This is a genomic window from Corynebacterium sp. KPL2861, assembly GCF_040225475.1.
Lineage (GTDB): Bacteria > Actinomycetota > Actinomycetes > Mycobacteriales > Mycobacteriaceae > Corynebacterium.
In genome coordinates, this window is record NZ_JBEHFW010000002.1 from 113574 (window position 1) to 228916 (window position 115343).

109 protein-coding genes and 2 tRNA genes (2 of these 111 cut by a window edge) are annotated in these 115343 nt (G+C 60.3%); 64 read left to right on the forward strand and 47 right to left on the reverse strand.

Going from position 1 to position 115343, the window contains the following annotated elements; all coding sequences use genetic code 11:
* Positions 1-2931, forward strand: the 3' portion of a protein-coding gene (gene mfd / locus ABRP84_RS02130; protein ID WP_349852517.1) for a transcription-repair coupling factor. Its footprint begins 711 nt before the window's first position; the window shows 2931 of its 3642 coding nt (coding positions 712-3642); its start codon lies beyond the left edge, outside the window; its stop codon occupies positions 2929-2931.
* Between the two features lie 41 nt (positions 2932-2972).
* Here the strand turns inward: mfd and nadC are convergent, their stop codons facing one another.
* The 3 genes from nadC to ABRP84_RS02145 form a co-directional block, all read right to left on the reverse strand.
* On the reverse strand, positions 2973-3908 hold the full coding sequence (gene nadC / locus ABRP84_RS02135) for a carboxylating nicotinate-nucleotide diphosphorylase (protein ID WP_349852519.1): 936 nt from the start codon (positions 3906-3908) through the stop codon (positions 2973-2975).
* Entirely contained in the window at positions 3909-4931 is a 1023-nt protein-coding gene (gene nadA / locus ABRP84_RS02140) for a quinolinate synthase NadA (protein WP_411703101.1), read from the reverse strand.
* A gap of 129 nt (positions 4932-5060) precedes the next feature.
* Complete coding sequence (locus ABRP84_RS02145; protein WP_349852521.1) at positions 5061-6536, reverse strand: amino acid permease; 1476 nt, start codon at positions 6534-6536, stop codon at positions 5061-5063.
* Between the two features lie 69 nt (positions 6537-6605).
* Between ABRP84_RS02145 and ABRP84_RS02150 the strand changes: the two genes are divergently transcribed.
* The 10 genes from ABRP84_RS02150 to ABRP84_RS02195 all read left to right on the forward strand — a co-directional run bounded on the left by ABRP84_RS02150 (position 6606) and on the right by ABRP84_RS02195 (position 16198).
* The gene (locus tag ABRP84_RS02150) at positions 6606-7196 is read left to right on the forward strand and encodes a MazG nucleotide pyrophosphohydrolase domain-containing protein (RefSeq protein WP_349852523.1); all 591 of its coding nucleotides are present in this window, start codon (positions 6606-6608) and stop codon (positions 7194-7196) included.
* Positions 7197-7286: 90 nt separating this feature from the next.
* Positions 7287-8048, forward strand: a complete 762-nt coding sequence (locus ABRP84_RS02155; protein ID WP_239270115.1) for a lytic transglycosylase domain-containing protein — start codon at positions 7287-7289, stop codon at positions 8046-8048.
* A 92-nt stretch (positions 8049-8140) separates the two neighbouring features.
* On the forward strand, positions 8141-9418 hold the full coding sequence (eno, locus tag ABRP84_RS02160) for a phosphopyruvate hydratase (RefSeq protein ID WP_023026132.1): 1278 nt from the start codon (positions 8141-8143) through the stop codon (positions 9416-9418).
* Positions 9419-9653: 235 nt separating this feature from the next.
* The gene (locus ABRP84_RS02165) at positions 9654-10214 is read left to right on the forward strand and encodes a septum formation initiator family protein (RefSeq protein WP_349852525.1); all 561 of its coding nucleotides are present in this window, start codon (positions 9654-9656) and stop codon (positions 10212-10214) included.
* A gap of 8 nt (positions 10215-10222) precedes the next feature.
* Positions 10223-10771 (forward strand): DUF501 domain-containing protein, encoded by a 549-nt coding sequence (locus ABRP84_RS02170; protein ID WP_349852527.1) that lies wholly within the window; start codon positions 10223-10225, stop codon positions 10769-10771.
* A gap of 9 nt (positions 10772-10780) precedes the next feature.
* Positions 10781-11746 (forward strand): Ppx/GppA phosphatase family protein, encoded by a 966-nt coding sequence (locus ABRP84_RS02175; RefSeq protein ID WP_005280018.1) that lies wholly within the window; start codon positions 10781-10783, stop codon positions 11744-11746.
* 41 nt (positions 11747-11787) lie between these two features.
* Positions 11788-11861, forward strand: a tRNA-Leu gene (locus ABRP84_RS02180).
* Positions 11862-12481: 620 nt separating this feature from the next.
* Positions 12482-13249, forward strand: coding sequence for a Bax inhibitor-1/YccA family protein (locus ABRP84_RS02185; protein ID WP_023026140.1), 768 nt, complete (start codon positions 12482-12484; stop codon positions 13247-13249).
* Between the two features lie 369 nt (positions 13250-13618).
* Positions 13619-14320, forward strand: coding sequence for a DUF3558 family protein (locus ABRP84_RS02190; protein ID WP_349852529.1), 702 nt, complete (start codon positions 13619-13621; stop codon positions 14318-14320).
* Between the two features lie 18 nt (positions 14321-14338).
* Complete coding sequence (locus ABRP84_RS02195; protein ID WP_349852531.1) at positions 14339-16198, forward strand: hypothetical protein; 1860 nt, start codon at positions 14339-14341, stop codon at positions 16196-16198.
* A gap of 57 nt (positions 16199-16255) precedes the next feature.
* On the opposite strand, the gene ABRP84_RS02200 is transcribed toward ABRP84_RS02195, so the two are convergent.
* From ABRP84_RS02200 to ABRP84_RS02210, 3 genes are all read right to left on the reverse strand, one after another.
* Entirely contained in the window at positions 16256-16528 is a 273-nt protein-coding gene (locus ABRP84_RS02200) for a thiamine biosynthesis protein X (RefSeq protein WP_349852533.1), read from the reverse strand.
* 56 nt (positions 16529-16584) lie between these two features.
* Entirely contained in the window at positions 16585-17106 is a 522-nt protein-coding gene (gene greA / locus ABRP84_RS02205) for a transcription elongation factor GreA (RefSeq protein WP_023026151.1), read from the reverse strand.
* A gap of 120 nt (positions 17107-17226) precedes the next feature.
* A complete protein-coding gene (locus ABRP84_RS02210; protein WP_023026153.1) occupies positions 17227-17697 on the reverse strand; it encodes a DUF4307 domain-containing protein in 471 nt (156 codons plus the stop codon).
* Between the two features lie 92 nt (positions 17698-17789).
* Between ABRP84_RS02210 and mca the strand changes: the two genes are divergently transcribed.
* From mca to ABRP84_RS02225, 3 genes are read left to right on the forward strand one after another with little or no spacing between them, the layout of a single operon-like run.
* Entirely contained in the window at positions 17790-18680 is an 891-nt protein-coding gene (gene mca, locus ABRP84_RS02215; RefSeq protein ID WP_349852536.1) for a mycothiol conjugate amidase Mca, read from the forward strand.
* A gap of 3 nt (positions 18681-18683) precedes the next feature.
* Positions 18684-18995 carry a hypothetical protein gene (locus ABRP84_RS02220; RefSeq protein ID WP_349852538.1) on the forward strand — a complete coding sequence of 104 codons (312 nt, stop codon included), beginning with the start codon at positions 18684-18686 and terminating at the stop codon, positions 18993-18995.
* Positions 18996-19013: 18 nt separating this feature from the next.
* On the forward strand, positions 19014-19784 hold the full coding sequence (locus ABRP84_RS02225) for an isoprenyl transferase (protein ID WP_349852540.1): 771 nt from the start codon (positions 19014-19016) through the stop codon (positions 19782-19784).
* Between the two features lie 3 nt (positions 19785-19787).
* On the opposite strand, the gene coaA is transcribed toward ABRP84_RS02225, so the two are convergent.
* Complete coding sequence (coaA, locus tag ABRP84_RS02230) at positions 19788-20714, reverse strand: type I pantothenate kinase (protein ID WP_349852542.1); 927 nt, start codon at positions 20712-20714, stop codon at positions 19788-19790.
* A 119-nt stretch (positions 20715-20833) separates the two neighbouring features.
* Between coaA and glyA the strand changes: the two genes are divergently transcribed.
* Positions 20834-22117: a serine hydroxymethyltransferase gene (gene glyA / locus ABRP84_RS02235; RefSeq protein WP_349852544.1), complete on the forward strand. Its 1284-nt coding sequence runs from the start codon at positions 20834-20836 to the stop codon at positions 22115-22117.
* On the opposite strand, the gene ABRP84_RS02240 is transcribed toward glyA, so the two are convergent.
* Positions 22114-22518, reverse strand: coding sequence for a DUF5997 family protein (locus tag ABRP84_RS02240; protein ID WP_502879767.1), 405 nt, complete (start codon positions 22516-22518; stop codon positions 22114-22116). The genes glyA and ABRP84_RS02240 overlap by 4 nt on opposite strands.
* Before the next feature lie 35 nt (positions 22519-22553).
* On the opposite strand from ABRP84_RS02240, the gene ABRP84_RS02245 reads away from it, so the two are divergent.
* The 4 genes from ABRP84_RS02245 to ABRP84_RS02260 all read left to right on the forward strand — a co-directional run bounded on the left by ABRP84_RS02245 (position 22554) and on the right by ABRP84_RS02260 (position 26235).
* Positions 22554-23228, forward strand: a complete 675-nt coding sequence (locus tag ABRP84_RS02245) for a LysR family transcriptional regulator substrate-binding protein (RefSeq protein WP_023026167.1) — start codon at positions 22554-22556, stop codon at positions 23226-23228.
* Between the two features lie 156 nt (positions 23229-23384).
* Positions 23385-23975, forward strand: a complete 591-nt coding sequence (locus ABRP84_RS02250) for an LGFP repeat-containing protein (protein WP_349852547.1) — start codon at positions 23385-23387, stop codon at positions 23973-23975.
* Positions 23976-24211: 236 nt separating this feature from the next.
* Positions 24212-25576: an RNA 5'-3' helicase PhoH2 gene (phoH2, locus tag ABRP84_RS02255; protein ID WP_349852549.1), complete on the forward strand. Its 1365-nt coding sequence runs from the start codon at positions 24212-24214 to the stop codon at positions 25574-25576.
* Between the two features lie 80 nt (positions 25577-25656).
* A complete protein-coding gene (locus ABRP84_RS02260) occupies positions 25657-26235 on the forward strand; it encodes a GNAT family N-acetyltransferase (protein WP_023026173.1) in 579 nt (192 codons plus the stop codon).
* A gap of 129 nt (positions 26236-26364) precedes the next feature.
* Here ABRP84_RS02260 and ABRP84_RS02265 read toward each other — a convergent pair whose 3' ends face one another.
* The 5 genes from ABRP84_RS02265 to glpX form a co-directional block, all read right to left on the reverse strand.
* Positions 26365-26658 carry a DUF2316 family protein gene (locus ABRP84_RS02265; protein ID WP_349852552.1) on the reverse strand — a complete coding sequence of 98 codons (294 nt, stop codon included), beginning with the start codon at positions 26656-26658 and terminating at the stop codon, positions 26365-26367.
* Positions 26659-28227, reverse strand: coding sequence for an MDR family MFS transporter (locus tag ABRP84_RS02270; protein ID WP_349852554.1), 1569 nt, complete (start codon positions 28225-28227; stop codon positions 26659-26661).
* The gene (locus ABRP84_RS02275; protein WP_349852556.1) at positions 28221-28844 is read right to left on the reverse strand and encodes a TetR/AcrR family transcriptional regulator; all 624 of its coding nucleotides are present in this window, start codon (positions 28842-28844) and stop codon (positions 28221-28223) included. The genes ABRP84_RS02270 and ABRP84_RS02275 overlap by 7 nt, the downstream gene beginning before the upstream one ends.
* A gap of 218 nt (positions 28845-29062) precedes the next feature.
* Entirely contained in the window at positions 29063-30463 is a 1401-nt protein-coding gene (locus ABRP84_RS02280; protein ID WP_349852558.1) for a class II fumarate hydratase, read from the reverse strand.
* A gap of 108 nt (positions 30464-30571) precedes the next feature.
* Entirely contained in the window at positions 30572-31585 is a 1014-nt protein-coding gene (gene glpX / locus ABRP84_RS02285) for a class II fructose-bisphosphatase (protein ID WP_284769941.1), read from the reverse strand.
* Positions 31586-31802: 217 nt separating this feature from the next.
* Between glpX and ABRP84_RS02290 the strand changes: the two genes are divergently transcribed.
* A complete protein-coding gene (locus tag ABRP84_RS02290) occupies positions 31803-32372 on the forward strand; it encodes a DUF4245 domain-containing protein (RefSeq protein ID WP_349852559.1) in 570 nt (189 codons plus the stop codon).
* Here ABRP84_RS02290 and ABRP84_RS02295 read toward each other — a convergent pair.
* Genes ABRP84_RS02295 through xseA form a run of 3 tightly spaced genes read right to left on the reverse strand, consistent with a single transcriptional unit; the run spans position 32356 to position 34280 of the window.
* Positions 32356-32736 carry a hypothetical protein gene (locus tag ABRP84_RS02295; protein WP_349852561.1) on the reverse strand — a complete coding sequence of 127 codons (381 nt, stop codon included), beginning with the start codon at positions 32734-32736 and terminating at the stop codon, positions 32356-32358. The two genes, ABRP84_RS02290 and ABRP84_RS02295, sit on opposite strands and share 17 nt — an antisense overlap.
* The gene (locus tag ABRP84_RS02300; protein WP_349852562.1) at positions 32736-33014 is read right to left on the reverse strand and encodes an exodeoxyribonuclease VII small subunit; all 279 of its coding nucleotides are present in this window, start codon (positions 33012-33014) and stop codon (positions 32736-32738) included. The genes ABRP84_RS02295 and ABRP84_RS02300 overlap by 1 nt, the downstream gene beginning before the upstream one ends.
* Before the next feature lie 24 nt (positions 33015-33038).
* Positions 33039-34280 (reverse strand): exodeoxyribonuclease VII large subunit, encoded by a 1242-nt coding sequence (gene xseA, locus ABRP84_RS02305; protein WP_349852564.1) that lies wholly within the window; start codon positions 34278-34280, stop codon positions 33039-33041.
* Positions 34281-34433: 153 nt separating this feature from the next.
* Here xseA and ABRP84_RS02310 point away from each other — a divergent pair, with 153 nt between their 5' ends.
* Positions 34434-35384, forward strand: coding sequence for a 4-hydroxy-3-methylbut-2-enyl diphosphate reductase (locus tag ABRP84_RS02310; RefSeq protein ID WP_239267941.1), 951 nt, complete (start codon positions 34434-34436; stop codon positions 35382-35384).
* 74 nt (positions 35385-35458) lie between these two features.
* Here the strand turns inward: ABRP84_RS02310 and ABRP84_RS02315 are convergent, their stop codons facing one another.
* The 3 genes from ABRP84_RS02315 to ABRP84_RS02325 form a co-directional block, all read right to left on the reverse strand.
* Positions 35459-36268 (reverse strand): DUF6542 domain-containing protein, encoded by an 810-nt coding sequence (locus tag ABRP84_RS02315; RefSeq protein WP_349852565.1) that lies wholly within the window; start codon positions 36266-36268, stop codon positions 35459-35461.
* 65 nt (positions 36269-36333) lie between these two features.
* The gene (locus ABRP84_RS02320) at positions 36334-37404 is read right to left on the reverse strand and encodes a DNA recombination protein RmuC (RefSeq protein ID WP_349852566.1); all 1071 of its coding nucleotides are present in this window, start codon (positions 37402-37404) and stop codon (positions 36334-36336) included.
* A gap of 36 nt (positions 37405-37440) precedes the next feature.
* On the reverse strand, positions 37441-38928 hold the full coding sequence (locus tag ABRP84_RS02325; protein WP_349852567.1) for an AI-2E family transporter: 1488 nt from the start codon (positions 38926-38928) through the stop codon (positions 37441-37443).
* A gap of 29 nt (positions 38929-38957) precedes the next feature.
* Between ABRP84_RS02325 and ychF the strand changes: the two genes are divergently transcribed.
* From ychF to ABRP84_RS02340, 3 genes are all read left to right on the forward strand, one after another.
* Positions 38958-40043: a redox-regulated ATPase YchF gene (gene ychF / locus ABRP84_RS02330; protein ID WP_349852568.1), complete on the forward strand. Its 1086-nt coding sequence runs from the start codon at positions 38958-38960 to the stop codon at positions 40041-40043.
* Positions 40044-40141: 98 nt separating this feature from the next.
* Complete coding sequence (locus tag ABRP84_RS02335; RefSeq protein WP_349852569.1) at positions 40142-40675, forward strand: type 1 glutamine amidotransferase domain-containing protein; 534 nt, start codon at positions 40142-40144, stop codon at positions 40673-40675.
* A 309-nt stretch (positions 40676-40984) separates the two neighbouring features.
* The gene (locus ABRP84_RS02340; RefSeq protein ID WP_502879768.1) at positions 40985-41899 is read left to right on the forward strand and encodes a cation diffusion facilitator family transporter; all 915 of its coding nucleotides are present in this window, start codon (positions 40985-40987) and stop codon (positions 41897-41899) included.
* 45 nt (positions 41900-41944) lie between these two features.
* On the opposite strand, the gene ABRP84_RS02345 is transcribed toward ABRP84_RS02340, so the two are convergent.
* Positions 41945-43306 carry a dicarboxylate/amino acid:cation symporter gene (locus ABRP84_RS02345; protein WP_349852570.1) on the reverse strand — a complete coding sequence of 454 codons (1362 nt, stop codon included), beginning with the start codon at positions 43304-43306 and terminating at the stop codon, positions 41945-41947.
* Between the two features lie 508 nt (positions 43307-43814).
* Between ABRP84_RS02345 and pcp the strand changes: the two genes are divergently transcribed.
* Genes pcp through nrfD form a run of 4 tightly spaced genes read left to right on the forward strand, consistent with a single transcriptional unit; the run spans position 43815 to position 49905 of the window.
* Positions 43815-44411: a pyroglutamyl-peptidase I gene (gene pcp / locus ABRP84_RS02350; protein ID WP_349852572.1), complete on the forward strand. Its 597-nt coding sequence runs from the start codon at positions 43815-43817 to the stop codon at positions 44409-44411.
* A gap of 47 nt (positions 44412-44458) precedes the next feature.
* On the forward strand, positions 44459-47734 hold the full coding sequence (fdnG, locus tag ABRP84_RS02355; protein WP_349852573.1) for a formate dehydrogenase-N subunit alpha: 3276 nt from the start codon (positions 44459-44461) through the stop codon (positions 47732-47734).
* Positions 47735-48793, forward strand: coding sequence for a 4Fe-4S dicluster domain-containing protein (locus ABRP84_RS02360; RefSeq protein WP_349852574.1), 1059 nt, complete (start codon positions 47735-47737; stop codon positions 48791-48793).
* Positions 48790-49905, forward strand: coding sequence for an NrfD/PsrC family molybdoenzyme membrane anchor subunit (gene nrfD, locus ABRP84_RS02365; protein ID WP_349852576.1), 1116 nt, complete (start codon positions 48790-48792; stop codon positions 49903-49905). The genes ABRP84_RS02360 and nrfD overlap by 4 nt, the downstream gene beginning before the upstream one ends.
* A gap of 16 nt (positions 49906-49921) precedes the next feature.
* Here nrfD and ABRP84_RS02370 read toward each other — a convergent pair whose 3' ends face one another.
* Complete coding sequence (locus ABRP84_RS02370; RefSeq protein ID WP_349852578.1) at positions 49922-50503, reverse strand: hypothetical protein; 582 nt, start codon at positions 50501-50503, stop codon at positions 49922-49924.
* A 1-nt stretch (position 50504) separates the two neighbouring features.
* Positions 50505-51494: a selenide, water dikinase SelD gene (gene selD, locus ABRP84_RS02375; RefSeq protein ID WP_349852579.1), complete on the reverse strand. Its 990-nt coding sequence runs from the start codon at positions 51492-51494 to the stop codon at positions 50505-50507.
* 76 nt (positions 51495-51570) lie between these two features.
* On the opposite strand from selD, the gene ABRP84_RS02380 reads away from it, so the two are divergent.
* From ABRP84_RS02380 to selB, 3 genes are all read left to right on the forward strand, one after another.
* Positions 51571-51665: transfer RNA gene (locus tag ABRP84_RS02380), tRNA-Sec, on the forward strand.
* Between the two features lie 23 nt (positions 51666-51688).
* The gene (gene selA, locus ABRP84_RS02385) at positions 51689-53017 is read left to right on the forward strand and encodes an L-seryl-tRNA(Sec) selenium transferase (RefSeq protein WP_023026223.1); all 1329 of its coding nucleotides are present in this window, start codon (positions 51689-51691) and stop codon (positions 53015-53017) included.
* Positions 53018-54802, forward strand: a complete 1785-nt coding sequence (gene selB, locus ABRP84_RS02390; RefSeq protein ID WP_349852580.1) for a selenocysteine-specific translation elongation factor — start codon at positions 53018-53020, stop codon at positions 54800-54802.
* 15 nt (positions 54803-54817) lie between these two features.
* Here selB and ABRP84_RS02395 read toward each other — a convergent pair whose 3' ends face one another.
* Positions 54818-56023 carry a hypothetical protein gene (locus tag ABRP84_RS02395; RefSeq protein ID WP_349852581.1) on the reverse strand — a complete coding sequence of 402 codons (1206 nt, stop codon included), beginning with the start codon at positions 56021-56023 and terminating at the stop codon, positions 54818-54820.
* Between the two features lie 214 nt (positions 56024-56237).
* On the opposite strand from ABRP84_RS02395, the gene ABRP84_RS02400 reads away from it, so the two are divergent.
* Together ABRP84_RS02400 and zupT are read left to right on the forward strand one after the other, a co-directional pair.
* Entirely contained in the window at positions 56238-58184 is a 1947-nt protein-coding gene (locus ABRP84_RS02400; protein ID WP_023026229.1) for a BCCT family transporter, read from the forward strand.
* Positions 58185-58219: 35 nt separating this feature from the next.
* Positions 58220-59017, forward strand: a complete 798-nt coding sequence (gene zupT / locus ABRP84_RS02405; protein ID WP_023026231.1) for a zinc transporter ZupT — start codon at positions 58220-58222, stop codon at positions 59015-59017.
* Between the two features lies 1 nt (position 59018).
* Here the strand turns inward: zupT and ABRP84_RS02410 are convergent, their stop codons facing one another.
* The 3 genes from ABRP84_RS02410 to ABRP84_RS02420 are packed head-to-tail and all read right to left on the reverse strand — an operon-like array spanning position 59019 to position 61228.
* A complete protein-coding gene (locus tag ABRP84_RS02410) occupies positions 59019-59960 on the reverse strand; it encodes a DUF808 domain-containing protein (RefSeq protein ID WP_023026233.1) in 942 nt (313 codons plus the stop codon).
* A gap of 3 nt (positions 59961-59963) precedes the next feature.
* Entirely contained in the window at positions 59964-60500 is a 537-nt protein-coding gene (locus tag ABRP84_RS02415) for a ribonuclease FAU-1 family protein (protein ID WP_023026235.1), read from the reverse strand.
* On the reverse strand, positions 60500-61228 hold the full coding sequence (locus tag ABRP84_RS02420) for an Rv1157c family protein (protein WP_023026237.1): 729 nt from the start codon (positions 61226-61228) through the stop codon (positions 60500-60502). The genes ABRP84_RS02415 and ABRP84_RS02420 overlap by 1 nt, the downstream gene beginning before the upstream one ends.
* Before the next feature lie 269 nt (positions 61229-61497).
* Here ABRP84_RS02420 and typA point away from each other — a divergent pair, with 269 nt between their 5' ends.
* Entirely contained in the window at positions 61498-63408 is a 1911-nt protein-coding gene (gene typA, locus ABRP84_RS02425; RefSeq protein WP_349852582.1) for a translational GTPase TypA, read from the forward strand.
* 9 nt (positions 63409-63417) lie between these two features.
* Here typA and ABRP84_RS02430 read toward each other — a convergent pair whose 3' ends face one another.
* Complete coding sequence (locus ABRP84_RS02430) at positions 63418-64074, reverse strand: GOLPH3/VPS74 family protein (RefSeq protein ID WP_349852583.1); 657 nt, start codon at positions 64072-64074, stop codon at positions 63418-63420.
* Positions 64075-64164: 90 nt separating this feature from the next.
* Between ABRP84_RS02430 and ABRP84_RS02435 the strand changes: the two genes are divergently transcribed.
* From ABRP84_RS02435 to ABRP84_RS02465, 7 genes are read left to right on the forward strand one after another with little or no spacing between them, the layout of a single operon-like run.
* Complete coding sequence (locus ABRP84_RS02435; protein ID WP_349852584.1) at positions 64165-65784, forward strand: ABC transporter family substrate-binding protein; 1620 nt, start codon at positions 64165-64167, stop codon at positions 65782-65784.
* Positions 65774-66643: a PIG-L family deacetylase gene (locus tag ABRP84_RS02440; RefSeq protein WP_349852585.1), complete on the forward strand. Its 870-nt coding sequence runs from the start codon at positions 65774-65776 to the stop codon at positions 66641-66643. The genes ABRP84_RS02435 and ABRP84_RS02440 overlap by 11 nt, the downstream gene beginning before the upstream one ends.
* Complete coding sequence (locus ABRP84_RS02445) at positions 66643-67020, forward strand: hypothetical protein (RefSeq protein ID WP_349852586.1); 378 nt, start codon at positions 66643-66645, stop codon at positions 67018-67020. Before ABRP84_RS02440 ends, ABRP84_RS02445 begins: the two co-directional genes overlap by 1 nt.
* 54 nt (positions 67021-67074) lie before the next feature.
* On the forward strand, positions 67075-67398 hold the full coding sequence (gene fdxA, locus ABRP84_RS02450; protein WP_023017724.1) for a ferredoxin: 324 nt from the start codon (positions 67075-67077) through the stop codon (positions 67396-67398).
* 3 nt (positions 67399-67401) lie between these two features.
* The gene (gene dapC / locus ABRP84_RS02455; protein WP_349852587.1) at positions 67402-68490 is read left to right on the forward strand and encodes a succinyldiaminopimelate transaminase; all 1089 of its coding nucleotides are present in this window, start codon (positions 67402-67404) and stop codon (positions 68488-68490) included.
* A gap of 52 nt (positions 68491-68542) precedes the next feature.
* Positions 68543-69331, forward strand: a complete 789-nt coding sequence (locus ABRP84_RS02460) for a pseudouridine synthase (protein ID WP_349852650.1) — start codon at positions 68543-68545, stop codon at positions 69329-69331.
* A 29-nt stretch (positions 69332-69360) separates the two neighbouring features.
* Entirely contained in the window at positions 69361-69921 is a 561-nt protein-coding gene (locus ABRP84_RS02465) for a GtrA family protein (protein WP_298693915.1), read from the forward strand.
* A gap of 427 nt (positions 69922-70348) precedes the next feature.
* Here ABRP84_RS02465 and ABRP84_RS02470 read toward each other — a convergent pair whose 3' ends face one another.
* From ABRP84_RS02470 to ABRP84_RS02495, 6 genes are all read right to left on the reverse strand, one after another.
* Complete coding sequence (locus ABRP84_RS02470) at positions 70349-70828, reverse strand: transcriptional regulator (RefSeq protein WP_349852588.1); 480 nt, start codon at positions 70826-70828, stop codon at positions 70349-70351.
* A complete protein-coding gene (locus ABRP84_RS02475) occupies positions 70821-71030 on the reverse strand; it encodes a helix-turn-helix transcriptional regulator (protein WP_349852589.1) in 210 nt (69 codons plus the stop codon). Before ABRP84_RS02475 ends, ABRP84_RS02470 begins: the two co-directional genes overlap by 8 nt.
* A gap of 65 nt (positions 71031-71095) precedes the next feature.
* Positions 71096-71941 carry a DUF559 domain-containing protein gene (locus ABRP84_RS02480; protein WP_349852590.1) on the reverse strand — a complete coding sequence of 282 codons (846 nt, stop codon included), beginning with the start codon at positions 71939-71941 and terminating at the stop codon, positions 71096-71098.
* A 502-nt stretch (positions 71942-72443) separates the two neighbouring features.
* Positions 72444-73775: an amino acid permease gene (locus ABRP84_RS02485; protein WP_349852651.1), complete on the reverse strand. Its 1332-nt coding sequence runs from the start codon at positions 73773-73775 to the stop codon at positions 72444-72446.
* 101 nt (positions 73776-73876) lie between these two features.
* Positions 73877-74848 carry a 2,3,4,5-tetrahydropyridine-2,6-dicarboxylate N-succinyltransferase gene (gene dapD / locus ABRP84_RS02490; RefSeq protein ID WP_005280105.1) on the reverse strand — a complete coding sequence of 324 codons (972 nt, stop codon included), beginning with the start codon at positions 74846-74848 and terminating at the stop codon, positions 73877-73879.
* A 17-nt stretch (positions 74849-74865) separates the two neighbouring features.
* Positions 74866-76224 carry an amino acid permease gene (locus tag ABRP84_RS02495; protein ID WP_349852591.1) on the reverse strand — a complete coding sequence of 453 codons (1359 nt, stop codon included), beginning with the start codon at positions 76222-76224 and terminating at the stop codon, positions 74866-74868.
* 88 nt (positions 76225-76312) lie between these two features.
* Between ABRP84_RS02495 and dapE the strand changes: the two genes are divergently transcribed.
* Genes dapE through ABRP84_RS02530 form a run of 7 tightly spaced genes read left to right on the forward strand, consistent with a single transcriptional unit; the run spans position 76313 to position 81078 of the window.
* On the forward strand, positions 76313-77401 hold the full coding sequence (gene dapE, locus ABRP84_RS02500) for a succinyl-diaminopimelate desuccinylase (RefSeq protein ID WP_349852592.1): 1089 nt from the start codon (positions 76313-76315) through the stop codon (positions 77399-77401).
* A 2-nt stretch (positions 77402-77403) separates the two neighbouring features.
* Positions 77404-78168 carry an LOG family protein gene (locus ABRP84_RS02505; protein ID WP_239267886.1) on the forward strand — a complete coding sequence of 255 codons (765 nt, stop codon included), beginning with the start codon at positions 77404-77406 and terminating at the stop codon, positions 78166-78168.
* Between the two features lie 14 nt (positions 78169-78182).
* Entirely contained in the window at positions 78183-78995 is an 813-nt protein-coding gene (gene folP, locus ABRP84_RS02510; RefSeq protein WP_349852652.1) for a dihydropteroate synthase, read from the forward strand.
* A complete protein-coding gene (locus ABRP84_RS02515) occupies positions 78992-79714 on the forward strand; it encodes a glucosyl-3-phosphoglycerate synthase (RefSeq protein ID WP_349852593.1) in 723 nt (240 codons plus the stop codon). Before folP ends, ABRP84_RS02515 begins: the two co-directional genes overlap by 4 nt.
* Positions 79715-79717: 3 nt before the next feature.
* Entirely contained in the window at positions 79718-80023 is a 306-nt protein-coding gene (locus tag ABRP84_RS02520; RefSeq protein WP_239267882.1) for a DivIVA domain-containing protein, read from the forward strand.
* 11 nt (positions 80024-80034) lie between these two features.
* The gene (locus ABRP84_RS02525) at positions 80035-80202 is read left to right on the forward strand and encodes a DUF3117 domain-containing protein (RefSeq protein WP_005280113.1); all 168 of its coding nucleotides are present in this window, start codon (positions 80035-80037) and stop codon (positions 80200-80202) included.
* A 9-nt stretch (positions 80203-80211) separates the two neighbouring features.
* A complete protein-coding gene (locus tag ABRP84_RS02530; protein ID WP_349852594.1) occupies positions 80212-81078 on the forward strand; it encodes a methyltransferase domain-containing protein in 867 nt (288 codons plus the stop codon).
* 260 nt (positions 81079-81338) lie between these two features.
* Here ABRP84_RS02530 and ABRP84_RS02535 read toward each other — a convergent pair whose 3' ends face one another.
* Both ABRP84_RS02535 and ABRP84_RS02540 read right to left on the reverse strand, forming a co-directional pair.
* Positions 81339-82781 carry a GH32 C-terminal domain-containing protein gene (locus ABRP84_RS02535; RefSeq protein ID WP_349852595.1) on the reverse strand — a complete coding sequence of 481 codons (1443 nt, stop codon included), beginning with the start codon at positions 82779-82781 and terminating at the stop codon, positions 81339-81341.
* A 192-nt stretch (positions 82782-82973) separates the two neighbouring features.
* Positions 82974-83621 carry an O-methyltransferase gene (locus ABRP84_RS02540; protein WP_023028631.1) on the reverse strand — a complete coding sequence of 216 codons (648 nt, stop codon included), beginning with the start codon at positions 83619-83621 and terminating at the stop codon, positions 82974-82976.
* 151 nt (positions 83622-83772) lie between these two features.
* Here ABRP84_RS02540 and sigE point away from each other — a divergent pair, with 151 nt between their 5' ends.
* From sigE to ABRP84_RS02555, 3 genes are all read left to right on the forward strand, one after another.
* Entirely contained in the window at positions 83773-84402 is a 630-nt protein-coding gene (gene sigE, locus ABRP84_RS02545) for an RNA polymerase sigma factor SigE (protein ID WP_349852596.1), read from the forward strand.
* 85 nt (positions 84403-84487) lie between these two features.
* Positions 84488-84943 carry an anti-sigma factor family protein gene (locus ABRP84_RS02550; protein WP_349852597.1) on the forward strand — a complete coding sequence of 152 codons (456 nt, stop codon included), beginning with the start codon at positions 84488-84490 and terminating at the stop codon, positions 84941-84943.
* A gap of 21 nt (positions 84944-84964) precedes the next feature.
* Positions 84965-85486: a twin-arginine translocase TatA/TatE family subunit gene (locus ABRP84_RS02555; RefSeq protein ID WP_349852598.1), complete on the forward strand. Its 522-nt coding sequence runs from the start codon at positions 84965-84967 to the stop codon at positions 85484-85486.
* Between the two features lie 12 nt (positions 85487-85498).
* On the opposite strand, the gene ABRP84_RS02560 is transcribed toward ABRP84_RS02555, so the two are convergent.
* Positions 85499-86629: an Mrp/NBP35 family ATP-binding protein gene (locus ABRP84_RS02560; RefSeq protein ID WP_349852599.1), complete on the reverse strand. Its 1131-nt coding sequence runs from the start codon at positions 86627-86629 to the stop codon at positions 85499-85501.
* Between the two features lie 123 nt (positions 86630-86752).
* Here ABRP84_RS02560 and ABRP84_RS02565 point away from each other — a divergent pair, with 123 nt between their 5' ends.
* On the forward strand, positions 86753-87499 hold the full coding sequence (locus ABRP84_RS02565) for a hypothetical protein (protein ID WP_349852600.1): 747 nt from the start codon (positions 86753-86755) through the stop codon (positions 87497-87499).
* A 363-nt stretch (positions 87500-87862) separates the two neighbouring features.
* On the opposite strand, the gene ABRP84_RS02570 is transcribed toward ABRP84_RS02565, so the two are convergent.
* Positions 87863-91618 (reverse strand): multifunctional oxoglutarate decarboxylase/oxoglutarate dehydrogenase thiamine pyrophosphate-binding subunit/dihydrolipoyllysine-residue succinyltransferase subunit, encoded by a 3756-nt coding sequence (locus ABRP84_RS02570; RefSeq protein ID WP_502879770.1) that lies wholly within the window; start codon positions 91616-91618, stop codon positions 87863-87865.
* A 163-nt stretch (positions 91619-91781) separates the two neighbouring features.
* Positions 91782-92519 carry a hypothetical protein gene (locus tag ABRP84_RS02575; protein WP_349852602.1) on the reverse strand — a complete coding sequence of 246 codons (738 nt, stop codon included), beginning with the start codon at positions 92517-92519 and terminating at the stop codon, positions 91782-91784.
* Between the two features lie 143 nt (positions 92520-92662).
* Here ABRP84_RS02575 and ABRP84_RS02580 point away from each other — a divergent pair, with 143 nt between their 5' ends.
* Positions 92663-94366 (forward strand): carboxylesterase/lipase family protein, encoded by a 1704-nt coding sequence (locus ABRP84_RS02580; protein WP_349852603.1) that lies wholly within the window; start codon positions 92663-92665, stop codon positions 94364-94366.
* An 82-nt stretch (positions 94367-94448) separates the two neighbouring features.
* Positions 94449-95306, forward strand: a complete 858-nt coding sequence (locus tag ABRP84_RS02585; RefSeq protein ID WP_349852604.1) for a DNA primase — start codon at positions 94449-94451, stop codon at positions 95304-95306.
* 3 nt (positions 95307-95309) lie between these two features.
* On the opposite strand, the gene ABRP84_RS02590 is transcribed toward ABRP84_RS02585, so the two are convergent.
* A complete protein-coding gene (locus ABRP84_RS02590) occupies positions 95310-95822 on the reverse strand; it encodes a hypothetical protein (protein ID WP_349837807.1) in 513 nt (170 codons plus the stop codon).
* A 112-nt stretch (positions 95823-95934) separates the two neighbouring features.
* Between ABRP84_RS02590 and ABRP84_RS02595 the strand changes: the two genes are divergently transcribed.
* The gene (locus ABRP84_RS02595; protein WP_349852605.1) at positions 95935-97170 is read left to right on the forward strand and encodes an MFS transporter; all 1236 of its coding nucleotides are present in this window, start codon (positions 95935-95937) and stop codon (positions 97168-97170) included.
* A 95-nt stretch (positions 97171-97265) separates the two neighbouring features.
* On the opposite strand, the gene ABRP84_RS02600 is transcribed toward ABRP84_RS02595, so the two are convergent.
* The 4 genes from ABRP84_RS02600 to ABRP84_RS02615 all read right to left on the reverse strand — a co-directional run bounded on the left by ABRP84_RS02600 (position 97266) and on the right by ABRP84_RS02615 (position 101806).
* Complete coding sequence (locus tag ABRP84_RS02600) at positions 97266-98558, reverse strand: Nramp family divalent metal transporter (protein ID WP_349852606.1); 1293 nt, start codon at positions 98556-98558, stop codon at positions 97266-97268.
* Between the two features lie 372 nt (positions 98559-98930).
* Positions 98931-99851, reverse strand: a complete 921-nt coding sequence (locus ABRP84_RS02605) for a NaeI family type II restriction endonuclease (RefSeq protein WP_349852607.1) — start codon at positions 99849-99851, stop codon at positions 98931-98933.
* An 8-nt stretch (positions 99852-99859) separates the two neighbouring features.
* Complete coding sequence (locus ABRP84_RS02610) at positions 99860-100897, reverse strand: DNA cytosine methyltransferase (RefSeq protein ID WP_349852608.1); 1038 nt, start codon at positions 100895-100897, stop codon at positions 99860-99862.
* A gap of 480 nt (positions 100898-101377) precedes the next feature.
* On the reverse strand, positions 101378-101806 hold the full coding sequence (locus ABRP84_RS02615; protein ID WP_349852609.1) for a (deoxy)nucleoside triphosphate pyrophosphohydrolase: 429 nt from the start codon (positions 101804-101806) through the stop codon (positions 101378-101380).
* A 127-nt stretch (positions 101807-101933) separates the two neighbouring features.
* Between ABRP84_RS02615 and ABRP84_RS02620 the strand changes: the two genes are divergently transcribed.
* Positions 101934-103280 carry a YjiH family protein gene (locus tag ABRP84_RS02620; RefSeq protein ID WP_349852610.1) on the forward strand — a complete coding sequence of 449 codons (1347 nt, stop codon included), beginning with the start codon at positions 101934-101936 and terminating at the stop codon, positions 103278-103280.
* Between the two features lie 3 nt (positions 103281-103283).
* Here the strand turns inward: ABRP84_RS02620 and hutG are convergent, their stop codons facing one another.
* The gene (hutG, locus tag ABRP84_RS02625) at positions 103284-104222 is read right to left on the reverse strand and encodes a formimidoylglutamase (RefSeq protein ID WP_349852611.1); all 939 of its coding nucleotides are present in this window, start codon (positions 104220-104222) and stop codon (positions 103284-103286) included.
* A gap of 62 nt (positions 104223-104284) precedes the next feature.
* Here hutG and ABRP84_RS02630 point away from each other — a divergent pair, with 62 nt between their 5' ends.
* The 4 genes from ABRP84_RS02630 (at position 104285) to ABRP84_RS02645 (ending at position 107313) form a co-directional block, all read left to right on the forward strand.
* Positions 104285-105028, forward strand: coding sequence for an IclR family transcriptional regulator (locus ABRP84_RS02630; protein ID WP_349852612.1), 744 nt, complete (start codon positions 104285-104287; stop codon positions 105026-105028).
* 74 nt (positions 105029-105102) lie between these two features.
* Positions 105103-106656 (forward strand): histidine ammonia-lyase, encoded by a 1554-nt coding sequence (gene hutH / locus ABRP84_RS02635; protein ID WP_349852613.1) that lies wholly within the window; start codon positions 105103-105105, stop codon positions 106654-106656.
* Position 106657: 1 nt separating this feature from the next.
* On the forward strand, positions 106658-106828 hold the full coding sequence (locus ABRP84_RS02640; protein WP_349852614.1) for a hypothetical protein: 171 nt from the start codon (positions 106658-106660) through the stop codon (positions 106826-106828).
* Positions 106801-107313: a flavin reductase family protein gene (locus tag ABRP84_RS02645; RefSeq protein WP_349852615.1), complete on the forward strand. Its 513-nt coding sequence runs from the start codon at positions 106801-106803 to the stop codon at positions 107311-107313. Before ABRP84_RS02640 ends, ABRP84_RS02645 begins: the two co-directional genes overlap by 28 nt.
* On the opposite strand, the gene ABRP84_RS02650 is transcribed toward ABRP84_RS02645, so the two are convergent.
* The gene (locus ABRP84_RS02650; RefSeq protein WP_349852616.1) at positions 107296-108093 is read right to left on the reverse strand and encodes an SGNH/GDSL hydrolase family protein; all 798 of its coding nucleotides are present in this window, start codon (positions 108091-108093) and stop codon (positions 107296-107298) included. The two genes, ABRP84_RS02645 and ABRP84_RS02650, sit on opposite strands and share 18 nt — an antisense overlap.
* Positions 108094-108274: 181 nt before the next feature.
* Between ABRP84_RS02650 and hutU the strand changes: the two genes are divergently transcribed.
* From hutU to ABRP84_RS02670, 4 genes are all read left to right on the forward strand, one after another.
* Positions 108275-109951: a urocanate hydratase gene (hutU, locus tag ABRP84_RS02655; RefSeq protein ID WP_349852617.1), complete on the forward strand. Its 1677-nt coding sequence runs from the start codon at positions 108275-108277 to the stop codon at positions 109949-109951.
* Entirely contained in the window at positions 109952-111121 is a 1170-nt protein-coding gene (hutI, locus tag ABRP84_RS02660) for an imidazolonepropionase (RefSeq protein ID WP_349852618.1), read from the forward strand.
* 46 nt (positions 111122-111167) lie between these two features.
* On the forward strand, positions 111168-113039 hold the full coding sequence (locus ABRP84_RS02665; protein WP_349852619.1) for a DEAD/DEAH box helicase: 1872 nt from the start codon (positions 111168-111170) through the stop codon (positions 113037-113039).
* A gap of 147 nt (positions 113040-113186) precedes the next feature.
* A complete protein-coding gene (locus ABRP84_RS02670) occupies positions 113187-114425 on the forward strand; it encodes an HNH endonuclease signature motif containing protein (RefSeq protein WP_349852620.1) in 1239 nt (412 codons plus the stop codon).
* Positions 114426-114433: 8 nt separating this feature from the next.
* Here ABRP84_RS02670 and ABRP84_RS02675 read toward each other — a convergent pair whose 3' ends face one another.
* Together ABRP84_RS02675 and ABRP84_RS02680 are read right to left on the reverse strand one after the other, a co-directional pair.
* A complete protein-coding gene (locus ABRP84_RS02675; RefSeq protein ID WP_005280147.1) occupies positions 114434-114877 on the reverse strand; it encodes a hypothetical protein in 444 nt (147 codons plus the stop codon).
* Positions 114878-114933: 56 nt separating this feature from the next.
* On the reverse strand, positions 114934-115343 hold the 3' portion of the coding sequence (locus ABRP84_RS02680) for an HNH endonuclease family protein (RefSeq protein ID WP_502879772.1). Its footprint extends 157 nt past the window's final position; only the last 410 of its 567 coding nucleotides appear in the window; its start codon lies beyond the right edge, outside the window; the stop codon is at positions 114934-114936.

The window sequence follows — 115343 nt, forward strand, 5'->3', positions numbered from 1 at the left end:
ACATTGGCGGCGACGCATACCGGAAACCCGGCGCTGGTGGAGCTTTTGACCAAGGTCAGCGAACACATTCCGGCTGAGGGCATGGAGGCGGTTTTGCCCGTGCTTTCCGATGCCCCACTGATCACCCTTTCCGAGTTTCTCCCTGCCGACACGCACGTGGTAATGGTGGCGCCGGAAAAGATCAGGCGTCGCGTGGAGGACCTGGAAAAGACCGACGCGGAATTCCTTGCCGCAGGCTGGGAGGCCGCCGCCATGGGTGCGGATGGCCCCTTGTCCACGGAAGGGCTTGATACCGAAGGATCGAGCTACCGCTCCTTTGAGTCTTTGGAGGTCTCCATTCGCGAGGCCGGCCAGCCGCTGTGGACATTTTCCCCACCGGGCATGTTGGCCGGACCAGAGGAGGAAACCCTGCCGCTCGAGTTTGAGCCTGGGCCCACCCCGCGCGGCGATATCAAGGAAATCGACGCCATGATGGCCCAGCTGCTGGCGCATACCAATGCTGGCGGGCGCGCGGCGTTTATCGCGCCTGCCCAAGGTGCCATCAAGCGCATGGTGGAGCGTTTTGCCGAGCAGGGCATTCGCACTAAGGTGGCCACCCCCGGCTGGGAACCCAGCGCGGGCGAGGTCACCTTGTATCAGGCACTCAGCCATGCGGGCTTGGTCTTTCCTAAGGTGCGCAAGCTCAAAGACGCCGAGGCGCTGCCGCTCGTCGTGGTCACGGAAACGGACCTGACTGGTAACCGCGTTGGCGATATTGCAGACGCCAAGCGGCGTCCGGCCAAGCGCCGCAACAAGGTGGACCCGCTGGCGCTCAAGCAGGGAGATTTTGTGGTGCATGAAACGCACGGCATCGGCAAGTTTTTAAAGATGGCCGAGCGCACCATCCAATCCGGCGATGAGACCAGCCGGCGCGAATACATCGTGCTGGAATATGCGCCCTCCAAGCGCGGGCAACCGGCGGACCAGCTGTGGGTGCCGATGGATTCGCTGGACCTGCTCAGCAAATACACCGGCGGCGAATCGCCCCACCTCTCCAAGATGGGTGGCTCCGATTGGAAGAACACCAAGAAGAAGGCGCGCGCCGCCGTGCGCGAGATCGCCGGCGAATTGGTGGACCTCTACGCCAAGCGCCAGGCCGCACCGGGACACCAATTCGCGCCCGATAACCCCTGGCAGGCGGAGATGGAGGACAATTTCCCCTTCGTCGAAACCGAGGACCAGATGCTCGCCATCGACGCGGTGAAAGAGGATATGGAATCCACGGTGCCGATGGACCGTGTGGTCGTCGGCGATGTGGGCTATGGCAAGACCGAGGTCGCCATTCGCGCCGCCTTCAAGGCCGTCCAAGATGGCACCCAGGTCGCCGTCCTGGTACCCACCACGCTGCTGGCGCAGCAGCACTACGATACCTTTAGCGAGCGCATGGCCGGTTTCCCCGTCAAGATGGCGGTGCTATCGCGCTTTACCTCAAAGAAGGAAGCCACGGAGATCTTTAAAGGGCTTGCCGATGGCTCCATTGACATCGTCGTCGGCACGCACCGCCTGCTGCAAACCGGCGTGCACTGGAAGAACTTGGGTCTCATCGTGGTCGATGAGGAGCAGCGCTTCGGCGTGGAACACAAGGAACACATCAAGGCGCTCAAAGCCAGCGTCGACGTGCTTACCATGTCCGCGACGCCGATTCCCCGCACGCTGGAGATGTCTATGGCGGGTATCCGCGAAATGTCGACCATCCTCACCCCGCCAGAAGATCGCCACCCGGTGTTGACCTATGTCGGTGCCTACGAGGACAAGCAGGTCGCAGCGGCCATTCGGCGCGAGCTTTTGCGCGATGGCCAGACCTTCTTTATCCACAATAAGGTTTCCGATATTGAAAAGAAGGCGCGCGAGCTGCGCGACTTGGTGCCAGAAGCACGCATCGTCGTTGCCCACGGCCAGATGAACGAGGACGTGCTGGAAAAGACCGTCCAGGGATTCTGGGACCGCGAGTATGACGTTCTGGTCTGTACCACGATCGTGGAAACCGGCCTGGATATCGCCAATGCCAATACGCTCATCGTGGAAAATGCCCACCACATGGGCTTGTCGCAGCTGCACCAGCTGCGCGGGCGCGTAGGCCGTTCCCGCGAGCGCGGCTACGCCTACTTCCTGTATCCCAAGGGCGCCACGCTGACCGAGACCTCCTATGACCGCCTAGCCACCATCGCCCAGAACAACGATCTGGGTGCAGGCATGGCCGTGGCCATGAAGGACCTGGAGATGCGCGGTGCCGGCAACGTGCTGGGCGCGCAGCAATCTGGCCACATCGCTGGCGTGGGTTTTGACCTCTACGTGCGCTTGGTGGGCGAGGCCGTCGAGGCCTTCAAGTCCCTGGCCCGCGGCGAGGCACCTGCGGTAACAGACGAGGGCCCGAAGGAAATCCGCATCGATCTCCCCGTGGATGCCCACATCCCAGAGTCCTATATCGACTCCGAGCGCTTGCGCCTCGAGGTCTACCGCAAGCTCGCGGCCTCGCAGGACAACAAGGATCTCACGGCGGCGCGGGAGGAAATGGAAGACCGCTTCGGTACCTTGCCCAAGGAGGTCGAGCGCTTGCTCGCCGTGGCGCGCCTGCGCCACCAAGCCCGCCGCGCCGGGGTGGCAGACATTACCGTGCAGGGCACCCGCGTGAAATTCCACCCGGTGGAGCTGCCGGATTCCAAGCAGGTGCGCCTGAAGCGCCTCTACCCGGGTTCGAGCTTCCGCGCTGCGGCCAAGGCCATCAACGTGCCCTTCCCCAAGGCCGGGCGCAATGTCACTTCGCCCAAGCTGCGCGATGAGGAGCTTATCCAATGGGCAGCGGACTTCTTAAGCGCGCTTTTCGATGTCCAACCCATCAACGTCTCCGGCGAGGAAGCCGGCGCCGGGTCGGTCATCAGCGTAGGCGAGTAGCCGATGGGCGAGAAGCCGAAGGGCGCGTAGCCCCTCGGCGCTTAGGAGAAGTCCAAGCCGATATCCAGCACGCGCACCGAGTGGGTGAGGGCGCCGACGGCGATATAGTCCACGCCTGAGATGCCGTACTCGCCGGCGTTTTCAAGCTGCAACCCGCCGGAGGCTTCTAGCGCCGTGGTTGGGCTGAGCGCTTGGCGGCGGTGGACGGCGGTGTGGACATCGGCAAGCGCGAAGTTATCCAGCAGCACCATATCCGGGTGCAGCGGGAGGACCTCCTCGAGCTGGTCCAAGGTATCGACCTCGACCTCGCAGGGGATATCCGGGGCATGCTTGCGCACGCGGCGCAGGGCCGTGGACACGCTGCCGCCCACGGCGAGCACGTGATTGTCCTTAATCATGGCGGCATCGCCCAAGCCCATGCGGTGGTTTGCCCCGCCGCCGGCGCGCACGGCGTATTTCTGCAGCGCGCGCAGGCCAGGCAGGGTCTTGCGGGTATCGCGTACCTTTGCCTGCTTAATGCTATCCGGAGTCCCCGTTTCCTCCGCCGTTGCCGCGATGGCATCGACCCAACGCCGGGTCTGCGTCGCGATGGCGCTTGCGTGCGAGACCATATTGAGCATGGTGCGCTCAGCGGCGAGCACCAAGAGGGTAGGGGCCTGCACCGTGGCGATGACCTGGCCTGGGGCAACGCGGTCGCCGTCGGTGGAGCGGAGTGTGATGGTGGGGGTCGGGGCATCGGCAAGCGCGGCGCCTGTATCCACGCCCCACTGGCTTAAACGCTGGGCGGTCGCGTCAAGGACCTGCTCGATAAGGCCCAAGCCTGCGATGGTGCCGGCCTCGCGCGCGGTGAACTCCGCCGTGCAGCGGGCCTTACCCGGCACCGTGGCCAGGGAGGTGTAATCCGGCCCGTAAGCGAAATCCTCATCCAAGGCCGTGGCAATGAGCGCAGAGCAATCCGGCAGGCGCAGGTTGTCCATTTATTCGCCCCCGCCGGGGTTGCCAATGGAAATCATGGCCTCGAGGGACTTGCGCGCCGCGTTCGCGATGTCTTCTGGCACCGTAACCTCATCGGTCTCTTCTATCAGGCAGCGCTCCAGGGCCTCTGGGGTGATCATCTTCATGTACTTGCACTCGGCGTGGTCATTGACGGCCTGGAAATCGATGTCCGGCGCGGCCTGGCGTAGCTGGTGCAGCATGCCGGTCTCAGTAGCAACGAGCACCTTGTTCTGCGGCTGCTTCTGGGATTGGGTAATCATCTGTCCGGTAGAGAGCATGTGCACGCGCTCTTGCGGCACCAAGCCCTCGTTGGCTAGGTACAACGCGGAATTGGAGCAGCCGCACTCCGGGTGGATATACAGGTCCGCGTCCGGGTTATCTTGGGTTTGTTGGGTTAGCTGCTGGGCGCTAATGCCGGCGTGCACGTGGCACTCACCAGCCCAAATGCGGATATTTTCCCGGCCGGTCTCGCGCTTGACGTAGGCGCCCAAAAACTGGTCGGGGCAAAAGAGGATTTCTTTATCCGCCGGCAGCGAATTGACCACGTCGACGGCATTGGAGGACGTACAGCAGACATCGGTCAGCGCCTTGACCTCGGCGGTGGTGTTGACGTAGCTGACCACCAGGGCATCGGGGTGCTCGGCCTTCCACTGGCGCAGCTCATCTGCGGTGATGGAATCTGCCAGGGAACACCCAGCGCGCTCATCGGGGATGAGAACCTTCTTATTCGGCGACAGGATCTTGGCGGATTCCGCCATGAAGTGCACGCCGCAAAAGACGATGATATCTGCATCGGTTTCTGCCGCCTTGCGGGACAGCGCCAGGGAATCGCCGGTGTGGTGGGCAACGTCCTGGATCTCCGGGATCTGGTAATTATGCGCCAGGATCACCGCATTGCGCTGTTCCGCCAACTCTTTAATCCGCTCCGCCCAGGCCTTGTCTACCGCGGGGTCTGAACCAGCAGGAGTGGCAGAGGGCATAACGCTCGCATTGGTTTGAGTCACAAGTGCTCCAAAAGTGATATTCACAAGAATTAGTGGGGTGTAATTACCGTACTAAACTGTCTGTGTCCAAGACCACTTGCGATGGCGGGCGAGCGCGCCGATGTAGCCCTTTTTGGTGGGGCAGGGAGACTAGAGTTCCAGTGATCCTTGGGTGAGGCCGACCGCGGCGATGATAGCGGCAACCAGCACAACGATGACGATTGACCACTCAAATCCATTGAAAAGCTTCTCGCGGCGCGAGAGGCGGGTGAGCACATACGGGATAAGGCCCGGCACGACGGCGAGGGCGCCAAAGAGAATATAAACCGGGTCGGCGGCGTAAATCAGCCACAGAGAGTACACGAAGGCCACTAGCGCGATGCCAAAGTGGCGCCGGTTTTCGCGCCTGGGAATATCCGGCCCGGACAGATCGAATCGCGTTCCGGCGTGCGGGTGGGTAACCCCCTTGCCCCGCATCGCCAGCAGCAAAAGGTACAGCGAGGAAAAGATATAGGGCAGGAGGTACATGATGGTGGCCAGTTGCACCATTGCGGCATAGGACGCCTCGTTGACGTAGAAGACGACGATGAAGATCTGGATCGCGGAGGTGGAAATCAGCTGTGCTACCCACGGGGCGCCGGCCACATTGATGGTGCCGATGCGGCGGGGGATAAGGCCATCGATGGCCATCATGACGATGGGCTCAGCACACAGCATTTGCCAGGAAACGTAAGCGCCGAGGACCGAGAGGCACAGGCCGATGGAAATCAGCGCGCCGCCCCAGGGGCCGACGACCTCCGTAAGCACCGAAGCCATGGAGTTATCCGGCAGCGCGGCCAGCTCCTCTTTGCTCATCACACCAAAGCTCAAGGTGGATACGGAGACCAAGAGTGCCAGCACGGAGAAGAAGCCAATGACGGTGGCACGGCCGACATCGGTGCGCTTAGCGGCCTGCTTGGAATAGACGGAGGCACCCTCTACGCCGATAAAGACCCAGACAGTAAAGAGCATGATGCCTTGGACCTGCTCAAAGACGCTGGCATTGGAATTTCGCCCCCAGAAATCCAGGGTGAATTTATCCCAGCTAAAGCCGATGAACGCGACCAAGACGATGAAGGCCAGGATGGGCACGATCTTGGCAATCGTCGTCACCAGGTTCATGAATGCGGCCTGCTGCACCCCGCGGGCCAAAACGGCGAAGATTCCCCACGATAGAAGGGAGACGGCGATGGCGGACGCCCACTGGTGGTCGGCATCGAAAAGCGGCAGGTAATGCCCAATCGTATTGAAAAACAGCGTGGCATAACCCACCTGCGCCATCACCGAGCCCAGCCAGTAGCCCCAGCCTGAGGTAAAGCCGATGAAATCACCCAGGCCAGCGCGCACATAAGAATAGACGCCGGAATCAAGGTGGGGTTTTCGGTACGCCAAAATCTGGAAGACGAAGGCAACGGACAGCATGCCGATACCCGCCACCAACCAACCGATGAGCATGGCACCTGGGCCTGCCACGGAGGAAATATTTTGGGGTAGCGAAAATATGCCCGCGCCGACGGTGGATCCGATAATCAGCGCGACAAGCGTCCACAATGACACCGAGTGGGACTTATTTTGGCTGGAGGTCATTGGCCTAAAGTACCGCGCCTGCCCCGTTAAAGGGAACTTGAGAAAACACACGGGATAGACTTTGTAGCTATGACAGTCCTGTTGCTCGATGAACGCTGGCCCACCATGATCCCCATGCGCGCCTATGGCAGGTTATATGGACCCGTTCAGTTCACCGGGGAAGTACCGGTATCAGTGCGGTGGAACTTCTCGGATCTCTTAAGCGGCGATGATTTAACCGGCACCTTGGTCACCACCGATGAACACGATCCAGAAACCCAGGCGCGCATTGCCACCGGGGAACAGGTGATTAGGGCCGAGTCGCTTGACGATGCCGTGATGCAAGCGCGCAGCGCTATGGCAACGGCCCGCCGTATCGGCGAATGGGAGCGCGAGCAGACCCACGAATCGCTCCTGCCGTACCTAGAAGAGGAGGCGGGGGAATTTGCAGCGGCCGTGCGCCAGCACGCACCCGAGGAGGATTTGCTCAAAGAGCTTGGGGATGTTTTCCTGCAGGTGCTTTTTCACGCCGAGATTTCTACCTTTTCGCTTGACGATGTCGCCACAAGTTTCGTGCGCAAGATGCGCTCCCGCGCGCCGTATCTCTTTGATGGCACGGCGGAAATAGTGGGCGTAGAAGAACAAAACCGCCTCTGGGCGGAGGGGAAATCGCGGGAGTAAAAGTGGGGTGAAAGTCGCAGGGACTTTTACGCGCGGCGGGCGCGTGTAGTTATCCGGCGGGGTGAATTTCACTTAGTAGGATGGCTACTCATGAACAGGCTGCTGCGAACAATCGGGGGCTGCGGGCTAGCCGTAGTAATCATCATTGCGCTGGTAATGGGGCTAATTGTATCCAATTCCACCGATGATTCCTCGGTCCCAGACGCCACCCCGCCCGTAGGTGGAAAAGAGGTGGCCAATATCGATGTCAACGCGCCGGGCCGCACGGCCGATAAGCTCACCCACTGGGCATCGGATCTGGCAGAAGCTACCGATATCCCGCCGCAGGCGCTGCGCGCCTATGGCAACGCCGAACTTATCGCCCGGCAGCAGCACCCGGGCTGCAATTTGCGGTGGAATACCCTGGCAGGCTTGGGCTTTGTAGAGACTCGGCACGGTACCTATAACGGCAACTGGTTTAAGTCCTCCAAGCTGGATGACAACGGCTACCCGCAGCCGCCGATCGTCGGCATCACCCTGGATGGCTCGAATAACACCGCGCACACCCCGGATACCGATAACGGCGAAATCGACGGGGATACGGAATTTGACCGCGCGGTGGGTCCCTTGCAGTTCATCCCTACCTCGTGGGAGTCCGCCGGCGGCGACGCCAATGGCGATGGCAAGGCCGACCCGAACCAGATTGACGATGCCGCCCTGGGCGCGGCGAACCTCTTGTGCTTTGGTGATAGGGATCTCAATGACCCGGATCAGTGGGAAGAGGCCATCTTAAATTACAACCAGTCCAGGGAATATCTGGACAAGGTAGCCCATGCGGCCAATGCCTACTCGGTCCCGCAACCGGCTCGCTAGCCTCACGCGTGGCGGTTTTCTGGAACAATTGGGCCTGTAACTGAACTAAGTGGCTCAGCGACGAACATCATCTATAAGGAGTGAGTTACAGCATGGCTGGTATCATCCACGCATTTGGACGCGAGATTCTGGATTCCCGCGGTAACCCGACCGTAGAGGCCGAGGTCTTCTTGGACGACGGCGCCCACGGCGTTGCCGGCGTTCCCTCCGGTGCATCTACCGGTGTGCACGAGGCACACGAGCTGCGCGACGGCGGCGACCGCTACCTGGGCAAGGGCGTGCAGAAGGCCGTAGAGAACATCAACGAGGAAATCGGCGATGAGATCGCTGGCCTCGAAGCCGATGATCAGCGCCTCATTGACCAGGCGCTCATCAAGCTGGACGGCACGGACAACAAGTCCCGCCTCGGCGCCAATGCCATCCTCGGTGTCTCCATCGCTACCGCTAAGGCCGCCGCCGAGTCCGCCGCGCTGCCGCTGTACCGCTACATCGGCGGCCCCAACGCTCACGTTCTTCCCGTTCCCATGATGAACATCCTGAACGGCGGTTCCCACGCTGACTCTGGCGTGGACGTGCAGGAGTTCATGATTGCTCCCATCGGCGCAGAGACCTTCACCGAGGCCCTCAGCATCGGTGCTGGCGTGTACCACTCCCTGAAGGCCGTCCTGAAGGACAAGGGCCTGTCCACCGGCTTGGGCGATGAGGGCGGCTTTGCTCCTTCCGTCGATTCCACCCGCGCTGCGCTCGACGTCATTGTTGAGGCCATCAAGAAGGCCGGTTTCGAGCCGGGCAAGGACGTTGCCTTGGCCCTTGACGTTGCTTCCTCCGAGTTCTACGAGGACGGCAAGTACCACTTCGAAGGCGGCGAGCACACCGCTGAGGAGATGTCCAAGGTCTACGAGGAACTCATCAACGAGTACCCCATCGTTTCCATCGAGGACCCGCTGCAGGAAGACGACTGGGAAGGTTACACCACCCTGACCGCCGCCATTGGCGATAAGGTCCAGATCGTCGGCGATGACTTCTTCGTCACCAACCCGGCTCGCCTGCAGGAGGGCATCGACAAGAAGGCAGCCAACGCGCTGCTGGTAAAGGTCAACCAGATTGGTACCTTGACCGAGACCTTCGATGCGGTAGAGCTTGCGCACCGCAATGGTTACCGCACCATGATGTCCCACCGCTCCGGCGAGACCGAGGACACCACCATTGCGGACTTGGCTGTTGCCCTTAACTGCGGCCAGATCAAGACCGGTGCCCCGGCCCGTTCCGAGCGCGTGGCTAAGTACAACCAGCTGCTGCGCATTGAGCAGGAGCTTGGCGATGCCGCCGTTTACGCCGGCCGCTCCGCCTTCCCACGCTTCAATGCTTAAGGCCTAGCGGTCTAGTCTAGAAGCTAGACGCCGCTAGGAAATTCGGTCCCCGTTGCACCCCACAAAGGTGCGGCGGGGACTTCCTCTTTGTGTCCCTAGTTCTGCGCAGGGAGTCCGCGGAGGGCCCATTGGGCAGCACATGTTCTCGGGCGATGAGATCGCCCGAGAAAGTTGGTGAATTTCCGCGCGTGCAACGCCCTTGTTACTGGTGTGGCGGCGCTAGGATAGTAATCCTATGGCACGTGAGAAGAAGACGGAGCGCCGCCGGAGCCGCACTAGGGTTCCGGTGGCCTCGCGTGCTGCGGATATCCGCAAATCCCAGCGGGCGCAGGAAAAGAAGAACCGCAAGCCCGATCGCATGAGCATCGTTGGCATGACCGTCATCGTTGTTTTTGTGCTGGTGGTGCTCGTCATCATCGCGGTTCCGCTGCGCAATTACTACCACGGCCGCTCCGAAATCGCCCGGCTTAATGAATCGATTGCAGCGAAGCAGGATGAAAAAGACGCCCTGCTAAAAGAGATCGATAAATATAAATCCGACGACTATATCAAGCAGGAAGCCCGGCGGCGCTTCGGCGTGGTGGAGCAGGGCGAGACCGCGTACCGCATCCTCGATCCTAATATTCAGCCCGATAACCAGGTCACGACCAATAGCAAGGAGCAGGAAGATTCGCGCCCGTGGTTTGAGGTGCTGTGGGATTCGGTGGCAGAACCGCCCGAGGAAGAGGCCCCAGCGGCCGAGTCGCATCACCTGCCAATTGAGCCAGCGCCTGAGGAAAGCGACGATATGCGATAATTGTTCGCATGACCGTCACTGATGCAGATTTAGCCATCGTCTCCGCGCAATTGGGCCGCACCCCACGCGGCGTGCTGGAGATATCCTTCCGCACGCCGGATGGCCAACCGGCCGTGATTAAAACCTCTCCCAAGCTGCCGGATGGCACCCCATTTCCCACGCTGTATTACCTCACCGATCCCCGATTGACCGCGGAGGCCTCCCGGTTGGAGGTCGCCCACGTAATGAAGTGGATGGAGTCCCGCCTAGCCGAGGACAAGGAGCTCGCCGCGGACTATCAGCACGCTCACGAGCATTTCTTGACCAAGCGCAACGAGATTGAGGACTTGGGCACTGATTTCTCTGGCGGCGGCATGCCAGAGCGAGTGAAGTGCCTGCACGTGCTCATCGCCTATGCGCTTGCCGAAGGCCCACAGCACTTCCGCCTCGGTACCGAAGCCGTGGCCATGGCGGCCGACCACGGTAAACTGCGCGGGACGGCGATTCCGCAGGACTGGCCCACAGTGGAAGAGCTGGGCATTGACCTGGCGGAGTTCGATTTTTCCAACGCGGAATAGGAGTAAGACATGACTCGCGTGGCAGCCATTGACTGCGGTACCAATTCCATTCGCCTGTTAATTTCTGAGATTGATGAAGACGGCAAGGTACGCGATATTACCCGCACCATGGAAATCATTCGCCTGGGCCAAGGCGTGGATGCAACGGGTGAAATCGCGCCCGATGCCTTAGAGCGCGCCCGCGTGGCCTTGGAGGGCTATGTGCGCCAGATGAAGTTTGAAAAGGTTACCCGCGTGCGCATGGTGGCAACCAGTGCCACCCGCGATGCGAAGAATCAGCAGGAATTTTTCGATATGACCGCCGAGCTTTTGGGTCAGATCCAATCCGGCGCAAAGGCGGAGGTTATCTCCGGCGAAGAAGAAGCACTCCTGTCCTTTAACGGCGCGGTCGCCGATATGGAGCCGGACCGCGGCCCCTTCTGCGTCATTGACTTGGGCGGCGGGTCCACCGAATTCGTCGTGGGCACCGCCGATGAAGAGATTCTAGGTTCGCACTCTGCGTACATGGGCTGCGTGCGCCTGACCGAGCGCATCATGCGCACCGATCCGCCCACGGAATCAGAAATAGAGATCGCCTCCGAATACGTGGCAGAGCGCATGGGTGAGGTAGAAAAGATCGTCCCCATGTCCAAGGCACGCACCATCGTGGGCTGTGCGGGCACGTTCACCACGCTATCCGCCCTTGCCCAGGGCCTAGAGCGTTATGACCCCGATGCGATCCACGGCTCGGAGCTGCGTTTTGATGCCCTGCGGGTGCTGCTTAAGCAACTCGTCAGCATCCCTTCCGAGGAACGCGCCCTGAATCCCGTCATTCACCCCGGCCGCGCCGATGTTATCGGCGGTGGGGCAGTAGCCGTTGAGGGAATCATGCAGCTTATCGAGCGAACCAGCGATGCACGCAGCTTCTTCATCAGTGAAAAAGACATCCTGGACGGCATCATTGCAGGTCTGGTTAGTGAATCGACCCCTCATTAACTCTTTTTAGGAATAGTGTCCTACACTATTCCTTGCGCCTCGCCCCCATAGCCCAATCGGCAGAGGCAGTCGACTTAAAATCGATTCAGTGTGGGTTCGAGTCCCACTGGGGGCACGCTGTGGAGTCTCGAGACATCGTTCCTATGGTGTCTCGAGATTTTTCGTATGGCTGAGCCTAGCGTTTTAACTGGCTGGGAGGGCCCGGCCTAGTCGCGTGCCATTCGCCCACCACATCCGCGAGCCAAAGACGCGTGCGGCCCAATCCTCGCCGGTTCACGGCCCTTTGCCTGTATCTACGTCAGTGATATTAGGCTGCACTGTTTTTCCGGTTGTTGCTGTCGATGGCAATTCCGACTGCAATGAATGCAGGGATGAAAAATGCGCTAGCTCCCGCCAGCGTCATGATGATTGCTGTGGCAGTGGAAATGAGTGTAAATCGCAAGATGTTCCTTAACTCTTGGCCGAATTATGACTGTCTAGGCACTTGAGGATCAGCTCATGTGAAGGTACCTCTTCTAAGATTATATCGAAGCTACGGATAGCAAATCCTCGGCTCACCCGACAGGAGAGCAAGTTCCTAGCAGCATAGCTCGGGATACGTCAGCGGAGGCAACGGTCCAGTAATAAATTTCTTGGGATCTTGAGCAAATTATTCTAAATGAGGAACTTTATGGGGCGTGGTGACGTTGATCTACATGAGAAAGCTGATTTGTACATCACTGAGAAAGGACAACCGTGCGTTCAAGCAATCCGGTTATGACCTCGCTAACTGAAAGTAGCCAGCAGCAGAACCCCGGCTACGCGGGCGAAGCCCCTCGCCCTATGACTGTGGATGACGTCGTCACCAAGACGGGAATTACCCTCGGCATTATTATCGTGGCCGCTGCCATCAACTTCTACCTGGGCACCATGAACCCAGGCACGGCCATGATGCTTATGCTCGTCGGTGGCATTGGCGGATTCATCACCGTACTCGTGGCCTCCTTTGGCCGTAAGTGGGGCTCGCCGGCCGCGACCCTCACCTACGCAGTATTCGAGGGCCTTTTCGTTGGTGGCTTCTCCTTCGTATTCGCGAACAGTACCATCGGTGGTTCTAATGGCATGGCGCTGATTGGCCAGGCAATCGTCGGTACCATCGGCGTGTTCATCGGTATGCTCATTGTCTACAAGACTGGCGCAGTGAAGGTTACGCCAAAGTTCACCAAGATTTTGGTCGGGCTCATCGCAGGTGTTGCAGTCATGGCTCTCGCTAACTTCTTGGGTGCAATCTTCTTCGACTTCAACCCACTGCGCGATGGTGGCCCCCTCGCCATCATCTTCTCCTTGGTCTGCATCGTCTTGGCTGCTCTGTCCTTCCTGACTGACTTTGACCAAGCAGACCGCCTTATCCGCGCCGGTGCTCCTGCTAAGCAGGCATGGGGCGTGGCTCTCGGCTTGGCCGTAACCTTGGTCTGGCTCTACACCGAAATTCTTCGCCTGTTGAGCTACGTTCAGCGCAACTAAGCCTTTTCGCGCTTTCGGCCCGCACTACGGTGCGGGCCATTTTTGTGTCCGCGTTTGGATTACGGGCGTGTAATTATTGGGGTAATTGAGGGGGTATTAAGTCGTTCTTTAGCCTTTAAGCGGGTAGGAGAGCGCATTCAGGTTTAAGACAGCTAATGAGCAGCAAATTTCACCATGTGCAAAGTTATAAATGTGGCGTATGAGATAACTGAAATAGTTAAATAGTGACTAATTTGCGGGCTCGACAAGAAATTTTTGCACGATTCATGCATGCTATGTGGCGGGAACGGGAAACCGGAAGGTAGAGAGTTCTCTCCTCTATTTTCTTCTCGTTCCAGCTCGTCTAAAAGGGGTAACCGAAGGATTGTTGTGAAACGTCAGGCAACCGTAGCAGCGCTGGTAGTCAGTTCGGTCGCGCTGAGTGGCTGCGCTGCGGAAGTCGGCTCGAGGAGCGCATCAGAAGACGCCGCGATGTCGGCAGAAGCTGATGGCACTAGTTCGGCCGATGGCGCGGGTGATGCCAACGGGAACCAGGGGGATGACGTGGAAGATAATCTGGGGGATTCGGGACACTCCAAAGACGAGAATTCGGGGGCTGGCGCCGGTTTTCGGGGGGAGACCGGCGCCAGGGCAGATGGGGATTCCGGAGTACTACCGCCACCGGGAGAATTTGATCCTGCAGATCCAGATTTCGAGCTATTCGATCCATGTACGGAGATTCCACAGGACAGGCTGGAGGCTGCTGGGATCGGTTTACCTGTAGGTGATCAAGAACGGAAATCTGGTTATGCCTTTTGTACATTCAAGGCTGGATCCAATCAACGCAATAGTGGGGTGATTGGCTTTACTAGCACCCTTATTTCTGCAAGTAATAATGAAGCAAAGAATAGCGAAGGTGATTCCTCATTAGGAATAGTTATTGAAAATAGTGATTTCAAGGGTATATTTTGCACGGTAGAATTGCTGACAAATCGGGGTTATTTGCAGGTCAGTCATTCGGGAACTGATTTGAGCGATTCGTACCAGAAGAAATGTTCACAGGCTAGAGAAATTTTGACAAAACTTCAATAAAATCAATCGGGGGGAATTATGGAAATCAACTTTGATAGCGTTGCTTCAGTTGCGATGAAAACTGAATCATTGCGTGAAAACTTGAAACAATCAGTCCTAGAAACGCACTCGCCGCTGAATGCTAGTTTTTCGCCGGTTAGAGGGATCGATCATGTCGGATCAATCCATCAGAGGGTTTTGGAAACAGATCCTAGTTCAGCAAGTAATTCGTTGACCTCTTTTGCAGGGCAATTGGATTGGCTTTACGACAGCCTTGCCCGAGAAGCCCGAGGCTTTGAAGCCCAAGAATCTGCGAATAGCAGGGCGATGGATATCGCTGATGCGGGTGGTGAGATAGGCGTTGAATCGATGCCGATTATGGACCAGCCGGAGCCGGGGTATAGCCCGTTTATGTTTACTCCGCCCGTTGTTAACGTCGGCACGTCGATTACCAAGCTGGCTACGGACTTGATGTCTACGCAGATTTGGAGTGTATCCGAGGCTAATGCGCGGTGGAGCTCTTTAGGTTCTGAAGTTCGGGAGATCGTGAGTGGACTTGAACAAGCCGCTGGGTCTTTGGAAAGTGAGAATGACAGCGAAACGACGTCGCGGGCGGCTGCGAAGATCCGGGAGGTAGCGGCCTCGGGGAAACACTTTGTGGCCAATGCTGAAGTAATGGGAGATAAGCTCACTGGTTTCCACTCGCGGTTGATGATGATTCAGCCGTCGGCAATGGCAATGGCGATGGAGATTATGAAGATCCCTGACCCGGCGGAGCGGAAAATCGCAGAGACTGCGGCGTTGGCAAAGCTCCAACCGGATCTTCAAAGGTTGGCCATTGACGCAATGCCTAACCAACATTCACTGATGGAACAGTCGCCAGCCTCCGGAGGAGGCGGCGTTGATGCCGGTTTGTCTGGTGTGGACGGCGACGGCCAGAAATATAACACCGACAATGTCGTGTGGCCGCGCGCGATCCAAGAAGCTATTGCCCGCGGCGATCTGGGGCCGGGAAATTTTGATGTGGCAAATGGTACGGTTCACGATTTGGAGTCGGTGGGCATGACTCCAGAGGAAACCACCGCTTTCCAGGAACAATTGCATGCAGATGGCAGAAAGGCTCTTTCCCAACTAGGGGTGGGCGATGGAATAGATATCAGCGGTCGCGATGTCGCAACCAGTGGAGCCTCACTCCCTGGGACGACGCCGCATAGTCAGTTAGGTTCTATGTCAATGTCTGGCGGTGGGCCCGGTGCTATGGGGATAGGCACTGGGTCTGGGTTAGGTACCGGAACTGGAATCGCAAACGCCGCGGGTGCTCCTAACTTAGGCGGGAGAGCCGGAAGCGGGAATCCTGGCGCTCTCCGCGGTGGCGGATTCAATCCACTGGCCGGGATCGGCAGCGGGGCCTTGGGTACGGGTGGAAGGCTTGGTTCTGGAATAGGCGGACATATGGGCGCAGTCGTAAATTCCGCTCCTGGATTGGGTGCTGGCGGAACCGGTGCGCGTGGCGCAGCAGCTCTGCGTGGTGGTTCCGGTGAGAGCGTCGGAGCTCGCGGCGTGGGAGGTGCGCTTCCTCGCGCGGCAGGTGAAGCTGCTGGCAATAGCAGCGGTGGTAACGGTAGCCGAGGACCCCTGGAAAGGGGCGCTGCACGTGAAGCCGTGGTGCGCGGGGGAGGCGCCACCACTGGCGCCGGTACCAAATCTGTTGCCGCGAGGCCGGCCGCAGGCATGCGAGCCTTTGCACCAATGATGGGAGCCCGGGGTCAGGGAAATGACAAGAATCGGGTGAAGGCGGTAACGACTCAAGTTGAGCGCGATCCGAATAAACGGGATCTGTTGGGCGAGCCACCGGCGGTCGTGCCTGGGGTCATCGGCAATTGGGCGCGAGAATCCTAGACAGTGAATTGGGAGAAAGAAAAAGGCTGAAGGAAATAATCCTTCAGCCTACTTCTTTTATTGCGGCAGTTGCGTCGCGGTGGCGTTTGGCTGCTGCTCAGGTTCCTCGACCCCGTTCTGCAGGCCCTCCGAATCCGCTCCGGGCTCGGTGGTGGCGGCGGACGAAGACGTATCGGCATCCTTTTGCGCCGGTGCCTCGCCGGTAAAGGTCGATGCGTTGTCGATCTTGCCGGATTCAGAATCCTGCTGGTTCGGCGGGTGGCAGGCGGCCAAGGAAAGGCCGGCGGAAAATACTAATCCAGCGGTGGCGAAGCGGGAGAATTTCTTCATGGGGATGTGCTCTTTCTCCAGAGTAGTGAAGGCGGTAGTGGGGTGGAAGGAGGAAATTAGGACTCGCGCGGGGTGGCGGCCTTGGCGGAATCGTACGGGGCAGCTGATTCGATGGTTACCGAAATGGTCTTACCGTTTGGTGCGGAGTACTCGCGGGTTTCACCCTCCTGCGCACCGATGATGGCTGCGCCCAGCGGAGACTGCTCCGAGTAGGTTTCTAGGTCCTTGTTATCGGTCGCAGCGGCGCGGGTACCGATGAGGAAGGTTTCCTTATCGTCCTTGTCGCCGTTGTAATACACGTGAACAACGCTGCCGGTGTAGGCAACGCCTTCCTGCATGGTGCCACGCTCGGTGGTGGAGTTAGCCAGCAGCTCAGAAATCTGCTTGATGCGGGCCTCTTCCTGGTCCTGCATCTCGCGGGCGGCATCGTAGCCGGCGTTTTCTTTCAGGTCGCCCTCTTCGCGGCGCTCATTGATTTCCGCCGCAACCTCTGGGCGGTGATCGATGAGTTCCTGCAGCTCGGTCTCGAGCTTTGCCTTGGTTTCTGGGGTGATGTACTGCTTTTGCTGCTCAGCCATTCTAAAACCTTCCGTGCTGTGGAATAGTGGTCAAAGTCCCGCGCTGATGGAGGGACAGAAGTTAAGTATGCAACCAGGCAAATGCCCAGTTCTAGGCTGTACAAATCCTAGCACATGGACCTAGCGACTTTCCGCGTAGTCGGGATTGTCCATATCCAGGTAATCGGGGATATTGCCGGAGCAGCCGTAGGCACCACCGGCGACGGCACGGGCATTGGTGGGGACATCGACGGCAACGCGATGCGTCTCATTTCCGCCAGCGGGAACGGCAAATTCGCGACGGCCTACCTCGGATTTGGAGTAATCGTAAGCCTGCACGATGCAGTAAGCATCCTCATCGGTGTGATTTCGGGTCACATCGACCCACACGCGGGTGGTGTCATCGCTCAGAACCTCTTGGGTGACCATCGAAATCTGCGCATTGACGGATTCTTTTTCCCGAAAATACTGGAAGCCGTAGTAGAGAAGGGTGACGAGCATGGCTGCAAAAATCAACACCAGCGCCTTATTGGTCCAGCTACCAGAGTTCTTTTTTGATTTATCGCGCGAGCCGTAGCGCGCGGCGGAGCGAGAATTTCCGGCGGAAGTCATAGCCCTACTTTAACCGAGGAGTACCATTTTCCCATTATCTACTAAGATAGTGATCTGTTCTAAAAGCTAGATTTAAAGGGGATGGATTTTCAGTGAGCGACTTTCGCCTCCTAGCAATCCACGCACACCCGGACGATGAATCCTCCAAGGGTGCCGCGACTACGGCCCGTTACGCTGCAGAAGGTGCGGATGTAATGGTGCTGACCTGCACCGGTGGTGAACGCGGTGACATTATTAACCCGGCCATGGACCGCCCTGGCGTTAAGGAAAACATGGCTGAGGTACGCCGCGAGGAAATGGCTAAGGCAGCCCGCGCGCTTGGGGTCCAACACCAGTGGTTAGGCCACGTTGATTCCGGCCTGCCAGATCCTGAGGAAGGCAAGAGCATGGAAGAGCTCTTGCCGGAAGGCTGCTTTGCCCTGATGGGCGATGATGCAGCGGCCCAGGAAATGGTGCGCGTTATCCGCTCATTCCGCCCGCAGGTCATCATTACCTATGACGAAAATGGCGGCTACCCGCACCCAGACCACCTCATGGTTCACCGAGCCTCCATGATCGCGTGGGAAAAGGCGGGTGACCCTTCCTACCACCCCGAATTGGGCGAGCCCTTCGAGCCGCTGAAGCTGTACTACTCGCATGGCTTTGTGTACCAGCGCATGAAGATGTTCCACGATCTTCTCCTTGAGGAAGGAAAGCCCAGCCCGTATGGTCCCATGCTGGCGCGTTGGGATACGGCGTTTGGCGATATCATGGCTCGCGTTACCACGCAGGTGGAGTGTGCCGATTACTTCCAAAATCGCGATGATGCGCTGCGGGCGCATGCGACGCAGATCGATCCGGCCGGGGCCTTCTTGGCCACCTCCGTGGAGGTCCAACAGCGGCTGTGGCCAACGGAGGAGTTTGAGTTAGCCAAGACTCGGGTATCGACCTCTCTGCCGGAAAATGATTTATTTGCGGGCATTGAAAAGAACGAGGAGACTTAAGATATGAGCGTCTATGACTCCCTTTTCCTGGCTGCGCACGATGTCACTTTCCTTGCGCAAGGCACAGAAGGTGCAGAAGGCGGACCGATGGGGCCAGAGTTTGGTAAGGCCTCGCCCATCGGGCTGCTTATCTTAGCCATTTTGGGTGTTGCCGTGCTGGTAGCGGGGTGGAATTTTCACCGTCGCTATTCGCGTTTCCGTCGGCGCACCATGTTCGCTGAAGACCACGGGATCGATCCATTCGACGAAGAGGCAGTGGATGCGGCGCTCAAGGAAGCTGGCCTATACGATAACCGCAAGAAGTCGATTTTCTAGCCGGCTGGAGTAATCAACGTGACATTCCTCAAGCGGCTGATGTACCCCTTATATGAAGCACGACTTGTGCGGCTTATCAAGGGCAGACCGCAGCCGAAGCACGTGGCGATCATGGCTGACGGCAACCGCCGCTGGGCGCGGGAAGCCGGGTTTACGGATATCAGCCACGGCCACCGCCAGGGGGCGAAGAAAATTGGAGAGATGATCGCGTGGTGCCGCGATACCGATATTGAGGTAGTCACCATCTACCTCTTATCCACGGAGAACTTGAAGCGCAGCCAGCAGGAAGTACAGCTGCTTTTTGACATCATCTCTGATGTGGTCACGCATTTGTCCCAGGGGGATCTGGATTGCCAGGTGCGCCTTGTGGGTAACTTAGATTTATTGCCCGCGTCGGTAACCCAGCGCATGGTTGACGCCGCTGAGGAAACCAAGGATAACCAAGGCGTCATCGTCAATGTGGCCGTGGGCTACGGTGGGCGCCAAGAAATCGTCGATGCCGTACAGAAGCTGGTGCGCAGCGAAGCCGAAAAGGGCACGAGCGCGGCCGAGATGGCGGACCGAGTCACCGCAGACTCGATTACGGAACACCTCTATACCAAGGGCCTGCCGGACCCGGACTTGGTGATTCGCACCTCCGGTGAGCAGCGCCTTTCCGGATTCCTCCTGTGGCAAGCAGCCTATTCAGAAATCTGGTTCACCGATACCTATTGGCCGGCATTCCGGAAGGTAGATTTCCTGCGCGCGCTGCGTGATTATTCGCAGCGTTCGCGCCGCTTTGGTAAGTAGCGGCTAGATTTTTCGCATGCGGACCTGTTCAACCAGGTGATGCGATCCCTTCTTCAATACCAGCGATGCACGCACGCGGGTGGGTAGGATATTTTCCACTAAGTTTGGCAGGTTAATGGATTGCCAAATCTCGCGGGCCTGGGCGCGCGCCTGCTCATCGTTCATATCGGCATAAGCAGCGAAGTGGGCATTGGGCCGGCGGAATTCGGTGTGGCGCAGCGTGAGGAAGCGGTCGATGTACCACTGTTCAATATCGTCCGTGCGGGCGTCGACGTAGACGGAGAAATCAAATAGATCCGCGATGGTTAAGGTGGGGCTGGTCTGGAGGACGTTGAGGCCTTCCAAAATCAAGATATCCGGCTGATTGACCTCTTGATAGCGATCTTTGACGATGTCATAGGTGATATGCGAATACAGCGGCGCTTTGACCAAGGGTTTTCCGGATTTGACGTCGGTAACAAAGCGCATAAGTGCACGGCGGTCATAGGATTCGGGGAAACCCTTGCGCTTCATCAGTCCGCGGTCTTTAAGCGTTTGGGTGGGAAAGAGAAACCCGTCCGTGGTCACTAGGTCCACCTTCGGGTGTGAGTCCCATCGCTGTAGGAGCACTTGGAGGAGGCGGGCGGTGGTGGATTTACCCACGGCCACGGAACCGCCCACGCCGATGACGAAGGGCACGTGCGTGGGTGGGTTGCCCAAGAAGGCCTCGGTGGCGGCGGTGAGTTGTTGCCGGGCGGTGACCTGCATGTGGATAAGACGGGAGAGGGGGAGGTAGACATCTGCGACCTCGTCCAAATCAATGCGGTCGCCGATGCCCCGTAGTTCTTCTAGCTCGTTTTCTGTCAGCACCTGTGGCATGGATTTGCGGAGTTCACGCCAGGTTTCACGGTCAAAGTCGAGGTAGGGGCTTGAATCCAAGTTGCGCGCCATAGCCTAATTGTCGCACGCGGTGATAAGGGGATGAAAAATTTGCCCCCTGTAAGGTAGCCGAAAGGTTATGATATGTAATGGCTCATACTGCTTCCTACCGAGAAGAGGACTAGTCTTATATGGCTTCTTTTAATACTGACCTGCGCGATCTTGACCCGGATGTTTTCGGCGCTATCCAGGGAGAAATTTCCCGTCAGCGCGAAACGCTGGAAATGATTGCTTCTGAGAACTTCGTGCCGCGCGCCGTCCTGCAGGCACAGGGTTCTGTCTTGACCAATAAGTACGCCGAGGGCTACCCGGGGCGTCGTTACTACGGCGGCTGTGAGCACGTCGATGTTGTTGAGGATCTGGCCCGCGACCGTGCGAAGGCGCTCTTCAACGCGGAATTTGCTAACGTGCAGCCGCACTCTGGTGCGCAGGCCAATGCCGCAGTCCTGTCCAGCATCGCGGAGCCGGGCGATAAGATCCTCGGCCTGTCCTTGGCCCACGGTGGGCACTTGACCCACGGTATGAAGTTGAACTTCTCCGGTAAGCTTTACGATGTCGCAGCTTATGGCGTAGACCCAGAGACCATGCGCGTGGATATGGACAAGCTGCGTGAGCAGGCGCTGAAGGAGAAGCCAAAGGTCATCATCGGCGGTTGGTCCGCCTACCCGCGCACCCTGGATTTCGCGGCCTTCCGCGAGATCGCCGATGAGGTGGGCGCTTACCTGTGGGTAGATATGGCCCACTTCGCGGGTCTGGTTGCCGCAGGCCTGCACCCGAACCCAGTCGAGCACGCCGATATCGTCTCCACCACCGTGCACAAGACCTTGGGTGGTCCACGCTCTGGCATGATCTTGGCCAAGCAGGAGTACGCAAAGAAGCTGAACTCCAATGTCTTCCCCGGCCAGCAGGGCGGACCGCTGATGCACGCGGTAGCGGCAAAGGCCATTTCTATGAAGATTGCGGCCAGCGAGGAATTCAAGGAGCGCCAAGAGCGCACCCTCGAGGGCGCCCGCATTCTGGCAGATCGCCTCTTGGCGGAAGATACGCAGGCAGCTGGCGTGGACGTCGTCTCCGGCGGCACCGACGTCCACCTCGTCTTGGTCGATCTGCGCAATTCGCAGCTCGATGGTCAGCAGGCAGAAGACCTCTTGCACCAGGTAGGAATCACCGTTAACCGCAATGCGGTCCCGAACGACCCTCGCCCGCCGATGGTCACCTCGGGCCTGCGCATCGGCACCTCCGCCCTGGCCACCCGTGGCCTCGATGCGGATGCCTTCACCGAGGTTGCAGATGTTATCGGTACCGCCTTGGCACAGGGCAAAAACGCCGATGTCGAGGCACTTCGCCGGCGCGTCGATAAGATCGCCGAGCACTACCCGCTGTATGAAGGCCTCGAGGACTGGAAGCTGGTTTAGTCCTTATCTTCTAAGGAATCCTCTGCGGCGTCCTTGTGGACGTCGTGGCCGCGAGCCTGCGCCAGCGTGGCGCGGGCTCGCGGCAGCCACTCAGGCTGCTTTTCCAATAGCTCGCTGATTTCCGCGGTGGTCAGCGGCTTATCCATGTCATTCTTCTTTAGTGCGGTGACGGAAATGCCCAGCTTGTGGGCAACTTCTTGCCGGGGGTGGGGGCCTTCGCGGCGCAGCGTTTGCAGCCACTGCGGGGGATTGTGCTGCAATTCGCGCAGTTCTTCGTGGCTTACTGCGCTATTTTGAAATTCCTCGGGCGCGGCGGGCAGGTAGATATTCAGCTTCTTAGCGGCGGTCTGCGCGCGCATCGCGGTACCGGACGGTTGCTGTTGGTTATGTTGTTCACTCACGGTTTAACCGTAGCACTTTCAGTAGACTGTGCTCCATGCTGCGCTTAGCCTTTGTCACCGGTACACAACCTGGAAAATGGTTTCAGAGATTTCAGGACAATACCGCGCACGGCGGTTTATCTACCGTCGATGCGGATGACAGCATGGCGCAATTGCTCGCCGGCCACGCGGATCTGGCGCTGACCCGCCTGCCGGATGCGCGCGTGGATGACTCCTTCCACGTGGTCCGCCTTTATGAGGAGGCCCCCGGCATCGCGGTTCCAAAAGACTCCGTCTATGCGGAGGTGGGTGAGGAGCTGGCGCTTGCCGATGTCTCCGATGAACACCTCAACTACCGCCTCACCGATGCCGGTGAGGTCGATATCGCCGCCGTACGCGAAGCCCTGCAGGTGGTCGCAGCCAATGTGGGAATCGCTATTGCACCGCTGCCGCTGCTAAAAATCCTCAGCAAGAAACAGGTAGTCCCGCTCGCTCTGAAGGGCAGCGACGTGCCGATTACCGAAATCGCGTTGGTCTGGAGAAAGGCAGAGGATAGTGAGGCCATTCAGGATTTTGTGGGCATCGCTAAGGGCCGCACTGCCCGTTCCTCTAGGCAGGAAAAGCCGAAACGAACGGCTCGCGAAAAGGCTAAAGCTAAACAGTCTCGGAAGATTGTTAACAATCCGTTACAGAAACAAAAGAAGCGCCCTAAGCAGCGCAAACGGCGGTGAACTGAAAGCTGATCTGCGCTATTCTCGGTGCACACAGTGGCACGATAGTGCAGTTCGCGTATACGGTTGGCTGCGCTCGCCACAATGGCGGCTGAAAACTACAGTGAACTAATTTTTCGGCTGAAAAATCGAAAGGTAGATCTAGAAATGCGCAAGATGACTCGTCGTATTGCAGGTGGCTTCGCGGCCGCAACCCTTTCCGTTGCACTCGTTGCATGCTCGGACGCAGAGGATGCCGCCGATGACGCCAAGGATACCGCTGGCTCTGTAGCCGCAGACGCCTCGGATTCTGCCGGCTCTGCCGCATCCGATGCCACCGACGCCGCAGGTTCCGCCGCTGCAGAGGCAACCGGCTCCAAGGACGAAAATGGAGAGGGCGGTACCCAGACCATCACCACCGCTGGCGGCGAGGAAGAAGTTCCCGCTGACCTTGCAACCGCCATCGAGGAAAAGCAGGCCGAGTGGGGTGACGTGCAGAGCGTAGAGTCCTCCGATAAGGGCACCCTGGCTACCTTCGAGGGTGGCAAGCACTTGGTCTACTCTGAGGAGACTGGTGCACAGCCGGTCATCGGCAAGATTGCTGAAACCTGGGTAAACGAGGGTGGCCTCGACTCTTCCGTTGGCCTGCCTACCAAGCCAGAGGCTGACGCAACCGAGGCGAACGGCTGGACCCAAGAGTTTAGCAACGGCACCATCTCTTGGACTGAGGGTGAAGACGGCACCTTCGCGGCTGATATCAACGCCTAAAAGTTAAAAGTCGGCGCCCTGCCCACGCGGCGCGTCGATTACCTCTCGCCACGATCCCTGCGGGTTTCCCGCAGGGATTTGTCGTTTTCTTAAAGTTCATCTTCCACCCATGTGATTTCAACCTTGGGTGCTTAGGTTGGGTGGCAGCCCCTAAGAGATCGCAGCACTAGCGGCTCTAGAGGGCAGACAAGGAAGAACAGCTTTCTACCGTTTCACAAAGGAAGATTCCTGCCATCATGACTCGCCCCTCTGTACTTTCTACTCCACTAGGCACCACCGATAATGACGTCGCTACCAAGACCTACGTGCTTGATACCTCGGTCTTATTATCTGACCCGTGGGCGCTGCGAAAATTCGCCGAACACGAGGTCGTCCTTCCCGTTGTGGTTATCTCTGAATTGGAAGGAAAACGTCATCACCCGGAGCTTGGCTGGTTCGCCCGCCAAGCTCTTCGCTTTTTGGAAGAGCTGCGCGCTACCTACGAGGCGCTCGACCAACCCGTTCCGGTAAATGTGGCCGGCGGTACCTTGCGGGTAGAGCTCAACCACCAAGATCAGTCGCTCTTGCCGGCCGCATTCCGCGGGCCGGAAGGGGATCACCGCATCTTGGCCTGCGCCTTGAACCTGGCGCACGAAGGCAAGGACACGGTCCTTGTTACCAAGGACGTGCCGCTGCGCGTTAAGGCCGGCGCCGTGGGCGTGCAGGCCGATGAATATCACGCCCAGGACGTCATTTTGACCGGGTACTCCGGCATGGCCACCGCCTATACCACCACGGATGTCATCGATGCTCTCTACAGCGATGGGGAAGTGCTGCTCGATGGGGCTGTCACGGACGATGACACCCCGGTTGAAGATTTGCCGGTGCACTGCGGTATCACCTTGGTTGCCGGCGCGCAATCTGCCCTGGGCCGCATCATGCCGGACGGGGCGGTGCGTTTGGTGCGCGGCGACCGAAACGCCTTTGGCCTGCAGGGTCGTTCGGCGGAACAGCGCATCGCCCTGGACCTGCTCCTGGATCCGGAGGTTGGCATCGTGTCCATCGGCGGTAGGGCTGGTACCGGTAAATCAGCGCTGGCATTGTGCGCCGGCTTGGAGGCCGTCTTAGAGCGCGGGGAACACCGCCGCATTGTGGTATTTCGGCCGATGTACGCCGTAGGCGGGCAATCGCTGGGGTACTTGCCGGGCTCTGAATCAGAGAAGATGAACCCGTGGGCCCAAGCGGTCTATGACACCTTGGAAGGGTTGGTCTCTGACAACGTCCTGGAAGAGATCCACGAACGCGGGCTTATAGAGGTCTTGCCGCTGACCCATATCCGTGGCCGCGCCTTGCACGATGCCTTCGTCATCGTGGACGAGGCGCAGTCGCTGGAGCGCAATGTTTTGCTCACCGTGCTCTCGCGCTTGGGAGAAGGCTCGCGAGTCGTGCTTACCCACGACGTCGCACAGCGCGATAACCTGCGGGTGGGCCGCCACGATGGGGTGCAGGCGGTCATCGAAAAGCTCAAGGGCCACGAGCTCTTCTCGCACATTACCCTTAAGCGTTCGGAGCGCTCCGCCATTGCGGAACTCGTAACTGATCTATTAGAAGGCAACGACTAAGCGAGGGCTGGATGAATGCGTTTCGCAGACAGCGAATTTAATGAAATCTTTATAGCAAGAATCAGCCAAGACCAGTAATAATGGTGCCTATGAGCGAGAACGCCAAGCAGACGTCTGCGGACGATAAGAAAAAGGATTTCCGTATTCGGCCCTTCACGTCGGCCGATTACCCGCAGATGCGGGACATCTACGAGCAGGGCCTACAAACCGGCCATGCCACTTATGAAACCCGATCCTTGACCTACGAGGAGTTTACGAGCTCCAAGATCATGGCCTCGGTGCACGTAGCCGTTGAGGCAGACGACGATTCTAAGGTATTGGGGTGGGTTTCGGCCGCCCCGATTTCCTCGCGTACCGTCTTCCACGGGGTGGTAGAGGATTCCATTTACTTGGGATCTGATGCCCAAGGCCGTGGCATTGCAGGGGCCTTGCTCGATTGCCTCATTGAAGTGTGCAAGGACCTGCACAAGTGGGCCATCCACTCCTGGATCTTCCCAGAAAATGAAGGTTCTGCGGGCCTGCACAAGTCTCGCGGGTTTGAAAAGGTCGGCACCTACTCACACATGGCCAAGATGACCTATGGCGAGTTGGCCGGTCAGTGGCGCGATACCGATGTCTACGAGCTCCTGCTTCCCAAGCCGGAGGAAAAGCACCTCTAAAGGCGCTGTGCCATTTAACCACGAAGGCCGTAGCGATGCCGGGGAGAATTAATCATCCCGGTCGCTACGGCCTTTCGTTGTTTTCTACCACGCAGTGTGCGTAGGTAAAGCTTGGTGAGATACGCGGCCTTAGACTGCGGGTACCTCCCAGCGCCCAAACCACATCTGTGCCTGTGGGCGCATGGAATCGCGCAAGTGGCTAAAGGGTGGCACGTCAATGCCTTCGCGCTCGGCTAAGGCCACGAGGTAATCGCGGGTGCGCCATACCTCGATGGGGCTTGCCTCGAAATCGAGCACCTCCGCGAGGCCGCCGGGTGGGTAGCCGAGCGCGGACTCGATGGGGGCATCGGCAAGCGGCAGGCTATCGCGCAGAGCATGCAGCTCCCTACTTGTGGCGGCGGTTTCTGCAGGATTGAGCGACATTTAATCGATCGTCTCCTTCAGGCGCTCTTCGCGCAGGGGAAGCAGGACCAAGAGGGCGACGATGACGAGCGGGACCATCAGCGCGATGACCGGGGTGAGGCCGTCATTATAGGAATTTAATACTGCCTGCTCGAGCGGCTCTGGCAGGGAAGACACCAAATCCGGGGTCAGGCTATTGGCGTTGCCGTCGCTATTGCCAAACTTCTCGGCATAGGCTGCGCCCTCAGGTCCCAGCTGCTGGATAGCCTGCGGCAGGCGGTTGGCCATCTCATCCTGCATGTTGTTGATGAACATGGAACCAACTAGGGAAGCGCCCAGGGCAGAACCGATCTGGCGGAAGAAGTTATTCGCCGCGGTGGCCGTACCCACCTGGGACAGTGGGAAGGAGTTCTGGACGATGAGCACGAGCACCTGCATCACCATGCCCAGGCCGATGCCGAAGGCGAGGAACTCGAAGCCGAGCTGCGTGAGCGAGGTATCTACCGAGAGGCGGGACATCCAGAACAGGGCGCCTGCGGTAATGGCTAGGCCGATGAGGGGGTAAATCTTGTAGCGGCCGGTGCGGGCGATGATGAACCCGACGCCGGTGGAGGTGCCGATAAGGCCAACCATCATCGGAATCATCATCAGGCCAGCGTTGGTGGGTGATAGGGTGTGGACCATTTGCAGGTAGGTGGGCATATAGCCCAGCACACCGAACATGGCCAGACCCAAAATGACGCCGGATAGGGTGGTCAGGGCCATGTTGCGGTTCTTGAAGAGGCGAACCGGGATAAGCGGTTCGGCAGCGCGCAATTCCACGATGGTGGTAATGATGGCGCCGACGAGGGTGATGGCGCCGAGGGTGAGGATCATGGAGGAATCCCAGTCGTACTCGGTGCCGCCCCAGGTGGTCATGAGGATTAGGGAAGCGGTGGTAATGGCGATGAAGGTGGCGCCGAGCCAGTCAAAGCGCTTCATATCGGCCTGGCCAACGCGCAGGTTGAGCACCAAGATGCAGACCACCATGGCCAGCAGGCCGAGCGGGATATTCATCCACATGCCCCAACGCCAGCCGGGGCCATCAGTAAACCAGCCGCCCAAGACGGGGCCGAGGACGGAGGACAGGCCGAAGACGCCGCCCATGATGCCCATGAACTTGCCGCGCTCGCGGGAGGAGGTGACCTCGGCGATGATGGACTGCGAGGAAATCATCATGAACCCAGCGCCGAAGCCTTGCACAGCGCGGGCGATGATGAGAACCGTCATGGAATCGGCGAAACCGCCGACGGCGGAGCCCACGACGAAGACGGCGATGCCGCCAATATAGAGCCATTTGCGGCCCAGCATGTCACCCAGCTTGCCGGAAATCGGCATGGCGATGGTCATGGTGACAAGGAATGCGGAGATGACCCAGCTCATGTGGTCAACGCCGCCAAGCTCACCAACAATAGTTGGCAAAGCGGAAGAGAAAATCATCTGGCCCAGCGAGCTCATCAACATGGTGAGCACCAGCGCAGAGAAAATGAGCCCCAGGTTATCCGCCCGCGACTGGCCCTGCGCAGGAGCCTTTTCGGCTGTATCTACCATCGGATTCCTTTCATAAAATCATTAATCAAAGTCAGTGAATCATTCAGACGCGACCTCAGGGCGTCGCTGCAATCGCTATCGGGGGCGGCGATGGAAAGCCAGAGGGCCTCGCGGACTACACCGGCGATGACCATGGCCTCCGTTGCCGCGGAGTGCCCCTCGAGGATGCGCAGTTCCGGTTCTTGGGTTAGGCGCTCCTCAATGAGCCCAATAAGCTCGATGGATTTCGCCCGCTTGCGGCTAATGGAGGCGGCCGCCGCCTCTGGGTCATTAGCAATGCGCTTGCGTCTCTCCCGAATCGTGGGATTAACGTGATGACCCTCCATGTGCTGTTCCACCAGGTTAAGGACTAATTCCATGATGCTGCTGGTGGACTCATGGAGGAAATACTCCCGCATTTCGGCGGTGAAGTCAGCGCTTGGCGCCCCAAGCACGGCGGATTCCTTCGAATCGAAATAATTAAAAAACGTGCGCCGAGAAATACCGGCTAGTTCGCAGATCTCTTCAATAGTGACCTCGCCAAAGGAATGCTTATCCACCAATTCGGTGGCGGCATCCTCAATGCGTAGCCGCGTTTCTAGGCGTTTCTGCTCGCGTAGTGATAGTTCTTCTTGCACAGGATGCAACGTTACACTCGGTGCAAACTTGCACCAAGTGCAAAATAGGTGATTTTGTAGATGTATCCACCGAATTTATGTTGTAGGTCACGTCGTGTGCTTGCCGATGCCCCTTTCTTTACCCGCGCTTACCATGCCTGGGAAGCGAGTCGAGGAATGCGAAAACCCCGCTCAGAAGCGATTTCCGAGCGGGGTTGCAGCGCTTAAGGCGGCTTAGATTAGATATTGTCGCGCTCGCGGTTGGTCATGCTCAATACATCCAAGCGCTTGTCCAGCTCTTCCTCGGTGAGGTTCTCGCCGTCAACAAAGCCCAAGTCGATTACGGCCTGGCGGACGGTGATCTTCTCATTGAGTGCGTGCTTTGCGGCCTTTGCAGCGTTCTCGTAGCCGATGGCGGAGTTTAGCGGGGTCACGATGGAGGTGGAGGACTCCGCGAAGTGCTTCATGCGCTCCTCGTTCGCTTCGATGTGGTCGACGCACTTCTCAGCAAACACGCGGGCGGAGTTGGCCAGCAGGCGAGCAGATTCGAGCACGTTGCGCGCCATCATTGGGATGAAGACGTTGAGCTCGAACTGGCCCTGTGCGCCACCGAAGGCAACGGCTGCGTCATTGCCCACAACCTGGCCGGCCACCATGGTGACTGCCTCAGGGATAACCGGGTTGACCTTGCCCGGCATGATGGAGGAACCAGGCTGCAGGTCCTTCAGGTGAATTTCTGCCAAGCCGGTCAGCGGGCCGGAGCCCAGCATCCGAAGGTCATTGGCAATCTTGTTGAAGGACACGGCCACCGAGCGCATGGCGCCGGAGAACTCTACGAGGCCATCGCGGTTAGCCTGTGCCTCGAAGTGGTTTTCTGCTTCCTTGAGGTTCTCAACGCCGGTGAGCTTCTTGAGCTCCTCGGTCACCTTGCCGCCGAACTCGGCGGAGGTATTCAGACCGGTACCGGTGGCGGTACCGCCGATGGCGAGCTCTCCCAAGCGCGGGAGGGTAGCCTCGATGCGCTCGATGCCGAGCTCCACCTGGCGGGCGTAGCCGCTGAACTCCTGGCCCAGGGTGATGGGGGTGGCGTCCATGAGGTGGGTGCGGCCGGCCTTGACGACGTCCGCGAATTCCTTCGCCTTCTTGGTCAAGGACTCGTGCAGGACCTTCAGGCCCGGAATGAGGTCACTGACGGCAGCTTCCGTAGCCGCCACGTGGGTAGCGGTGGGGAAGGTGTCATTGGAGGACTGGCCCATGTTGACGTCATCGTTCGGGTGGACCTCGACGCCCTGCTTATGTGCCAAGGAAGCGATGACCTCGTTGGTGTTCATATTGGACGAGGTACCGGAGCCGGTCTGGAAGACGTCAATGGGGAAGGCATCGTTGTGCTTGCCTTCTGCGATTTCCTTCGCGGCGGCGATAATCGCATCAGCCTTTTCTGCATCCAGGCTGCCGGAATCCTTGTTGACCTGTGCGCATGCAGCCTTGAGCAGGCCGAGCGCGCGGATCTGCGCATCTTCCAAGCCGCGGCCGGAGATGGGGAAGTTGTCTACCGCGCGCTGGGTTTGTGCGCGCCACAGGGCATCGGCGGGAACTTTAACCTCGCCCATAGTGTCATGTTCGGTACGGTATTCGGTCATGAAAATCACCTCGGTTAATTGATTGTGTGCGTCTACCCCCAGTATGGCGAAAAGCTAAAAGTGAGAGGGCGAAAAGCCCGAGCCTGCCCCGCCATTTGGGGGTGAGGTTTAGTTCTTGGTGGGGTCCGAGTAGTCCACGACGGAGTATTCCTGCAGCTTAGCCAGCTTGTGGAAGGAATCGACGTAGCGAATGGTGCCGGATTTGGAACGCATGACCAGCGAACGGGTGGAGGCGCCGTTATTGCGGTAAGAGACACCGCGCAGCATGTCACCGTTGGTCACGCCGGTGGCGGCGAAGTAGCAGTTCTTGGAGGAGACCAAGTCATTGGTGCCCAAGACCTTATCCAAGTCGTGGCCTGCGGCGCGGGCCTTTTCCGCTTCCTCTTCATCCTTTGGCCACAGCTTGCCCTGGATTTCGCCGCCCATACACCGCATGGCGCAGGCGGTGATGATGCCCTCAGGGGTACCGCCAATGCCCATCATCATGTCGATGGAGTTGGAATCCTGGCAGGTAGCGATGGCGCCTGCCACATCGCCGTCCATGATAAGGCGCACCTTGGCGCCTGCCTCGCGGATCTCCTGGATGAGCTTATCGTGGCGCGGGCGGTCCAATACCACCACGGTGATATCGGCGGTGCGCAGGCCCTTTGCCTTGGCAACAGATTCGATATTCCACTGCACGGACTGGTTGATGTCGATGGAACCGACGGCCTCGGGGCCCACGGCGATCTTTTCCATGTAGAAGACCGCGGACGGGTCATACATGGTGCCGCGCTCAGCGGCGGCGATTACGGAAATGGCATTGGGGCGGCCCTCAGCCATCAACCGCGTGCCGTCCACGGGGTCCACGGCGATGTCCATCGCCGCGCCCTCACCGGTGCCGACCTCCTCGCCGTTGAAGAGCATCGGGGCCTCATCCTTTTCGCCCTCGCCGATGACGACGACACCCTTCATCGCCACGGAGTTAATCAGCTTGCGCATGGCATCGACTGCCGCGCCATCGCCCTCATTCTTCATGCCACGACCAACCCAGCGGCCAGAGGCTAAGGCGGCGGCTTCGGTCACGCGCACCAGCTCCATGGCCAGGTTACGGTCGGGCAAATAAGAAGTATTTTCGGACATGTGTAGTGGTTGCCTTCCATGTTTTCTCACCGTGGGGGTAATTCCCACGCGCTTAGTGTTCTACTTTTCCTATTCTGGCACTTTTTGGCACCAATAGGTCCGATTTGGGGCCCCTTTTGTGGGGATTTTCCTTGTCAGGGGCAGCATTATCGGCGCGAATGTGCGCACGCGGGAGGCATGTGGCACTTTCACGTCGGCTCATGCGATACTAAGGCGCGTGGCAGCAGAACAAAGACCGAAGATTTTCGAAGGCGCTCGCGACATCATTTTGTCCCTTTCCGTAGTGGTGGTCATGATGTTGCTCGTGGTGGGCGCAACCGGGCTCTGCTCGGTGAATCCGGAAACGGCGCAAGGCCCGGTTCAAGAGGTAGACGAGGAGACCTTCCTGGATACGCAGGCCCGCGCCGGTGTTGGCGCCATCCGAGATCCCCAGATGCCCGAAGGCTGGCAGGCCAATGCGGCCCGCCGTTCGCAGCTAGGCGGCGAGACAGCCACCGTCGTCAGCTGGCTCACCGCAGATGGAACTTACGTGGAATCCACCCAAACCCAGGTTTCTGCAGAAGACGCGGGCGAAAAATACGACGCGAACTACCGCGGGCTGAACTCTACTCGCGAGGTAGCCGACCACCAGGTGCGCGTGCTGGCAAGCGATGACGATTCGGTGCGCCGCTTGTGGATTGTTGACCTGGGCGATGCCCGCCTCATCATCTCCGGCGCGGCCCCCGATGAAGAATTCGCCGCCGCCACCGAGGCCTTTATCAAGGCCAAGCCTATAAGCGGAAAGTAACCTCTCTGAGCCCCTCGGAGTCCGCTTCCACCGTGATTCCTTCAGTATTACCGGTGGCTTCTTCTAAGCCAGCGGCATCCAGGCCGCTCAGCCGCGTCTTTTCTAGGTAGACATCCACGCGCTCGCGCTGAGAACGCTGCGGGTAGATGGAGACTTGGACCACCTGGGCATCGGCAAGCAGCAGCACGATGGACTGGGAAAAGTAACTCAGTTCCTCCTCGGTGCCCGAAACCTGGGTGCTGGTATGCGCCGGCCCGAAGAACTCCTCTACCAGCGCGCGGGAATCGCCGCCCATGATGGAGCCTGCCGATGCCGATTTGGATACGAAATCAATCCGCTTTCCCGGGTAACCATAAATCTGCACTACTCTTCACCCTCCTCGGCCTGCTGCTCGTTGTTTTCCGCCCTTTCGAGGGTATCTTCCACGCGCTTCGAGGCTCCATCCAGGTGGGATTCGCACGTGCGAGCAAGCGCCTCGCCGCGCTCCCAGTACTTCAGGGACTCGTCCAGGCCCATCTGGCCGAGCTCTAAAATCTTGACGGTCTCAATGAGCTCATCGCGCGCCTGCTCGTAGCTCAATTCCTCTACGGGAGTAAAAGCATCCTGGCCCGGCTGGCCGGAACCAATGGTTTCATCTGACATCAGCAATTCTCCTACTATTTCTGGCTAATCGGCGGCCTGGGAGGCCATGGACACGGCGGTGATGGAACCATCGCCCAAGCGAATGCGCAATTGCGCGCCGGGCGGTGATTGCTCATAAGAGCTAACGACCTCCGGATCGCTGCCATCTTTGGGCAAGACCTGGACAATAGAATACCCACGGGCAAGCGTCGCCGAAGGACCTAAAGCAGAAACCCGCGCGCGAAGGGACTCCACGTGCCGGGTCTCACGGTCTAAGAGCACCCGCAGTTCGCGGCGCATACTCGTGCGCATGCGCTCGACCTCTTCGCGCCGAGCGCGGATGGGCGTCATCGGATCTGCCAGCACTGGGCGCGAGCGGATATTATCCAATCCACGGCGCTCGCGTTCTACCCAGCCGCGCAAGGCCGCCGCCATGCGGGATCGCGCCTCAGCGATGACCGCGCGTTCCTCTGCCACCGAAGGAACCACGCGCTTGGCGGCATCCGTGGGGGTCGCCGCGCGCAGATCCGCCACGTTATCGAGCACCGGACTATCCGGCTCGTGGCCAATCGCGGAGACCACCGGGGTGCTGGCGGCCACGACGGCGCGTTGCAGGGCTTCTTCAGAAAAGGGAAGGAGATCTTCGACGGAACCGCCTCCGCGGGCGATGATGATGACATCGATCTCCGCATCGGCGTCGAGCTCCTGCAAGGCGGAAATCACCTCGGGGACGGTATTCGCCCCCTGAACCGCGGTATTAATGACCCGGAATTGCACGGCCGGCCACCTGTCGCGGGCGACCGCCATGACATCGCGCTCGGCGGCAGAACCGCGGCCGGTAATCAGGCCGATTTTCTGCGGGAGGTAGGGAAGCGGGCGCTTGCGCGCGGGATCAAAGAGGCCTTCTGCGGCAAGCTGCGCGCGCAGCTTTTCAATGCGCGCCAATAAATCGCCGATGCCCACGTGCCGGATCTCCGTGGTCCACAGGGAAAAGGATCCGCGGCCAGCATAAAAGGCGGGTTTGCCGTGTACGATGACGCGGTCGCCATCTTTTAGCGGCGTGGGCAAGTTGTGCAGCATTGAGGAAGAGCAGGTCAATTGCACCGACTTTTCCTGCTGCACATCGCGCAGGGTGAGGTAGGACAGCTTCCAGGTGGGCTTGTAATTGATCTGCGTTAATTGGCCTTCCACCCACAGGTATCCAAGGCGCTCGATCCATCCCTTCACCTGGTCATTGACCTGGCCCACGGGCCACGGGGTCTCTGGAGTATTTGCCGGTTGATTCACGCAGCCACCCTTTCCATCTACAGCGCCATACGGTGCCCTTTAGTGTAGGTGCTCAAGGCACGTGGCGCCCCGCTTGGGTGGCCTAGATGGGCGCTTTCCCTGCTGGATAGCCCTTACTATTGTTTTGCTTTACCTTTCGATACTCTGGGAGGCATGACTGATGGTAAAAATGTTCTCCTCGCGGCACCGCGCGGTTACTGCGCTGGAGTGGACCGCGCCGTCGAGACCGTAGAAAAGGCGCTAGAAAAATACGGCGCACCCATTTATGTGCGCAAGCAAATCGTCCACAACCGTTATGTCGTTGAATCTTTGGCCAAGCGCGGAGTCATCTTCGTTGAAGAGGCCGCCGAGGCCCCGGAGGGTGCTCACCTCGTCTTTTCCGCCCACGGAATCTCCCCGGCGGTGCGCAATCAGGCGCAGGAGCGCAAGCAATTGACCTTGGACGCTACCTGCCCCTTGGTGACTAAGGTGCACAAGGAAGCCCAGCGTTTCGAGCGCGATGGTTACCACATCCTCCTCGTGGGCCACGAAGGCCACGAGGAGGTAGAAGGCACCGCGGGCGAGGCCCCCGATGTTACGCATCTGGTCGATGGCGTCGACGGCGTGGACAAGCTGCCAGACTACCTGCAGGATGAGAAACTCATCTGGCTTTCGCAGACCACACTCTCGGTGGATGAGACCGTTGTCATCGTCAATAAGCTGCGTGAGCGTTTTCCGCACCTAGAAAACCCGCCGTCAGATGATATCTGCTACGCCACTCAAAACCGGCAAGAGTCCGTCAAAGCCATTGCACCGAAGTGCGACCTTATGATCGTGGTGGGGTCTAAGAACTCGTCCAACTCCGTGCGCCTCGTAGAAGTCGCGCTCGAGGCGGGTTCACGCGACTCCCACTTGGTGGATTTTGCCGACGAGATCGATGAATCGTGGCTAGACGGCGTAGAGACCGTTGGCGTGACCTGTGGCGCCTCCGTGCCAGAACTTCTTGTGCGCGAGGTGCTCGAATACTTGGATGAGCGCGGCTTTAATGACGTGGAGCAAGTAACCACCTCCACCGAATCCATTACTTTCGCGCTGCCGCGCGATCTGCGTCCTGCCCGCACCTAGCGCTGCAACGCCTAAAACGACAACAACCGTGAGCCTGGTGGCCTCTTAAAGAGTGCCGGGGCTCACGGTTTAGTTTATTCGTAGAGGTTATCGTCCCAACGCTGCTTCTTGGCAGTGTCTTTTGTCGAGGAAGTGGGACCTGGTTCGGGGGCCGGTAGAATCACGTCCCCCGCGCGACGATTCGGATCCGGTTGTAAGCGATTTTCGCGTTCCGCCTGTTGCTCGCGGCGGCGCTCTTCTCGGTCGCGGCCGCGGATGCGGTCCTGCGGCTTCCGCGGAGGTTGCACCTGTGCGTGCGACCTGCGGCGGGAGGCGCGTGGGGAGGGGGCCTGCGGGTTTTCGGATCTATTGCGCGCCATGAGTTCCGCCACGGAAAGCCGTTCAGCGCGGTTCTGGCGATCCCGCTTCATGTCCGCGCGCCGCGCGACCTTTTGCTGATTCACAGCACGTTGGGCGGCCTTGCGGAAGCGCATCCAGCGCAAGACGCCGATTGCGGTCGCGCCGAGAACCGCGATAAGCAACCACAGGAAGTTCTGGACCAGCGGATACACGGAGGTCAGCAGGGACGTTTTAGAAAAACTGGTGCCTTCCGGAGCATTGGACTTGGTGATGAAGATTCCCGCCGTCACCACGGTTACCGCGTACAAAATGGGGATGGACGCGATGGACAGGAATAATCCCCGCTCCTCAACGATGAGCGCTATGAGCAGGGAGCTGATGATGAGAAAGGCAAAGTACATCCAGCCTATGGAGCCGGCAAGAATGGAAATCAATGCGCCGGTGAGCAAAAGTGCCGCCAATAGCCCAAGGCCCTTCAGCAGCGAGATGCTCGGCATGCTCAGGCTTTGCGCGGCGGTAGGCTTTCGTTGTTTGGCTAGTGACACGTCGCAAAATCCTACCGTCTGGCGCGGGCCAATGGCTATATCCACGCAGTAAAACTGCCTAGATTTTAAGAAGAATTTGTCCCGCGCGGCCACGTATCAATGGGGGAGGGCTCGCGCGGCGCTCTGTTCGTGCGGCCGGGAATCTCCATTTCGTGCAGCTTGCGGGCGGTCACTCCCACGCGCGAATCAAGCGAGGAGAGCGTGGAATTATAGGCTTCTACTGCCTTTTCGAGTCCTTGGCCCACCTTGCCATAGTGCTCCGAAAGGGTATTGAGCCGCGAATAGAGCTCACGTCCCAAGCGTTGGACTTCTTTTGCCTTGGCGGAAATATCTTCCTGGTGCCACCCCATAGCTACCGTGCGCAAGAGCGCGAAGAGTGAGCTCGGGGTCGCGATGACGACGTTGCGTTCAAAACCGAATTCGATGAGCTCAGGATCGACCGATAACGCAGCATCGAGGAAAGGATCCGCGGGTACGAAGAGCACCACGAATTCCGGGGTGGGTTGGAAGGCCTCAATATAGTCTTTGTGGGATAGCGCCTGGATGTGACTGCGCAGCTGATGCGCGTGGCGGCGCAGGTAGCCGGCGTGTTCTTCTGGATCGTCGGTTTCTAGCGCATCGAGGTATGAAGAGAACGGAACCTTGGCATCGACGATGATATGCCTGCCACCGGCCAAGTTGATGAGCATATCTGGGCGCACGATGCGGCCGTTTAAGGGGGCAGAGACTTGGGAATCGAAGTCCACGTGCCGTCTCATGCCGCCGAGTTCGACGACGCGCTCTAGCTGGATCTCGCCCCATCGCCCGCGCACATTGGGCGAGCGGAGGGCCGTAACGAGCTGATCCGTGCGCTCCGTGAGTTGGGACGAGGTGCGGGTCACCGCCTGCACTTGGCTGGACAGGGAGGCTAAGTGGGCGGTGCGGTCTTCTTCCAGTTCTTGTAGCTGGAATCCGAGCCTATCCATGGCCTTTTCTAGCGGTTGCAGCTCGGCCTGGCGGCGTTGGGATTCTTGCAGCGCCCGGTGCTCCTCGCTCGGCGCGGAGCGGGAAGCGGAATGAGAGTGGGCCAGCCATCCCAGAACGGCACCCAGTAGGAGACCGATAAACAGCAGCAGCATGGGCAAAGTGGATGTCATGGAATCCACTATGACACGTGCTGCCGACACGGCACACTATTTATTCGAATCTCCGTTCAAAAGATTTTCGAAGGCATCCCGCGCGCGGCGCAGGTTGGAGCGCATGCTTGGCTCGTCATAGTCCTCCGGGGTGGAATCGACATCGACGGAGTCATCGAGCGTGGTGGAGTCGCCATCGGAAGCCGCATCGGCGCCGGCGATATCGGGGCTGGCGTGTTCTGGAACATTGCGCCATTGCTCGCGCTTGTATTGCGCTTGCTCTTCGGTATAGCGGCCGATGAGATAGCCCGCGACGGTGGAGTAGTTGAGCTCGGAGGAGTGTTTTTCCCCGGACTGCAGCTTCATCATGTCCTGCACGTAGCGATAGGCAACCGCGATCATGGCGGCGGTCGGCACGGCCAGGAATCCACCGATGAGTCCAAAGAGCGCGGAGCCGACGATGACGGAGACCAAAACGATAACTGGGTGCAGGTTCATGGCCTTTGCCTGCAGCCACGGCGAGAGTACATTGCCTTCAAGCTGCTGGACCAAAATAACGAGGCCCAAGACCAACAGTGCTTGGGTAAAGCCCAAAGATACCAAGGCGATAACCACTGCGAGCGCGCCAGAGACAATGGCGCCGACGAACGGGATGAAGCCGGCGATGAAGGTAATGATCGCCAGGGCCATCGCCAAGGGCACGCCGATAAGCACGAGGCCGAGGCCGATAAAGATGGCATCGATAAGCGAGACAACCGCCTGTGCCCGAATGAACCCGCCCAGGGTATTCCAGGCGCGCGTGAGCAATTCCGTGAGATGCCAGCCGGCGCGCCGGCCGGTGGCATCGCGCAGCCACGGCAGGAATTTGGTGCCGTCTTTCAGGAAGAAGAAGGTGAGCACCAAGACGATGAACACCGTGACGAAAAATGAGGTGGCATTGCCGATGCCCGTAAATACAGACCCGGCGATAACGCCCGCACGTTCCTGCAACCAGCCTGCGGCCTCGTCGATATAGGTGCTCATATCGTCGCTATCGAGGTTCAGGGGTGGGCCCTGGGCCCAAACTTGGAGCTGCTGGATGCCGGAGACCGTTTGCAGGTAGAGCGACTGGGATTGCCGCATGAAGTCCGGCGCCACCGAGGCGATAAGCCCACCGACGGCGGCCGAGGAGAGCAGGATCGTCACAATCGCCGCCAGGCCTGCGGGCAGTCCTTTTGTTCGCATCCAACGCGCCATGGGGTGAAGCACGGTACAGATAATAAGAGCCAAGAGCACCGGCAGGATGCCCTGCCAGAAGCTACCCAAGACGTGATAGATCGCAAAAAGGAAAACGCCAATTATCAGCAGGCGCACGGCCCACAGGGAGGTCGATTTCACCATTTCGCCCGCAATGACGGAGCGATCGACCTGATTGCCCGGGGGGTGTGGCGATACGTCGTCCAATTGGCTGGTGTCGAAGTCACCGTCCATTTTATCGCCCGGGCTCGCCTGCGGCTTTTCGGGTGTTGGTTGCTTATCAGAACTCACCCCACCATCTTGCCTCATAACGCGGTAGGTGCGTTAGGATTAGCCCCGTGAGTCTTACACTAGGAATCGTCGGCTTGCCCAATGTGGGCAAGTCCACTTTGTTTAATGCCCTGACCCGTTCCGAAATCTTGGCGGCTAATTACCCTTTCGCCACCATCGAGCCCAACGTCGGCTTGGTGGAGCTGCCGGATCCCCGTTTGGACACCCTCGCTAAGATGTTCAACTCCGAGCGCATCTTGCCAGCGACCGTGTCCTTTGTGGATATTGCCGGCATCGTCGCAGGTGCCTCGCAGGGCGAGGGTATGGGTAACGCCTTCCTAGCCAATATCCGCGAGGCCGACGCTATCTGCCAGGTGGTCCGCGCCTTTTCTGATGACAACGTCATCCACGTTGATGGCCAGGTAGATCCCGGCAATGACATTTCCGTTATTAATACAGAGCTGATTCTGGCGGATCTGCAGACCATCGAGAAGGCCCTGCCGCGCCTAGAAAAAGATGCCCGGAAGAATAAGGACTTGGCCCCGGTGGTGGAGGCCACCAAGAAGGCGCAGGAAATCCTGGAGGATGACCGCACCCTCTTCGCCGCCGCCAAGTCCGGCGAGATTGATCTTTCCCTCGTGCGCGAGCTGCACCTGATGACGGCTAAGCCTTTCCTCTATGTCTTTAACTCGGACGAGGCTGTGCTTACCGATGTCGCCAAGAAGGACGAACTGCGCCAGCTCGTCGCCCCAGCAGATTGCGTCTTCCTCGATGCACAAACCGAGTCCGAGCTCTTGGAGCTGGATGAGGACGAGGCAAGCGAGCTGCTCGAGGCAGTAGGCCAAGAAGAGCCCGGCTTGGCTACCTTGGCCAAGGCCGGTTTCTCCACCTTGGGACTGCAGACCTACCTCACCGCTGGTGAAAAGGAAGCCCGCGCGTGGACCATTAAGCAAGGCGCTGCTGCGCCCCAGGCTGCCGGTGTAATTCACACCGACTTTGAAAAGAAGTTCATCAAGGCCGAAATCGTCTCCTTCGATGATCTTGTTGCCGCAGGCTCCATGGCCGAGGCGCGCGCCAACGGCAAGGTCCGCCAAGAAGGTAAGGACTACATCATGCACGATGGCGACGTGTGTGACTTCAAGATCGGTGGCTAAATCCTAGCTTGTTGCAGGTCGCGGTAGGGAACGTGGCGAGCACGCGAATTTAGAGTTACCCTATCTGTGTACCCAACAACAATAAGGAGGTCATAATAATGGCTGAGCTAGAAAACAAGACGATTGCAATCATTGCTACGAATGACTTTGAAGACTCCGAGCTGACCTCTCCGCTAGAGGCCGTGCAGAGGGCCGGCGCTACCGTGAAGGTTTTGGCGCCTAAGGCCGGCACCATTACGGGCAAGAACAGTACCGAGATTAACGTTGATGCTACGACCAAGGACTCCGAGGGTGAGACCTTCGACGGCATCATCTTGCCTGGCGGCACCAATAACGCAGACCTCATCCGCTTGGACGAGGCAGCCGTTAGCATCGTGCGCAAGCACATGGGCGAGGACCGCCCCTTGGGCGCTATCTGCCACGGCGGCTGGATTCTAGCCGATGCAGACGCTCTCAAGGGTCGTACCTTGACGTCCTTCCCGTCCCTGCAGACCGATCTCCGCAATGCAGGTGCTACCTGGGTTGACGAAGAGGTCCACTGCGACCAGGGCTTGGTCTCCTCCCGTACCCCGGATGACCTGCCTGCATTCAACGCTAAGTTGGTCGAAGAGTTCGCAGAGGGTCAGCACTAAATTAGGCTAAAGCCTTAATTACTCCCTACGAGCCAGAGCGCGAGAAACCCTCTGGCTCGTAGGGAGATTTTTCGTCTATATGGGCTCCTTGCGTTCCCTAGGGCGGATCATGGATTTGGTTGAATGTTTAAGGATTCTCGCCGTCTGCTAACCTATGAACCCAGAAGGGGAGTAGTTCCTACGGCGCCCGCGTGCGCCGCGATGACTGGTCGACACACTGGCTTAAAAGCCCGGCCACTCAGCATCGAGGCATCGATGCGAACGAGACCTTCGGACTGATTCTGGTTGCCGAAGGGAGAGTAGTAGACCTTGTCTTCTTTAAGTTCTGAGCAGCGTATTTTAGAGCGCTTTATGATGTTGTCCATCGCCGCGGCGGTGGCGACAATTGTCCTGAAATCTCTGGCAGCATGGCTGACGGGCTCGGTTGGTTTCTTCTCTGATGCCCTCGAATCCCTCGTGAACCTCGTGGCAGCCATTGCGGGTTATTGTGCCTTGCGCATTGCCGCCAAGCCTGCCGATGATAATCACCACTTTGGCCACGGCAAGGCGGAGTATATTTCCGCGTTGGTAGAAGGGGCAATGATTTTCCTCGCAGCAGGGGCCATCATCTACACCGCAGTCCAACGCCTCTTTACTCCCCAGCCCGTTGAGGAAGGCGGTTGGGGCTTAGCGCTGTCGCTATTGTCCTCGATACTTAATCTGGGCGTCGGTTTGGCCCTGATTAAGGCGGGCAAGCGCTACCGGTCTGCGACGCTAAATGCGGATGGGCACCATCTGATTACGGATGTGTGGACCTCCGCCGGCGTTCTCGTCGGCATGGCTGCGGTGTATCTCACGGGCTGGTTGTGGCTTGATGCGCTAGTGGCCTTGGCCGTTGGCATCAATATCTTGTGGACGGGATTTAAGATTTTGCGCGACTCCGTCAGCAGCCTGCTTTCTGAGGCCCTTCCGCAAGAAGAGCAAGATCAAATTTGGGATCTCTTAGCTGAACTGGAAAAAGAAAAGTCCGTGACTTTCACGGATCGGCGCACGGTAGCCTCCGGCAGGCAAAGAATGGTCTACCTGACTATGGAGGTGCCGGCGGACTGGAGCGTACTCTACTCGCATGAGATTGCCGATGACGTCGAAGTCGCCCTCGACGAGCTTTTCGCCGGATGCAGCGTATTTATCCACGTGGAGCCGGCCGGCGTTGCACATCGCCGCCCACTTCCATTCCGGCAATAAATAAAGGCCCAAGGCGTTGTGCCCTGGGCCTTTATTTTCGTTTTATTAAGCCTTGACGCTTACTTCCTCGTCGGAGTCTTCCTCCATGATGTGCTTGACGCCATTCTCGGCTTCATCCCAGACCTCTTGGTTCTGGATGCCCGCGCGCTTGGCGACGACCGTCGCGCACAATGCCTGACCCGTGACGTTGAGCGCCGTGCGGCCCATATCAATGATGGGCTCAATGGCCAGCAGCAAACCGACGCCGGCCAATGGCAGGCCCAACGTGGAAAGGGTCAGCGTGAGCATAACCGTTGCGCCAGTGGTACCGGCGGTAGCCGCAGAACCAATAACGGAGACGAAGATGATGAGTAGGTACTGCGTGAAGTCTAGGTCCACGCCATAGAATTGCGCGACGAAAATCGCAGCAACAGCAGGGTAGACGGAGGCGCAGCCATCCATCTTCGTAGTAGCACCGAGTGGCACTGCGAAGGACGCGTACTCGGTGGGAACGCCCAGGGCACGTTCGCTGAAGCGTTGCGTCGCGGGCATAACACCCATAGAGGAGCGGGTGACAAAGCCCAAGGACGTTACCGGCCAAATGCGCTTGTAGAAACCCGTGACCGAAATATTGTTGAACTTCAGTACTGCTGGGTAAACCACGGCGAAGACGATTGCCAGGCCCACATACATTGCCAAGACGAATTTGCCCAGAGAGCCAAGTGCGTCCCAGCCGTAGGTAGCAACGGCCTTACCAATAAGCGCTGCGGTACCAATCGGCGCCAGGCGGATAATCCACCACAGGACCTTCTGGATGACCTTGAGGAAGGACTCCGTAAAGTGCAGGAACGGATCGGCTGCCTTACCGGTCTGTACGGCGGCAATACCAATGGCCAAGGAAATAACTAGCAGCTGAAGCGCACCGAAGTTCAGCGATATTTCGCCATCGCTGGCAGAGGCCGTAAGACCGATGAAGTTTTGTGGCAGGAGCTGCTCAAAGAAGGCAGTCCACGAACCAACGCTTGACGGATCCTCTGCAGCGGATGCATCGACGCTCGTGCCAGCACCGGGCTTCATGACTAATGCCACGACGATGCCCACGATGACGGAGAAGAACGCCGTAATGGCGAACCACACCAACGTAGAAATGGCCAAGGATGCGGCATTGGCAACCTTGCGCAGGTTAGCCACAGAGGTGACCACCGCGGCGAAGATAAGCGGCGGAACCATGACCTTCAATAGCTGGACATAGGCACCACCGACACCGCTGAGCAGGTTGGTCAACCACCCTGGGTTGTCAGGATCGGTATTCATCCCAGATGCGATCAGTCCCAGGATGAGGCCGATAATAAGGCCCGCAATGACTTGCGCGCCAAACCCCGTTGCCCAGCTAGGAAGTTTGGAGCGAGAGGAAACTTTTTGTGTCATAGAACGTCCTTTAGAAATAAAATGAACAGGTCTGACTATTTGTTGAGTACGGTGCTGTTCAACTTTGACCAGTCTTACTTTATTCCACGCGTCAAACCATGAAGAAAAAGGGACCCGTTTGCAGCAGGAGATTTGTTATGACCGCTTTGTAGACAAAGCAGTTCAGTATCTACTCATGCTTTCGCTCACACCGCGCTCTATAACCCGCGCGCTTCAATCCTCATCCTGCAACCCCGCCCTTCGCGCTCACCGCGAGAATCATCTCGGTTGGCTCGCCTATCTCCCGTGAGCGCGAAGGGGAAGGGTATGGGGAAATGCATCTTAACTTTCGATTTAGTGTGCTGCTCGTCCGCTCGAATTCGTCCTCTTTACCTTCGCGCTCACCGCGAGCCCAGGGCCCTGGTAAAAAGCCGCCTCCGGTGAGCGGCAAGGGCGGGTACTATGCGCAAACTAAAAGGACAGCTCTGAATCGAAGCAGCGGAGCACCGTCATCTGCCATACTGAAATGATGAAGATTCTGGTAACTGCATTTGATGCCTTTGGTGGCGAAGAAATTAACCCTACGGAACGCGCGCTCGATAAGCTGCCGGATGAAATCGGCGGCGCGCAGATTATCAAGCGCCCTGTGCCCACGGTGTTCGGTGAAGCACTGAAGCAGGCAATTGCTGTGGCCGAGAAAGAAGGGGTAGACGCGGTGGTCTGCCTGGGGCAAGCCGCCGGGCGCAGCCATATCACTCCGGAGCGAGTAGGCATCAACTTAGCGGATGCTTCCATACCGGATAATGCGGGCAACCAGCCAATCGATGAACCAGTGGTTGAAGGCGGCCCGGCCGCATACTTTTCCACCCTGCCGGTTAAGGCAATGGTCGCAGCGATTCAGGAGGCTGAGATTCCGGCACGGGTCTCGACCACCGCGGGAACGTTTGTGTGCAACCACCTGCTCTATGGCCTGTTGCACCATTTCAAAGATACGCAGGTAAAAGCAGGCTTTATCCACGTACCGTTTATTAAGGAGCAGAATAAAGAAAACAGCCCGATGCTGGAGCTTACGGACGTCGTACAGGGTGTGGAATGCGCGATCAGCGCAGTTGCGAAAAACGCTTAGGGTCACCTTGCTAGAGAATTTTTCCGCCCAAATATAGATTTAAAGTCATGTCTCGCTTAAGTCCTCTCAACTGGCCGGTCGTGCGCCAGCTGCGTAGCGGCGATCCCTTTGGCAGGGATATCAATACGCAATCAACCAAGAGTAAGGAAAAGCACGGGCGCACGGTAGAAGCTGACCGCGTGGTGCAATCCGTGTGCCCATATTGCGCGGTTGGTTGCGCCCAGCGCGTATACGTCAAAGATAACCGAGTCATCCAGATTGAGGGCGATCCGGATTCGCCGATTTCGCGCGGGCGTTTGTGTCCCAAGGGCTCGGCATCGGAGCAGTTGGTCAATTCCGCAACGCGATTGACCAAGATTAATTACCGCGCACCGCACTCCACCGAGTGGCAGGAGCTGGATGAAGACACCGCGATGGACATGATCGCGGATCGCTTCTTGGAGGCGCGCCGGAAGGGCTGGCAAGACACCGATGACTCGGGGCGGACTCTAAACCGCACGATGGGTGTCGCTGGCCTTGGTGGCGCGACCTTGGATAATGAGGAAAACTACCTCATTAAGAAGCTTTTTACCGCTGCCGGTGCGGTGCAGCTCGAAAACCAGGCGCGCATATGACACTCCGCCACAGTTCCTAGTTTAGGAACTTCGTTTGGCCGCGGCGGCGCAACCCAACCGCTGCAGGATATGGCGAATGCTGATTGCATCGTCATCGAGGGGTCGAATATGGCAGAGTGCCACCCGGTGGGATTCCAGTGGGTCGTAGAAGCCAAAAAGCGTGGTGCCCGCATTATCCACGTGGATCCGCGGTATACGCGTACCTCTGCGTTCTCCAACCGCCACATTGGCATTCGCGGCGGTACCGACGTGGTGCTGCTAGGCGCGGTTATCAACCATATGCTCCAAAATGAGCTGTACTTCCGCGACTATGTTGTTGCATATACCAATGCGCCGATGATTATCTCGGAGGACTACCAGGACACCGAGGAACTGGACGGACTGTTTTCTGGCTATAATCCGGAAACCGGCACTTACGTGACCGATTCGTGGCAGTACGTGCAAAAGCCGGAAGGTTCCTCCTGGAATGTCGAGCGCGATGACACCCTGGAGCACCCGAATTCGGTCTTCCAGATTCTCAAGCGCCACTATGCGCGCTATACCCCTGAGCTGGTAGAAGAAACCTGCGGCATCGCGCAGGAAGACTTCTACTACCTAGCGGATTCCATTGCGCAGAACTCCGATCCGGAACACACCACGTGTTTCGCCTATGCCTTGGGCTTTACCCAACACACCTTGGGTGCGCAGTTCATCCGTACCGCTGCCATTTTGCAGCTTTTGATGGGCAATGTGGGCCGCCCGGGCTCGGGAATCATGGCCTTGCGCGGGCACGCCTCCATTCAGGGCTCTACCGATATCCCGACTCTCTTCCACTCCCTACCCGGCTACCTGCCCATGCCGAGCGTGGAAAAGCAGACGTGGCCGGAATTTGTGGACGAGATCCGGGATGAGTCCCAAAAGGGCTTCTGGCAGATTGGCGAGAATTACGCCGTGTCCTTGATGAAGTCCTACTGGGGAGATGCGGCGACCAAGGAAAATAACTGGGGCTATGACCTCATGCCGCGCATTTCCGGCGCGCATTCTACCTACGAAACCCTGCAAGCCATGCTCAATGGTCAGGTGGAAGGCTACTTCGTCTTCGGCCAAAACCCGGCGGTGGCGCAGTCCAATGGTGGCATGCAGCGCCGTGGTTTGGCATCGCTGAAGTGGCTGGTTGTGCGCGATTTCCAGGAAATCGAAACCGCATCGTTCTGGAAGGACGCGCCGGAGATTAAAAACGGCGAGCTGAAGACGGAAGACATCGAAACCGAGGTCTTCTTGATGCCCGCTGCCACCCACGTGGAAAAGGCTGGTACCTTTACCCAGACGCAGCGCATGCTGCAGTGGCGCTTCCAAGCGGCACCGCCGCCAGGCGATGCCAAGAGCGAGCTGTGGTTCTTCTACCAGCTGGGTAAGAAGCTCAAGGAACGCCTGCGCGATTCCACTGATCCGCGCGATCTCCCGCTCCAGAAGGTGACGTGGGATTACGTGGAAAATGAGGAAGGCGAGCCGAACTCTGAGGACGTCCTCAAGGAGATCAACGGCTACTACCTGGATGGTCCACAGAAGGGCGAGCTTTTGCCCTCCTTCGTGGAGATGAAGAATGACGGCACGACTTCCGGCGGCTGCTGGATCTACACCGGCGTGTACAAGGATGGCGTCAACCAGTCCGCGCGCAAGGTCCCGGGTTCGGAGCAGAACGAGGTTGCGCCCGAGTGGGGCTGGGTCTGGCCTGCTAATCGCCGCATTTTGTATAACCGCGCTTCGGCCAAGCCGGATGGCACCCCGTGGTCCGAGCGCAAGAAGTACGTGTGGTGGGACGAGGCCCAGGGCAAGTGGGTAGGCGATGACGTCCCTGACTTCCCAGTGACGAAGTCGCCGGAGTACAAGGCTCCTGCCGATGCCGTCGGTCCAGACGCCCTCGATGGCACGGACGCCTTCATCATGCAGGCGGACGGTCGCGGCTGGCTCTTTGCGTCTTCCGGGCTTTCCGATGGCCCCTTGCCCACCCACTATGAGCCGCAGGAGTCCCCGGTTACGAACGTGCTGTATAAGCAGCAGCAATCGCCGACGCGCTTGACCATCAAACGCCCGGATAACCTGCAGCGCCCAGAACCGGGGATGCCCGGTGCGGAGGTGTTCCCGTTTGTATTTTCTACCTACCGTCTCACGGAGATGTACACCTCGGGTGCGATGTCGCGCCGCCTGCCTTATCTGGCGGAGCTGCAGCCGGGCCTATTCTGCGAGGTGGATAAGGACTTGGCCGCAAAGCGCGGCCTGGAAAATGGCGAGTGGGCGACGATTATCTCGCCGCGCGGTGTGATTGAGGCGCAGGTTTTGGTCACCGATCGCATGCAGATGCTGAAGATCAATGGGGAAGAATTCCACCAGATTGGCCTGCCCTTCCACTACGGCGAGTCCGAGACCACCGCTGTGGCAGGCGACGGCGCTAACGATCTCTTGGGCCTTACCCTCGAGCCGAATGTGTTCATTCAGAACTCGAAGATTGGTGCCTGCGATATCCAGCCGGGCCGCAGGCCGAGGGGAGAAGGCCGCTTGAAGCTGCTCAAGCAGTACCAAGAGCGGGCGCAGTTAAGCGTGGATTCCGGCAATGATTTGTTGTCGGTTCCGGACTCGTTTACCTATAACCCGGAGCCCGAAAAGCATGGCCAACTTGGCGCGGATAGTAGTGATGATGAAACGGCAAGTAAAGGCGAAGAAGGTAAGTAAATGACTAATCTACTGACCGAGGACGCGGGCCGGCACGGCTATGATTCCTACCGCCGCATGGCCTTTTTCACCGATACGTCCGTGTGCATCGGCTGCAAGGCCTGCGAGGTGGCGTGCAAGGAATGGAACCGCAACCCGGTAGAAGGATATGACGTCACCGGTGATTCCTATGACAACACCGGTGCCTTGGGTGCTAATACGTGGCGGCACGTAGCCTTTGTGGAACAAAACAATGACCGCATTGAGATGGCGCGCGAAGAGGGAAAACAGCTTATTTCTCTGGGCATGCCCACCATCGGTGGAAAGCCGGACGAGGTCGATACCACTCCGCCGGATACGGATACGTTCCGGTGGTTGATGTCCTCGGATGTCTGCAAGCACTGCACGCATGCAGGGTGTTTGGACGTGTGCCCCACGGGCGCGCTCTTCCGCACCGAGTTTGGCACCGTGGTTGTCCAAGATGATGTGTGCAATGGCTGCGGAACCTGCGTGGCGGGGTGCCCCTTTGGCGTCATCGAACGCCGCGATGATGGTGGGGTGTCGCTGAAATACGATAAGACCGCGACCGTGGATTATCAGGATAATTCACACGCCGACATTAATGTGCTGAAAAAGCTCAAGCAGCGCAAGCCCCAAGGCGCGGATCACACGCCGGGCGAGGCGATGCCGATTAAGAATGTGGGCGTCGCTCAGAAGTGCACCATGTGCTATGACCGTCTGAAACAGGGCGAGCAGCCGGCGTGCTCCAAGACGTGCCCCACCGATTCCATCCAATTCGGTACCTATGAGGACATGCTGGCCGCGGCGAGGGATCGCGTGCGCGTCCTGCACGAACAGGGCATAACGGAGGCGCGGCTCTATGGCGCCAATGATAACGATGGCGTGGGCGGAACCGGCTCTATCTTCTTATTGCTGGATTCGCCAGAGGTCTATGGCCTGCCGCCGGACCCGCGCGTGCCCACCGCGGATTTGCCGAGTATGTATAAGACCGCGGCCAAGGCCATCGGCGGGATGGCGCTGGCCGTGGCGGGTTCCTTTTTGATTGGAGGGCGCAAATGAGCGGTTTTGATGAGTACCGGCCACCGCAGCCGGAGCGGCCGAACCGCTACCGCAACTTCGATGGGCCGAAGCGTAAAAAGAAGCGCAAGCGCCCGGGTGCGGGTGCGCAGGATGGCTCCAAAGAGGAGCGGATGGCCGAAGACTTCGAGTTTTCTTCCTATTACGGCAGGCCGGTAGTCAAGGCCCCGCCGTGGGAGTGGCCCATCGGTGGGTATTTCTTCTTGGGCGGCATTGCCGGCGGTTCGGGCCTTCTCGCCACCGGTGCACAGGCCGCAGGCAACGCACCTTTGCGCCGGACCACGCGGGTAGCGGCCTTTGGCGCGGCGGCCGCCGGTTCGGTCTTTTTGATTTTGGATCTGGGCCGGCCGGAGCGCGCGTTGAATATGTTCCGCGTCTTCAAGGTGACCTCGCCAATGTCGCTCGGATCCTGGCTGCTTGCGGGCTTTTCCACCGCGGCGGCGATTCCGGCTGTGGTAGAGGTTGATAACGCGACCAAGCGGAAGCTGCCGCTGCCGAAGTGGCTGCGCGCGAGCCTGGGCAAGGCCGCGACTCCGGCCGGGGTGATAACCGGTGTGCTCGGTGGCCCGCTAGCCGGATATACGGCGGTATTGCTGTCCAATACGTCCAACCCGGTGTGGAATGACATGAAGCGGCACCTGCCCTATGTCTTTGTATCCTCTGCCTCGGCAGCGGCCTCTGGCTTGGCCATGGTCACCACCCCGGTGAAATACGCCGGTCCCGCCCGCGCCTTGGGCATGGCGGCCGCGGCCAGCGATATCGCGGCGACGAAGGTGCTAGAAAACAATATGGAGCCTGAGCCGCGCGAGGAATTGCATCACGGCACCCCGGGAAAGCTCATGCGCGCCTCGGAATACTTGATTGCCGCTGGCGGCGTGGGCAGCGCGGTGGCGGCGGCGACGAAGTCCCGCGCCGTATCCGTGGCTTCGGGCCTGGCCTTGATGGCCGGATCCGCGTGCACGCGCTTTGGCGTGCTCAACGCGGGCTTGGAGGCGGTCAAGAACCCGGCCACCACGATGGGTCCGCAAAAGCGCCGCGCGGAGCGGCGCCGGCGCGAGCAAGGGCTTGCCACCGACGTGCTCAGCGCAGGCTAGAGAGGGCTAGCCAGGCTTAGTCGAGGTTGGCAAAGGAATCGGCGAGTTCTTCGCCGATCTCCTGCATGCGCGATTTCTCGGCCTCCAGGGACTCGGAATCGCGGTGGAGGTAATAGTTCACTGCCGCGTCATGCACCGTGGTCACGCAGGTGGTCGAGATGGCATCCTCGACTTCCCAGGCCGAGCAGTAAAAATGCCGGTCCGCGGCGGTGAAATCGAATGGCTTGTACTCATTTCCCGCGCGGCCTTGGGCGGCATTTTGCTTATCGATGTCCTCATTGACCAGCTCCAAGTAGCGCTCCGCCGCCGCATCTGGGTCATCGGGGCACACGGCCTCATTATCGGACTCGTATTTCGTGCCCAGCACGCTAACCTTCTCCGGCGAATCGCCGCCGTAGAGCACGGAGAAGGAGTCATCCTCATCGCTGGTGGAATCGGGATCCTGGTTAGCGCCTATGAGGGTGTCTGGCAGGGACGTGCGCAGTTCCGATAATTCGATAGGCGAGCAGCTGCGGTTGGTGGTCTCGTCGGCGCAGGCGACAAGGCCCGCGCCGAGGGCGAGGGTGGCAAGGGGCAGGCTAAAAATACGGTGTTTCATCTTAGGAAATGGTGATGTAGGCATCGTTAGAAAGCGGCTTAGTGCGACCGATGACCGGGTAGCCCGGGACCTCGCCGATGATGAGGAGGCCGCCGGAGGTTTGGGCATCGGCAAGCAGCACTAGCTCTTCCTCCGAGAGGGAGGAGGGCTGCAGGTGTGGACGCACCCAATCCAGGTTGCGGCGCGAGCCGCCCGGGATGAAGCCCTCCGCGAGGGCGTCGGTGGCACCGTCTACGGTGGGCACGGCGGAAAAGTCCAGCTCGGCCGACACCCCGGAGGCGCGGCACATCTTGTACAGGTGGCCGAGTAGCCCGAAGCCGGTGATATCGGTGGCCGCGCGCGCACCGGCGGCGACTGCATCCTGGGCGGCCTGGCGGTTGAGCGCGGTCATGGAATCGATGGCGGCCAGGGATACCTCGCCGGTGGCCTTGTGCTTATTATTCAAAATGCCCACGCCGATGGGCTTGGTCAGCGTAATGGGCAACCCGGCCTCAGCGGCATCGTTGCGCATGAGCTTATCGGGATCGACGATGCCCGTCGCCGCCATGCCGTACAAGGGCTCCGGGGCGGTAATGGAGTGGCCGCCGGTAATGGAAATGCCCGCCTCGGTGGCCTTATCCATGCCGCCGTGCAGCACCTCGCGCAGGACGCCTAGGCCGAGCTTCTCATTGGGCCAGCCCACGAGGTTGATGGCGGTAATGGGGGTGCCACCCATGGCGTAGACATCAGATAGCGCATTGGCTGCGGCGATCTGGCCCCAGGTATAGGGGTCATTGACCATGGGGGTGAAAAAGTCCGCGGTAGAAATCACGGCGACGCCGTTGTCGATCTTGACCGCTGCGGCATCATCGCCATCGTCGAGGCCGACCAAGACATTAGGATCGGCCTTGCCGATGAGCCCTTCTACCGCCGATTCCAATTCCCCGGCGGGAATCTTGCAGGCGCAGCCGCCACCGGCGGCGAAAGAGGTTAGATTAATCTGCTCCGTCATGGTGGTCATTTTACCCGCCGGAAAGTGGTGGGGCGGCGGCGGTGGGCCGCGCGCGGGATCTGTAAAGTAGCCAGGCGGAGGCGTACGTGTCCTGGTGGGCGCCCCGGTCTTCAAAACCGGTGAGGCCGAGCATCTCGGTCTGGCAGGTTCGATTCCTGTCCGTCTCCGCCAAAAGCGTGCAAGGAGGAAAACGAGTGCCGAGCCATAACGCTGGTCGCCCCGCGAATAATGCCCGTGATCCCCGCCGGAATTTACCCCGCATGGATGAGCTCTTGCGGCTCCCCGTGGTAGAAAGCGCGCGGCAGACACTCGCCGAACACGCCATCCGCGCCACGATTCAAGGCGTGCTCTCCGCCGCCCGCCGCGGGGAGGTGCCCGTTGCCGGCGTGGAGGAAGAAATAGTGCAAAGGCTGGCAGACCACAGCACCCATTCCTTGCAGCCGGTCATCAACGCCACCGGCGTGATTATCCATACGAACTTGGGCCGCGCCCCGCTGCCCGCAGCCGCGATCGACGCGTTGCAGGACGCGGCCGGATATACCGACGTGGAAATGGACCTAGACACCGGGCGGCGCTCGTCCCGGCGCGGTGCCGGTGCCACCCAGGCGCTTTTGGCGGCCTGCCCCGGCGCGGAGGACGCGCTGGTGGTCAATAACGGTGCGGCGGCCTTATTGCTGGCCACGGCCGCGCTGGCCCCGGACAAAGAGGTCATCATCTCGCGTGGCGAGCTGATAGAAATCGGCGCGGGGTTCCGCCTGCCGGAGCTTATTGAATCCACCGCGACGCGCCTGCGCGAGGTGGGTGCGACCAACCGGACGCACCTGCACGATTATGAAGGCGCGCTGGGGGAGGAGACCGGTGCGATTTTGAAGGTGCACCCGTCCAATTTTCGGATAGAGGGGTTTAGCTCGTCGGTGGGTGTGGGCGAGCTGGCGCAGCTGGCGAAGAAGCAGGGTACACACCTCATCGTGGATCTCGGCTCGGGCTTGCTCACCCACGATCCGGTGCTGCCAGACGAGCCCGATATTCACGCGCAGCTGAAGGCCGGGGCGGATATCGTCATCGCTTCTGGCGATAAGCTTTTGGGTGGGCCGCAGGCCGGGATCCTGTTGGGCACTAAGGACGCGATTGCGGCGGTGAAAAAGCACCCGTTGGCGCGGTCGGTGCGCATTGATAAGCTGCGGCTTAATGCCCTGGAGGCGGCTATCACGACGCCCGCCAATGCGGTGCAGCAGGCCCTCCACCTTGACCCGGCGCGCCACCGCGCGCGCACCGAGGCCATCGCCGCGGCGGTGGGTGGCGAGGTTGTTGACCACGCTGGTCGCGTGGGCGGGGGAGGAGCCCCCGAGTACCCGTTGCCCGGCGTCGCGGTATCCCTGCCGGAGGAACTTGCGCCAAAGCTGCGACGGCACACCCCGCCGGTGGTGGCGCGCCAGCACCAAGGCCGCTGTCTCATTGACGTGCGCTGCGTGCCTGAAGCTCAGGACGAGGTGCTCATCGCGGCTATCCGGGCGGTGATGTAGGTGTACGTCATCGCGACCGCCGGCCACGTCGATCACGGCAAGTCCAGCCTGGTGCGCGCCTTAACGGACATGGATCCGGATAGGTGGGCCGAGGAAAAGCGCCGCGGGCTGACCATTGACTTAGGCTTTGTGTGGACGTCGCTGCCTTCCGGTGCGGACGTGGCCTTTGTCGATGTCCCCGGCCACGAAAAGTTCTTTGGCAATATGCTCGCCGGGGTGGGGCCTGCCTCCGTGGTGCTCTTCGTGGTTGCCGCGGACGAAGGCTGGCAGGCCCAATCCACCGACCACCGCGACGCGCTGCACGCGCTGGGCATCGAGCACGGCATTATCGCCCTGACCCGCAGCGACCGCGCCGATGAAAAGCGCCGCGCGGAGGTCACCGCCCAGGTGCGCACGCAGTTTTCTGCCACGCCGCTTGCCGATGCCCCCATTATCCCCGTCTCCTCCCACACCGGCGAGGGCCTGGCGGATCTTGGCGGGGCGCTCGATGACTTGGTGGCCCGCGTGCCCGCACCCGACACAGACGCCCCGGTGCGCCTGTGGATCGACCGCGCCTTTAGCGTCAAGGGCGCGGGAACCGTGGTGACCGGGACGCTGAGTGCTGGCACGCTGCGCACCGGCGATGCCCTGGTGCTCTCCACCGCGGCAGGGGACAAGCGCGTGGAGATCCGCGGCCTGCATAGCGAAAATACCGAGCAGGAATCCTTGGGCCCCGTAACACGTGCCGCGGTCAACCTGCGCGGGGTCGATGCCACCGATATACACCGCGGTGACCTGCTGCTGAGCCCCGATGCGTGGCGCGGCGTCGATACCGTGGACGTCCACCGCACTTTTGGCACCGCGCTTGATGAACTGCCCGATAACCTCGTGGTCCACTGCGGTACCGCCGGGATAGAAGCGCACCTGCGGCCGCTGTCAGCGGGCTTTGCCCGCCTGCGCCTATCGCGCGCTTTGCCGCTGGTCATCCTGGACCGCCTAGTGATCCGCAGCCCCGGCGGCCGCCATGTCAGCGCCGGCGTAGAGGTCATCGACGTGCGCCCGCCGGAGCTCGACCGCCGCGGTGCCGCCCGCAAGCGGGCTAACGCACTGGCTGAGCTAAGCTCCTTTCGCAATCCTTTCTCCTACCTGAAGCGCGTGGGCTATGCCCGGCGCGCGGACCTGGCACTCGATGGTTATGACACCGACGCTACGCCGACGGGCATCATTAACTTCCACCAGTGGTGGATTGCCGCCAGCCAGGTAACGCGCTGGAAAGAAGCTCTGACTACCGCGCTGCAGGAACACGCTGCGGCTAATCCGCTCGCACCCGGCATGCCGCGCAAGGCGGCACTCGATGCCTTGGATCTCAAGGAAGAAGGGCTGCTGCGCCTAGCAGTAGCCGCCGCGCACGCGGAGGAATCCGAAGGGCTTATCCGCCTGCCCGGCCACAGCGTGGATCTCGGCGCCGCCGAGCCCGCCGTGACTGAGCTGGAGCGCAGGTTAAATAAAGATCCCTTCGCGGCACCAGAGGCGCACGAACTTAAAGAGCTGGGGCTGAGCGAAAAAGAACTGGCCGCCGCCGAGCGCGCCGGGCGCCTGCTACGCCTGAAAGACGGCATCATCCTCTTACCAGGCGCGCCGGGCAAAGCGCGGGAGCTCCTAGTAGAACTCGAGCAGCCCTTCACCCTGTCCGCCGCGCGGCAAGCGCTGGGGACCACCCGCCGGGTGGCCATCCCGCTGCTGGAATATCTCGATGCCCACGGCATTACCCGCCGCGGCGAGGGCGGCAAGCGCACCTTGCGCTAAGCAGAGGCGGCCGACTTATTTGCGATGGTTTCCGCCGCGCGGGCGGGACTGCTCGCGCGCCACGCGCCGGGCACGCACGCGGGCGGACTCGGAAGAAAAGCGGCCCGGTTCCTCCGCGACGGGAAGCGCGCGCCAGCTCAGGTTCTGTGCGCCCGGCATGGACGAGACCAAGTCGGCCAAGCCGCTGCTAGCAGGCGGTGCCGCCGCCTGGTCCTTCTCGTGGGCACGAGGCGTGGGTGGGGTAGTAGGCACTTCTTTTTCTGTGCCTTCTTTTCCGTTCTTGGCGCCGCTCTCCTGGGCAGCGTCGTTCTCCGGGGCAGCGCTGGGCGTCGCGGGCGAGGCTTCGGCAGAACCAGTGACCGCTGTGGCTGCGTCGGTGTTGGGGCTGACCGGGCGCCGGGAGCCGGTGGGAAGATCGCCGGCAATGTCGCTGGACTCCAGCGCGAACTCCCATTCCTCGGGCGGGGCTGGGGTGGCAGGACGGGAAGTGGTGGCATTAGGCAGCGCGGTGCGGCCGGACGGCACGCGCAGGGGCGGTACCGCAGGGGAGAATAATTCGGCTTCTGTGGCATCCGCTACCGGGATATCCACCGCGATCATCCCGCCGCCGCTATAGGCACGGGCGGCCACCGTGGCACCGGAAACTTGTGCCGCCGCATACGCGGCGCGCAGGCCCGGCAGCTGGCTCAACGTGCCGCACGGGCCGAGCACAGTATCGCCGCAGGAGGCCACGACGGCATCATCGATGACCTTGAGCGTGACAAAGAACTGCTGCGTTTCAAGATGAGATAGCTGCGAATCAGTCAGATCGCCAGCCGCAGTATCAACCACTGCACCGTGGCCACCGGCAAGAAGTGCTGATTCGGCCGGCTGGTCATTGACCGGCACCATCCACGGCCACAGCCCGAGGGAGACGGCAACCTCGAGTTCGCCGTCAACGATGCCGACCGTGGCCACCGTCTGCGGGGTGGCCTGAGAGGCCTTCAACCGGTGCAGGTCCGGGTATTCGGCTGCCTCAACTTCATCGAGAAAACCGATGAAGCCAAACTCAGAACGCACCCGCCAGCCGTTGGAGTAGGTATCGGGCTCTAAGGAGACATCGATAAGCGCGGGCTCACCACCCACACCAGGGATGCTGAGCGCCGTGCCGGCGATGACGTGATCCAAGATCACGACGTGTTCCACACCGAAGTAGCTGGTAGGAAGCGGATAAGCCATCATGGGTATAAACGTCACCTCGAAGGTTAAATGCTGGCATGAAGGGTGCTATTTATTTTACGCATGTGGGGGTAATGGCATCCTCATCCGGTAATTTTCGCGAGATTTGGTTAATGTATAGGCACCTCTCGGTTGTTGATTTTTGAATAAACGAATAGGAGCAGGTGCTATCTCTTCTACATCCACACCTCAGCCCGGAACCAACCCGGATGATGGGGTGAATAACACCGCAGAAAGCCGCAAGCGCGTGCGCGGAGCCAAGCGTATCCTCCGGGAAATTACGTACCCGCACAATATCCATCCGGCCCTCGTTCCAGGCGTATCTGTTGAAGATCAAAAGATTAAATATGGCGTGGATAAAACCATCCTGAGCGTCGTGGGTGGGCTCATCGTCGCCTTCGTGCTGTGGGGAGTCCTTGCTCCAGAGCAGGTGTTTGATTCTTCTTCCGCTGCCCTGGATTGGGTCATGCGTAACCTCGGATGGATCTTTACTGCGCTGGCAACATGCTTGATGTTTTTGCTGCTCATCTTGGCGTTTTCAAAGTACGGCAAGATTCCGCTCGGCGTCGATGGGGAAAAGCCAGAGTTCTCCACTCTTAGCTGGGCGGCCATGCTATTTGGCGCGGGCATCGGCATCGGCATCATTTTCTTCGGACCTTTTGAGCCCCTGAGCTACTATCTTTCACCGCGGCCAGGCGCCTATGAAGCCGCAAGTGATGACGCTGTCATGGGTGCTATGGCCCAAGCCGCCATGCACTGGGGGATTAATGCTTGGGCTATCTACGCCATCGTCGGGCTCTGCGTAGCGTACGTCTCCTTCCGCCGTGGTCGTGTACCGCTGATGAGCTCCATCTTAATGCCGCTTTTTGGCAATCGATCTACGGATTCCGCACCGGCGCGAATCATTGATGGCTTAGCGATTATCGCAACGCTCTTTGGCACTGCAGCCACTCTGGGTATCGGCGCCCTGCAAATTGGCCGCGGAGTGGAGATCGTCAGCGGATGGTCCACCGCCGGAAATACCGCGGCGCTCATTATCATCGTTGTGCTTTCTATCGGCACCATCTTTTCCGCCGTATCCGGTGTGGCGAAGGGAATTCGGTGGCTTTCCAATATCAATCTGGTATTGGCATTGGCACTCGCCCTCTTTTTCTTTGTCATCGGCCCCACAGCCTTCCTAGCGAATATGCTGCCCGCCGTCATCGTCGAATACCTCGGTGAAATGCCCAATATGCTCTCCGCGAACATGGGCCAGAGCGAAGACATGGTGTCCTTTTTGTCGTCTTGGACTACTTTTTACTGGGCATGGTGGGTGTCATGGTCACCATTCGTTGGCGTATTCGTGGCCAAAATTTCCCGCGGGCGCACCATCCGGCAATTTGTTCTCGGCGTGTTATTAATTCCATCTGCCATCATTGTCTGTGCCTTCACCATCTTGGGCGGTACCACCATTTGGCTGCAGCGCCGCGATGGCGATATTGCCCCAGACGGCACTATCGATTCCATGCCTGCAGCAGAAGATATGTTCTTTACCGTTTTGGATCACTTTCCCGGATCAGAATGGATGGCTCCGATTGTCATCCTCATGCTCGTGGTATTTTTCATCACCACGGCCGACTCTGCGTCCATCGTCAATTCCCAACTGACACAGCGCGGCAATCCCCAGCCGAAGCCTCTGGTAACGATTTTCTGGGTTATTTGCATGGCCGGCATTGCCGTTGTGATCCTATTAGCTGGCGGCAAAAATGCGCTGCAAGGCTTGCAAAACTTGATCACCGTCACGGCCCTGCCGTTCGCCGTCATTATCGTGCTCATGTGCATTGCCCTCGTACGGGAATTGCGACATGATCCTGCAGCGATCCGCGATTATTATGCGGAAGAAGCTGTCTCTAATGCCGTTATCCACGGTGTGCGCGAATACGGTGACAACTTTGCCCTTACTGTCGAACCCACCGATGATGATTCTGATTATGCTACCGGTGGCAAGTTTAACTCCACTGCCGCGGAGGTCACCGAGTGGTACGCGCGCACCGATGAGGAAGGCCATGCCATCGGATATGACTACGAAGCCGGCCGCTACGTGGATGATGATCCTTCGGTGGCCGATGGTGAGTTCGTATCTGGCTCCGCCGAAGACGATACGCAGACCCCGCCAGCTCATTAAGGCTTGATAATTATTGTCAGGTACAGTCACAGACTATGACCTTGTCCACGTTCGCCTTCGCCTTCGGCCTGGTCCTGCTGTCAGGCCTGTCCACCTCCATCGGCGGAGCGCTGGCTGTGGGAAAGCGCCAGCCAGGGCCCGCATTTATGGCTGCGGCCCTGGGCCTTTCGGCGGGTGTGATGCTTTATGTCTCCTTCATGGAAATCCTGCCGGAGGGCACAGAGCAGCTTAGCGATGCCCTCGGAAGCGAGAAATCCGGTACCTGGGCCGCGGTAGGCGCCTTCTTCGCCGGTATTGCGGTCATCGCGATTATTGACCGAATGGTGCCAGAAGAAATCAACCCGCACGAACCGGGCACGACCGAAGAAGATGCCCGGCGCGGCAGGTTGATGAAGACGGGCGTATTTACTGCGGTAGCGCTGGGCCTGCACAATTTTCCGGAGGGCTTTGCCACCTTCTTATCAGGCCTGGAGTCTAAGGAGATTGCGGTGCCGGTGGCCGTGGCGATTGCCATCCACAATATCCCGGAAGGCATCGCCGTCGCGGTGCCACTGCGGGAGGCGACCGGATCGCGCAAGAAGGGCTTCTGGTGGGCCACTCTTTCAGGGCTGGCTGAACCGCTCGGCGCGCTCATCGGATTTGGCCTGCTCATGCCGGTATTGGGGCCGGCCACCATGGGCATTAGCTTTGCCGCCGTGGCAGGAATCATGGTGTTTATTTCCCTCGATGAGCTGCTTCCCACCGCGGAAGAAACCGGCGAGCACCACTACGCCATCTACGGCCTTATCGCCGGCATGGCCATTATGGCAGTATCGCTCATGCTGTTTATGTAATTTAGTGTTGCGCTTCTGAGGTGGCAGACGGCGAGCCGGTTGAGGCTTTGACGGCCATGACGATGCTGGCGATGACGAGGCCGAGGATGAGCCCGCACACCATGGACAGGCCGGTTTCGGCCAGCCAGCTCAGCGCGCCATTGTGGATGTGTTCAGTGGCGGCCTCGATAAACCCATGTGGCTGGTCTACTCCGAATTCATGCAGGCCTGTGGTGACGATATGCCCGCCTACCCACAGCATGGCGGCGGTGCCGATGATGCCGATGATATCCAGCACGATGGGCATGCCCTTGACCAAGGCATTGCCTAGCAGGGAATTGCCATCGCGGCGCCGGGTTAAGGCCAGGCCGATGTCATCCATCTTGACCAGCAATCCCACGGCGCCGTAGACGCCCAAGGTCAAGATGACGCCGACGGCGATGAGCGCGCCAAGGCGCAGCCAGAAGGGCTGATCGATGACCTCATTTAAGGAAATCACCATGATCTCAGCAGACAGGATGAGATCGGTGGTGATGGCGGATTTCACCAGGCTATCTTCGGCCTCGGGGCCCTTGTGCTGGACGGTATCGGTGGCATCGCTTGGGCTGGAGTGGAAGAAAGAGAGGATCTTTTCCGCGCCTTCGAAGCACAAATAGGTACCGCCACACATCAAGATGGGCGTGAGCGCCCACGGCGCGATCCAAGACAGGATCATCGCAATCGGCAGGATGATGACGAGCTTGTTGATAAGCGAGCCCTTGGTGATGCGCCAGATCATCGGCAGCTCGCGCTGCGGTTTGATGCCCTCGACGTATTGCGGGGTTACTGCGGCATCATCGACGACGACGCCGAGGGCCTTCATGGATGTCTTGCCGCCTAAGGCGGCCACATCGTCGACGCTGGAGGCGGCGGCGCGGGCAATTAAGGCGACATCGTCAAGCAGGGCAAAAAGGCCACCGGCCATGGCTTATCCTTCGGGGGCTAAAGTTATGTTGTCTGACCAAGACAAGTCTATGCCGTGGTGGGCAAGCCAGGCCATCGCATCGTCGCCGTGGCGGGTAATTCCCTCGACCGCGTTCAGGGTGGTGTCGATGGCGAGCTCGGCGTCCTCGGCGGAAATGAGGCCGGCAGACGTCGCCGCGGAGAGCTCGTCGATGTCGAGGACGGTGATGGGCTCGCCGGTGGTGGTCACCAGATCAACGTAGAGATCGCGGGTGGTCCATTCGTTGCCCTGGCGCTGGATTTCTGCGACGTCGATATAAAAGTCCTGCTCTACCTCAATGCCGGTGCGGAAGTGAAAAATATTTGCGCGCAGGTTGAGGCTTGGCAGCAGCCAGGATTCGAGGTAGCCAAAACGCGGGTGATCGGCGCCGCGCGCCATGTACAGGCCGAACTCGGTTTCAGTGTAGGTATCGACTTGGCGCAGGTAGCCCTTGGGATCGGTATTGGTGAAGTCCGCAGTATTAAAAGTCTCCCGCTTGACTGGGTGGAGATCAACGGCCATTACTTCACCTCTAGGAAGGCGGCGGTGGGGGCGAAATCGCATCGCGCCTCGGTGGTATTAACGGAACCGGAGAGCAGCGCAACGACCAGGCCCTTGCCGGTGTGGGCCGTGCCAGACAGCGTCGTGGGCCCATCCTGGTTGATGCCGTTATTGTGCAGCGGGGTAATGCCGCTTTGCAGGGTATTGATATTAAACCACTGCACGTTCATTCCTCCTTGGTCTGGTGCTGCCGGTGGGGTGCCCAAGGCGGTAAAGAGGAAGGCGGTCTCGCCCTCGCCGGCGCCGGGGGCGGGAATTTCCGTAGGGCCAGGTACCGCGATGGCAGAGCCGGTGGCGGCGTTGGTGCCGCCGATGCAGTGCGCGGAGACGGTAGGCCAATAAAATTGCCGGAAGTGCGGGTTATCGCCCTGCGGCATCGGAACGCCGCCATCTCCATCGCCGGTGCCAGCAAAGAAGTCCAAGGCAGACAAGATCGCATTGCGGGCGTCTTCAGGGATCCACGGCTGCGCGGCAAAGGCGCGCACGCGGTCCTGGGTCTCCGGGGTGGGGCGGCCGAGCTCATCTAAGGGGCTGGCGGGCATGTGCTGCTGTGCCAGTGAGGAGAGGTCCGGGGCGAAGGCCTGCGCGGGCGCAACCAGGGGAGAGGCAAGGCCAATAAGCGCGGCGGTGGCAGCGGCGATGTAGCCGGTGCGCCCGCTTAGGCGCCAAGAAGTGTGGGCGTGGCTCACGGTATCAGGTCCTTATTGTCTCGCAGGGAAAGAAGTATAACCTCATCGGTCACAGCAGTAACAGTAATAACTCTAGTAACGATAGTGATCCGCTGGGAAGTGTCAAGTACTAGGTCGTTTCAGGCACGCGAGACGTTACGGGGTGGCATAGGTCGCGTCCTGGCTCCCCAATGCTGCACTATGCCCTGTTAGGGGGTATCGTAGGACGTCGTTCAAGAACATTTCTCGCGCACCAGCGCTTGTAGATCCTCCGAAGGAGAACCCAACTAGTGAGTAATACCGAGTTCCGTAATGTTGCCATTGTCGCGCACGTTGACCATGGCAAGACCACGTTGGTCAACGGCATGCTGGAACAGTCCGGCGCCTTTGGCGAACACGGTGAGCACACGGACCGCGTCATGGACTCCAACGATCAGGAGCGCGAGCGCGGCATTACCATTTTGGCCAAGAACACAGCCATCCGCCGCCAGGGTCTGGGCAAAGACGGCGCAGACCTCATCATTAACGTCATCGACACCCCGGGCCACGCCGACTTCGGCGGCGAGGTCGAGCGCGGCATTTCCATGGTGGACGGCGTCGTGCTGCTTGTCGATGCCTCTGAGGGTCCCCTCCCACAGACCCGCTTCGTCCTGACCAAGGCGCTAGAGGCCAAGCTGCCGGTTATCGTCTGCGTGAACAAGACCGACCGCCCCGATGCCCGCATCGACGAGGTCGTTACCGAGTCCCAGGACCTGCTGCTGGAAATCGCCGCTGGCCTCGAGGATGAGGAAGCCGCAGCCGCCGCTGAAGAGCTGCTCGATCTCCCCGTTCTGTATGCCTCCGGTCGCGCCGGCGTTGCCTCCACCGAGAACCCGGGCGATGGCAACGTCCCCGATAGCAAGGACCTGCAGGCGCTTTTCGATGTCATCTACAACGTCTTGCCCGAGCCTTCCGCTACCGTCGATGCCCCGCTGCAAGCGCACGTGACCAACCTTGACGCCTCCGACTTCCTTGGCCGTATCGCGCTGCTGCGCATCTACGCCGGCCGCATCAAGAAGGGTCAGCAAGTGGCCTGGATTCACTACGACGATGAGGGCAACCAGCACACCAAGACCGTCAAGGTCGCTGAGCTGCTGCGCACCGTCGGCTTCGAGCGTCAGCCTGCCGAAGAGGCCATCGCCGGTGACATCGTCGCCATCTCTGGTATTTCCGATGTCATGATTGGTGATACCATCGCCGATCCAGAAAACCCCGAGGCCCTGCCGCGCATCACCGTTGACGAGCCAGCCATCTCCATGACCATCGGTGTGAACACCTCGCCGATGGCAGGCCGCGGCGGCGGCACCAAGCTGACCGCCCGCATGGTCAAGGCCCGCTTGGAGCAGGAGCTTATCGGTAACGTCTCCCTGCGCGTGCTGCCCACCGAGCGCCCCGATACCTGGGAGGTTCAGGGCCGCGGCGAGATGGCTCTCTCCGTGCTCATCGAGTCCATGCGCCGCGAGGGCTTCGAGCTGACCATCGGTAAGCCGCAGGTTGTGACCCAGCAGATCGATGGAAAGACCTACGAGCCTTATGAGATCCTCACCATCGACTCCCCGTCGGAGCACCAGGGTGCCATCACCCAGCTGCTGGCCTCCCGCAAGGGTCAGATGCAGTCCATGGACGTGCGCGAAGGCGACTGGGTACGCATGATCTTCCGCGTTCCCGCCCGTGGCCTCATCGGTTTCCGCACCCAGTTCATGACCGAAACCCGCGGTGCCGGCATCGCCAACTCCATCTCCGATGGCCTCGATCTGTGGGCCGGCGAGATCAAGTCCCGCGCCACTGGCTCCCTCGTGGCTGACCGCACCGGCCAGATCACCCAGTACGCACTGATGCAGCTGGCTGACCGCGGCAACTTCTTCGTCGAGCCAGGCGCCGAGGCCTACGAAGGCATGGTGGTCGGTGCCAATAACCGCGATGAGGATATTGACATCAACATCACCAAGGAAAAGAAGCTGACCAATATGCGCTCTGCCACCGCAGACGCCACGGTCACTCTGGCCAAGGCCCACACGCTCTCGCTGGAAGAGGCGCTGGAATTCTGTGGCAACGACGAGTGCGTCGAGGTCGCCCCAGACGTGCTGCGCGTGCGCAAGCTGGAGCTTTCCGCCACCGACCGCAAGCGCGCCGCTTCCCGCGCTAAGCAGATGAAGAAGTAATCTGCCGTCCTAAGTAGTGCCTGCGGTTGATACCGCAGCCGCCGCGATAATCGCCGTCGTCTCCTGCAGTATGGTTTTTACCGCAGAGGCGGCGGCATCGTCGTATTCCACCTGCTGCTTTAATTCTTTAATGCGGTTGCGCATCTCCCGGCGTTTCATCTTGGGCGCGTCCTCCTTGAGCAAGGGATAGGCGCCCCTAATTTCGCGGAGGATATCCAAGATGATGACGTCCTTGGCGCTAGGGGCTTCGGTGCCGTCAAGCACCGCAGCGAGCCTCTCGCGCACGCCATCTTCTAGCGCCGTATCCGTCATGATGTAACGATCGCCGCCGAGCTGCCACCACGCGGCATCCTCAATCTCCAATTGGCCGTGGTCCCTAAAATCCTGGGCAATCTTCTCGCGCGGGGAGAACCGCCTCGCCTGCAGTAGCGTCTTGACCGAGCTGGTCCGGCGCTCGTGCAGGCCATCCCACGCCCAAGCAAGCACTGGGTGCTCTGGCTTTTTATCCGTGGCGTGCACCTTATTCTTTGCACTTATGCCAACCGCGTCATGCATGAGTAAATCGCTAAAAAGGCCGGCGCTCAAGGCGGTCTCGTTATTGGTCACTGCCTCCTTTTTACCGTTGTCCTTGGTAAGCAGGAGGAACATTTCTTGGCAGATAAGCATGGTGGCGGCGATCCCTTCAACAGTGATTTTGCCCGAGTTTAGCGCGCAGAATCTTCGTGTGGCGGGAAGAAGGTACTAAAGTAGTCCGCGATGAAAAATAGTCTCAAGGCTCGTGCACTGGCTGCCACTGCCGCCATCGGCCTCGCGTTTGTCAGCGGGTGCTCGGCCAATCCTGGCCCACCGCCGGTGGTAGAAGACTCGGACGAACAGGAATCTACCGCCCAGGAAACGGAATCCTCCACGGCCACGACGGATAACGAGCCGCCGCGCGCGGAGGAAGATGAGTCGCGGCCTACCATTTCCATCGGCGTCGATCCGCTGCGCGCCGGCCTCAACCCACACCTGGTGGCCAATAACTCTGAGCTCGTGGATCAAATCGCCGAGCTGGTTTTGCCGTCAACGTTCCACTGGGGGCGCATGGATACAGACGTCCTGGAATCTGCCGCGGAGGTCACCGCGCCGGAGGGCGTGGCCCAGCGGGTACGCTACGTCATCGCCTCTCCGGCACAGTGGTCCGATGGCACCCCGATTTCCGGGGCGGATTTCAGCTACTTGTGGAAGAAGATGACCACGACCGCAGGCGTCAAGGACCCGGCGGGCTACCGCGCCATTTCCGCGGTGACCACATCCGATGGCGGGCGCGTGGTCACGGTGGATTTTGCAGAGCGCGTTAAAGATTGGAAGCAGCTATTCAACCAGCTCCTTCCCTCACACCTGCTGCAAAATTCCGATTTTGACTCGGTGCTGGCCAATGACATTCCCGCCTCCGCCGGCCGTTTCTCGGTCGATAGCGTGGACCGCAGCCGCGGGGTTATCACCCTCAACCGCAATGACCGCTTCTGGGGCGCCGACCCCGCCCACATCGACGTCGTCCAGCTGCGCGAGGTGCGCGATAGCACCCAGGCGCTGAATATGCTGCGCTCTGGCCAGATTGGCTTCGCGGACTTCACCCCGGATCAGACCTCGCAGGAAGCGCTTGGCCTGCTGGGGCACGTGAGCGATAAGACGGTCACTCGGCCGCGCCAGCTGCGCTTGCACATGTCCACCGAGCAGGGCGCCCTTGAGGATGCGGCCGCGCGGCGCGGGGTGGCCTCGCTTATCGATACCGAACAGGTTGCCCGGCTCGCCACCGGCCGCGCCTCCAACCTGAAGGCCGGGCATAATCCGGTCTCCGGGGAGGCGAACCTGACGGCCCTGCGCGAGCGCGCCAGCAAGAAGCCCATCCGCTTCGCCGTCGATCCGACCAGCCCCACGGCTTTGGCTGCGGCGAATACGCTTTACGATGTCCTCGAGGCTCACGGCATCCCCGCCGAGGTCACCACCGATAGGCTTACTACCATTACCTCTAAGCTGCTTCCTGAAGGCAAGGTGGATGCGGTCGTGACCTGGGAGGATATCACCTTAACCTCGCTGTCGGCCGCGAATATCTTCAACTGTGCCGAAGACGAACCGCTCGCTGGCGATCTCTCCGGGTTCTGCCCCGATAACGCCGCCGCAACGCGCATGGACATCCTTTCCGGAAAGATAAGCCCCTCAACCGCGCTGGGGCGAATCCGCGAGATCAACGCCCAGGACGTGTTATACGTCCCGCTCTTAGATGAAACGCGTGTGCACGCGCTGGGGGAGGGTATTGTAGGCCCCGGCCAAAGTATTGATGATTGGGATAAAGGTCTGGTCACCGCGCCGGTTTGGAGGATAGATGAGGACTAAGGACTTGGCGGGCTACCGCGTAGTTGCAGTGCACGCGCACCCCGATGATGAAACGCTTTTTACCGGCGGCACCCTCGCCACGCTCGCCGCGCGCGGGGCGCAGGTCACGGTCATCACCCTCACCCTTGGTGAGGACGGCGAGGTGATCGGCGCGCCTTATAAAGGGCTCGCCGAGCACCACCAGCTCGGTGGCTTCCGCGCCCGCGAATTGGCCTGCGCCCTCACTGCCTTAGGAGTAGAAGGCATCCAGCTGGGCGGATTCGGCCACTTCCACGATTCCGGCATGGCGGGATCGCCCTCCCACGACAACCCCCGCGCGTTGGTCAATCGCTTGGATGAGGCAGTAGATCTGCTCCGCACGGAATTAGAGGTTCTTCAGCCGCACGCCATCCTGACCTACGGACCAGATGGCGGCTACAACCACCCGGACCACGTGGCGGTGCATAGGGTGGTGGAGAAGGCGGCATCGGCAAGCACGCGCATCTGGTGGGCGATCTTTGACCGCGCCGCCAATTACGCAGGCCTGGACACGCTCGACGCGCCCGCGGGCTGGCGCAAGCCCGATGCCGCGTACCTGGATAATTTCACCACCGCCGGCGCGGATCTGGCCTTCGCGCTTGACGATGCCGCCCTGAACGCCAAACGCGCCGCCATGCGCGCCCACGCCACGCAAATCTGGCTGGCCGATGGCACCACCACCGCCACCAACCCCGAGGCCGCCGTCGCTGCCGTCCACGACCCAGCCGCGGTGCCCGGGGCCTACTGCCTGTCCAATACATTGCTCATGCCGTTGCTGCGCGCCGAATACTTCCAACTCGGCCGGGGCGAGCCCGCAACCGACCTCCTAGGGGAGCTGTAATGCGCACTGATTTTAGCCGCGGTGAGCAGGTCACCGGCCTTATCTGGCTCTCCCTCGGCGCCCTGCTATCGCTGTTCCTAGAGGTCATTTACCTCACCGCCCGGATTCCGCTGGCTGATGGCGCGAGCATCGCGTTTCCCATCACCATCCTCATCGCCGCCGCATTCAATGTGGTGCTAACCCGCACCGCGCGGCTGTGGAGTGATCGTACTTACATCGCGGCCATCCCCACCATCGTCTGGGGCCTGGGATTTTTCGCGTTTATGCTGCTGGTCCCGATTACCGGTGATGTCATCGTGGGCAATAATATTCTCAGCTTGCTCCTGCTTTTGGCCGGAATCGGCGGCGGCGTTTGGCCTTTCCTAAAGCAGAAGTGACATACTATATTTCATCCCCAAACCCATGAAATCAGGAAGATTCAAGGATTCTCCATGACTTATACAATCGCTCAACCTTGCGTTGATGTAATGGACCGCGGCTGTGTTGAGGAATGCCCCGTCGATTGCATCTACGAAGGCAAGCGCATGCTCTACATCCACCCAGATGAGTGCGTGGATTGCGGCGCCTGCGAGCCCGCATGCCCGGTAGAAGCCATCTTCTACGAGGACGACGTTCCCGATGAGTGGATCGATTACAACGATGCCAACGCAGCATTCTTCGATGACTTGGGCTCACCCGGTGGAGCGGCAGCCCTTGGCCCGCAAGATTTCGATGCGTCAATGGTAGCCGCGCTGCCCCCACAGAATCAGGAGTAATTCATGGCCCGCACACCGCTAGGACAATCGCTTCCGGATTTCCCCTGGAACTCGCTGGCTGGCGCCAAGAAGAAGGCCCAGGCGCACCCAGATGGAATCGTTGACCTTTCGGTGGGCAACCCCGTAGATCCGGTCGCCCCCGGCGTGCAGCTGGCGCTGTCCTCTGCCGCCGAGGCCCCCGGCTACCCGCAAACGCAGGGCACGCCCGAGCTGCGCGAAGCCATCGCCTCAGCCCTCCGCCGCCGCTACCACATGGACGTGGACCGCGTCCTGCCCGTGGTGGGCACGAAGGAGGCCATCGCGTGGCTGCCCACCCTGTTGGGCATGCGCGGCGAGACCGTCGCCTTCCCCTCGGTGGCCTATCCCACCTACGAGGTCGGCGCCCTCCTCGCTGGGGCTACGCCACTGCGCGCCGACGACGACTTTCAGGACGCCTCCCTGGTATTCATCAACTCCCCGTCCAATCCCACTGGCCGCGTTGCCGGGGTAGAGGAGCTGCGCCGCATCGTGGCTTGGGCCCGCTCGACGGGCGCCATCATCGCCTCCGATGAGTGCTACATGGGCTTGGGCTGGAACGATGACAACCCGCCGGTATCCATCCTGGATCCGCGCGTGACCGACGGCGATAATACCGGCCTCATTGCCATGCATTCGCTGTCCAAGTCCGCGAATATGGCCTCCTACCGCGCCGGATTCTTCGCCGGCGATAACGACCTCATTGCGGAGCTCTTGGAGTTGCGCAAGCACGCCGGGCTCATCGTGCCCGGTCCGATTCAGGCGGCGATGGTTGCCGCGCTTGACGATGACCCCACCGAAGCCCTCCAGCGCCAGCGCTACGTCGCGCGCCGCGCCGAATTAATGCAGGCGCTTATCAAGGCTGGCTTTACCATCGACCACTCCGATGCCGGCCTGTACCTCTGGGCCACCCGCGGTGAAGACTGCCGCGAGACCATCGACTGGTTGGCTTCCTTGGGCATCCTCGCCGCACCTGGCGATTTTTATGGCCCCTCGGGTGCACAACACGTGCGCATTGGCTTAAACGGCACCGACGAGCGGGTGCGCGCCGCCGTCGAGCGCCTCGCTAGTGCCTAACTCGCCTCGCGCGTTTCGCCCGCCTGCGCGGGAGGGGATTTCTCCCCGCAAGGTGGTCCTGCGCGAACGCGTTCCGCTAGAAGGCGAATACTGGGCCGCCCGCGCGGGCGATTCGCCCTTTCCGGAGGGAACGCTCCTTCCCGCGGGTGCGGCTCTTCCCCGGCCGGTTCCCGCGTGGTATCACCTCTCCGTTCCGCCGGAGGAGCCGATTCCCTTTGACTACTGCGTAGTCCACGCGGATGAAGACATCATCGTTGCCGATAAACCGCACTTTCTTCCCACCACCACGAATGGCCGCTTGCAGCGCGAGACTCTGCAAACCCGCCTGCGCGTGGACTTCGGCGAAGACGATATCGTGCCGCTCCACCGCCTCGATCGCCTCACCGCCGGCCTCGTCATCTGCTCGCGCAATCCCGCCACCCGGGCCGCCTACCAGCGCATTTTCCTGGAGGGGAGCGCGGTGAAGAGGTATAGGGGCATCGTCAAGCAGCCGCTTTTCCTTGATGAGGAAATCCAGCTGCCCATGTACAAGCCGCGGGGCGGCAGGCAGGTGCGCGTGGCTGATGATGGCACGCCGACCTCGACGTATGTGTGCGCTGCGGGGCGGGAGGTGACCATGTGGCCGCGGACGGGGCATACGCACCAGCTGCGGGTGCTGCTGAACCATCTTGGGCGCCCGCTCATCGGCGATGACACCTATCCCACGCCGCGTCCGCTCAGCCTCTACGACTTCTCGCGCCCGCTTTCCTTGCTGCACGAAACTATATCTTTTATAGATCCTTTATCACATTCGGAGCGTCAGTTTTTCAGTTCGCGGGGCTTAGGAACTACAATCAGGTAATTACTAACCTCCGGCAAGAAAGGCGGCCCATGGCAGACCTCAGCGTTGCGCGCTTTGCGTCCAATTTTGGGCAATTCCTTAAGTTCGGTCTTGTCGGCGGCTCGGGAACCGCGGTCAACCTCTTCGTGTATTTCCTCGCGCAGAAACTCTTTGGTGCGGCGGATATCTTTGCCGAGGATCCCTTCATGAACCTCTTCGGTTCTGCATTCCACATCCGCTGGTACCACGTCTTTGCCACCATCTCCTTCCTCGTGGCCAATACCTGGAACTACCAGCTCAACCGCATGTGGACCTTCCGGACCGTGTCCAAGGTCTCTTGGATTCGCGGTTTCTTCCCGTTCCTTTTGGCGGGAATCGGGGCGTTTATCGTCAGCCAGGTCATCCTGACGCTGCTCATGAACCCCAACTCGCCCGTGGGACTGCCTACCGATGTCTTTGATAACTCCACCGGATTGCGCACCAAGTCCTATTGGGCGCAGGCCATTTCCATCGTCGTGGCGATGCCCATCAACTTCATCATCAACAAGCTCTGGACGTTCCGCTCCAAGCCCAATAATCCAGTCGTCGTCGACGAGGTCGCGCCGGTTTAACTACCTTTCGTCGCTGGCCACGGCCCTGCCGTCCGCACGGCCCCAGCCGCCCCAGTCGCCCTTCGCGCTCACCAGCGTGGGGCGCTGGGGTCTTTTTGTACCCGCCGGTGAGCGGCAAGGGCGGGGAGGGGCATCGTCAAGCAAGTGCGTGCGGGGCGCTCTTCCCTTCGCGCTCATGGGAAGGTGGACTTCGTGCGCAGCGCTCGCCCCCCGGTGGGCGGCAAGGGAGGCCTCGCCCTTCGCGCTCACCGCCAACGGTTGCCGGCGGCGGAACCTCCTCCCGATGAGCGGCAAGGGTGGGGAGGTCGGGAGCCGCTGACGCTAGCACCCCTTCGCGCTCACGGGGCGTAGCAAACGGAAACCACCCGCCGTCCGCGGTGAGCGCGAAGGGCGGGTGGTGGAGTGCGTATTGGAGGTGGAGTGAGCATTAGTCCTCGAGCTCGGTGTCGAGGCGGGACTGGTCGCGGCGGTTTTGCTTCCGTCGGAGTGCGGGCGAGATGAGGACGGACGTGATGGCACCTACGGTGGCGCCGATGAGGTAGGGGGCGGCGGGGACATCGGAAAGCGTGAAGGCGTGGTAGGCGATGCCGGCGAAGCAGAGGAACATCGGGATGAGGTAGAGGGTGGTCAAAGTCCAGTTGGAGCGGACGGTGGGGGTGGCGATGTGCCTGCGCATCCAGGCGGCGCTGAGGGACGTGCCGGCGATGGAGGGGACGATGGCGAGGAGGGCGAGGAGGCTGAGGCGGCCGGGGAGGGACCAGGCGAGGATGGCGGCGACGATGAGCTCGAGGAAGGAGATTGGGGTCAGTGCGATGGCGGAGGCCTTGGTGAGGATGTCGCGCTCGAACTCGTCGGTGGAGGCGCGCTCGATGTGGTTGAGGGATATGTTGGCGATGGCGTTAATCATGTTGTTCAGCTCCAAAGATTTCTTCGACTGTTTTGCTTAGTTCGTGGCAGATGTCCAATGCGAGGTGCACGGACGGGGAGTAGTTGCCGCGTTCGATGTTTGCGATAGTTTGCCGGGAGACGCCGACGCGCTCTGCTAGTTCGCCTTGCGACCATTCGCGCCAGCGCCGCCACTTGCGGACCATGTTGGGTTGTCCGGCCACATCATCACCTCTCTTGTCGTGTTTACATGACCGAATGTAAAGCAAACTTGACATTATGGCAAGGGTTAGACGCATAAATGCCAGCGCCAATACGGCTGGGTGGCGGATATAGGCAGCTGTGGCTTGCGGCCTTTGAGCAGGTCACGGGTGGCTTTGATAAGGAGAATGACTTGGTCAAGGTGGTGCGTGACGTCATCGGCAGTAAAGCGCAAAACCGTGTACCCGTGGACGGTCGCAGCGTTCTGTTTGGAGCGGTCGGCCTGGAACGCGAGGCTGTGGCTGTGGTAGGTCCAGCCGTCGATTTCCACGATGAGCTTGCCCATCAATAGGTCGAACCGGTACCCACACACCAGGGCGTTGTGAACAGGGAAAATGCCTTCTGCGCGCAGCGCGCGGCTGACCTTTCGCTCCGGCGGGCTATCCGCGCCGATGGCGGAGAGTCGAATCGTCTCCTGAAGCGCCCGCGGTGTCCGGCCCATTCGCTTGCGGTCCCGCTCCAGCCGGCCGGGCCCCTTCTCGCCGCGATAAAACTCCTCCAGCAGCGGGCCGCATGCCCCGGCAATCTTCCGCGCGGCCCACAGAATCTGCACTACCGGAAGCCCCTTGACCAGGCTCGTTGCCTTGAGCCGGGAATGCGAGACGCGGAAATTCTTGCCGCGCAGCGTGCGCGGCCCCTCCGCTTCCAGCGGAAAGGTCAGCGGCCGGTCAAGGTGAATCTCCTGCGCGGTCTTCCCCGTAAAATGGATACGGCTCAGCCCATGCACCAGCGCCTTTGCCACCGCCAGCGGCGACCACTCGTCGGTATAAATTCCCCGGTGGACGCGGTACAGATTGCCCGCGCGCACCCGCCGCCGAATCGCGTCCTTGCCCAGCCCCTGCTCGCGCAACTGCGCGGTCGTCCATGCCCCCATGGCTTCAACCTAAAGAAGCGGCCGCCTTCCCGTCCAGGCGGCTTTCGCCAGCCTGTGGATAACCGGCCCATTTCGCGGTCCCACGCGCCATTCTCGTCGCTGCCCTGTGGATAACTCCCTCCACCCCCTCCATGCCTCCCGCCATGCCACCCTTCGCGCTCACCGGCGGCCACTTGGGTGCGCTGGAGCGTCCCCTGGTGAGCGCGAAAGGCGAGTGTGGTCCCGGCCCACCCTTTGCGCTCACGCCCACGCTTTCCGATGCCCATTTGCTCCTCCCCGTGACCGCGAGGGGCGGCCCCACACCCGTCGCGCTCACCGGGAGGTGAAAACGCAGCACCCCGCCCAGTGCGGGTGAGCGCGAAGGGCGGGGGCGGGTGTCACAGATATGGCGCGAGGGCGAGGTGGGCAGTGAGGGCGGGGCGTCAGGTGATGAGGGTTGAGCGGCAGGCGCGGTGATCTGGATGTGAGGCAGTGATGGTGGGCCGGAGGCGGGGAGTGGCCGCTAGGTCAGCGGGAGCGTGGAGGTCGGGTCGATGCCGCGGGCCTTGGAATTGAGCACACCCGCGATGGCGAGCACTACGAACATGGCGGCGGCGGAGAGGAGTTGGGTGCGGGCGGTGGCATCGGTAAGCATGAGCACCGCGATGGCTGCGAAGAGGGCGAGGGCGAACCAGGTGAGGTAAGGGAAGGCCCACATGCGGATTGGGAGGGGGTGCAGGGCCTCGAGTTGGCGGCGCAGGCGCAGCTGGCTGACTGCGATGAAGACCCACACGATGAGCAGGGAGGCGCCGGCGGCGTTGAGCATGAAGGTGAGCAACCAGCCGGTATCGGCGTAGTTGAGGACGACCATGAGCGCGGACAGTGCGACGGACAGGGCGATGGCGGTGGTGGGCACGCCCTCGGAATTGGTGGCGGCGAAGATGCGCGGGGCCTCGCCGCGGGCGGCGAGCGAGTGCATCATGCGGGAGGAAGCGAAGATTTGCGCGTTAAAGGCGGATAGCAGCGCGAGGACGATGATGACCTCCATGATGCCGGCGGCACCGGGGATGCCGGCGCGGTCGAGGACCATGGTAAAGGGCGATTCGGCGGCGGTGGAGGCGGCGTCCAGGCTGGAATAGGGAAGCAGGAACGTGATGACGAGGACGGAGCCCAAGTAGAACACGGAGATGCGCAGAATGGTGGAGCGCACGGCGTTGACCAGGGACCTTTCGGGGTCCTCGGATTCGGCGGAGGCGATGGCGACGACCTCGATGCCGCCGAAGGCGAAGGCTACGGCGAGCAGGCCGGCGGCGACGCCGCCGAGGCCGTTGGGCATGAAGCCATCGGCAAGGAAGACAGATGTGCCTACGAAGGTGTGGCCTGGTAGGAGGCCGAAGATGAGGAGGACGCCGATGATGAGGAAGGCAATGATGACGACGACCTTGATGAGCGCGAACCAGTACTCGAACTCGCCGAAGGTGCGCACGCGCAGCAGGTTGACGAGGCCGAAGACGGCGACGCAGATGGCGGCGGGGATCCAGGGCGGGACGTCGAACCACGAGCCGATGAAGCCCGCGGCGCCGGTGATTTCGGCGCCAAGGACGGCGACGGTGGCGCACCAGTAGATCCACCCTTGGGTAAAGCCCGCCCAGTGGCCGATGCCGTGCTCGGCGTATTCGGAAAAGGAGCCGGAGGCGGGGATGACCGTTCCCATCTCTCCGAGCATTTGCATCACGAGGATGGCGAGGAAGCCGGCGATCGCGTAGGCGATGATCACCGCTGGGCCGGCGGCGGAAATGCCGACGCCCGTGCCGAGGAAGAGACCGGCGCCAATGGTGGAGCCGAGCCCCATCATGGTCAGGTGGCGGACCTTCAGGCCAGAACCAAGGGTAGAAGAGTTATCAGACACTTCTCCATGGTATTTCTCGGCCGCAGGGCACGGGAATTGGGGTGGCGTTAGTTCTTGTGGAGGTCCTCGTTCAGCGCGACGGCCTCGGCATTCCACTCCACGGCCTCGACGGCACCGGAGACGGAATTGCGGCGCAGCAGCAGGCCGGAGGCACCGGAGAGCTGGGAGCCCTTGACGGCCTCGCCATTGCCGACGCCCAGGGCCTCGGCCACCTTGCCAAAGACGGCGACCTTGGTGCCGGCGGTGACGTAGAGGCCGGCTTCGACAACGGCGTCATCGCCAAGCGAAATGCCAATACCCGAGTTGGCGCCGAGCAGGCAGCGCTCGCCGATGGAAATAACTTCCTTGCCGCCGCCGGACAGGGTACCCATGATGGAGGCGCCGCCGCCGATATCGGAGCCATCGCCCACGACGACGCCCGCGGAAATGCGGCCTTCCACCATGGAAGCGCCCAGGGTACCGGCGTTGAAGTTGACGAAGCCCTCGTGCATGACCGTGGTGCCCTCTGCGAGGTGGGCACCCAAGCGGACGCGGTCGGCGTCACCGATGCGTACGCCGGAGGGAACAACGTAGTCCACCATGCGGGGGAACTTATCCACGGAGTAGACCACGACGGGGCCGCGGGAGGCGAGGCGGCCGCGCACCATCTGGAAATCGGAGACGGCGCAGGGGCCGTAGTTGGTCCAGACCACGTTATTGAGGTGGCGGAAGATGCCGTCCATGTTGAGGCCGTGCGGCTTTACCTCGCGGTGAGAGAGCAGGTGGAGGCGCAGGTAGGCGTCGTAGGTATCGGTGGGGGCCTCGTCGAGGTCAGCGATGGAGGTTTCCACCGCCACGCGGGCCACGCCGCGCTCCTCATCGGGGCCGACGAGGGCGGAGAACTGCTGCGGAGTCTCCTCCAAACGCGTCGTGCCGGTGGTCTCTACTTGCTTATCGGTATGAACTGCTGGGAACCAAACGTCCAAGACGGTGCCGTCGTGGGTAATGGTTGCCAGGCCACGTGCGGATGCAGAAGTCATGGTGGCTAGCTTAGCAATTACTGCCGTACTTGTTCGCGCTTGCCCGCGGGAACCACGAAGGACAAGGCGACGAGCGCGGCAAAGAGGATGATGACGGCGATGACTTGGTTGCGGGCGGAGGGATCAAAGAGCATGAAGATGGTCAGCGCGGCCAGCGCGGCGGCGGTCGCCCACGGCAACCAAGGGTAGCCGGGAACGCGGATATCCGTGAGCTCGCCGTTCGCTTTCAACTGCGGGTGAAGCTTGAGGAAGGAGGCGACGATAAACGCCCAGACCACCAAGAGGCAGCCGCCGACGGCGTTGAAGAGGAAGGCCAGCAGTCCCGGCGGGTTCCAGAACTGCAGGCCCACCGAGGCGAAGGCGAAGATCATGGACAAGATGACCGCATTGATGGGGGAGCCGGAGTGGTTGGTCTTGAGGAAGAACTTGGGCGCGCAGTGGTCCTTGGCCATGTCAAAGACCAAGCGGGAGGTGGCGTAGATCTGCGCGTTGAAGGCGGATAGGAGGGCCAGCGCGATGATGGCCTCCATGAAGCCTGCGGCGAAAGGAATCTTGGCGGCCTCGAGCACCAAGGTAAACGGCGAATCGGCGGCGGCATCGGCATCTTGGATCTGGCTAAACGGCAAGGCCATGGTGATGACCACGATGGAGCCGATGTAGAAGATCATGATGCGCACGATGATGGCGCGCACTGCGGTAGCCACGTTGCGGGCGGGGTCCTCGGACTCGGCGGCGGCGATGGTCACCAGCTCGATTCCGCCGAACGCGAAGGCCACGGCGAGCAGGCCCGCGGCGAAGCCCGGCATGCCATTGGGCAGGAAGTTATCGGTGAAGTTGGTCCCGGCCCGGGAGAGATCCATGCCGGGCAGGATGCCGAGTGCCATGAGGATGCCGATGACGAGGAAGGCGAGGATGACGGCGACCTTGATGATGGCAAACCAGAACTCGAATTCACCAAAGCCGCGCACGGCGGCGAAATTCACTATGGCGAAGAAGGCCACCGCGATGAGCGCGGGAATCCACGGGGCGATATCGAACCAACTGCCGATGATCGCGGCGGCGCCGGTGATTTCGGCACCCATGACCATGATGAGCATGAACCAGTAGATCCAGCCCATCGTAAAGCGCGCCCAGTGGCCGAAGGCCTGGCCGGCGTAGGTGGAAAAAGAACCCAGGGAAGGGCGGGCCGCGGCGATTTCCCCGAGCATCCACATAATGAGCGCGATGAGGACGCCGGCGACGGCATAAGAAATGAGCACCGAGGTGCCGGAGATTTGGATTCCCAATCCGACGCCCAAGAAGAGACCGGCACCCACCGCGGAGCCAAGGCCCATCATGGTGAGGTGTCGCGATTTCAATTGTGTGGCTTCGGCCATAATTACCACCTTGTGAGAGGTTATTTTTTACAGTGAAGTGAACATTACACAATGCAACGGACCCAGCGGGGCGCTACCATGGCGGCTTGTGACTTTAGATCTATATGCCGACCCCATTGAAGTGACCAAGGCGCTCGTCGATATCCCGAGCCCCTCCCACCACGAGGAGGCTATCGCGGATGCGGTGGAAGAAGCCCTGCGTGGTCTAGACGTGGAGGTCGCCCGCTTTGGCAATACCGTGTGTGCGCGCACGAACCGCGGGATGGATTCCCGCGTGGTTCTTGCAGGCCACATCGATACCGTTCCATTGGCAGATAACGTACCGCATCACATGGACACCGCCGAAGATGGCGCCGAGATCATGTTCGGCTGCGGCACCGTGGACATGAAATCCGGCATGGCGGTATACCTCAACGCCTTTGCTCACCTGCATGAATCGGAAGAACTCCAGCATGATTTGACCGTCATTGCTTATGAGGGCGAAGAGGTATCCACTGAATTTAATGGGCTGGGCCACTTGCAAAAGGACCACCCCGAGTGGTTGCAGGGCGATTTCGCGCTCCTGGGCGAGCCCTCCGGCGCCATGGTCGAGGCCGGCTGTCAGGGCACGATTCGCCTGCGCGTGACGGCACATGGCACCCGCGCGCACTCGGCCCGCGCGTGGCTCGGCTCCAACGCCGCGCACAAGCTCGCCCCCGTCATGACGCGCATTGCGGACTACGAGCCGCGCGAGGTCACCATCGATGGCTGCACCTACCACGAGGGCCTGAACATCGTCCACCTCGAGGCCGGCGTGGCCACCAATACCCTGCCGGACGAGGCCTGGATGTTCGTCAACTTCCGCTTCGCCCCGGACCGCAGCACGGAGGAGGCGCTGGAGTACATGAAGGGGGTCATCGGCAAGCATGATGGCGTCACCATTGAGATCGACGACATTGCCGGTGCCGCCCTGCCTGGTCTGGGCCAGCCTGCGGCCCGAGCGCTTGTCGATGCCGTCGGTGGTAACGTCCGCGCTAAGTTCGGCTGGACCGACGTCTCGCGCTTTGCCGAAATGGGCATTCCCGCAGTTAACTTTGGCGCTGGCGATCCAGGCTTTGCGCATAAAAAGGACGAGCAGGTGCCCACGGCGCAAATCACTGAAGTTTCTACCGCACTGCTCAATTACTTGAAGGGATAAAAATGACCCCTGATCACATGCGTACCCTGCGTGGCCCGCTCTTGCTGCGCAGCGAGGGAGAACAAGGCTCCACCTTTGACCAGCGCCTGCTGGAATCCGGCGCGGACCACGAATGGCAGCATGCCGATCCGTGGCGCGTGCTGCGCATCCAAGGCGAATTCGTCGCCGGCTTCGATGCGCTGGCCAAGCTGCCCAAGGCAGTGACGGTCTTTGGCTCCGCGCGCACCAAGCCTGAGGATGCGAGCTATCAGATGGCCGAAGAACTCGGCCGCAAGCTCGCCGAGTGCGCCTACGCCGTCATCACCGGCGGCGGCCCCGGCATCATGGAGGCCGCGAATAAGGGCGCGCACGAGGGCGATGGCCTCTCGGTGGGACTCGGCATCGAATTGCCGCACGAGCAGGGCCTCAACGAGTACGTGGACTTGGGCCTGAACTTCCGCTACTTCTTTGCCCGCAAGACCATGTTCTTGAAGTACTCCCAGGCCTTCGTCTGCCTGCCCGGCGGCATGGGTACCATGGATGAGTTCTTCGAGGTTCTCTGCATGGTTCAGACCGGTAAGGTCACCAACTATCCCATCGTGCTCATGGGCACCGATTATTGGTCTGGCCTGCTGGAGTGGATGAAAAATACCCTCGCCGCCGGCGGGTACATCAACGAAGATGACCAAGAGCTTTTCCTGCTTACCGATGACCCCGATGAGGCCGTCGCCCACATCATCGAGCGCCACAAGGTAATGAGCGATAAGCGCATTAGGGAGCCGCGTTGAGCCTCGCGCGCGTGATGGCGATAGTCAATCGCACCCCGGATTCCTTTTATGACAAGGGGGCCACCTTTGACATGGACCCCGCCCTCAAGCGCTGCGATGAGGCCATTGCGGCGGGAGCCTCCATCATCGATATCGGCGGGGTCAAGGCCGGACCGGGCGAGGAGGTTGATAGCGCGGAGGAAATCGACCGCGTCGTGCCCACCATCGCCCGCGTGCACGAGCGGCACCCAGAGGTACTTATTTCCGTAGATACCTGGCGCGGTGAGGTGGCCGAGGCCGCCATCGCCGCCGGGGCAGGGCTGGTCAACGACACGTGGGCCGGCTGGGATCCGGAGCTTATCGAGGTCGCCGGCCACCACCGCGTAGGCTACGTGTGCTCGCATACCAGCGGGATTACCCCGCGTACCCGCCCGCACCGCGTGCACTTTGATGACGTCGTTGCCGATGTCATTGCAGAAACCACCGCCCTGGCAGAAAAGGCCGCGGGGCTCGGCTGCCCTGAAGATCTCACCTTCATCGATCCCACGCACGACTTTGGTAAAAACACCTATCACGGACTTGAACTCCTGCGGCGTATCGACGAGATCGTCGACACCGGCTGGCCCGTGCTCATGGCGCTATCCAATAAGGACTTCGTGGGTGAGACCCTCGCGCGCGGGGTAGGAGACCGCGTCGCCGGAACGCTCGCCGCCACAGCCTGGGCCGCAGCGCACGGGGTGGCCGCCTTCCGCGTCCACGAGGTTGCTGAGACCATCGACGTCATCCGCATGACCGCCGCCATCCAGGGCACGGCCGCGCCCCTTGATACCACGCGCGGGCTCGCATGAGCGTTTCCGTCATCATTCCAGCGCTCAATGAGGAATCCACCGTGGCCGACGTTATCCGCGCCTGCCTTGCCGATGACCCCCTCGAAGTGCTCGTCATCGACTCCGACTCCACCGATGACACCGCCGCCGTCGCGCGCGCCGCCGGTGCCGATGTGCGCAATTGGCGCGATATCCTGCCCGAACCGCCGCGCCCCGGCAAGGGCGAATCCCTTTGGCGCGGGGTTGCCGCCGCGCGCGGGGACATCGTCGTCTTTATCGACGCCGACCTAGAATCCGCCGCGCCCGGCATGGTCACAGCGCTCGCGGCTCCCTTTGCGGATCCCGGCGTGAACATGGTCAAGGCGCGTTATCGCCGCAGCCTAAACGGCCAACCCACCGGCGGTGGGCGCGTGACCGAATTGACCGCAAAGCCGCTCATCCGGCAATTCTTCCCAGAGCTAGCCCACATCGATCAGCCCCTAGGCGGCGAGTATGCTCTTCGCCGCTCTGCCGCGCTAGAGGTGCCCTTCGTGGAGGGCTATGGGGTGGAAGCGGGGCTGCTGGTGGACATCGGCAAGCGCGGCGGGCTGACAGAAGTCGACCTAGGCACTCGTGTCCACCGCAACCGGCCGCTTGATGAGCTCGCGCCGATGGCGGATATCGTGGCGCGCACGCTGCTCTCGCGCGCCGGGGTGAGTGCGCCGATTGCTCAGCGCCCACCGCTGCTAGGTAGGATTTAAGTCATGCTGTCCTGGATTGTGCTCATCGTGGTGCTCATTGCGTTCATTGTGATCGGAACGTGGCTGTGGGGTTCGATTTTTGGCCCCGGGACCGTGATGGACCCGCCCGATGAGCCGCAGAAGGTGCTGGAAAATAACCGCGCCGCCGCAGCTCAGGGCCGTTTTGAGGACGTGCAATTCGAGGTCGTGCCGCGTGGGTACCGCCAAGATCAGGTTGATGATCTGCTCGCGCAACTGGAGCTGGAATTAGCGGCCGCGCGGAAAAGCGGGCAAAAAGGGACTAAGCTGGAAAGAAACGAAGAAAGTTAAGGAGCCCAACTATGGCAGCAATGAAGCCACGTACCACTGGCGGCGAAATGGAAGCGGTGGTGGAATCCCGCAAGATCGTCATGCGCATCCCATCCGACGGCGGCGGGCGCATCGTTATCGAGCTGAACAAAGAAGAGGCCGCGGAGCTCGGTTCTTTGTTGACCGAGGTTTCTAGCTAGTCTGGATACATGCTTTCTCATATCGTCGACATTCTGGCCGATCCATCCGACGGCACGGCGCTTTCCGGCGCCGATGATTTTTCCCGCCTCGTTTCGGAATCCGGCCATTCCTTTGATGTGGCCAAGCAAGGGTATGTGACCTTAGCGGCCGGTGCCGGCCTCAAGCACAAGGGCGATGACATGGATATGGTCAACGCCCGCGAAGCGTACCTAGCCACCGGCCATTTCGCGCCCTTCGTCGAGTCTGTGACCGGAGCGGTACAAGACGCGCTCGATGCCAGCTCGCTGTCTGCCTCTACGCCCGCCTCGCTTCTCGAGGTCGGCGCCGGAACCGGCTACTATCTGGCCCACACGCTTGACTCCATCGACGGCGCGCGCGGCGTCGGCCTCGATATTTCCCCGCATGCGGCCAAGCACTTGGCCAAGTGCCACCCACGCGTGGGTGCCGTGGTTGCCGATGTCTGGCAGCAGCTTCCCATCCGCGATGAATCCATCGACGCGATTTCCGTGGTCTTCGCCCCGCGCAACCCATCCGAATTCCAGCGCGTCCTCGCCCCCGGCGGCCAGGTCATCGTCCTGACCCCGGGCGCCGGGCACCTTGATGAGCTGCGCGAACCCCTCGGTATCCTCGGCGTGGAAGAGGGCAAGGTCGAGCGCATGTATGAGCAGGCAGAAGGCTACCTCGAGCAAGCGGCCGACCCCGTTGATATTTCCTTCCCCATTCACCTGGATAAAGCGGCCATCGCCGCACAGGTAGGAATGAGCCCGTCCGCCCGCCACATCAGCGCCGACGAGCTTGCCGAGCGCATGGCCGCCCTTCCTCCCACGCTGACGGTCACCGCCCGCGCCCGCCTGGACCGCCTCCGCGCGGTTTAATAAACGCAGGTTCGCCTCAAGGCACCTCGCCTTCGGCATACATACCGCCCTTCGCGCTCACCAGCAGCGCGCGGGGCGGTTCATTTGTGCTTCCGGTGAGCGCGAAGGGTGGGGGTGGAATCAGCCAGCTACCGTACCCTCCTTTGGCGCTCACGGGGAGCTGCTTGCCGATGTCGCGACCTCTCGCCGGTGAGCGCGAAGGGCGGGTGGCGAGAGGTGGGTGGTCGCAGGAAAGGGCGCCGGGAAGGAGGGAAGCAGTATTAGAGCTTGGAGCCGGAGCGCTGCCAGTCTTGTTCGATGACCGCCTCACCGGTGGTCTCGACATCCATGCCGGAGCAGCCGCCGTCGAAATAGACGCGGGAGGCCATGGCGATGAGGCCGCCGTCGACGAAGACCTCCACTGTGGAACCGTCTTGGATGATGGTGAGGGTGTCGGAGTCGCCATCGGCAAGCGTGGCGATGGCGGGAGCGGAATCGGCGAAGAAGCGATCGAAGGCCTTGTTCATGGAACGATCGAGGCTGATTTCCTCGCCGGAGTGGCAGATGGAGGCGGCGGGGTCGCCGTTGCCATCGCGAAGGGTGATGGTGACGTTGGAGCCGGTGGGAACCTCCATGACGCCGGTCCAGGAGCGTGCGTAATCCGAAAGCTTGACCGCCTCGGGCAAGCCGGTGGCCGGTGCCTGGTACAAGACGCCGCCCTCGAGCGTGACCTGACGCGGCAGGGAGAGGGCATTCGACCAGCCCTCGGCGTCCCAAGAGGCGTGCTGGGTGGCGTCGTCGCCGCGGCCGTTGCCGTTGAGCAGGCCGAGGATGACGGCCCGCTCGTAGCGGCTTTCTTCAGGAATCGTGCCTGCGGTGGCATTGGTATTGCGCGGGCGGGAGAAATCGTGGCCGAAGTCCACGCGGCGGAATCCGGATACGACGGTGAAGGTGGTGTCTTCTAGTTGGCCCACGAGGTAGCCGGAGACGTCGCGGCCGTCGCGCTCGAGGGTGACAAAGAGGACATCGTAGATTTCTTCGTCGATTTCATCGCGCAGGCGCACGATGCGTGGGGAGACTACCGGAGGGATGGGGGAATCGGCGGGCACCTCGCCGTCGAGGAAGCCGGGGTCGCCTTCGAAGGAAAGGCTGCCGCGGAGGGACCACGAGATGCCGTCGTGGCTTTCTAGAATGACTGGCTGCGGGGTGTCGGTGCGGCCAGAAAGTGCCAGCATGAGCCAGCCCTTGTGGCCGTCCTCGCGGTCATCGGTGGCCCAATCGGGAACAACGGAAGGCGAGCGGAACCGGGTGTGGTCGGTGGTATTGCCAGCCACCTCGCCAAACCGCACGACGTTGGGGTCGAGGGCCGAGGAGTCATCGGAGACCTCGCAGACATCGTCGATGCCGGAATAGCGCGCGAGGCGAATGGAGGTGCCCGTCGCGGTCACGGAGGTGAAATAGAGGTTGATAGCGTCCTCACCCTGGGCCACGGACCCAGCGCGGAGGGCGAGCTCGCCGCCGACGGGGGCAAGGACGTCATCGCAGTCCAGCCAGTTAAACGGCGCTTCCTCCGAGTACGTGTGTCCCCAGCGAGCCGGGGCATCGGGAGTGGGGCGGTACTGGTAGAACATGTGCCACGTATCGCCATCGCGAAGGACGCCGGCGGGCGCGTCTAGGATGCCGGCATCGGGGATGAAGTGGAGTTCGGGGCGGTGAGTCGTCACGGCATTCCTCTCTTAAATCAGGTGCGGGTTACAAGCTTGGGTTGGGGTGGCAGCCACGCCGGGGAGGAAACTCGTTGACCTGCCACGCGGTGCTTTCGCGAACTTTATGGGGCAGTGTCCGGCTGTCATGTACACCCAGAATACGGATATCTTTTAGCGCGTGCAGGAGCCCTTGCTTGCCGATGTCCCCCTTTAAAGCTTCGTCACCAATGTCAGCCCCGAACCCAGTGGGAGACGTGTCACGGTGGCGCCTTCGAGCTCGCGGAGGTATTCATCGGCTTCGCGCGCGGCGGCGGTATCGCGGTCGGTGCGGGAGGTATCGGCGACGGTGCCATCGAGAAGCGCATTGGCAAGCACCAGCGTGCCGTGTTGGTGCAGCAGGGGCCAGGCCGCCTTGATGAGAGCGGGGAGGTCGAGGGCGGCGACATCCGCGTAAATGACCTGGTAGGCCTCGGTGGCCAGGCGCCCGAGCACGTCGAGGGGGCGCGAGGGGAGGAAGCGACCGCGGGTGGGGGCGTAGCCGGCCTCGCGGAAGGCGGCCTTGGCGCTGCGCTGGTGCTCGGCCTCAGGGTCGATGCACGTGAGGATGCCGTTATCCGGCATGCCGGCGAACAGGTAGAGGCCCACGACGGAGGCTGCGGGGGTAATCGCCACGGCCTGGGGGCGGTCTACCACACCGGAAGACGTTGCCGTCAGCGTGGTGAGAAGCTGGCCGGTGGATTCATCCGGGACGGGCAGGCCGTATTCCTCGGCGTGGTCGCGGGCGCCGCGGAGAGCCGCCGAAGGCTCACTGGTGGAATCGATATAGGAGCGCAGTGCGTCATATGCGGTAGTAGTCACGATTAAGACAATAGGTAAAGTTGCGTGAAAGGGTGGCAAAAACGCGCCTAGCCAGCGAAATTGTGGTCTGTGGGAAGTATGTGACGGACTCACAGGATATTATCAGCGCAGTGGCTGGAGTTTCCGCGCTGAGTGTAGAAAAATGGCACCCATGACAGAAACGAAGCGCGATGCCGAGTCCGTTGCCTCCACCGATGCGAACGTGGAGTTGACCGGTACCGCGGCGTTCGATGCTGGGGAAGCCACGATGCCTTCGTGGGCCGAATTGGTGGCAGAGCATGCCGATGGCGTGTACCGCCTAGCCTACCGTTTATCCGGTGACCAGCAGGATGCCGAGGATCTCACCCAAGAGACCTTCATGCGTGTCTTCCGCTCCTTGGATAAGTACCAACCGGGTACCTTCGGCGGCTGGCTGCACCGCATCACTACGAACCTCTTTTTGGATATGGTGCGCCACCGCTCCAAGATCCGCATGGAGTCCCTGCCTGAGGATTACGAGCGGGTGCCGGGGACGGAAATGACCCCGGAGCAGGCCTATACCGTGGCCAACCTGGACCCCGTGCTGCAGTCCGCGCTGGATAGCTTGGCGCCGGATTTCCGCGTTGCCGTGGTTCTGTGTGATATCGAAGGCATGAGTTATGACGAAATCGCCGAAACCCTCGGCGTAAAGATGGGCACGGTGCGATCGCGCATCCACCGCGGCCGCTCCCAACTGCGCGCGGCGCTGGAAAAAGAGGCACAGACCAATGCGGAAGCGCGCATCTTGCTGCGCACGCGCTAGAATCGAATCGTTACCTCCCCTGCCGCGTGGCAGGGGGCTTTAAGTGTGAGTAATCCGGCTGTGGCATGAACGTGAGGAGGGTTCGATGGACTCACTGCGAGGACGCCGCACCCTCTCCAGGCTCAGCGTACGGGGCGAGTTCACCCCCGCGCAGGCGAAGGCCCGGGATAAGGCAAAGGCGCGGGCGCGGCGCAGCGATTCCATCGGTCACCTTGGCCCAGAGGCCGTCGTTGCCTTCGTCGATGGGGAGATGGAGCCTAAAGCCATGCACCGCGTGCGCATCCATCTAGTCCACTGCGCGGAGTGTCGCGCCGACGTGCACCACCAGCGCCACGCCTCCGAGTGGGTGCGTCACTGCAGCGATGATTCCGCGGTGAAGGCCCCGCAGTCCTTATTGGCCAAGCTGGCGGGAATGGCTACGGAGGGTGTGGCGCCGGGGCCCGATGCGTTGACCCCGGCGCACCGGCCGGAGCAGGATTTTCTGGATAAAGTCGAGACGGTGGTACGCGCGATTAAGCACAATCAGCGCGGGCAGAACTAAACGGAGGGCGAGGATTTAATCGTGTTTTCTTCCATTGGCTGGCCTGAGATTATTGTCATTGTCCTCCTTGGCATCGTCATCATCGGCCCGGAGCGCATGCCGGAGGTCATCAAGGACGTGCGCGCGGCCATCTATGCCGCCCGCAAGGCCATCAATAACGCGAAGGCCGAGCTCAATGGCGAAATGGGGTCGATCTCCGCGGAATTCGATGATATCCGCGGCCCGCTCAACCAGGCGGCGCAGTGGACGCGGCTAGGCCCCAAAGGCGCTATTACCAAGGCGCTTTTCGATGGCGATGATGCCGTCTGGGACGACTTCAACCCCAAGAAGATGGCCGAAGACATCAAATCCGGCACCGCGCCGAAAGAACCCGAACAGCGCGCGCAGGACAACAGTGGTGCTGCCCGGCCCACCTTTAACTATGCCGAGGTATATGGTGATACCACCGAAACGACCCAGCAGCCGCCCCAGCAACAACAAAAGCCGCAGCGCGGTGGGGAAGATTGCACGGGCGGCGGCTCTGAGTGGAGCGACGTTACCTAATACAACGCGCTCTTAGTTCACACCCAAGTTGAGGCTCTTGCCCACGAGGGAATCGGAGCGAATGGCGAGCTTATCAGCAACCGCCCTGATTTCCTTCGCGGCAGGGGAGTCGGGGGCCTCGAGCACGATGGGCGTGCCGGCATCGCTATTCGAGCGCAGGGCCGGATCCAGCGGCACGGAGGCCAGCAGCGGAACCTCGTGGCCCAGGATGACGCCGAGGCGGTCTGCAACAATCTGGCCGCCGCCTTCACCAAAGACGTCCATGGTGGAGCCGTCCGGCATGACCATGGCGCTCATGTTCTCAATCACGCCGGCCACCCGCTGGCGCGTTTGCTGGGAGATGGAACCGGCGCGTTCGGCCACTTCTGCCGCAGCTGCTTGCGGCGTGGTGACGATGAGCAGCTCCGCATTCGGGATGAGCTGCGCAACGGACAGCGCGACATCGCCGGTACCCGGAGGCAAGTCGAGGAGGAGAACATCGAGATCGCCCCAGAATACGTCCGCCAAGAACTGCTGCAGTGCGCGGTGGAGCATAGGTCCGCGCCAGACGACGGGCGCGTTACCCTCCACGAACTGCCCAATCGAGATGTGCTTAATGCTGTGGGAGATGGGAGGCAGCAGCATTTCATCATCAAGCACGGTGGGGCCGTCGGTCGAGCCGAGCAGGCTGGGCACGGAGTGGCCGTAAATATCGGCATCGACAATGCCCACCTTCAGGCCCTTATCCGCCAGCGCGGCGGCTAGGTTGACGGTCATCGAGGACTTGCCGACGCCACCCTTACCCGACGCCACCGCAAAGACGCGGGTCGTCGAATCGGGCTTCGCAAAAGGAATCTCGGGTTCGGCCTGGCCGCCGCGCAGCTTCTGTTTCAGCTTGCGGCGTTGCTCATCGCTCATCGCGTCCATGGTCACGGTAACCTTGCCAACGCCGTCGATGTCCTCGACCGCGGCGCGGGTATTGGTCTCGATGGTGGACTTCATGGGGCAGCCCGCGATGGTCAGATAAACGCCAACGGTGACGTCGTTTCCTTCGATATCGACCGATTTCACCATATTCAGTTCGGTGATGGGGCGGCCGATTTCTGGATCCTGTACGTGGGAAAGAGCCTCGCGTACGACTGATTCGGTAATAGAGCTAGACATAACTCTTGCCATCTTAGTCACGGCGCTACCTCAGGTAAACACGCTTGCACGGTAGACTCTGTGGGACACTTAAATCCATCCGTTTGTATCGGTGACCTAGCAGAATCAGAAGGAGCACACTCAGTGAAGCGCAGCCCCGCCCGTCGATATGCCCGCGCTACTGTCGCCGCGGTGGTAGGCGCTGCGCTGCTTGCTGGGTGTTCAGACAAGGTCGATACTAGCCCCGCTGCGGCACAATCCGCACCGGAACGGGTGCAGATCGTCGTTGACCCTGCAGAAACAGATCAGCTCATCTTGGGCGAGGTATTCCGGCAGTCGCTCTTAGAAGAAGGACGCACCGCCGAGTTGAAGGAAGAAGAAACCTTCAAAACGCATGGTGGCAAGGGCAGTTCCCTGAACCCAGAAGGCAACTTTTACGTCGGCTGCACTGGCAGCTTTTTAAGCCACTTTAATCCCAGTGAGGCGCGCGACATCTCGGCGGAATATAAAAAGGCAGAAGAAGACAGTGAGCCGGGCGGGGAAGACTTTCTTGCCCGCACCCATATCGCGCTCATGTCTACCTTGCCCACCCAACTTGCTACCGTCGAGCCATCCGGTGCTCACGGTTGTGAGGATGCACAACCAGAGCTGCCAGAAAACTTCGTGGTCATCTATAGCGACAGCCTCTTTGACCGCGAAGAAGAAAAATCCGTCGCCGCGATCACCAAATTTATCACGCAAAAAGACATTTCTGACATGGTGGAGGCGCTAGAGGATGGCGAAGAGCTGAAGAAGGTCGTCCACGAATGGATGGAAGCCTCCGGACTGGACATTGTCAATGAAGAAAGCGACTCCGGCTCCTCCGGTGGCTCGGATCTGAGCAGTTCTTAAGTAAGCAGTGCGGTCCGTGCTACCCACCTACCGCCCTTCGCGCTCACGGGCAGCCGCCCTTTAACATGCGATCGCCCCCTCCGTGACCGCGAAGGGCGCCCGGCGTCGCCATCAGCTACCGCCCCGCCCTTCGCGCTCACGGGCGCAGCTTGTCGATGCCCTTACCACCTCGCCGGTGAGCGCGAAGGACGAGTAGGTGACCGGTGTGAGGCGAAGGAGGGGAGCTGAAGGTAGGGAGAGCAGGAACGGTGGCGAGGTAGGAGGATCGGGGAGAAGGCAGCAGAAACCATGAAAATGCCCCAGTGAGGAAATAACCTCACTGGGGCATTCAGCGCTGCAGTGCGCTAGGTGCCGATTCGGCGGTTAAACGTCGAAGGCCTCTTCAAGCAGGTTCTTCTGCTCAATCTGGTGCACCTTGGCGTTACCCGTAGCCGTAGAGGACTGGGCGCGGCGGGAGACGCGGACCATTTTCGGCATATCCGGAATGAGGTCGCGCAGGTGCTCGTTGTAGAACGGCCATGGGCCTTGGTTGGCGGGCTCGTCCTGTACGAACCGGACCTGGGTGGCGTTCGGGTACATCTCGAATGCCTCGCTCAGGCGGTTGAACGGAATCGGGTGGAGCATTTCCACGCGGACGATGGCGATGTCATCGCGGCCGTCGGCCTCGCGCTTCTTCTCCAGGTCCCAGTAGAGCTTGCCGGAGACCAGCATGATGGTCTTGACCTTGTCCGTGTCGCCGACCTTCTTGTTATTGACGTCCACGAAGTGGGGGTCATTGATAACGGAGCGGAACTTCTTGACCTCGGTGAACTCCTCAACGGAGGAGGTGGCGGCCTTGTTACGCAGCATGGACTTCGGGGTGAAGACGACCAGCGGGCGCTTCATCTCGCCCAAAGCCTGGCGGCGCAGCAGGTGGAAGTGGTTAGCCGGGGTGGACGGCTGGGCCACGGTCATGGAACCTTCCGCGCACAGCTGCAGGTAGCGCTCGATACGGGCGGAGGAGTGGTCCGGGCCCTGGCCCTCGTAGCCGTGCGGCAGGAGGAGAACCAGGCTGGACAGCTGGCCCCACTTGGCCTCACCGGAAGACAGGTACTCATCGATGATGGTCTGGGCGCCGTTTGCGAAGTCACCGAACTGAGCCTCCCATGCCACGAGGGCGTCGGGGTTACCCACGGTGTAGCCGTATTCGAAGCCCATGCCAGCGAACTCGGTCAGCGCGGAGTTGTAGACCATGAACTTACCGCCGTTGTCCTTGGACACTGCCAGGGAGTTGAGCGGGTTGTACTCGTTGCTATTGCGGGGATCGAAGGTCACGGCGTGGCGCTGGGTGAAGGTACCGCGGCGGGAATCCTCACCGGCCAGGCGCACGACCTTGCCCTGGTTAGCCAAGGAACCGAAGGCGAGCAGCTCGCCCCAGCCCCAGTCGATGCCGCCTTCGCGGACAGACTTCGCACGGTCCTTGGCCACCTTGGCCACGCGTTTGTGGTACTCGAAGTCCTCGGGTGGGTTGCCGTAGGCATCGCCAAGCTCGACCATCTCTTCAGCGGTGATGGAGGTATCCAGACCGTGGGTGAGCTCCTGCGAGGAGGTAATACCGGTCTGTTCCTTCGGGCCGGCCTTCTCGGCTTCCTTGTGCTCGGTGAACACGGACTCCATCTGGTCGTGGAAGTCGCGCGCCGCTGCCTCGGCGTCTTCAGCAGACAGGTCGCCACGGCCGATGAGCTCGTTGGTGTAGTGCTCGCGCACCGGCTCGTGGTTCTCGATGACCGAGTACAGCTGCGGCTGGGTCATGGATGGGTCATCGGCCTCGTTGTGGCCGCGCAGGCGGTAGACCACGAGGTCAATGAAGACGTCTTTGCCAAACTGGCGGCGGTATTCTGCAGCCATCTGGCCTACCCAGACAACGGCCTCTGGGTCATCACCATTGACGTGGAAGACTGGGCAGTCAAAGCCCTTTGCCAAGTCGGTGACGTAGTGGGTGGAACGGCCAGAATCCGGGGTGGTGGTAAAGCCCACCTGGTTGTTGACCACGATGTGGACGGTACCGCCGTTGGTAAAGCCACGCAGCTGGGACAGGTTGATGGTCTCCTGCACTACGCCGAGGCCGGTGAAGGACGCATCGCCGTGGAGCATGACAGGAACGACGGAGTAGCCGTCCTTGCCCTTGTCCAAGATGTCCTGCTTGGCGCGGGCGATGCCCTCCATGACTGGGTCGACAGCCTCAAGGTGGGACGGGTTGGCAGCAAGGGTGACCTTGATTTCGCCATCGCCGAACATTTGCAGGTGCTCGCCCTCGGAGCCCAAGTGGTACTTCACGTCACCAGAGCCACCGAGCTGGCCGCCCTTGTAGTTGCCGTCGAACTCGCCAAAGATATCCGCCAGCGGCTTGCCCACGATATTGAACAGCACGTTCAAACGGCCGCGGTGCGGCATGCCCATGACAACCTCGTCGAGGCCCTGGCCCGCAGCGGTGTCGATGATGGAATCCAGCAGCGGGATGAGGGTCTCAGCACCCTCGAGGGAGAAGCGCTTCTGGCCCACGTATTTGGTCTGCAGGAAGTTCTCGAATGCCTCGGCGGCGTTGACCTTCTGCAGGATGTACTTCTGCTCGGCGTTGGTCGGCTTTGGCATGCCGGCCTCGAGGCGGTCCTGCATCCAGCTGCGCTCGTCGCGGTCCAGGATGTGGGTGTATTCGGAACCGACCTTCAGGGTATAAGCAGCGCGCAGGCGGGAGAGCACCTCACGCAAGGTCATCTGTTCCTTACCACCGAAGCCGCCGACATTGAAGACGCGGTCCAGATCCCAGATGGTCAGGCCGTGCGTAGCGATGTCGAGGTCGCGGTGATCGGGGCTAGGCAGGCCGGGCTGGGACCAGCCGAGCGGGTTGAAATCGGCAAGCAAGTGCCCGCGGGAGCGGTAGGACTCGATGAGCTGCATGACGCGGGTGTTCTTGTCCACGCCAGAGTTGGGGATGTCCTGTGCCCAGCGGAAGGGCTCATAAGGAACGCCCATGGACTCGAAGAGCTCGTCCCAGAAGGCATCATCAACAATGAGCTGGCCGATGGTGCGCAGGAACTCGCCGGACTCTGCACCCTGGATGACGCGGTGGTCATAGGTGGAGGTCAGCGTAACCAGGCGGCCGACACCCAAGTCAGCCAGGCGGTCAGCGGAGGCGCCAGCGAACTCTGCCGGGTAATCCATGGAACCAACGCCGATAATGGAGCCTGCGCCCTTGGTCAGGCGGGCAATGGAGTGGCGGGTGCCGATGCCGCCCGGGTTGGTCAGGTTAATGGTGACCCCAGAGAAGTCATCCATGGTGAGCTTGTTCTTACGGGAACGGGTAACGATGTCCTCGTAAGCCTCAATGAACTCGGCGAAGGACTTAGTCTCGCACTCCTTGATGGCGGCGACCACGAGGGCGCGGGAACCGTCCTTCTGCGGGAGGTCGATGGCCAGGCCCAGGTTGATGTGCTCAGGCTGGACGACGAAGGGCTTGCCGTCCTTTTCCTCGTAGCGCACGTTCATGCCAGGGTGCAGCTGCACGGCCTTGACCATGGCGTAGCCAATGATGTGGGTAAAGGAGATCTTGCCACCGCGGGTGCGCTTCAGGTGGTCATTGATCATGGAGCGGTTTTCCCACATGAGCTTGACCGGCATATCGCGTACGGTGGTAGCGGTAGGAATCTCGAGGGATTCTTCCATGTTCTTAGCAATAGCCTTGAACATGCCCTTGAGCTGGCGCTCGTCGCCGCCCTTATAATCTTCTAGGTTATCCAGCGGAGACTGCGCATTCTTGCCTGCAGAATGCTTAGCCTTTGCGGACTTTTCCTGGGCCTTGGATACGGAGTCCTTCACGTTGGTATCGCGGGCCTCTTGCTTGCGGGCGGTGGTAGTACCTTCGGTCTTCTTGGCCGAGGACTTAGACTCTGCCTTTGCCTTCTGTGGCTGTGGCTTAGATGCTTTAGAAGGAGCCTCAGCTTCTGGCTGCGCCTTGGGCGCGCCGTTTGCTTCGAAATAGTCGCGCCACTCCTTGTCTACGGAGCTAGGATCCTTGGAGTACTGCTGGAACTGCTCGTCTATCAGCCACGCATTCGGGCCGAAGATGCTCGATGTGCTCACGGCAGGTTTTCGCCTCATTTCTCTGCTTTAATATGGTCGTTTATTCGACTTTAGTCCGGACTTTGTACGAGCGCATATCTCACCCGCCAAAGTGTCTGCCTATATGATACGGGCCAATCCCTCACCTTCACTATGTCAGGGGTACTGAATTCGCTCTAAACGATCACTGGGTACCCGCCTTAGTGTGGGAAAGAGGGGAGAGCTGCTGGCGGGCGTGTTCGATGACCTGATTGGCCAGTTTGCGGTTGGCCTTCGTGCCAATGATCGCTCCGATGCCCATGGGCATGAGTTTGCCCACCCAGGCCCACTTCATGCGCTTGGAGATCTGTTTGGTAAATACTTTAGTCAGGCGGCCATTGATGCCAGATAGCGTGGGCCCAGAAAACCGGGAAAGGGAGGCTACGGAACGCGCCCCCGTGACCGTGCTGAGGTCACCAACGAAGGTATCGACCACCGCGGAACCCTTTGAGCCCGTTAGCACCACCAGTACTAGGGCGCGGCGGCGCTCGGGAGAGGAGATATCGTCGCCGCGCAGGTATGCGGACGCCAGGATGTACCACGCAGCGGCCTCAAGAAAGACTACGGATTCCGCTCCAATGGTGGCCGCGCCCGTGAATAATCCGATGCCGGGGACGGATGCGGAGGCACCAGCGGCAGCGCCCGTGCCGGTAGTGATATTGATGAAGTGCTTATTGATAAAGCCCTGCAACTCTTGCTCAGTGGCTTCTGGGTGGTGCTTCTTTAGGTTCTTGACGTATTTGGAAATAACACCAGATTGCACGGATACGGCGCGGTCCAGGGAGTTTAGCAGCGCCTTGGTAAAGCGGCCGCTGTGCTCCGGATCGATGTCATATGTGTCAGTAGCTGCGTCATCTGGGGCGGACTTTTTAAATATGGACATGCCTTCTCCCACACCAATCCTTAATTTGTTGGGGCAGTGGTATTAATTGATTTTTACCCAGCATAGCCCTGACCTTGAAAGAAAGGGGCGGCCATGTGCGATTCGGATCGCGGCCGGCGTGCAATCTACCTAAGGTAGGGAGTATGCCTTACCCGCAGGATGGTCAACGCGACAGTGGGGACTCTTATTCCGAAGAGTCCATCGCTGCCGCGCGCTTGCGGGCCATGCGCGCACACGAGCGCGCCCGCCAGGCCCACGAGCGGGCACAAAACGCCTACGCGGATGAACTCACCGTGCGCACGACCTCCGGCTGGGTGCGCGGAGTAATCGAGGAAGACCTGCGAGTAGATCGCCCCATTAGCGCCGGGCCGGTGCGGACGTGGCGCGGCATCCCCTTCGGCGCCTCTACGTCCGGCGACAACCGCTTCCGCGCCCCACGCCCGGCACCGCGCTGGGATGGCGTGCGCGATTGCAGCCAATTCGGGCCAATCGCTCCACAGCCCACGTATTCCTGGACCGACCGCATCGTCGGCTCCGAGGACTGCTTGTACCTAGACATCGTGCGCCCCCGCACGGAGGAAAAGCTGCCCGTCGTGGTGTACCTGCACGGCGGCAGCTTTATCATGGGCTCGTCCCACATGCTCATGCTGCGCGGATTTGAGCTCGCCACCCGCATGAACGTGGTCTACGTATCCATCAACTTCCGCCTCAACACCTTGGGGTATCTGGACCTGCGCAGCCTCGGCGGTGAGTGCAGCGCCAACCCCGCCGTGGCGGATCAGATTCTGGCCCTTAACTGGGTACGGGACAATATCGCTGCCTTCGGCGGCGACCCAGACTCCGTCACCCTCATGGGCGAATCCGCGGGTGGTGCCGCGGTGCTGGCGCTGATGACCAGCCCGCCGGCCGAGGGGCTCTTCCATCGCGCCATTGCCCAATCCCCACCCATCGCGCTGGTGCATTCCCGCGCCCAATCCACCTTGTGGGCGCGCGAACTTGCGCGCCGGGTGGGCCTGCCGCGCCGGGTGAGCGTAGATGACCTGCGCCAGGAAGACTGCGCGGATGTGGTGCGCTCCGGCCAATCCATGATGTGGCGCGCCGGCGAGCTCCTGCACTTAAACTCCTGCTACGCGCCCACAGTGGACGGCGAGCTTCTGCCCGAGCACCCCATCACCGCCTTTGAGCAGGGCCACCAGCACAAAATCCCGCTGCTGATAGGCACCAATTCGGACGAAGCCAGCTTTGGCAAGTTCCTCTTTCAACGCCAAAGCGCCCGGGAGCGCGCCGCCTTGCGGCTCTTGGCCTCCTATGATCCCCACCACGCCCCCGAGGTCGTCGCCGCCTACCGCGGTGCGGTCCGACGGGAAGATTTTGCGCACCTGCTTGCCGATGCCCTCTTCTGGGCACCCTCCACCCGCATCGCCAGCGCCCACTCTGAAGTAGCCGATACCTGGATGTACCGCTTCGACTTCGCCTCTGCCGTCTTGAAGTGGCTGGGGCTAGGCGCCATGCACTCGATGGAATTGGGCAATGTCTTTGGTGATCCCCAATCCTCGCGCGCCTCCCTGTTAACCGGCTGGGGCTCGCGCGCTGAGATGGAGGAATTGACCTCCACCATGCAGGATCACTGGGCCGCGTTCATCCACGGCGGCAGCCCGAAGGCGCAGTGGCCGCGCTATGAGGGCGGTGAGCGCGCGACCATGATCTTTGATGAACAGGCCTATATCGTGCACGCCCCCAATGACGGTCGCCGCAAGGCGTGGGAGGATTACCACATGGTGGAGTGGGGAAGTGGGCGCCCAGAGCTGGTGCGCTCCCTTGGTTTCCAACCACACCGGCGGGATTAGCGGTAGACTCCACAGTGACCGCGGGCGGCGTCTTGCCCACCGCGGGGACCTCTGCTTCCGAAGGATGGATTTTTAAACCACCATGAGCTTTTTCGAAGATATCGCTTCCGCATTGGACGCCGAGGGCATTGAGTCCCGCGTCAACGAAGACGTCATGTTCGTTCCAATCACCTCTGATTTGGAAATCCAGTTTGTTGAAATCGATCCTCTCTTGCCGGCGGCCAACGTGTACATCGCTGCCGCGGATGTGGATGAAGATGATGAAGAATTCGAGGCCGTCCTGGTCTCTGTTGCCTTTTCCGTCGACGACGCCGTAGAGGCCGTTTCCCGCCACATCGCCACCGACCAGGTTGTCACCGTCTTGCGGGACCTCTTGGAAGGCACCGATGAGCGCATTGCGGAATTGGAGTTTGACCAGGATGAACTCAACCCGCATCTGGTGGTCGCGGAAGTAGGCAATGATTCTGAGCTGCGCGTATTGGTAGAAACCATCGACGGCGTGCCCTCTGCCATCGTGCGTTTCTTGGCCTTCGACTTCGATGAAGAAGACATTGAAGAGCTCGAGGATGAGGCCGTCACGGAGATGTGGCAAGTGGACGAGGAAGGCGAGGACCTCGATGAAAACGAGCGCCTTGCCCTCTTTGACAACACTGATTCTGATGACATCCCCATCGTGGAAGTCCCCGCTGAGGCCCTGGAACTGGGCACCTACACCGATTTCGACCGCCTCTTTGACGTGCTCGGATTGGTCTCGGAACAGGCTCTGGACTGGGAGGCCCAGCTCGTCAACTTTGATGAGGATGACTTCGAGGAACCAGACGTCTACGACATCTTTTGCGAAGATGCCGATGATGACGAGGACGAGGACCTTGAGTTCTTCGACACCTTCACCGAAGACGACGACGCTGTCGCCGACGACGAAGAAGGCAACAACAACTAAGCCCTAGGCCGCTTGCTGGAATCCCGCGAAAAGGGATTCCGGCGAGCGTACGGGTTTAAAGGCGCTATCCACGAGCCATACGTAGGTGGCATTTGGCCCGCGGGAGATTTCGTGGACGGCGCCAGCTAATTCTGCGGGGACAAGCGTGCGCACCCACCCTTCCGCCGTGGCGGGATCGACTACCTGCCCAAAGTTATCGGTGATGCGAATGGTGATGAGGTAGGCGGGGATGCGGCTTTCGCCGAACCCGCGGATCCGTGCCTTTACTCGTGCTCCCACGCGGTGGCGTGTAATGCTCATGCTGTAGTCCGCACCGCCTGGCGTGGGTGGCAGTTGCTTTATGGGCGGGCGCCACGTCGGGGTGGGACGAGCCAAGGACCGCGGGTGGTGCATGATGGCGGAAATTGAGCTGACGGTCTCATAGTGGTGATAGGCCAAGTCGGCGGCGATTTCCGTCGCCGTGGCGCTGGGTTGACTGGGTACTGTGTGCGAAAAGTTCTTATTTACGTTGTGCATGGCACTCACTCTAAACCGCAAGGCCGACACGAGTTCGAACAATACAAACACATGTCCGAACGAGTAGCCTAAATAGCTTTCAGACCTTCAAAGGCATAAGGTTGCACGTGCTATGAAGAGTGCTAATGCCGAACCGGCGCCCTACGAAAAGCCCAAGGTGCCGCGGGAAATCTGGGTAATGGTAACGGCGGCGTTCATTATCGCCTTAGGTTATGGCCTTATCGCACCGCTTTTGCCGCAGTTCGTGGTCAGCTTTGATGTCTCGATGGCCGCCGCCGGCCTGGTGGTCTCCATCTTCGCCGCCTCCCGGCTGATCTTCGCGCCCGTGTCTGGCTCGTTGGTAGACTGCGTCGGCTCGCGCCGCGTCTACCTGGTGGGGCTGATGACCGTTGCCGTGACCACGGGTTTGGTTGCCATTGCCCAAGAGTATTGGCACATTGTGGTGTTGCGCGCATTGGCGGGGCTTGGCTCGACCATGTTTACCGTCTCCGCGATGGGCCTTATCGTGCGCCTGTCGCCACCGTCGATTCGCGGTAAGTGCTCCGCCACCTATGCCACGGCATTCCTGCTGGGCAATGTCGCCGGCCCGGTTCTCGGCGCCAGCCTGTCTTTTCTGGGCTTTCGCTGGCCATTTTTCATCTACGGCATCGGCGTGATGCTCGCTGCTTTCGTTGTCTGGTGGCAGATGCCGCGGGTCAACCACTCCCAAACCACCACCTCGGAACTGCCGCCCATGCGCCTGCAGGAGGCCTGGGGCGATACTGCCTTCCGCGCGGTGCTGACCTCCAACTTTGCCCACGGGTGGATCAATATGGGCGTGCGCGTGTCCGTCCTGCCACTATTCGCCGCCGCCATTTTCCACAATGGCGCCGCAGCCTCGGGCTTGGCTCTCGCGGCCTTCGCCGCAGGCAATGCGATTATTCTCCAGTTCTCCGGCCGGTGGTCCGATCTCCATGGCCGCAAGCCGCTGATCTTGCTTGGCTTGGTGGGTTCTGCCATCTTCATGGTGCTCATGGGCCTGGCCACCAGCGTGTGGTTCCTCTTGCTCGTATCCGCCCTTGCGGGTGCTGCGTCAGGCCTTATCAATCCTTCCCAGACCGCCGCGGTGGCAGACATCGTGGGCAACGAGCGCTCCGGCGGCAAGGTATTGTCCGCCTTCCAGATGGCAGGAGACTTCGGCCAGATCGTGGGCCCCATGCTCATCGGGCTGCTTGCCGATGTCTATGGCTTCCCCACAGCCTTCACCGTCTGCGGCGCCATTGCCATTTTCGGCATCATTGCCTGGCTCTTCGGGCGCGAGCCCCGCCAGCAGTCCACGGTGGAAGTAGAGCGGATGCCGAAAAAATAGTTAACGGCAACCGCTCAGTGCCGACGCATCCCGCTCCACGAGGTCGAGAGCCTAAGGGTGATCGGCGCGTACCTTGAAGATTACGAGCAACAGGGCTAGAAGAGCCCTGCGACCTGGGACACGCACAGGTAGACAAAGGCCGCAGAAATGATGCCCATCAGGGTGTTGATGAACCAGCCATTGCGCCATTTTTTCGGGGTGTGCTTGGTATTCAGCAGAACCAAGAGAGTAAGTCCCAGGAAGGGCATGAAGAATGCGCCCAAGACGCCGTAGCCAATGATCAACCCGGTGGGCTTGCCCAGCAGCAGGAGCAGCATCGGCGGGAAGGTCAACCAGATGAGGTAAGCGCGGTAGTACTTACCGCCCGTGCTGGTGCTGGGGTGGCCTTGTGGGAGGTTCTTCAGGTGGCCCACGTAGTCCGCAAACATGAGGGACACACCGTTCCACACGCCCAAGCAGGAAGAGAATGCGGCAGAGAAGAATCCGACGATGAACCACTTAGAAATAAAGGTTCCGTAGCGAGCCTCCAGCACGTCCGCCATATCCACCAAGCCCTGGTCGTTATCGGAGACAGCGACATTGGCGCTATACAAAAGCTCGGCACCAAGGACTAGCGTAGCGAGCACGAAGATACCGGTGACTGCATAAGCCACAGAGTTATCCATGCGCATGACCTTCATCCACTTGGGCGTGAACCATTTCTTCTCACGTAGCCAGTAACCGTAGGCAGCAAGGGTAATGGTGCCGCCGACACCGCCGGCGATGGAGAGCACGTAGACGAAAGAACCATCCGGGATGGTGGGTACAAGGCCGCGCAGAATCTCTGGCAAATTAGGCGCGGTAATTGCTGCAATGCCCACCACGGTGACAAACATGATGCCAACTAATACGGCGGCAAGCTTTTCAAAGAGCTGGTATTGGCCCAACCACGTAAGCGCAAAGCACAAGACGCCGGTCAGGATGGCCCACATAGTCAAGCTTGTACCGGGGAAGAGCGCGCTCAATGCCAAGCCGGTGCCGGACATGGCGGCTGCGCCATATACCAATCCCCAGATGACGATGTAGGGCGCGAAGTACCACGAGGTCCAGCGCCCTAGCTCCCGCCAGCCGTGGAACATGGTGTTTCCGGTGGCCAAGCTATAGCGGCCGACGCCTTCCACCAGCACAATTTTCATAATCGTACCGACGATGACGGCCCACAACAGTGCGTAACCGTAGCGCTGGCCGGCAATCATGGTTGCCACCAAGTCGGCGGCACCGACGCCGGTGGCTGCGGCGACCAAACCCGGACCTACGAGGGTCCATTTCACCTTTGCTTGTGGCTCAGAGTTGTGTGTCTGTTGGCCTTCGTCGGATGTTGCGCCGGTGTGGTTATCTGATTGGCTCATGACACTTCCTTAAGTGGCTGTGGTGTGAATCACTTAAAGGGAATGTATCACTTTCGCGAGTAAATCGCTCCTTGAGTTAACTAATTACTAACCTCCTGGACAATGCCTGGTTGAGCACCGGGAGCGACTGGAGTGAAAAGTTTGAGATTGAAGACGGCTCTATCCTCAGTGTTCTGCTGATTCTCTGGTGCCTTGAGCTGTGGTGGAGGGTATTAGCTAAAACTTTGTTAATCGACTGATATTAAAACCAAGATTTACGGTCAAAATATTTAATTCCGTCTATCTCATATTGAAATTTGATTAAACAAACTTCATCAAGGCAGAGGTAATTCAAAATTCAGCAGTATCGGCTATGTACTCGATGCTATTCCGCTATTTAAATGGGATTTGGGGTGCTGCGACGATTGGGTCCGATTCACGGGCTTTTCGCCAGTTGACCCCATCGATGGTCACAAACTTTTCATCTTCATCTGGTTGCAGAGGAAAAAGCCGAATAGACAGGGATTCTCCTTCACCTGGAATAGGGAGTTGAAGCGCATCAGCAATTTCGCGATGAGCGTTGTAATCGCCCAAAATAACGATCCCTTCGGGCTGAAGTGCTGAGCGTGAACCTCCGTTGTAGCGTATCCGCTTCATATAGTCTTTCTGTTGCGCCACGGTAGCTACGATGCCGCGTGGGATTCTCATCTCCTGCGCTGTTCGAAATAATTCGTTCAAGCGTGCGGCGCCCGAATTGAGCGAGAGTATTCTGTCTTTGTCGTCCGGATCCAGTTGCAGAAGGGTATTTGGGGGAAAGGGTTCATCAAAGTACAGCCAGGTTATGTATTTCCTGCCTGCAGCTGATACTGTCCGTTTTCCATCACGGTTTCCACCTTTGGTGAGGACAGAGTTATCAAACTTGATGAAGCCAACCCGAAAGAGGGAATTTGCGTCGTCTGCGTGGCAAAGCATGCCATGATGTCCGAGTGCTTCACTAGGTATCATCCAGCCAAAGCGAGACTTCGAATATTTACAATCAACTTCGTAATCTTGGATTTCGAAGTCCATTACTTCGCCGTCATTAATTATGTCGTCAAACTCGCGTCGAATATTGATTTCTACGATTGACCCGAGATGGGCTGATTCAGTTTTGGAAAGCTGTTCAATCGAATAGCGTCCAGTGTGTTGGCCATCGTAGATTTGGTCAAAAGAATCACGAAAAACTTTGGCGAGCCGTTTTCCATCGGGATCAACAGACTGAAATGCCTCGATGAAAAGGGAGATTGCTTTTTCGGAATGGTGCGGAGTGGTCACAATAATTCCTAAGCCAAGGTTGGTTGCAATATTTGAGCTGGTTCGGCGGGCTGTTCCGATTTAGTTAGTGGGCGCTTACGCAATGCTTTTTTGATCTGTTCCCCTATAGCTTTGGCGACAGGGGGTGGGAATGCATTGCCAACTTGTCGCCACTGAGCAGTTTTCCCTCCTGCCCAGTTCCAATCATCTGGAAATCCCTGGATCACGCCACCCATGCGGACTGTGAGGCGCGGTAACTCTTCTTCGGAGTTCAACGAGAAGTCTGAGGAAGGCGCTTCCTCCGCGATGGAAGTGCCTTTAACGCCGAGTGCTTTCCAAGCCTGCTTTGCCCGTGTGGGGCCTACGTCAGCGCCACCGTGTTTCTTGCTTCCGCCTACGAGAGTCGGTGCAACTGTGTTTGCGTTTGTAGCCCATTTCTCTGCGCCTTTCCAGCCATTTTCGGCCATTAGATCTTTAAGAGCTTCTCCAACCGTTACTTGGTGAGGAACTTTGTTTGGCCACGCGAAAAACTCGGAGAACTCCTTCTTTAGGGCTACTAAGATGAAACGAGGTCGTAGCTGCGGAACTCCGTAATCGGCAGCTTGGAGGAGCTCCCAGAATACTTGGTATCCCAACTCTTCAAGCTTGATAATTATATTTCGGCGGTAGTCAGCGAAGCGCTTTTGGCCGAGTCCTTTTACGTTTTCCAAAAGGACAGCAGGTGGGTCTATCTCATTGATCAGGCGCAGTGCCTCTGGGAAAAGATCACGGTCATCATCGGCCCCTAACTGTTTGCCGGCAATGGAAAATGGCGGGCAAGGAACTCCTCCGGCAAAGAGATCTATTTTATGACGCCATGGTTTGCCATCGAAGTCGCGAACATCCATTTCTAGAACGTTCCACTTTCCATGAGATCCTGAATCTCCACGGTTGAGGCGTAGAGTCTGTGCAGCCCATTGGTCGACTTCGATGACAGCTTTGTGCGTGAATCCCGCATTCTCTAGTCCTAGAGCTTGACCACCGGCCCCAGCACAAATTTCTAGTGAAGTTAGTTTCTTATAGGTCACTGGGAAATCCTTTCTAGAAATTTCGTGATGCGGACGCGCGGGGCCTAGAGGTTCAACTATTTTACCTTTAGGAGCATATGCAGAGTGTGGACATATTGCTAAGCGTGTATGGAATGTCTGTTCGAAATGATTGGAGAAGTCTTGAGAAGTCTGAAATGGTTGCGAGACGAGATTCTTCTCGTTGCTGAGGTTGGAATCAAACTTGGGTGGCCTTCGTCTTGTCCGGAGCGAGAGCTGAGTCGAGTCGCTGAACTCCTGGCTGGGGGGGATTAATGCACGGAGGCGGAGTTGAACTTGGGCCTAAGTTTAGAAACGTAAATGGGGTCGGGCGAAAATACTCTGATCTATATAGTGCCAGGCCTTCCTATGTAGGAAAGCCCACTAACGGAGGTAAAGCTACGGCTGGAATTGCAGCCCTAACAGAGCAAGACCCTCAACTTGTCACCTACTTAGCGGAGGATGTGCGGAGAATGCTAGCGACTAGATCTTATCGAAGAAAAGACTTGAGCTACCTATCTTTCGATTAGGAGTGAGTTTTTCCACGGCTGGAATATCCGCTGGCGCCCAGGTCAGCTCCATTGCTTCTGCGGGGGTAACCCACCTGGTTGCGTCATGATCGCTCAGGCGAAGCTCGCCGCTGGTGAGCGTGCAATAAAAGGTGGTTAGTTCGATGGTGGCAAAGTCGTACTCGTAGATGGTCGTCGTGAGTTTGCTGCCTACGCGGGCAGTAAGGTTCAGTTCCTCGCGAATTTCGCGGGCTAAAGCCTGTTCGGGTGATTCTCCCGGTTCGATTTTTCCGCCCGGAAATTCCCAATGTCCTTCTAGGGGTTTTCCGGGTTTCTTGCGGCAGGCGAGGAAGCGATCGCCATCGTGAAAGACGGCGCCGACGACGCGGATGGGGTTAGACATAGTCCCATTGTGCCTTGAGCTAAGAAACGCTAGACAACAAGATGTAATTTAGCTAACATATCCCCAATGTTCGCGTCAGGCTGTCGCGCGGGCTTGATCATCATGCAAGCTTGAGGGGCGGTCTATCGTGACTTCTACTGATTCAGTTAATTCCTCCATCCAGAGCCATGACGGGGAAGTCCCGCGGCCTGGAGGACGGTGGAAACTCTTTGTTTATAGCGCCATTGGCGCATTCGTGTTCTTCTTTCCTGTGACGTATAAGGAAAAGAACTCCATTCCTTTGGACCACATGGTCACCATCGTGCGCGATAGCATCCCGGCGGTGGTGCCGTGGCTTATTTTTGCGCTCGCCGTGTATGGAACGGTGCGCAGCTTTAGCACTGGGGCGTTTAAGCAAAGCACACTGCAGGCGGTCTTTGCGGTCCTCAATATCGCAGGCGCGGTCATTTCCTTCCTCATGGTCATTGACGCGCTGCCGTGGGTATTGGGCGATGAGGACTTGGTTCCCTTCTTGTGGAACTCCATTGCTACGCCGGTGGGGCTTATCGTGCCCATCGGCGGTACCTTCCTGGCATTTCTTATTGGCTTTGGGCTTTTGGAATTTGTTGGGGTGCTGATGCAGCCGATTATGCGCCCGCTGTGGAAGACGCCGGGGCGCTCCGCTATCGATGCGGTGGCATCCTTCGTGGGGTCGTATTCGCTGGGCATCTTGGTCACGGACCGCGTCTATCAAAAGGGCGGTTATACCGGCAGAGAGGCTGCCGTTATTGCCACGGGGTTTTCCACGGTATCGGCGGCGTTTATGGTCATTGTGGCCAAGCAGCTGGACCTGATGAATATCTGGGGCACCTACTTTGCCGTCACACTGCTGGTGACGTTCCTGGTTACGGCCATTACCGTGCGCATCCCGCCGCTGCGGACGATTCCGGATGAATACTGCGCGGGTGTAGAGCCTGACCCGGAAAAGCCGGTGGAAGGATCGCGCTTTAAGAATGCGTGGCGCGAGGCGATGCTGGCATTGCAGCGCGCGCCGTCGCTGCCGCAGGCCATTTGGGATAACCTGCGCGATGGCGTGCGCATGGCCGCGGCCATCGTGCCGTCCATTATGTCGGTGGGCCTTATTGGCTTGCTGCTTGCGCGGTTTACCCCGATCTTTGAATGGATTGGGTACCTGTTTTATCCCTTTGCTTGGATAGTGCAGCTGCCGGAGCCGGCGCTTGGAGGCAAGGCCGCGGCGATGGGCATTGCGGAGATGTTCCTGCCCGCCACCGCGGTGGCAGGCAGTGACTCCATGGTGCTGAAATTCGTCATCGGGGTCGTGGCGGTCTCTGCCATTATCTTCTTCTCCGCTTTGGTGCCGTGCATTTTGGCCACCAAGATTCCGGTGAAGCTATCCCACCTGGTCATCATCTGGTTTGAGCGCGTAGCCCTCACCATCGTGATTGCAACCCCGATTGCGCACCTTCTGTTTTGATGTTTATTGCCCGCTTACCGCAGTGAGGTGGGCATTAACGATCTCATCGATAAGCCGCGCCGCTGCCTTGGCGGTGCGGTTGTCTATGTCAAAGGTGGGGTTGAGCTCGACGACATCGACAAGCGCGAGCTTGCCCGTCGCGGCGATGGCGACCGCCAAGGCGCGGATGCGCTCGTAGGCAACGCCGAGGCTGGCCGGGGCGGATACACCCGGCGCGGTGGAGGCGGGAAGCACGTCCAAGTCGATGGAGAGGTGCACCTTGTCCGCGGCGGCGGTGGCCTGGGTGGCGAGCGCGCCGCATTCGGCCGGGGTGAGGTTCACCAGCTCCTCATCCAAGGTGTAGTTAACGCCGAGCTTATCGGCATCGTTGAATAGCACCGCGGTGTTATTGGGGCGGGAAATACCGAAGACGGTGTAGTCAAAGTCATCGGTGAGCTGGGAAATCTGGGTAAAGGGCGTGCCGGAGGTGGCGTGGTCCGCGTGGCGGAGATCGAAGTGGGCATCCAGGTTGATGATGGGGGTGGCACCGCGCGCGCGGAATAGGCCGCGGTGGGAGCCGAAGGCGGTTTCGTGCCCGCCGCCCAAGATGATCGGCAGGGTAGCGCTGCGGACGAGTTCTTCGACCTTGTCAGATAGCGCCTCGTGTGCGCCGTCGAGATCGTCGCCTTGGGTGGTGATGGTTCCGGCATCGGCAAGCGCATGGCCGTGGTGGACCGCGAGGGAGCCAAGGGCTGTGCGCAGGGCGGCGGGGCCGGCGGCGGCACCTTGGCGGCCGCCGTTGCGCAGCACGCCCTCATCGGAGGCAAAGCCCAACAGGGTTACGGGCGCGGATTCGGCTTGGTTGATAACACTATGCCAGCGCGCGTGCTCGGGGCCGGGGCCATCGGAGCGGCCGGACCAATCGGGGGCGGGAGTAAAAAGTGGGGCTGATTCGGTATTCATAGTGCCGATACTAGAAGCGTGCGGTGAATTTGTCTGGCAGTAGCGGAATATAATTGGGCGCTGTGAGTGCTAACCGAGTCCCCGCCGCGCGCCATGCCCTAGATATCCTCAAGCTGCTATCTACTATCGATGTCCCGATTTCCGCCGCCCGCATCCAAGGCGAGCTCGGCCTGCCGCGCTCGACCACGTACCACCTGCTCGCGGAAATGGTCGATGCCGGGTTCGTCGCGCACCTGCCCGAGCACAAGACCTATGGCCTGGGGCTGGCCGCGTATTCGATGGCCTCTGCGTATGTAACCCAGCAGCCGCTGGTGCGCATGGCCACGCGTGATCTGGAGGAATGCGCGCGGTTGGTAGGTGGATCTGGGCACCTTTCGCGCATGGCAGGCTCGGAGATTTTATACCTGCAGGAGGTCCGCGCGCCGGGTGCGACCTCCTTGGTCACGGAGGTGGGGGTGCGCCTGCAGGCGCATAAGACGGCATCGGGCAGGGTGATGCTGGCGCACCTGCCGGAATGGGAGGTCAAGGCCGCCTTCGATACTGCGGGCGGGGAAAATTTTGGTTTCCTTAAAAAGCAGCTGGACCGGGCCCTTGCGCGCGGATGGGACCAAGAGGTGGAAGAAATCTCGCGGGGGCAGGCCTCGGTGGCAGTGCCCATCCTGGACCACCTGGAGCGGCCTGCTGCGGCCATTGCGGTGACCTATCCCGTGTCCACGCCGGCAGATAGGGTAGAGGCGCTCATTGCGGCGCTGCGCCAGGCCGCGGAGAAAGTCGCGGGGAAAATGTATCGCCAGCGCGAAAAGTGAGGTACCATGCGGGCTAGCGCGTTAGGCTGTGACGTGAGCTATATTTTGCTGCCCTAAAGACACTAGGAGTCATCATGCCTAATGCATACTCATCCACCGTTACCGTCGGCGTCGGAGCGCTGACCATTGAGGAAGTCGTGGCGGTTGCCCGTTACGGCGCCACGGTAGAAATCTCCGCCGAGGCCCTGGACGAGGTTGCCTCCACGCGCGACCGGGTCGAAGAACTGGCCCAGGATCCCACGCCGGTCTACGGAATCTCCACCGGTTTCGGCGCGCTTGCCCGCCGCCACATTCCAGAAGAGATGCGCGCGCAGTTGCAGCTATCCCTGGTGCGCTCCCACGCGGCCGGCACCGGCCCTGAGGTAGAAGAAGAAGTCATCCGCGCGCTCATGCTGCTGCGCCTATCCACCCTGTGCACCGGCCGTACCGGCGTGCGCCCCGTGGTGGTAGAAACCTACGCCAAGGCCCTTAACGCCGGCATCGTGCCGGTGGTGCGCGAATACGGTTCGCTGGGCTGCTCCGGCGACTTGGCCCCGCTGGCCCACTGCGCCCTAGCGCTCTTGGGCGAGGGCGAGGTGCGCGTGGGCGGCGAGCTCAAGGACGCCGGCGAGGCCCTTGCCGCCGCCGGCATCGAGCCGCTGGAGCTGCGCGAAAAGGAGGGCCTTGCCCTTATCAACGGCACCGATGGCATGCTGGGCCAGCTCTGCCTGGCCATCACTGACCTGCGCGCGGCCGCCAAGACCGCCGATATCGCCACCGCCATGACGGTAGAAGGCCTGCTCGGCACCCTCGTTGTCTTTGCCGATGACCTGCAGCAGTTGCGCCCGCACCCAGGTCAGGCCGATTCCGCTGCCAATATCCGCCAGGTGGCAGACGGCTCCGAAATCCTCGCCGCGGCGCTGGAGGAGTTCAAGAAGAACCAGGTTCAGGACGCCTACTCGGTGCGTTGCGCGCCGCAGGTGGCCGGCGGTTTCCGCGATACCTTGGCACACACCGCGCAGGTAGCAGAGCGCGAGCTCGCCGCCGCCGTTGATAACCCGGTGGTGGCCAAGGACGGCCGCGTGGTCTCCAACGGCAACTTCCACGGCGCCCCGGTGGCCTATGCGCTTGATTTCCTCTCCATCGTTACCGCGGATCTGGCGTCCATCTCTGAGCGCCGCACCGACCGCTTCCTGGATCCGGCCCGCAACCGCGGCTTGAACGCCTTTCTTGCCGATGACCCCGGTGTCGACTCCGGCCACATGATCGCCCAATACGCCCAGGCGGGCATCGTCAGCGAATTAAAGCGCCTGGCCACACCGGCCTCGGCCGATTCCATTCCTTCTTCTGCCATGCAGGAAGACCACGTGTCTATGGGTTGGTCAGCCGCCCGCAAGCTGCGCAAGGCCGTTGATGGCCTGCAGCGCGTCCTGGCAGTGGAAATCCTCACCGCAGCGCGCGCCATCGACATGCGTGAGGGAACACCCGCTGGCGGCACAGGCGCGGTCATTGCCGCCCTGCGTGAGACCGTTCCTGGCCCCGGTACCGACCGCTACCTATCGCCGGAAATCGAGGAGACCGTGCGCCTGGTCAAGTCTGGCGCGCTGATCGATGCCGTCGAGGCCGCCACCGGAATGCTGCGTGGTTAATATGGCTTCTTTAAAGTGGAACCCGCAGTCCGAGCCGAACCCGCTGCCGTATTCGCCGTTTAAGTCCAGCACGGTGCCGCGTCCCATTGGGTGGTTGTCCAGTATTGATAGCGAGGGCCGAGAAAATATCGCCCCGTATAGCCAGTGGCAAAACCTGACCCACCCATGGTGATGTTCTCCGCCAATCAATACCCGGATGGTCGGCGAAAGGACACTGTGCTCAATGCGGAGGAAACCGGCTGGTTTGTGTGGAATATGGCCACCTATGAACTGCGTGAAGAGGTTAATAAGTCCGCACAGGTGCTCGAACATGGCGATAGCGAATGGGAGCGCCTGAATGTCACCAAGGAATACGCGGAGAACTACCGCATCCCCATGGTGAAAGAGTCCCCAGTGAAATTTGAGTGCGAATACAAGACCACGCTGCGCCTGCCGGGAAATTCCAAGGTCGGCACGATTGACCTCGTGGTTGCGGACGTGAAGACCATCCACATTGATGAATCCGTTGTTGATAAGGATGGCAAACTCGATATCGTCCGGATTAAACCCATTGCACGCATGGGCTATTTCGACTACACGGTGGTTACCGAAAAGTTTGAGATGCGTGTTCCCGGATCGGACGATGCCGCTCGTGCCGGGCTAGAGGGCTCTGCGTAACGCCTGCGCCATCGCCACTTGGCCCGCATGGGTGGGGTGCATGGGGAAGGAATCGGTATCCTGCCCCGTAAAGTCCACCCACGGCTCATCCGAGCAGGCGGAATGCTGCGGGGCATCGTCAGGCAGCACGTAGGTGGCGCCGTTGCGTTCGGCGGCCTCGCGCACCGCTTTGTTGATGCGCTGAATGGTATCTGCCAACCACTCCCGGTCTGTGGCCGGGATTTTTTCTATGAAGGGGCAAGTCTCGCCGGGATTGATGAGGGGTATATAGCCGGTGGCAAGGACCTTCGCCTCAGGTGAGCGGTGGGCGATTTCCCCGTAGACCTTGTCTAGGCGTTGGGGCAGATCGTGTAGCTCCAGTTCTATTTGCGGGCCCGATTCGTCTTGGCATATATCGTCCGTTGCGCATTGGGTCAGGCGCACAAAGCTGGCATCGTTGCCGCCGATGCTCAAGGAAACAAGGGACGTATCCGCAGCCAGCGCGTCCACCTGGGCGGGGTGCTCGCCCGCGGAGGATAAAACATCCAGCGTGCTCGCGCCCTGGCAGGCGACGTTGCGGAAAGAACTCGTGGAGATTTCCTCCGCGGCGAGTTCTGGGTAGGAATCTTGTGCTCTGGCGCAGGAATCGGGCGGATCCAGCGGGAGCGTCGTCGAGCCCATCGCAGCATAGGAATCCCCGAGGGCCACATAGTTTTCGGGGACTTCTGGAACTTCCTCTGGCTGCGAGGAACATCCTGCAAGCAGGCAGGCGGCGGCGAGGGCGGGCAATACGTGGCGCATGAATGCCATCGTAGCCGCAGAGTCTGAAATGCCAGACAGTTGGTGACTGAGCAAGCTCTAAATACGTTGTGCATCACACTAAATTGATATCTGTGACGCTCGCCAAGCCCCCGGGAGACAGCCCCGGGAAACCGGCCTTGGGGTAGGGCACGGCGTCGATAAGCACGAGCGAAAGGAAGCCATGTCTGAACCACGCGAAGTCCGCGCACCCCGCGGCACCGAACTCAACGCAAAATCCTGGCAAACCGAAGCGCCATTGCGCATGCTGATGAATAACCTCGACCCAGAGGTGGCAGAGCGCCCCGAGGACCTCGTGGTCTACGGCGGCACCGGCCGCGCAGCACGTAGCTGGGAGGCCTTCGATGCCATTGTGGAATCGCTGAAGGACCTGGAAAGCGATGAAACCCTCCTCGTCCAATCCGGCAAGCCGGTGGGCATCTGGAAGACCAATGAATGGGCACCGCGCGTGCTCATCGCCAACTCCAACCTCGTGGGCGACTGGGCTAACTGGGAACACTTCCGCAAGCTCGAGGACGAGGGCTTGATGATGTACGGCCAGATGACGGCCGGTTCCTGGATCTACATTGCCACCCAGGGCATCCTGCAGGGCACCTACGAGACCTTCGCAGCCGTGGCCAAGAAGCGCTTCGAGGGCAGTCTGGCCGGCACCCTGAGCCTGACCGGTGGGTGCGGCGGCATGGGCGGTGCCCAACCGCTCGCCGTGACGCTCAATGGGGGAGCGGTGCTCATCGTTGATGTGGATGAGCACCGCCTGCGCCGCCGCCAGCACAAACGCTACCTCGATGAAGTGGTCACCGATTTGGACGAGGCCCTGCGCTTGGTCCTCGATGCCAAGGAAAACAAGAAGGCCCTTTCCGTCGGCCTGGTGGGCAATGCCGCCGAGGTCTTCCCCGAGGTGCTGCGCCGCCAGCGCGCCGGGGAGTTCAAGGTAGACATCGTCACCGACCAGACCTCCGCGCACGACCCACTGTCCTACCTGCCCACCGAAATCACCGTGGATGACTGGCAGTCCGAGGCCAAGGCTGATCCCACGACCTTTACCAAAAAGGCCCGCGAATCCATGGCCGCACAGGTCCAGGCGATGGTGGAATTCCAGGACGAGGGCGCCGAGGTCTTTGACTACGGCAATTCCATCCGCGATGAGGCCCGCCACGCCGGCTACCAGCGCGCATTCGAATTCCCCGGCTTCGTTCCCGCCTATATCCGCCCGCTCTTCTGCGAGGGAATGGGCCCATTCCGCTGGGCAGCGCTGTCTGGCGATCCAGAGGACATCAAGGTCACCGACCAAGCCCTAAAGGAGCTCTTCCCAGAAAACGAGCACCTGCACAACTGGCTGGACGCCGCCGAGGAATACGTCGAGTTCGAGGGTCTGCCCGCCCGCATCTGCTGGCTCGGTTACAACGAGCGACACAAGGCCGGCCTGCTCTTCAATGACCTCGTGCGCGAGGGCAAGATCAAGGCCCCCATCGTCATCGGCCGCGACCACCTCGATTCCGGCTCGGTTGCCTCGCCGTACCGCGAGACCGAAGCCATGCTCGATGGCACCGACGCCGTCGCTGACTGGCCGCTGCTCAACGCCATGACCGCCGTATCTTCCGGCGCTACCTGGGTCTCCCTCCACCACGGCGGCGGAGTGGGCATGGGCCGCTCCATCCACGCCGGCCAGGTCACGGTTGCCGATGGCACCGATCTCGCCGCCGCCAAGCTGCGCGCCGTGCTGACCAATGACCCAGGCATGGGCGTTATCCGCCACGTCGATGCCGGGTACTCTCGCGCAGAGGAAGTAGCCAAAGAACGCGGCGTTCGCGTTCCCATGGAATTTAAGGCAAGGGATTAAATGAGCACACTTTTTACCGGAATTTCAGAACTCCGCACGGTCAGCGAGCACGGCACGCTTAACGATGCCGCCCTCATCGCCGACCACGGCACCATCGCCTGGATTGGCCCCGCCTCCCAGGCGCCCGCCGCCGATGACCAGGTGGACCTAGGCGGGCGTGCCGTCCTGCCGGGTTGGGTGGATTCGCACACCCACATGGTCTTCGACGGCGACCGCTCCGCTGAGTTCGAGGCCCGCATGTCCGGCGGTTCCTACGAGGCCGGCGGCATCGCGGTGACCATGGACGCCACCCGGGAGGCGGGGGCGGAGCGTTTGGATAAGCTCGTCGCCGAGCGCGTGGCCGCTGGCCGCCGCGGTGGCACCACCACCTTCGAGACCAAGACCGGCTACGGCCTCAACACGGAATCTGAAGTGGAAGCCGCGCGCGTGGCATCCCAGCACGTCGATGACGTCACGTTCTTGGGTGCCCACCTCGTGCCGCCGGGAGCGGATGCGGAAGACTACCTCGATGAGGTCGTCGGCCCGATGCTGGACGGCGTTGCCGAATACGTCCAGTGGATCGACGTCTTCTGCGAGCGCGGCGCGTTCAATGAAGAGCAGTCGCGCCGCGTTCTCGAAGCCGGTAAAAAATTGGGCCTTGGCCTGCGTGTGCACGGCAACCAGCTTGGCGAGGGCCCGGGGGTTAGCCTCGCGGTCGAGCTTGGCGCCGCCTCGGTGGACCATGTGAACTATCTGAGCGATAGTGACATCGAAAAGCTCGCCGCATCCGAGACCGTAGCCACCATGCTCCCAGCCTGCGATCTCTCCACGCGCGAGCCCTTAGCGCCTGGCCGTGCGCTTCTCGATGCCGGCGCCACCCTCGCCATCGCCTCCAACCTCAACCCAGGTACCTCCTATACCTCGTCGATGAACTACTGCGTGACCACGGCCGTCCTGCAGCAGCACCTATCCGTCGACGAGGCCATCCACGCCGCCACTACCGGCGGTGCCACGGCGTTGCGCCGCCATAATGTGGGCAACGGACTCGACCCGCAGGGCCGCCCCGCGAAGGGCACCCTGGTGGAGGGCGCTGCCGCTGACCTGCACGTGCTCGATGCTCCTAGCGCGGTGCACTTGGCCTACCGGCCGGGCATGCCGCTGAGCTACCGCACGTTCGTGGCGGGGGTATAGCGAGGAATGGAGTTTGCCGCCGGTATCGCGTAGGGTTGGACGAGCAATGAGCATTACCGATAACGCCACCGGCGGCGTAAACGAGCCGGAAGATTTTAATAAGTCGGAATCTCAGGACAAATCGCAAGGTGTCAACCAGGACACCAGGGCTGCGAATACTTCTGAGGGCACCGGCGCTGAGTCCAAGGACTCGGCCAACGACAACTCCCAGGGGTTCGAGCACCTCGGCCTGCCAGATAAAATTCTGCAAGCTGTTGCGAAAGTAGGCTTCACCACGCCGTCCCCCATCCAAGCAGAAACCATCCCGATCCTGATGGAAGGCCGCGACGTCGTGGGCCTTGCACAGACCGGTACCGGCAAGACCGCAGCCTTCGCGCTGCCGGTCTTGTCCCAGCTTGACCCGCAAGCGCGCCACCCGCAGGCACTCGTCCTTGCGCCTACCCGCGAGCTCGCCCTGCAGGTTGCAGACGCCTTCCAATCCTTCGCGGAAACCCTCAAGGGCATCGAGGTTCTTCCCATCTACGGTGGCCAGGCCTACGGCATCCAGCTGTCTGGTCTGCGCCGCGGAGCCCAGGTCATCGTGGGTACCCCGGGTCGCGTCATCGACCACCTGGAGAAGGGCTCGCTTGACCTGTCCCAGCTGCAGTTCCTCGTCCTCGATGAGGCCGATGAGATGCTGAACATGGGCTTCCAGGAAGACGTCGAGCGCATCCTGGAAAGCACCCCGGACCGCAAGCAGGTGGCGCTTTTCTCCGCCACCATGCCTAACGCCATCCGCCGTCTGTCCAAGCAGTACCTGCACAACCCGGCGGAAGTAACCGTTAAGTCCGAGCGTCGCACCAACGACAACATCAAGCAGCGCTTCTTGCTGATTCCGCACCGCGCAAAGATGGATGCCTTTACCCGCATCCTCGAGGTCATTACCTATGACGCCATCATCGTCTTCTGCCGCACCAAGCATGAGACCGAAGAGGTGGCCGAGGCCTTGCGCGATCGCGGTTACAGCGCTGCTGCCATTAACGGCGACATCGCCCAGGCGCAGCGCGAGCGCACCGTCGACCAGCTTAAGGATGGCCGCCTAGACATCCTCGTCGCTACCGACGTCGCCGCTCGTGGCCTCGACGTCGAGCGCATCACCCACGTGGTGAACTTCGACATCCCGAACGATACCGAGTCCTACGTGCACCGCATCGGCCGTACTGGCCGTGCCGGCCGCTCCGGCGAGGCAATCCTGTTCGTCACCCCGCGCGAGCGCCGCATGCTGCGCTCCATTGAGCGCGTAACCAACGCTCGCCTCGAAGAGATGGACCTGCCCTCCGTCGATGAGGTCAATGAGAAGCGCAAGGAAAAGTTTGCGCAGGCCATTACCCAGTCCATGGACAACAAGCAGGCCGATTTCTTCCGCAACTTGGTGCGCAAGTACTCGGAAGACAATGACGTCGCGATGGATGACATCGCCGCGGCCTTGGCCGTCATGCACCAGGGTGGCAAGAACTTCCTATTGGAAGACAAGCCTTTGCCCAAGCCAAAGAAGGACCGCCGCGATCGCGATGACCGCAAGCGCGACCGCGACTTCAAGGGCGGCGGCAAGAACCGCGGCGGTTCCAAGCGGCCGGATGGTGACTTTGAGACGTACAGGTTGGACGTCGGCAAGCGCCAGAATGTCCGCCCAGGTGCCATCGTCGGTGCTATCGCCAACGAAGGTGGCCTCTCCGCCAAGGACTTCGGGCGCATCACCATTGCGGTGGGGCACACGCTCGTGGACCTTCCGAAGAACATGGACCCGGCTGTGCTGGATCGCCTGAAGGATACCCGGATTTCTGGCCAGCTCATCAAGATTCAGAAGGATACCGGTCGCCCGCCTCGCCGTGATGGCGGCGGCGGTGGACGCAAACATGGTGGTCGCTTCCGCGACTAATTAAACCTCCAAAGGGCCTCTTTTTAGAGGCCCTTTTTTCATGCCCTGTGACCTGCGCTTTTACTATAAACGGGGGTAGCGTGTCGGGGCGGTTTTGTATGGTGTATGGCGAAAGCATGTTCTAGTAAATCTCCCGAAAGAAAGTCCATGAATGCGCCATATTATGCCAATACCAATCCTGAAAATCCTACCTCCCGTACAGCTACGGAGATTAGGAAGGCAGAATACCAGTTATGGGAAAGGCTTCATCCTGACCCGGACGATGATATCGAAACTATTAGCCAATCGCTGTCTGATTTAACCGGGGCGCGTCAGTCCCGCATTAGAAACATTATTTTCGCCTTCGAGCGGCTAAAGGAGCTGCCGAGGCTGCGCGCCCGGCAAGAACAGCATTTCCATTTAGATTTAGACCGACTCATTACGATTGACCAAACCCTAGCCAAACTCGGCGCCATTGATGCGGAGAAGAAATTCACTATCGATGACGCCCTGACCAACTACTTGACCCCAACCCGTCCCAATCAAAAGCTGCCCTCGCACCGCAATCTCCGCCGAAAGCTGCGCGAGCTCATTGTGCGCCTCGATCCCTCTATTGCCGCGCGGGATCCGCGCCGCAAGCAAGCCTATAGCGTTGAACCTACAGGCGGGGAGTGGGCTGCGGTTTGCCTGGACGTCGGGTTAGAAACCGCGGAGATAATCGACCGCAATATTCGGGATATCGCTACGGACAAGGACCTCACGATGGCTGAGGCCGCAGTGGAACTGCTGACTGGAAAAGCACAGGCTAAGGCCAAGGTCGTGTTGAATATGTATCGCTGCGACCTGCCGGATGCACCCGCGTTTGTACAGAACTTAGGCTGGGTATCCCCGGAGACCGCGGATGACCTACAGGCTCGGGCGACAGCGACAAGGGATATGGAGAAGGCCGGTCAGGCGGAGAGCCCTAACTATGTGACGCCGCCAGATATCCGGGCGTTTGTAGAGGGCTTGGATGGCACGTGCCGGTGGCCAGGCTGCACGCGGCTGGCGGTGGCTTCCCAGATGGACCATCGGCACGACTTTGCAGACGGCGGGCCGACCTCGGCAGCAAACCTCACCTGCTTATGCCAGCACCATCACAATATTAAGATCGATGGGAGGGCGTTTTATATCAAGGACCCGATAAGCGGGGACATCGTCTGGCTTTTTGATGACTCTACGTGGGTCTACGACTCCGCGAGCGGACCGCTGGCGCCGAAGAACCGCAGGTGGGCGCAGACGGTAGCGCAGGCCACGCAGAAGCGGCGGGAGAATGCGCACGCAGATGCGCAGCAACTAAAAGAAGAGCTCAGAGAGGAGTCCACGCATGAAAAAGGGGACAGCGATGACACTGTCCCCGGAGAGTAAATGGCTTCCTAGATGTACATCAGGATAAGGCAGATGATCCACAGGAGGTTGAAGACGCCGCCGAAAGCGGACAGGGACTTCTTGATGGAGCCCAGGTTGGCGGTATCGCCGGATTCTAGGGCTGCCTGCGCCGTGCGCTGCTTAGGGAGGATGAGGAAGAAGAGCAGGCACCACGCGATGATGGCCACGAGGATGGCGATGTGGAAATTGACCTGGCTCTTGAAGGTTTCGATATCAGACAGGAACACTGCAAGGCCAAGGACCGGCACGAGGGCGGAAATGTAGCCGTAAGTATTGGTGATGTTGTGCAAGTTGCGGGCGGCGCCGAGGGCCGTCTTATCGCCCTGCGCTGCGCCCTGCAGCTGGGTCTGGTAGATGGAGGTGGAAATGCACACGGGGCCGAGCAAAACGATGGCCGCTGCCACGTGCAGGAAGATGAACAAAGTAGTCATGGAGGATGCCCTTCAGTTAAGAAAAGTTGCCTTGTTCACCCTAATCAATTTAACTGCTAGAAATCGAACCGACATTGCCTTCTCATTGCACGGACATCCGCGCGGGGCAACGGTAACTCGTACTTGCGCGCGATTTTTGCGAGGCGCCGCGAGTAATCGCAGCGGTTGGCAGGCGGCAACCACTCGGAAGGGAGGGAATCGGACTTTTCTTGATTGAGCTTACGGCTGGTCGCCACTAAATTGAGGGGGTCGTTGGCAAAACGCCTCTTGGTGTCTTGGTCCCATTCTGCGGCACCCATGTCAAAGGCGGCAGAAAGAGGGAAGATGTGGTCGACCTCAATGGGAGAGGTGGCTGAAATCGTCTCGCCCGCGTAGGGGTCATAGATCGTGCCGGATTGCGGCCGGCAGTCAGCGAAGGCCTCGCTGGCCTGGTTCTCCATGATGGCCTCCCGCGTGGTGCAGGCGC

Bases quoted from the DNA above. Each gene is read 5' to 3' on its own strand.
- coaA (WP_349852542.1), bottom strand. From the start codon at position 20,714: ATGGCGCGCAACTTGGATTCAAGCCCCTACCTCGACTTTGACCGTGAA.
- ABRP84_RS02650 (WP_349852616.1), bottom strand. From the start codon at position 108,093: ATGCGCCACGTATTGCCCGCCCTCGCCGCCGCCTGCCTGCTTGCAGGA.
- nadC (WP_349852519.1), bottom strand. From the start codon at position 3,908: ATGGACAACCTGCGCCTGCCGGATTGCTCTGCGCTCATTGCCACGGCC.
- ABRP84_RS02600 (WP_349852606.1), bottom strand. From the start codon at position 98,558: ATGAGCCAATCAGATAACCACACCGGCGCAACATCCGACGAAGGCCAA.
- ABRP84_RS02245 (WP_023026167.1), top strand. From the start codon at position 22,554: ATGCTGCGCTTAGCCTTTGTCACCGGTACACAACCTGGAAAATGGTTT.
- hutG (WP_349852611.1), bottom strand. From the start codon at position 104,222: ATGAATACCGAATCAGCCCCACTTTTTACTCCCGCCCCCGATTGGTCC.
- ABRP84_RS02175 (WP_005280018.1), top strand. From the start codon at position 10,781: ATGACTCGCGTGGCAGCCATTGACTGCGGTACCAATTCCATTCGCCTG.
- glyA (WP_349852544.1), top strand. From the start codon at position 20,834: ATGGCTTCTTTTAATACTGACCTGCGCGATCTTGACCCGGATGTTTTC.
- ABRP84_RS02155 (WP_239270115.1), top strand. From the start codon at position 7,287: ATGAACAGGCTGCTGCGAACAATCGGGGGCTGCGGGCTAGCCGTAGTA.
- ABRP84_RS02265 (WP_349852552.1), bottom strand. From the start codon at position 26,658: ATGTCGCTCAATCCTGCAGAAACCGCCGCCACAAGTAGGGAGCTGCAT.
- zupT (WP_023026231.1), top strand. From the start codon at position 58,220: ATGACCTTGTCCACGTTCGCCTTCGCCTTCGGCCTGGTCCTGCTGTCA.
- ABRP84_RS02395 (WP_349852581.1), bottom strand. From the start codon at position 56,023: ATGATGGCTTATCCGCTTCCTACCAGCTACTTCGGTGTGGAACACGTC.
- ABRP84_RS02370 (WP_349852578.1), bottom strand. From the start codon at position 50,503: ATGAAACACCGTATTTTTAGCCTGCCCCTTGCCACCCTCGCCCTCGGC.
- ABRP84_RS02445 (WP_349852586.1), top strand. From the start codon at position 66,643: ATGCGCACTGATTTTAGCCGCGGTGAGCAGGTCACCGGCCTTATCTGG.
- ABRP84_RS02480 (WP_349852590.1), bottom strand. From the start codon at position 71,941: ATGGGGGCATGGACGACCGCGCAGTTGCGCGAGCAGGGGCTGGGCAAG.
- ABRP84_RS02310 (WP_239267941.1), top strand. From the start codon at position 34,434: ATGACTGATGGTAAAAATGTTCTCCTCGCGGCACCGCGCGGTTACTGC.
- dapC (WP_349852587.1), top strand. From the start codon at position 67,402: ATGGCCCGCACACCGCTAGGACAATCGCTTCCGGATTTCCCCTGGAAC.
- selD (WP_349852579.1), bottom strand. From the start codon at position 51,494: ATGACGGAGCAGATTAATCTAACCTCTTTCGCCGCCGGTGGCGGCTGC.
- ABRP84_RS02300 (WP_349852562.1), bottom strand. From the start codon at position 33,014: ATGTCAGATGAAACCATTGGTTCCGGCCAGCCGGGCCAGGATGCTTTT.
- ABRP84_RS02270 (WP_349852554.1), bottom strand. From the start codon at position 28,227: ATGGTAGATACAGCCGAAAAGGCTCCTGCGCAGGGCCAGTCGCGGGCG.
- ABRP84_RS02360 (WP_349852574.1), top strand. From the start codon at position 47,735: ATGACTAATCTACTGACCGAGGACGCGGGCCGGCACGGCTATGATTCC.
- ABRP84_RS02320 (WP_349852566.1), bottom strand. From the start codon at position 37,404: ATGACATCCACTTTGCCCATGCTGCTGCTGTTTATCGGTCTCCTACTG.
- ABRP84_RS02580 (WP_349852603.1), top strand. From the start codon at position 92,663: ATGCCTTACCCGCAGGATGGTCAACGCGACAGTGGGGACTCTTATTCC.
- ABRP84_RS02595 (WP_349852605.1), top strand. From the start codon at position 95,935: ATGAAGAGTGCTAATGCCGAACCGGCGCCCTACGAAAAGCCCAAGGTG.
- hutH (WP_349852613.1), top strand. From the start codon at position 105,103: ATGCCTAATGCATACTCATCCACCGTTACCGTCGGCGTCGGAGCGCTG.
- ABRP84_RS02515 (WP_349852593.1), top strand. From the start codon at position 78,992: ATGAGCGTTTCCGTCATCATTCCAGCGCTCAATGAGGAATCCACCGTG.
- ABRP84_RS02485 (WP_349852651.1), bottom strand. From the start codon at position 73,775: ATGATGGGGCTCGGCTCCACCATTGGCGCCGGTCTCTTCCTCGGCACG.
- ABRP84_RS02410 (WP_023026233.1), bottom strand. From the start codon at position 59,960: ATGGCCGGTGGCCTTTTTGCCCTGCTTGACGATGTCGCCTTAATTGCC.
- ABRP84_RS02670 (WP_349852620.1), top strand. From the start codon at position 113,187: ATGAATGCGCCATATTATGCCAATACCAATCCTGAAAATCCTACCTCC.
- hutI (WP_349852618.1), top strand. From the start codon at position 109,952: ATGAGCACACTTTTTACCGGAATTTCAGAACTCCGCACGGTCAGCGAG.
- ABRP84_RS02530 (WP_349852594.1), top strand. From the start codon at position 80,212: ATGCTTTCTCATATCGTCGACATTCTGGCCGATCCATCCGACGGCACG.
- ABRP84_RS02165 (WP_349852525.1), top strand. From the start codon at position 9,654: ATGGCACGTGAGAAGAAGACGGAGCGCCGCCGGAGCCGCACTAGGGTT.
- ABRP84_RS02590 (WP_349837807.1), bottom strand. From the start codon at position 95,822: ATGCACAACGTAAATAAGAACTTTTCGCACACAGTACCCAGTCAACCC.
- nrfD (WP_349852576.1), top strand. From the start codon at position 48,790: ATGAGCGGTTTTGATGAGTACCGGCCACCGCAGCCGGAGCGGCCGAAC.
- ABRP84_RS02430 (WP_349852583.1), bottom strand. From the start codon at position 64,074: ATGCTTATCTGCCAAGAAATGTTCCTCCTGCTTACCAAGGACAACGGT.
- ABRP84_RS02260 (WP_023026173.1), top strand. From the start codon at position 25,657: ATGGTGCCTATGAGCGAGAACGCCAAGCAGACGTCTGCGGACGATAAG.
- ABRP84_RS02145 (WP_349852521.1), bottom strand. From the start codon at position 6,536: ATGACCTCCAGCCAAAATAAGTCCCACTCGGTGTCATTGTGGACGCTT.
- ABRP84_RS02505 (WP_239267886.1), top strand. From the start codon at position 77,404: ATGACCCCTGATCACATGCGTACCCTGCGTGGCCCGCTCTTGCTGCGC.
- ABRP84_RS02335 (WP_349852569.1), top strand. From the start codon at position 40,142: ATGGCTGAGCTAGAAAACAAGACGATTGCAATCATTGCTACGAATGAC.
- eno (WP_023026132.1), top strand. From the start codon at position 8,141: ATGGCTGGTATCATCCACGCATTTGGACGCGAGATTCTGGATTCCCGC.
- ABRP84_RS02280 (WP_349852558.1), bottom strand. From the start codon at position 30,463: ATGACCGAATACCGTACCGAACATGACACTATGGGCGAGGTTAAAGTT.
- ABRP84_RS02520 (WP_239267882.1), top strand. From the start codon at position 79,718: ATGCTGTCCTGGATTGTGCTCATCGTGGTGCTCATTGCGTTCATTGTG.
- ABRP84_RS02195 (WP_349852531.1), top strand. From the start codon at position 14,339: ATGGAAATCAACTTTGATAGCGTTGCTTCAGTTGCGATGAAAACTGAA.
- ABRP84_RS02560 (WP_349852599.1), bottom strand. From the start codon at position 86,629: ATGTCTAGCTCTATTACCGAATCAGTCGTACGCGAGGCTCTTTCCCAC.
- ABRP84_RS02615 (WP_349852609.1), bottom strand. From the start codon at position 101,806: ATGTCTAACCCCATCCGCGTCGTCGGCGCCGTCTTTCACGATGGCGAT.
- ABRP84_RS02200 (WP_349852533.1), bottom strand. From the start codon at position 16,528: ATGAAGAAATTCTCCCGCTTCGCCACCGCTGGATTAGTATTTTCCGCC.
- pcp (WP_349852572.1), top strand. From the start codon at position 43,815: ATGAAGATTCTGGTAACTGCATTTGATGCCTTTGGTGGCGAAGAAATT.
- ABRP84_RS02415 (WP_023026235.1), bottom strand. From the start codon at position 60,500: ATGGCCGTTGATCTCCACCCAGTCAAGCGGGAGACTTTTAATACTGCG.
- glpX (WP_284769941.1), bottom strand. From the start codon at position 31,585: ATGTCCGAAAATACTTCTTATTTGCCCGACCGTAACCTGGCCATGGAG.
- ABRP84_RS02665 (WP_349852619.1), top strand. From the start codon at position 111,168: ATGAGCATTACCGATAACGCCACCGGCGGCGTAAACGAGCCGGAAGAT.
- ABRP84_RS02210 (WP_023026153.1), bottom strand. From the start codon at position 17,697: ATGACTTCCGCCGGAAATTCTCGCTCCGCCGCGCGCTACGGCTCGCGC.
- ABRP84_RS02150 (WP_349852523.1), top strand. From the start codon at position 6,606: ATGACAGTCCTGTTGCTCGATGAACGCTGGCCCACCATGATCCCCATG.
- ABRP84_RS02640 (WP_349852614.1), top strand. From the start codon at position 106,658: ATGGCTTCTTTAAAGTGGAACCCGCAGTCCGAGCCGAACCCGCTGCCG.
- ABRP84_RS02575 (WP_349852602.1), bottom strand. From the start codon at position 92,519: ATGTCCATATTTAAAAAGTCCGCCCCAGATGACGCAGCTACTGACACA.
- ABRP84_RS02220 (WP_349852538.1), top strand. From the start codon at position 18,684: ATGAGCGTCTATGACTCCCTTTTCCTGGCTGCGCACGATGTCACTTTC.
- folP (WP_349852652.1), top strand. From the start codon at position 78,183: ATGGCGATAGTCAATCGCACCCCGGATTCCTTTTATGACAAGGGGGCC.
- ABRP84_RS02495 (WP_349852591.1), bottom strand. From the start codon at position 76,224: ATGGCCGAAGCCACACAATTGAAATCGCGACACCTCACCATGATGGGC.
- ABRP84_RS02345 (WP_349852570.1), bottom strand. From the start codon at position 43,306: ATGACACAAAAAGTTTCCTCTCGCTCCAAACTTCCTAGCTGGGCAACG.
- ABRP84_RS02525 (WP_005280113.1), top strand. From the start codon at position 80,035: ATGGCAGCAATGAAGCCACGTACCACTGGCGGCGAAATGGAAGCGGTG.
- ABRP84_RS02440 (WP_349852585.1), top strand. From the start codon at position 65,774: ATGAGGACTAAGGACTTGGCGGGCTACCGCGTAGTTGCAGTGCACGCG.
- ABRP84_RS02435 (WP_349852584.1), top strand. From the start codon at position 64,165: ATGAAAAATAGTCTCAAGGCTCGTGCACTGGCTGCCACTGCCGCCATC.
- ABRP84_RS02550 (WP_349852597.1), top strand. From the start codon at position 84,488: ATGGACTCACTGCGAGGACGCCGCACCCTCTCCAGGCTCAGCGTACGG.
- hutU (WP_349852617.1), top strand. From the start codon at position 108,275: ATGTCTGAACCACGCGAAGTCCGCGCACCCCGCGGCACCGAACTCAAC.
- ABRP84_RS02470 (WP_349852588.1), bottom strand. From the start codon at position 70,828: ATGATTAACGCCATCGCCAACATATCCCTCAACCACATCGAGCGCGCC.
- ABRP84_RS02585 (WP_349852604.1), top strand. From the start codon at position 94,449: ATGAGCTTTTTCGAAGATATCGCTTCCGCATTGGACGCCGAGGGCATT.
- ABRP84_RS02465 (WP_298693915.1), top strand. From the start codon at position 69,361: ATGGCAGACCTCAGCGTTGCGCGCTTTGCGTCCAATTTTGGGCAATTC.
- phoH2 (WP_349852549.1), top strand. From the start codon at position 24,212: ATGACTCGCCCCTCTGTACTTTCTACTCCACTAGGCACCACCGATAAT.
- fdxA (WP_023017724.1), top strand. From the start codon at position 67,075: ATGACTTATACAATCGCTCAACCTTGCGTTGATGTAATGGACCGCGGC.
- ABRP84_RS02325 (WP_349852567.1), bottom strand. From the start codon at position 38,928: ATGAGGCAAGATGGTGGGGTGAGTTCTGATAAGCAACCAACACCCGAA.
- sigE (WP_349852596.1), top strand. From the start codon at position 83,773: ATGACAGAAACGAAGCGCGATGCCGAGTCCGTTGCCTCCACCGATGCG.
- ABRP84_RS02675 (WP_005280147.1), bottom strand. From the start codon at position 114,877: ATGACTACTTTGTTCATCTTCCTGCACGTGGCAGCGGCCATCGTTTTG.
- ABRP84_RS02170 (WP_349852527.1), top strand. From the start codon at position 10,223: ATGACCGTCACTGATGCAGATTTAGCCATCGTCTCCGCGCAATTGGGC.
- dapD (WP_005280105.1), bottom strand. From the start codon at position 74,848: ATGACTTCTGCATCCGCACGTGGCCTGGCAACCATTACCCACGACGGC.
- greA (WP_023026151.1), bottom strand. From the start codon at position 17,106: ATGGCTGAGCAGCAAAAGCAGTACATCACCCCAGAAACCAAGGCAAAG.
- ABRP84_RS02250 (WP_349852547.1), top strand. From the start codon at position 23,385: ATGACTCGTCGTATTGCAGGTGGCTTCGCGGCCGCAACCCTTTCCGTT.